Raw genomic sequence first — 114,714 nt, forward strand, 5'->3', positions numbered from 1 at the left:
GCTACAAAGCGATATGCGAAGAGTAGTTGGCACTGTCAAAGTTACCAAACAAAATCTGTGAACAAAAAAATACCCGAAGAATAGTTGGCTTGTTCATAATCTCAATGAGCCTCGTTGCACCTTCACAACCGCTCATTATTAGCCATTTCTTCGGGTAGATTATCAACGAATCACTTCAATCCTAGTCCTTGTATGATCAATGACTCGATTCCTTCGGCTGATTTTCTTTATGTCAATGATTGCCTTTGATCCCTATTCTGCTCGCTTGTCACAATGACTCCTATTTTTCTGTGATCAGAGCTTGGTTGCTTCTGTAGATAACCCTCGAACAAATGCTTGAATCACAGCAACTTCTTTGTTGGGATCTCCTTGATTTACTAATCGGTAGACTTTCACTGCTTCTGGTACAATGAATGTTTCTCCATAATGAATCTCGAATGGGGCAAAACTGTCGGTCACACTTTCAACTGTGATTTTTTCTCCTTCCACCAAATTTAACATATTCACACTTTGATGGACAGATACAGTGACCTCTTTTTTGAACCAATGGCGGTGTGTTTCAATAAATTCTAGCTCATGCAACCCTGTCTTTTCCACCCGGATTTCTTCATCTTCATACAATGTTTCAAAGGGATTGATTAAATTTTCTTGGACCCAGGCGGTATCATACGCTGTATTGACATTTTCTTCTCCATGTACAAGATGGACCGGTCTTGGGATCCCATCTAATCCTAGACGTCCCCAATCCCAGAGTTTGAAGGTGAAAATATAAGGTGTCTGGCTAATTTCTAAAACGACCGTGTCTGGTCCGCCGCAATGGATCGTTCCTGAGGGGATCGAATAATGATCATGTTTTTTTACTGGAAAACAATTGATGTATTTCTCGTCTGGAAAACGATAGTCGCCATTCTCTGCTTTTTTTAATTCTCTAAATAATTCTTCTTTCTCCGTTCCTTCGGTCACCCCCAAATAGATTGTCGAATGTTCACCAGCTTGCAAAATGTAGTAACTTTCATTTTGAGTATAAGTCATACCAAATTTCTCTTGAATATAATCAACTCGCGGATGAACTTGCAGACTCAAGTTGCCTCCTCCAACGGTATCTAAATAATCAAAGCGGATCGGAAACTCATTGCCAAAACGTGCCTGTACTTTCTTGCCAAGTAAGGCGATCGGTCTTTGATGAACGATGTTGATCGCGGGTATCTCGATTTTAGTTCCTGCAAAATTTAAACATATACTATTCTCTTCTGGTACCCCATCAAATGCCCAACCATAATTTTGTTGGTTGGGATCCAGATTGAATTCTTCCTTCATCCACTGACCACCCCAAACACTGGAATCGAAGTAAGGCACCAGTCGAAAAGGTTGCTGGACGATTTCGTCTAATGCAGCACGATAGCCAGATCCTGTTACCATCTTTGGCTGATTCGCTACATTCGTATCAATCAAGTAATCGATTTTGTCTGTAAGTTTCTGTTTCAGTCGATCTGCGATACGCCATTCAAAGAAGAATCCCCGTTTCACTTTTTTTAGATTGTCTTCATGTTCATTAGCAGCTTTCCAGTTGGCTAAACCTTTACGATAGCGCTTTTGGATTTCCCAACGTGTCAAATCAGCATAGCAAAGTATATCTGGATCAGGTAACAAAAGAGTTGCTCCAGTACCATAAACAAGAATTTTTTCCATCTTAGATGCTTTCTTTCGCCATTGCTGTATTTCATAGTGGGGGAAAAATTGTGCAAGATCGGCATGAGACATTCTGCCAAACACACGGTCTTCCGTTAAATTTTCTGCAATCATTTTCGTTACCGTTTCAGCATCATATGCATAGTCATCCGCTTTGACACAGCATATATTTGTTAGATGACGAAACAAGTGTTGCTCTAGTTCCTCGAGATTCACTCCGGGATAGCATTCTAAAGCAATTCGGCTCTTTCCTTCATTAAATAGACGGTTCAACTCCTTGCTGATTGCTTGATAGCTTTCCCAAGTGTCTGCAGTCTGACTGATTTTGATTTCTGGTTGTAAATTATACATTTGGATTCCTCTCTTTAACTTTTTTGATATTGATTAAATGGAGGCAGCTTGGTTAGTCCCTCTTATGTTATTTTGTCATAACATTTAAGGATGAGAAGATATTCCAGTTAGATAAGTTCCAAACTTGGTCCTTATAAAGAAAGTACAAAATAGCTGGACTATCTTGCACTTTACATTTTTAAGGATTACATTTCAACGTAATAACGATATTGGTCTCCCACGTAGTAACAGTCACTGATTTCCTTATATTGTCCATCACTGCTTGAAACCATGCGAACTCGTTTTAGAATAGGCGTCACATCCGATACTTCTAAAATTGCTTGCAATTCAGGTGTTGCCATGACTGCTTCCACATATTCTTTGGACTCGCTCAAAACGATGTTGAATTTCTTGAGGTACTCGTATAGTGACCCGTAGTAATCACTGCTATCTAAGGAGAACTTCTCTGTATATGGAATATGAGTGACAAAATAAGCAAATGCTTTACTGCCCTCGACTCCCCTTGTCCGTCTGATTTGAAGCACTTCTCCGCCATTTTCAATCCCTAATTGCTGAGAAATCCGCTCAGAAGCATGAATCAATTGGACATGTGCCGTCAGTGTACGAACAGTCTTTCCTAACTCCTCCATCTCTCGTGTAAAACCGCGGACCATTGTATAATGTTCTTTTTCTGTCGTATGATCCACGGATAAAACAAATGTCCCTTTTGCCCGTTCACGATATAAATGTCCTTCTCGAACAAGTTCATCGATCGCTTTTCTAATCGTGATTCGACTGACATTGTATATCGTACATAGTTCAAGTTCTGGAGGGATTTTTTCTCCTGCTGCCCATTCCCCTGATAAGAGTTTAAATCTTAAATCATCCGCGATTTGACTATAGAGCGGACTGGATCCTTTCTTTTTGGCTAACTTGTCGTTCACTGTTCGTCCTCCTACTAGCTTTATTGTCATAACAATAATATATTCAGAAAAAAATAGCAAGCAATAATGAATGCGCTTCCCAAAGGAGAACTGTTGTCTACTTGCGATCAAAGGATACTGCTTTTTTCGTCTGAATAGTCATCACATTCCTGTTGAGAGGAGGAACAAAAACTATTTCTCTGTCATCACCAGTCCTTTTTCAAAGTTTTTGTTCAAAACAATATAAAGAAAAATCGTTGGAATCGATGCGATCGCACAAGCTAATAGTACTGCAGGCGCATTCGTCGTTGCTCCATTTGGTCCATTCAACTGGGACAATACAGTCATGATCGGACGGATGTTTCCCGATTTGCTAAACGTAAAACCAAATAGAAGATCATTCCAGACGAATGAAAACTGGAACAAAAACAATGCGGAAATAGGTGCTTTAGCCATTGGCAAATAGATGTTATAGAACACATGAAAATCAGATGCACCATCGATGCGAGCCGCTTCCATCTGCTCATTGCCTAATCCATCAAAAAAATTTCGTAAAACAAATATACAAAATGGAATGGAGATCGCTGAATAAAAAAGGATCATCCCTATTTGAGTATCATATAAGTTGAATTGAGTATACATTTTGTACACGGGAACAAGGTACATCTGAAAGGGAAAAATCGTTCCACTGTATATCAGCATAAACCAAAAGAAGCGTCCCTTTATCTTTAATTTGGTAATGGCATAAGCGGCTAGAGCTGCTAATAAAATCGCTATTGCTGCTGAAAGCACCCCATAGAGCAAACTATTCAAGAACCCATTCATCAGTGAAACCCGTTCACTGATGAAATCGATGGATTGTTGGATCGCTATTCCCGTAGGAAGATCCCAGAAATTCCCTTGGTTATATTCAGCGCCTGATTTCACGCTATTTACTAATACAAAAGTAAAAGGAAACAGCCAAATAAAACCTAAGATACATAAAATCAAATTATTTATTCTAAAATTCTTTTTTGTTTTATCCATCTACTTCTCCTTAAATGTTTGTCTTAGATAAATGATTGAGATGAGCAAAACAATGACCGATAGCACAGTTGCTACAGCCGATCCATAACCATAGGAACCATTGATGAAAGACTCCTTATACATGGTCACTGCCAATGTCTCGGAACTTCTATAAGGTCCTCCCCCGGTCATTAACCAAATGCCATCAAAGGTTTTGAAGCTATTGATGATCGCCATTAAAAGCACAACGATCAATGTTGGTTTTAATAAAGGAAGAACCACATATCGATAAAGCTGACTAGTTGAAGCACCATCTAATTTTGCTGCTTCGATTGGCTCTCCGGGAAGATTGCTCAATCCAACAATTAACAGAATCAGATTTGTACCGATCCCCTGCCAGATACCTGCGCCGATCATGACAAATGTGTTGACATGTGGAATGCCTAACCAATAGGTGGTGTTCTCAGTAAGACCCCATAACTCTAGTAATTTCGGTAATCCATAATTCGACAATAATGAAGTCATGATCAATGCACCAATTGTTGGAGAGACGGCATTCGACAAATAAAACAGATTTTTGAAAATAGAGCCCCAGCGACTATTTGTAATCATTATGGCTAACAATAATGGGATGATCACCGGAATAATCAAAGAAAAGAATACCCAAATCAACGTATTCAGAAATGATTGAATAAAATACTCATCCTGAAACAATCGGAGATAATTATCAAATCCGATAAAATGAAGCGCGGATAATCCGTCCCAATCTGTAAAACTTAACCCTAGGGTGTAAATCGCAGACATTACGAAAAATACCGTGACCAAAACAGCTGCTGGGAGTACATATAGGTAAGGGACCAGTGATTTGAGAGAGAATCGTTTTGCTTTTTTTCGCAGTATTACTTTTTCCGTATGTTCCATAGTTCCTCCTCATAAGAGGCTGCTCGACTAGTAGGTCTATATTCTGATTCCATCTATCTTGCAGCCTCCGCCACGCTTTATTTATTCAGACTTTCCCATTTGTTCTGGATGGCTTCTAAGCTTTTATCCACCTGATCTTTTGTCGGATCAGAAAAGATTTTCCAGTATTCATCAATAGAGAAGTTGACAAGTTCTGGATTGAACTGCTCATAATACCGCAGATGCAAGGAATAATTATCGGTATCATTTACTTCATCAACCAGTTTTTTACTGATTGGATCGTTAAACGTCACATTTGTCACTGCGGCCATTCCAGTTTTGTCTGCATACTCTTGTTGCACGTCTTGTTTGAAATACCCTTTCAATACTTTCTTTGCATTTTCTTTATTGCTACTGTTCTTACCGATCAGCAATGGAGTTACTTCATAAAAAACGGCTTTTTTATCAGTACTGTTTTTTGCTGGCAGAATAAACATATCTAAGTCTTTCCCAGATTCCAGACCGTAATCTTCATTCAAACTTGTCAAAGAGTTCGTTGCATGGTAGAACATCGCTGTTTTTTTACCGGAAAATTCTTTGATCTGATCTTGCTGCACATCGGAAAAATAGCCTTTTTGAATCATATCGATCCATTGATAGAAAACAGTTTTAACTCGTTCATCTGTAAATGGCACTTTCCCAGAGATCCATTCTTCATACAAGTCTGGATCAAGACTTCCCATCAACGCTTGCGGCCAGCAGAATGACTGCCATGTATTACCGATTCCAATTGGTGTCTCTCCATTTTCTTTCAGCACTTTACAAACATTAAGAAATTCATCAAATGTTTTTGGTTCCTCAATGCCATATTTACTGAAAATCTCTTTGTTGTAATAAACGCCGTTATAAATCATATTCAAGGGTGCACCATAAACTTTACCATCCACAGATAATGCATCCTTTATTTGATCGCTGACACCCGCCGCTTCATAATCCGACCATTGATCAGACAAATCTTCGACTAAATCATTTTTGACCAAGTCCTTCAACATACTCCCTGTCCACCAAGTAAACAAAGCCGGTGCATCATTTCCTTGTAAGGACTGTTGGATATTTGTTTGATAGGAGCTTAGATCTGGTGTATTGACAAACTTGACTGATAATCCCGTTTCTTTTTCCAAAATTGGTACAAATGTTTTTGCTTTCCCCGTCCCCTGATTCTTATCATTCAAGATCTCAATCGAGTCTTTCTGATCTTTACTTGCTGTGGAATCCGATCCTTTGGCACAACCAACAGTAATGAACAAAACTGAAAACAACATGATCCCTGACAAAATTCTTGATACTTTCACATGATGACCTCCCTTTAGTTGAATTAAATGGATAGACCGATTATCCCTTGTGCTAAATTCGTAAATTGCGTTTGACTATCTTGCTGCATATCCTCACTGTATTGGATCGAATAATTGAACTCATAAAAGCCGCCCAGGTCTGCTTTAAAATTCGTTTCCCAATAATTATTCATTATCCAAGAATAGGCAATTTCTTGGTTTTTCCATGCAGTCTGATCATTGGCCAACGTAATTTCATCTGCTGCTAAGTCCCCAAATGTCACTAACGGCGCATCATTGCAATTGATCAAAAGCCGCTCTTCTTCAGACTGATAAAGCATGCCGTTCTGAGTAAGATAAAAATTCATATTTGTTTCTGGAAGTTGATCAATACCCGGACGAATCAAACAACCCATTTTATCTACGAACAATTCACTATTGGATAAGCTGAAGGGCAGTGCGACGTATAGATTTTCTGGTGCCCATTCGCTGGTTTTGTGCACACGGATCGTGGCATCGATTCTAGAAGCCACTTTGTAAATTTTTAGATAGACAGCATAAATATTGGTTCCTTCAAGCTGATAATCTAAGAGAACACTCGTAAATAAGTCACCATCAGACAAAATCTGAACATCTGTTAATTCTGCTGTATAACGCTTGGCAAATTTTCCTTTACGATTTCTTCCCATCACGCGTCGTTCTTCTACTGGATTTGTTCGTATCGGGGTATATTCATAAACTCCTGAAAATGGAGCTTGTGTTCGTTTTGGATGTAAAATCGCAGATTTCGCTTTTTTAAATACCAATTCATCGATTCCCTGAGTTGAATCAATACTTAGTTGAATAAAGTCGTTTTCAATTCGATTGGCTGTGGCGATTTCTTTGCTGGAAGATGGTACGATATCTACTACACCTTCCGATCCTTGTGACAAAGAAAGATCATATAATTTTTCTGGCAGTTTTCCAATTGACAGCTTGATCGTCTTCTCTTCTTTAGGATTCAAAGTGACCCACACTTTTACTTCGATTGCTCGTGCCGTTCTGACTGTTTGCGAAGGGATGATTTCACCTGTTGCACAATCTGTAGCTGTTATCAAAGACATGTTTTTTTCAGTGATATAGGTTCCATCAACATGCTCCCACTCCTCAATCAAAACCGTTGCCATATCTGTAACCGATTGCTCATGGGGATTGAGCAATTTGTATTTCTTTTCCCGATTTGGATAGATGGATACTTGCCCATAACTTGCCAGTATCTCATCGAGATTTTTCGAAGCAGCCACATTCGCAAGCGTGGCATAGCTGGTTTTTCGATATTCTAAATCATTGACCAGCGTATTCCATGGTTCAGAGATCGATGAAGAATAGCCCCACGTATGTTCTGCATACATGATCAAATTATCTTCAGCTGTTTTCACTTCTGATGCAATGCCTCTTGTTGAATCGGGATCCAATTTTTTCGCCAAATGATATTTTCGTTGTGCTTCTTTGTAAATCTTCGTTGCAGCCGGCGTTGAACCCACACCATCGGCCCACCAGTCGTTCCAGTCACCTGAATACACTGGCACTGTTTCTTTTTCAACAAGCGCAAAGAAATCAGTAAGCGTTATCATTTCCAATTCGATTTCTTCGCCATGGCGCGTATTCCATTGATGGATCGTATCCATCAATGCCCCATTAGCGGGCGCATTATCAGAAACAACCCCCGAAATCATTACTGGCACATAATCATACGCATACCCATATTCTTTCAACGAAGCCACATATCTAAAAATGCGTCGCTCCGTGATTTGAAATTGATCGGTAGTTGTATCGTTCTCAAACTCGTCTTTTAAATGATACGTAAAACGTGTATTTGGGATAAGCAAAAATTCATTGCCTAACATGTAATGTCCACCATTCCATACTAGCAGCTCTTTACCGTCTGGCGTTCGCCATTTGAAAGGTCGCTGCTGCCTCCTTAATGGTGCTAACCCATGATGCCCGTGGACACATGAAAACAAGTGATCGATCCCGTTGTCAACAAGCGCAGAAGCATAGCCCCAACTATACCCATTCACATCAGCCGTCATGGCTGATTTACCGGTAAATCCAAGCTCCTGCGCCCACCTTTTCCCTGCTGCCAATTTTGATCGGTAGACTGTATCATCAGCCAACTCGGTCATATTCAAGTAATTCAGTGAAACATCAATTTTTCCTGCCAAAACCAATCGATTAAATTCTGCAATTTCTGCTTCCGTCGCATGATTGATGAAATTTTCAACTTGCCAATAATTCTCACAAGTCCATTTGAATCCTTCCCATTCTTTGTGGATGCCTGACTCGATCGACTGAAAAATGTTGATTGCTTGTTTGATAAAGTCTACATGGTACCGTTCAATTTTCTCTTGTCGATCTGTGTAGCCGATATCCGTATGGGAATGAGAAATCAAATACATCTTAAATTTTGTCGCCATCTATAAACCTGCTTTCTTTATTTTTAGGGTATTTAATCCCTGAATAACTGCTTTCGAGGTATCCTTTGTTGCTCTGATCGTTGTCTGAATGTTCTCCTTTGTAAAGACAGCCAGAATTCCTGTCTCCATAAATTCAAAGCTTTTACTGATCTGCCCCCCATAAACGATCTCATCAGGGTGAAACAGTCTGGCATAGGGCGTCAATATTTCTGCCGCTCGTTGACCAAATTGATTAAAAATTGCCAATGCAGCTTGATCACCCCTTTTGGCACGATCTGAAATTGTCTTGGGACTTAATTTCTCACCGATTACCTGCTCAATCATTTGTTCGAGTCCTCTTGCTGAAAGATAATCATCAATAACGCCTTCTTTATATGGTTCGTTAAAAATCATTCCTGATCTAGGAATCCCATAGGCTCCGCGAATCATCTCCCCATTTTTGATAAACGTTGATCCGCACCCCGTTCCTATCGCAATATAGATGCCCTTTTTTTGGGCAAAAGACTGTGAAGCATACTCCCCAAACGCAAATGCAGTTCCATCGTTAAAAATCGAAATACTGAAGTCAGTTGTAGTGGGCAGCTCTTGTGAATGCTTGATTCTTTGTCTCAGAGCATGTTTGATATTCGTCTGATACAAACTCTCATATTTATTTAACCCTTGAATAAGACAAATACCTTGCTCATAATCAAATGGACCGGGAAAGGCGATCATTAGTGTTTGGACTATTTTCTCATTGATAGCCACTTGCTGATACAAATCACTCATAATCCGAAAAAAATTCTCCAATATCTCCTCTTTGCCTTTGTTTGCATGGGCAGGATAATAATTTATCCCTTCGAGTAATGGCTTATTCTTGTTGTTATATACAGTTCCTTTAACAAAAGTACCCCCAACATCTAAACAAATAACTAACTGATCCAATAAGATCCTCCTTCTGGCAGTCTCGATTTTTCCAATAAATTTGAGATTGCCTATGCAAAAATTCCGTTTGTCCGATCATTTGAAACACGATATTGTATTTTAGTTATGACAATAGTATAATCGTTAAAAGAAGCGTTTTCAATAGCGTCTATTGTACATTTTTAACGGTTGAAGCAGCAGCTTTTTTCAGATTATGTTCTATTGTATATAACAATAAATGGAGGTTCATTATGTCTAGCGGAATTCCTTATTACTTACAGATTGCAGAAGAAATGAGAAATAATGTACAAATGGGAAGATGGCGTGAAGGGGAAAAAATCCCAACCGAGTTTCAGCTCTGCGAGATATTCCATGTTAGCCGTATTACGATCCGAAAAGCTATTGATGAACTAGTCAAAGAAAATTTATTGCAGCGGGAACGCTCCAAGGGGACCTTCGTTAAAAAGAATAGTGTTTTAGAGGATAATCGTTTCACATTGATCAAGAGTCTGACCGATCAAATCGAAGAGTTTGGTGATTCTTTTGTAACAAAAAAAGTCAATGTATTGATTACTCACGCTGACAAAAAACTCGCCACCTATTTAGATGTCGAAGTTGGAGAGAAAATAATCGTACTAAAACGTCTTATGGGGCAGGACAAAAAAAATATTGGTTACTTTCTAACCTATTTTAAATTTAGTGAGTCCTTTAGTTTAGATCCATTTGATTACTACGGTTCATTTTATACTTATCTGAAAAAAGAACAGGGCATTACTGTTGTCAACGACAAAGAAGTCATCGAAGCCATCATGCCGATGCAAGAAGTCGCCTATCATTTGCGGATCAAATCTGGTACCCCCGTTTTAAAGAGAAGCCGTTTTGCCTCAGATACAACGCATGACTTCAAGGAGTACACCGAGTGCTATTATACAGGGAATGAATACAAGTATTATATTGCTTTTCGATAAATATTGTATTCATTATTTTGACAAATTCGTCCATTTGAAGTTTTAAACCTTGTTCAAACAAACAACCCGAAGTAGATTTCCCTACTTCGGGTTGTTTGTTACCGTTCTTCATTCAGCAGATAATTATAGACAGCTCCGATCAGATTTGCTTCATTGCCAAACCTTGAAGCTGCGACTTCACTCATTAAGGCTGTGGCGCCAGAACGTGCTTTTAATTTTTTGATTTCGTTATTGACCTCTTCGACAAAGCGTTGATTTTTTGAGATAGCGCCACCAAGAATGATTTTATCGGGATCAAAACTGACTATCAAATTATAGATGCCTCTAGCAGCATAGCGAAAGAACTCAGTTAATAACGCATCTGCTAGATGATCACCTTTTTCAGCAAGTGCAAAAAGTGTTGGACCATCTACAGAATTGCCAGTCATTTGCTCATATCGTTTCGTCAATAAAACAATACTAGCCAACTCACTAAACGTCTTCTCTTCGTTCAAAAACATATAGCCAAACTCGCCACCGAAAAAATGTTTCCCGATGTGAATTCTTCGATTGGAAATAATCGCTCCACCTACGCCTGTGCCAAAAACCAGAAATAAACTATTATTGGTTTCTTTCGCTTCTCCTTGCCAAATCTCAGATAATGCCGCACAATTTGCATCATTTTCCATGTGAACCGGCAATCCAGAAAAATGTTGGGATAGCTCTTGCGTAAACTTACGCTGATGGATATAAGAAATCGCTGTAGTGCCCAAGATTTGATCGTTTTTTTGATCTACTGCTCCCGGAACACTGACAGCGATCCCTTCAATCTCAAACTGTTCTTCAAATTGTTTTTTTATTGAAGCCAGTTTTTGAAGCATCCTTTCCCATGTTTCTGGCAAAGGAATGGAGGATTTTTGCGCCATTCCATCTTCCGTCCAAACACCATATTTGATAGCTGATCCCCCAAAATCTAAAGCCAAAATAGCCATTTATGCCACTTCCTTCATTGCAGAATTTCACTTATTCACTGACTGTCCTAGTATTCCTTTATACAAATAAAGCATTAGTATAGAGCCAAAAATGATTGGCAAAAAAACGTTTTTTAGTATCGATTATCTTTTTGAATAGAGCTTTTCAGGATCAACTAGTCCTAAGATCTCTCATTTCACCGCTTCTCTCAAGGAATGAACGATCAATTCTTTGATAACTGCTTGTCTTAACTGTTCATAGTCCTCATAATTCGTACTGTATAAATTAGGTTTTGTATGTCGTTTATCCATCATATAGGACTGAGGATCTTGATTCAATGCGATTTGATTGTAATAAAGTGTCAAGTCTGATTCATCTGTTACCTGTTTTAATCTAGTGAGTAATTCATAGTCGATGATGCCTTTTTTTAATTGGATGACTCGGAGTGAGCGTTCGATCTCACCGTTTTTAGCTGGATAAACGAGACTAAAATCTCCCGTAGGAAACCCATGGATCTCGTAGCGGATATCTTCTCTCGGATTTGCTGTCCAGGCACAGTAAGCCCATCTAGTCAGTCCATCGAAATCAAACAAGCTGTTGAGTATCCCTAGAACTCTGGCTTCTACCAATTGATTTTTTACTAATGTATTTGGTTTATCCGGAATATTGCAAACATACCATAGATAGTGCTTCTCCGTCTGTTGCTTATTGATTGCAATATGCTTGGTAATGCAAGGAAAAGACAATGTAATCGTGTCAAGATCATCAATAAAGTGAGAAATGGCTATTTCACGATCAATGGCCATTTTGATTTTTATCGTTGGAGCAATAGCTTTGAATTCATTTATTAATACTTTAAAAGCATTCACAGACTCGACGTCTTTGATTTCTGGTTCATCCGTAGCAATCTTCAATTGCTCAAATTGATGTGTTTCCTTAAAGTAAGTCACGATACAGGAAAAGTAGGCAATCAATTCCTCCGCAGTTTTCATATACTTGAAGGTTTGGTCCGCCTCATCAAAATAGCGGACAGAAATATTTTCTGAGTAATCCGTAATCTCGTTTCGGGGAAAGCCATCCCTGTTCCAGACACCTAATAATCCATACAACGCAATTTCGCCATTGATCGCATAGTTCTTACAAAGATCGATATAGCGTTGCATATTCCGAAAATCGCAAGTAAGCTTTCCCTCCGTATCTTTAATGGCATCGATCATCGAATACTCATAGAAGTTCGAGCCGTCCTTTGATCCGATCGCGGTTCCCCAACCGCACCAAGGACAGTCACTGGCCACTATCATGATAGATTTTTGGCCCAAGTCCGCTAGAGAAGCAATCACATTTTCAAGCAATTGGAAATGTCGATCGCTCCATAATGGCACACCAAATTGACGTGCCACATTAGAAGAATGCTGCCAGATATCTAAAAACATCGTATAATCTTTAGGATCAGGCAGAGTGTAGTCCAGAACATTTACGGAAAGTTCTTGTGTAAAAATCAGTTCTTCATCTGAAAACAACAAAGAGTGATACACGATAACAGTGACCGTAAACTGATTTTTGGAGAAATTTTTCGGGATGGCATACTCGGCAAAAATCACTCCCGGTTGATATTGGGAAAAAGTAGTATAGGTCTCGCGACTCACCCGATCAGCCACCAGCCGATTATCATCATCAGGGATATAGCCTTCAATAAAGGCTTCACCAACAACCTCTGGACAGTCGCTGCTTATCTCTACCCGGTAAAGAGGTTGTTCCAACTCAGGAACAAAAATTTTTTCACGAGCCGCAGTCAAAATTCCTTTCATCCCTTCCAGATATACTTGAAAGGCAATTTTTTCATTTTTACATCCACATAATTCTGTGATACTTGGCGGTAGCTGTTGAATCCCAGCAATCGTTTGATACGCATCGTGTGTTACAATAATCGTCATACAGACACATCCTGTTTCGTTTGATTTCTTTCAATTTCCAATTCTTTCTTATCTGCTACTCGTACAAACGGGTACCAAATCAATGTCACGATTGCTGTGGTAATAATGTACATCAAGAAAAACTGCCAGCCTCCTGACAAAGCGAATTTCACAAAACCAGGCGTTGTCCACGGAATATTTTCAACCGTCGGATTATAAGTGATTGGGAGTACCGTAGTCATTAATCCCCAAGAAACAAGGCCGGAAACTAGCGGACTTAAAATCATTGGGAAAAAGTACATTGGATTCATAATGATCGGCAAACCAAACACCAAAGGTTCGGTGATATTGAAGACGGTTGGAAGAGCCCCTAATTTAAACATTTCTTTGTATCGTTTGGATTTCGCAAACATCAAATTAATAATCAATCCCATAGTATTTCCTGCAGCTCCACAAACACCGTAAACCATATAGGCAATGGCAAAAGGTAACGTTTTTCCTGAAGTGAATGCATCAATATTTGCCGTGATCATCGTCAATGTCACTGCAGACAATGGCCCCGACAAAACAGCATTGTGGATACCAAAGAACCATAAAAAGCAAAGCAGCACTTGAATGAAAATCATCGTCAACGGATTGGCCATCAGATTATTCAATGGTGCACTGATCATTTCAGTGATAAAACTGAAAATATCATTAAACGGTGTAAATGAGAAGGCGATTCGTATGCCACACACGATCAGAAAAATAATCGTCACGATAAAAGTCGGCGCTAATGATTCTGAAACCATCGGCGGAACTGAATCTGGTAATTTGATTGTGAATTTTCTGGCCGCTAAAATTGAATAAAGCTTAGTGATCAATAAAGCAACTAGCATACCGATGAAGATTCCTTGTCCGCCTAAATAATCAAAACTCACTGCATTAACAGCTGACTCTACCCATTTACCATTTTGTTCTACGTGGGTCACGATTTGTTGAGGAATCAAAATAAAGTAAGAGGCTAATGCGATCAAACCAGAGTTTTGAGCGTTTGTATGCAGTCTTTTTCCATAGGCATACGCAATGTTGTAGACCGCTAGCATGCCCATGATCCCGATTGACGCATTCCCCACTGCACCTAAAGACGAAGCTAAATTCGTTTTTTGCAGTAACTCAAGCCATGCTGGAATCGGAAAATTTGCGACAATCAAAATAAATGCTGAGCCAATCGTGGCTGGGCTGGTTCTGATGAACCCTTCAGATAAAGCGCCTAAAACAAGATTATTCTGCATCTTCTCTGAGAGCGGTAATAATTTATCTGTTAAAAACTTCTCGAACTTGTTCATAGTTTCCTCCATCAATAGTATGATTTAAATTAATAAAGCGCTTTATTGATTTGAATTATAGGCATAAATCAGGTAACTTTATATCAGAAATGTGATTTTTTTATTAGAAAGGATACATGATGAATCTGAACAGCACATTCGATCATTTAAAAAAAGTTTCTTTATCACTAGGTATTCCGGTTAAGCGCTATTCCATAGATGAGGTTGCTACGCTAAAGGATCTCGCTTTCCCCTTCCCCTCAAAAAATCATAGAACACTTTATTTTTGGCGAAAAGAAACTTATATTTATGCTTATTTTTCCGAGAGTTCCGATCCAGCGGAAACAAAACCAAATGATTCATTCATTCTATTTGGACCTTACTTTTTACCTGAAACAGATATTGATCTTCCTTATCTCAATTCGTTGATTGATGAATTCATCGAGCTTATTTATCACTTAGTTTCATTAGCCTCTCCCAAAGAAATCGTCAAAGAACAAAGTCTGAACATCTATCTTTTCTCGCAAGAAGAACAAGCATTGTTGCGTCCTTATAATACAGCGGAAAGCATCGAAGAATTTTACCGGGTGGAACTGATCCTTTTTTGCCATATCAAAGACAACAACCGGCAAGGAGCCTTTAAAATTTTGGAACTCTTAGACAAGCATTATTTTTCTCAACTTAGTATTGCCCAACTACGAACCCAATTTATTTCGATCATTACTCTGCTAACCAGAGTCGAGATCGAGCAAGGAAATCCCGTTCAAATGGTCTTCAAAAAACAAGAGTTTCACTTTAGGCTGGTGGATCATATTGTTTCGCCAGAAACAGCAACCCACTATCTAAAGCAGGCGATTGCTGACTTTTTTACCATTCTTGAGCACCTCCCTAAACAAGACTATTCTGCCACTGTTATGCAAATGCTCAACTATCTTGAAAATCATTTACACGAAAAAATCACACTAAATGATGTCGCTTGTTCCCTTTCCAAGAATCCTAAATATTTAGGCAGGCTTTTTAAACAGGAAGTCCATTACAGCTTCAAAGACTTCTTACTCCTGAGGAGAATTCACGAGGCGAAAAAACAATTACTCTTTACAGATTCACCGATTGGGCAAATTGGAACTGATCTCGCCTTTTCCAATCAAAGTCATTTTACTGAATGCTTTAAGAGACATACCAATGTTACCCCCAAAAAATACCGCACTTCCCGTTCATATTACGCTTTTTAAAGATGAAATGAAAAAAACAGACCAGCACCTCCTAACAAGAAGGTGTCGGTCTGCTTTTCTCTGCGATAGCGACTATACTTAATGGATTATTCATTCCGTTGTCACGTTTACTCTGTGCTCTCTCAACAAATAGCCCCAGCCCGTTAGGCTAATCACTAAGCTGGCTAAGACAAGCCAAAACCCGGAATCAATGGTGATTCTTCCCTCGGCAACTAACTTCTGTGAACCAATGACCATGTCTCGACAGTAAAGAAATGTTCCACCTGCACCGATAAATGTGGAGACAATCAATGCAGTATAAATTTCTACTTTACTCGCATTGTGACCAAAAAAACTGCCACTCAGCATTTGATAGCCCACTATCACGCTTCCAACGATTCCCATGAGGAAAAACGCAAAATCACTAGGATTACTGAAAAAACCGGGCATAGTAAATAATAATATAAATCCAACTTTCAATCCCCACTTATAGCTATTGCTTTTCAACTGATCTTGCCGTTCATCATAAGACTCTTTTTCCATTCTACTCACCGATCGAAAAAGCAGGCCATAAATCAGATAAAAACCAAGAATAAATAAGACCCCAACAAACCAATAACCTACCCACGTAAAGAAAATCAGATTTGCTGCCACCCACAGAACATGTAATACTTTCTCGCAAATACTTGCCCACTTGTTTTTCATTCGTTTGTGCCTCCAGTCAATTTAAACAGTTCTTCAACTGACATTTCAAAATAATGAGCAATCCGCAATGCCAATTCTAGCGAAGGGTTATATTTATTGGTCTCAATAGCATTGACCGTTTGCCGGGAAACACCCAAAATCGCTGCTAATTCCCCTTGGGACAAGCCATGCCCTTCACGAATACTTCTTAAACGATTGATAACTGGCATCTTCTCACCTCTGTCAAGTTTCCTTTACATATAAGTTATCATACCTCGAAGAAGTTGTAAAGGTTCCTTGACACATAAAAAAAGCTACCATATTTTCATGGTAGCTTTTGACCTATCTTTTCTTTGTCCGTCTCCTAACGATGCCTCAATAAAAGTCCTGCGTTGAATTAGTTTTTGTGCATAAAACAAAATTCAACTGACAAAACGTCGCCTGAGGATTTTTGGATTCAAGGATTAGTTAAATGTGTTCTCTCTCATGCGATAATTCCCACTAGCATGTCTAACTTCTACTACGTAGGAAACACCAGAAGTAGCTTTCTTAGAGGTAGTGAAAACAAGTCCATTCAATTGTCCATAGTAGGCTTTGCCGTTCGTTACTTCTGCCATGTACTTCTTGTTTTCTAAAACCACAATTTTGTAATCCTTATATAAGTCGTTTGAGAAAGAAACAGTGACTTTACTATTTTTGAAATCCAAACTAGAAATCATGGATTCGAAAAACAATTGTTGTGCTTTATTGATACGATCTGTTAGAGACTTTTTAAACTCTGCAGAGACACTAGAAATTCTGCTTCGTAAATCATCTAATTTTTCTTGTGTGACATTGTCATTCAACTGATGATCAGTTATAAACAACGCGTTGATCTCTTTTTTCAGCGTAATCTCTGCTGAAGTGATCCCAGCTACTGTGTAGGTTTTGTGGGGAAGCCGAAATTGAACCGAAAAATCCGCTTGATTTTTTTGATCAGAAACTTTCAACGTTTTATCAGATAAACTGCTATAGTAAGGTTTGCCAGTTGCTACTTCTGCAATATATTTGCCGTTTCCAAGAATAACAATTTTTTTGTATTCTTTGAATTTGGAATTTGTAAATGTCACTAGCAGATTTCCTGATTCATCAAGGGACAGATCTTTGACAAGGGAAGATAAATAGTTGTTTTCTAGTTTTTCTAAAGAGGACAAAAGCTTTTGTTGCTCATTTGTATCCGCAAGAGTAGCTATGTCGGTTCTAATGCCATCTAAGATCTCTTGAGTGAGTATTTCGTCAAGAGGTTCTTTCGAATCCAAGTACCCTAAAATAGTGTTCCGCAACTGTTCTACACCAAGCGAACGATTATACAGGTGAAAAACACCATCTGTATTTCTTAACTCAATTCGAATTTTATCTGTTGAATTGATTGGTGTCGTAATTTGCCACGTGTTGTCATTCAAGGTGCTATCCGATTGTTTATTGATCAATTTGGAAATCTCTTGATCATTTTTGATAACAACTAATGTTTGATCTTGAAAAACATTCGTGTCAAAATCCGTTAAATCAACCTTGATTCCAGTATCAGAAAGGGTCACTTTGTCAATCATCCGCATCGGTAATTTTTTAGTAGACTGATTATCATTCAACCAAATCTTTTCAGGAAGATCGAGAAGTTGATCGGTCTGTGATCTTGTAGGTTCAGTAATGGCAAATCCCCATTCTTCAAAATACGGAACCATATTATATCCAGTGACCTTAGACACATTGATGACAAAATTTTGAATACGCTCCGCATCGGTACTATATGACAAATTATTTTCCCGATAATACTGATGCAGAACCGGATAGAAGTTTTCACCAAACGTATTGGCCAGTTGGCCAAACATGACCATTTTCAAGTCATTGTTCTGTTTTTCGAAATCCTTATTCTCTGAAGTTAAATAGGTGTGCATTTGTGGATAGTAACTGTCCAAAGCGGTTATCTTACCCGATGTCTCTTTTTGAGCAGCCATGGAATAAATGTTTACTGAAGACTCTATGACGGAATCCCATCTCCAAGCATCTTGTTGTCTTTGATGGCCACTTTCATGCCAAACACCCCAACCATTATTCGTTTTCAAAAGTCTGGCAAGCGCACCATCGCCGTTAAATCCCATATATTCTTGAGTAGAGAACATATACTTTCTTGATACTTCGATGAAGTGTTGGAAATGGCGATCGACTCTATTTTCTGGACGACCGTCACTACTGATTCCCGACACCCGATCTTGTGCCACTAAGAATTTGTCATAATATTCCATCAATTCTTTCGGATCAGTAATATTTTTTTGGGCTTGTCGGTAGCTGACTGTAACAATTGCTTTGTTGCTTATCAATTGTACATCTTTTGCATTTTCTGCTGCAGCCATTTGTGTTTGAAAGTCTTCCACACTAGTTGTGTTTAAATCAAAAAAAGGCATCTGACCTGTTGCCCCTTTAATCGTCACCAATGCACTGCCATCTTCATTGGGGTTTACCACATAAATGGCGCCTTCCGTTTCAACATTTATTTCATTCGTTCCTTGTAGTAGCGGATATTTTTTTTGCGTATTTCGTTCTGGCGTTCCGATGACAAGTTCTAAAGCATCTTGATCCTTCACTACAACCGTTAAATGATCCCCTTTTTCTGCATATAATCCGCTAGCTTCTAAATTGGAATATCGGAAAACTCTTCGTTGCCGAATTCGTTCTTTTTCAATGTCTCCTCTGCCAACAAACGCTTTCGTCACTTCTTTTTGACTTTCTGACTGTGTCACTTCTGCGGTAGATTCCTGTTCCCCATATACGACTGTACTCCCAAACAACCCACAAAATAAAACACAAAACAAGATACTTTTTTTCATATAACCCCTCACTTTTCATGTAATAGATTTATTTTACTATTAAAATGATTTTTTATAAAATATTTACTACATCAAAATATAAGCTCTCTGTAATTATTTTCAAACAATACCTTTAACCTGAGAGATTCTCAGTAATTTCATCCAAAGAAGCGATTGCATGACAAAAGATACCTGTCTCGTTGATCAAGACAGGTATCTCTTTGGATTAAGGGAGCTTCGTTAAGGGAAGATAGTAAAAAGAGAGCTGTAGTCCCAGCTTCCTTCATTGATGAGATTCTTTATACATTCAACCAAGCCATTCACAATTGTTCTTCGACCTACTCCATCTCAGCGCCTTCACTAGCGCTGTTTTCAAGTTAGGATTTTTGAAGGGCACCTTTTTTAGCATAGCGCCGAAAAACGCGATGGACCAGTTTACTCGCTAATCGTTGGATAAAGACGGAATAGTTGAGTAATGCAACCAACAAAATCAAATTGATATAGGTCGTATTGCCGAGATTAAATAGATCTCTACCGACAATCAATGCGATAAAGTAGAGGAGCTGTGTGCCAAAGAAGACAAATGTCCGGTACTTGCTGTTTGGCGGATAAATTTTCCGCTGGATCAAAATGTAATTCCATGCAGTAAAAATCACACACATGATCGATAAAGCTTGACCACTGCTGCCAAACAAGTGCCCGATATTAATAATAAGTAATGTTCCAATTGCGATCGACAGCGAAGCCGGAAAGGCATTTTTGAAAATAGTAGACAAAAAGGCGCCTTTGATCCGATTGAAATCCGGTTCGAAATTCAACAAAAAGGTAGGAATGCCTACAAAACAAGCATTGATGATCGTAAGTTGGATCGGTTCAAAAGGATAAGCGGTCCCCGATAACAGTGTTCCCATAGTGATCAAGATGGAGAAAAGCACTTGAACTAAAACGAGCGACCCTGAGCGGGTAATATTATTGATGACTCTTCTCCCTTCATCCAATACCGAAGGCAGCGCCGAAAACTGGTTTTCCAACAGAACTAAATTTGCCACTTGTCTGGCTGCATCGACTCCTGATGCCATCGCGATAGAACAATCGGCTTCTTTAAGAGCTAGGACATCGTTGACCCCATCTCCTGTCATAGCAACCGTATGATTCATTTCTTTTAAATAAATGACCATTTCTTTTTTTTGCTGTGGAGTTACTCTACCAAAAATCTGATAGTTGCCGACTGCCTCTTTCAGTTCTTCGGAGGTAAGCGTCGAAACATCGATATAATCAGACGCTCCGGGAAGATTGACTTTTTTGGCGATTTGACTAACCGTGACCGGATCATCTCCAGAAATGATCTTGCACTGAATGGCTTGGGATCTGAAATACTCTAGAGTAGCTTTGGCATCTGATCGGACCGTATCCGATAATAAGAAAAATCCTAAAGGTTCAATCGTTGCAGGCAACTCATGATTTTCGCAAGTCTGAGGGCTATGTGCCAATACAATGACCCGATACCCTTGTTCAGCCAGCGCTCGTTCTTGTTTTAAAACAGGGGCATGCTCTTTTGATAAAAGAATAGAGGCCGCACCAATAAAGTAGGTCCCTTTCCCTTCAAAAGAAACACAGCTGAATTTTCGTTCCGAAGAAAAAGGCACGACATGCTGCATCACATACGTTTCCTTCTCTGGAAAGAAGTCTCTTAATGCCATGGCCGTTGGGTTCTTGTCCGGTAAATGTGCCAGTAGATTTTGCGTGATCTCTGCCATTTCTTCTTCGGAGGTAAAAGGGATCACTTTCTCTACTGTCATTTGTCCTTCTGTGATCGTTCCCGTTTTATCTAAGCAAAGAACATCCACTCGTGCTAACGCATCGATACAGTTAAGCTCTTGCACCAAGACTTTTTTTCGTGCCAGATAGACGGCACTGATGGTTAAGGTCACACTCGTTAGTAAAAATAATCCTTCCGGAAACATTCCTACAGCTGCGGCGACAGTTCGCAAAATGGCTTTGTTGAAAGAGGCATGCGTAATAAAATATTGTTTCAGGAATAACAACGTACACAATGGAATCAGAATCATACTGATCCAGCGAATGACTTTGTTCAGACTTCCTTGAATCAAGTATTTTTGTCGCTTGATCGTTTTCGCTTCCTTATTGATTTTTTCAATATAATTTTCTTCGCCGACGTGGATGACTTGGCAAAGTGCCTCACCGGCTGTGACAAAGCTGCCTGAAAACAGTTCAGCATCGGGTTCTTTACTGATGCTATCCATTTCTCCTGTCAATAGCGATTCATTCACTTCCAATGAGCCTTCAATGACTTTGGCATCTGCTGGTACTTGGTCGCCATTCTTCAATAACAGAATGTCATCTAGGACTAATTTATGGATCGGCAATGTTTCTAAATTGCCATCACGATACACATTGACTTTGGCAACTTTTAACAGCGCCAGTTTATCAAGGGTCCGCTTCGAACGGATTTCTTGAAACATGTTAATGATCACATTACTAAAAACGACAAAAACGAATAAGCCATTCTGATAAGAACCAGTTAATGCCACTAAGAAAAAGAGGAGGCTGTTAATCAGATTAAAAAAAGTAAAAACATTTGTAAAAATGATTTTCGGATACGAATTCGTCTTATCTTTCTTTGATTTGTTGACTTCTCCGCGTTGAATCCGTGCTTTTACCTCTGCTGTGGTTAATCCATATTTTTTTTCGATGATGTCTCACCCTTTCTTCTTATCATTTGTCATACACTCATTCCATCTTACGTAAGAGTGGCTGGTTAATCTATGGGACTTCCGGTTGGTTTTTACGGAACTTTTATTTTTTATAGTCTAAAGAATAATTTATCCTCTCATAAATGATGACCTAATTGTGTAAAATATAGCATAATAGACGATTGCTTGGCGTTTCATTTTTGTCACTTCACTGTCACACTTTGGCATAATGTTCCTTTCTGACCTCGTTTGTTTTATACTTGAACATTCAGCAACCTTGTTCTATCAACGATAATCGCAATCCTTTTCTGCTAAAATAAATAACTAGAGTGGTATCATCTTTTTTACGGATTGTTTTTTATCTTTAGAAATTCTAAAGGGTTGGAATGAAAGTTAAAAGAACATCTCTTCGACAAAAAAGGCTCAAAAACTTTTTGTTAAAGTTTTTGAGCCTTTAATGATTTCTGTTTTTCTGATCAGCAAATTTTCATACACAAGTATCCTATGACGCTCTGACTAATTCAGATGTTTCTGATCCAAAGAGTCAATGGCCTGCATGAGGCCTGCTAACCCAGCAATGATTTTCTCTTTTGGTGCACCTAAATTAAACCGCAAATAAGACTTGCCCTCTGGTCCATAAACCTCACCATTCATGATCGCGATTCTTTCTTTTTTCACCAGAACATTTTGTAATTCATCCATGCTATAAGGTAAATCTTTTATGTTGATCCAGCCTAAGTAGGTTGCTTCTGGAATAGTGAAATGAATCCGCGGATCAGCAGACAGTATCTTCTTTGCTTCGAAAAAGTTCTCGTCAATTGTTTGATTGAGTTCAACGACCCATTTCTTTTGATTCCGATAACAGTCCATTGTCGCTAGTAGCGCAGGATATGGAATCGACGATAGACCATCTCTTGCTTTCAATATCGTCAAAAATCTTTCTCGTAATTTTTCATCCACAAAGATAGCATAAGAGCCGCCCAATCCCGGCGTGTTGAACGTCTTTGATGCGGAGGATAGCAAAACAACCGGAACCTCAATCGAATCAATAAATTCTAAGATAGGTCGATGTTTTTCTCCTGGGCGGCGGACATCCATATGGATCTCATCACTCAAGATAGCGACGTTATGCATTTGGCATAGTGAAACCAAGGTAGATAGTTCTTGATCAGTGAAGACTCGGCCAGTTGGATTGTGCGGATTGCATAGCAGAAAAATCGCTGGTTTTTCGATGGCAAATACGTTGGCTAAAGCATCAAAATCAACTGTAAATCGTTCCTTATCTTTGGTTAAGGAAAATGGAATCAACTCCCGTTCGTTACCGGCGATACAATGATAAAAAGCATCATAGCATGGAGTAAATGTTACTACTTTGTCTCCTTTTCGACTTAATAGTTGGATGCAAAGAGATAAGCTATAAATGACACTTGGCGAGTAGACACACCAGTTTGGATCAATCGTACAATCAAATTCTTGCAAAAACCAATGGCTGATGCTCTGCTTATAATCAAGATGATTCCAGCGAGTATAACCAAAAAAACCTCTAGTCACAGCTTTAGCCAATACTTCTTTGGTTCCTTCAGGGATCATAAAATCCATATCTGAGATTGAGAAGGGTAATAGCCCTTTTTCTCCGAAACGATCTTGGACATAATCCCACTGGGTCGAATACGTGCCGTAGCGAGAGCGCTGTTCTTTAAAGTTACTCAAGATCGATCCCTCCTTCATCCAATGAACGAATAACTGCAGAAATCAACTCGATCGTCGCTTCAACGTCATTGATGTCCACGATGGAATGCCACGAATGGCAATAGCGAACCGGCACGCAAAAGACTAGGGTTGGTTTACCGGCCTCTAACTGAACCGAGCCAGCATCCGTTCCACCTCCGGCTAACAAATCATATTGCCAAGGAATTTGATTGCTTTCAGCAACTTCCTTGCAGTAATCCAACAGCTTTATATTTCCTAATGCGGTTTTATCGGCCAGAACAAGACCTGGACCTTTGCCTTGAATACGATTAGGATAGTCCGCAGCTTTTGGCGTATCTTTCCCATTGGCTACATCAATAACGATATTGATATCGGCATCTACTTGCTGCGCGGCAACTTTCGATCCTCGTGTCCCAGCCTCTTCTTGAACAGTCCCCACACCAATGATTTCGACATGTTGCGTTTTAATCTGATTTTTGATCTGAGCCATGATCGTACAGGCAACACGATTGTCCAATGCTTTACCAATAATCTTCTGCTGATTAAAACTTTTCTTGGCTTGAGTATTTGGCAAAATCATATCACCCACTTGCAAACCAGCTGCTTCCAATTCAAGTTTTGATTTGGCCCCAAAATCTATATACATCTCACTGATTGGTACTACTTCCGACATTGTATGCGTTGATTTTGGGAGTGTTCCCACCACACCTTCTATGATAGAGCCGTTTTTACGACAAGTTGCTCGCACTTGCTGCCCCAAAATGACATGCCCCCACCATCCACCAATCGGATAGAAGTAAACAAAGCCTTCCTCTGTGATTCGGTGGACAAAAAAACCGACTTCATCCATATGGGCATAGAGTGCGATTTTTTTCTTTTTTGTTGTCAAATCTCCAAAATAGAGGTTTCCAAATGAATCTTTGAAGCCATTCGAATCAATGATCGTCATCAGCGCCTCTTGCACTTGAGACTCTTGACCAGGCAGTGCATCTAAATTAGAAAGACGCATTAATAATTTATCGGTTGCAATCAATGGTTATCCACTCCTTACTGAATTCCGTCAAAAGTTCAGCATTCCCCAGCTCATTTACTAATACATCGTCCTCGATGCGAATACCGAATTTCTCTTTTGGGAAATAGACTCCTGGCTCAATTGTGAACGTCATATTGGCTTGAATTGGTAACTCATTTTCGGGTGCTAGGGCCGGATATTCATGACAAGAAAGACCAATGCCATGTCCCAAATTATGACTAAAATGATCCTCAAGTCCCTCTTTCCTCAGTGCTTGTCTTGCGACTTGATCAATCTCTCCTAACGTTTTATTGAAAGAAACCTTTTGAACAGCTGATTTTTGAGCTGCCAACAGGATCTCATAAGTTTCTCGAATCTCGGGTTTTACTTCGCCAAAGCCTATCGTCCGTGTGATATCCGAATAATACCCGTCGTAGATCGTTCCAAAGTCAATCATGATCAGCTCATTCGCTTCAAGTTTTTTCTGACTAGCATGGGCATGAGGCAACGCGGTACGCTCTCCAGAAGCGACGATTGTTTCAAAAGCTGGGCCTTCGCTACCTAATTTCTTGCTACGATAATCGAGTTCATTCGCTAAGTCTAGTTCTGTCATCCCTACTCGAATCATTGGCATGATCCGTTCTAATGTTTGATCGGCAATACGCGCCGCCTGTCTGAGGGCACAAATTTCTTCAGATGATTTGATCATTCTTAAACTTTCCACTATGTTTTTGGTGGCGATTAGCTGACCATTGGCCTCCTTCATTAAAAAGTGAAGTTCAGTAAAAGTCTGATAGGAGATGGTTTCCGCCTCAAAACCTACCTTCATTCCTGCAATAAATGGTCGCATTGCTTCGATCAAATGACTTCCAATCGGGATCTCACAAATTTCCACACCAGTTGTTTGTTGAGACGCTTGTTCTGTATAACGACCGTCCACAAACAAAGTTAATTTATTTTCAGTAACTAGTAGTAAGCCGTTTGACCCCGTAAATCCGCAAAGATAGCGACGATTCATTTTATCTGTGACTACAAGTCCGGATAATTTTTTTTCCGCTAGTTTTGCTCTTAATGCATCGATCCTCATCTATTTTCCCCTCATTCCTTTTCTAACCTAAATCATCTTTAGTAGTTGATTCTCGTCTCAAGGGTAAACAATATACTCAGTTTAGTAAAAACGGGGCACAAGTTCACAAGATAAGTGATGACCGATAGAATGGTTTCTTTTGCAAAAGGACTAGTACCCCAATTTACCAGACAAGATTCCCACACTATTGTTTATCCGCTACTTGTTCTAACTTATGCCCCAGCCCCTTTGGCTAGAAATCAATATCTGTTAAGTATTGTTCATCTTCATCTGAGATGACTGAGTTGCCTTTTTCTGCTTCTAATAATGCTTCCCGCTCGAATTCTTGTTTCTCCAATACTTTGAAGAATGGCAAATATAAGCCAAAAGATAAAGCGACTTGAATCACTTGAATGATGACTGCTCGCCAATCGAATCCTGTGAGAAACCCTTCCATAAATATTGGCACATATGGCGGATCAAAAATCGGGTAGTTCAGCAAACCTAATTTCATACAAATCATTGGGAACATTCCTACTAATGCCCCACCAAAGATAAATGGAATCATCAAAACTGGATTCAAGATGATCGGCACACCGAACAACACAGGTTCATTGATACCAAACATGGAAGGAAGTAAAGCAACTGCCCCTACTTTTTTGTATCGTTGTGACTTACTGATGATCATTGCTAAAACTAAGCCAATTGTCACACCAGAACCGGTAAAGTTTGCAAAGGCCGATAAGGTACCATTCGTAATGACATGGCGTAGTGGTTCTCCCGCTTCGTGCGCTGCAATGTTCTCGGACAAATATTGCACTGCGATTGGTGAAAGAATCGGGGAAAGAACCGCTGAATGAATACCAAAAAACCAGAAAACCAACCGTAAAACTAATACTAGATAAATCACCCATAGCGAATCTAGACTGCCAATAGCCGGTGCTAAAATATCCATGATGACCTGCGGTAAAAGAACACCCCCAGATAAACTATCGGTAACCGCACGGATCACAATAAACAAAACCCCAATGGCCGCAGTGGGCGTGATCAATTCGAAAGAACTGGAAACAAAATCCGGAACGCCCTCTGGCATTTTGATCACCAACTTGTGCTTCGTGAAGAATTGGTAGAGTTTGACCGAAATAATCGCTATGAAAATTGCTGTAAATAAGCCCTTAGAATCAAGATAGCTGGCGACGATATTGCCGTTGTCATCCACATCCATTGCTACAATCAAAAAGGCAATTGCTGACAACATCATTGATCCCACTGTATAAAGCTTATAGTGTTCACTTAAGAAATACGAAATTGCTAGAACCGCATACAAACCAACTAACCCTAATGAAACTTTTGAAATAATCCCAAAAATATAACCGTAGCTTTCAAACCAATTTGCAACTCCCTGTGTAGTAATGAACTCAGGAATAGACGGAAAAATTGCTGCAACAGACCCTAATAATAGCACTGGTGTCATTACGACCATGCCTTTTTTGATCGCAGTCAAGTAAGCATTACTATCAACTTTATTAGCAACCGGAACCAATGTTTTACGAATAAATGCTTCTACTTTTTCAAAAGCACCCTGTTTTTTTGGACTTTCCATTTTTTTCACTCCTAATTATTGAGTTTTCAATGCTTCATTCTTACGATATGCAACCAACGCTTGTTTCATTACCGTAGCCCCGTCCATGGACCCATAGATATCCGACGTTAATAAAACAGTTGGTTTGTTCACTTTATCTGCTTCCCCTTTAATGAAATCATATTTGTGACTCAATTGTGGTCCAACTAAGATGACATCATAGTCATTGATATAGCGTTCCAATTTGTCGACACCGATTGCCTCCATTGGATAGTCTTTTTCATCTAAGCTTTTTGATTCTTTGACAACTTTTTTCATTGACTCCATCATCATTGTCGTTGAGAAGCCTCCTGCACAAACAAGCAATATTTTCATGTTTCTTTCCTCCTACTATTTTTTTGATTACTTATTTTCTTCGCTTTTTTCCTTTAACATACCAATCATTTCTTCAATCAAATCGCGTGCCAATAAACTTGTCATTAAATGATCCTGCGCATGAACCATTAATAGACTAGTTTCTGTTTTCTCGCCATTCAGTTCACCGGTAATCAACTTTGTCTGGACATCATGGGCATCAATACTCCTTTCTTTGGCTTCTTTCATTTTTGCTTCTGCCTGTTCAAAATCCCCTTTACGGGCGAATCTTAGCGCTTCAAAAGCTGCTCCTCGCGAATCTCCTGCTGCAGAGATGATTTTAAAAATATCAACTTCTTTTTCGTTCATTGTTTCATCCTTCTTTCATTAAACTTTGTATATAAGACTTAAAGTCTTGAAAATTCGTGATTTTGGCTAGTTGATTGTCTAGCGCTTGGTCTTCCATCATTTTGATCATCAATCGACTGATTTCTTTATGCAGATTTAAATGATCTTTCTTGATATTGATCAAGAAAATAACCTTGATTTCTTTTTTACTGTACCAAATTGATTTTCTTAACAAAATGACATCGATGACTTCCCTTATCGCTGCCTGCTCCATAGGATGGGGTCCTGCGATACCATTTTGATAGATGGTATCGATCATTTTTTCTCTCTCAAGAACACTGTGCTTAAATCCCTGCTCGGCCCACCCATCTTCTAAACGAGACGCTTCACTTTCTAGCAATTGCAAATAATCTTCTGATTCCGTATCAATTTGAAACCACTGAGGATCAAATAAACTGAGAATAAACTGGTGTACATCAAATACTTTATTTTCCGATTCCCGCAATAGGCTTAAATCTTTTTCGATTTTATTGATTTCTGCCCGATTTAAAATCGTTTTTGTGTAGATGATAGGGATAGCAAACTGTTCCTGATCCAGAGGAACAGTGGAAATCAGTAAGTCAAAACTTTTATCAATCTGATCAACTTCGTTCAAAGCAAATGTGGTGACTTCAGCATTGCTGAAAAACCGCTCTAAATTAACTTTCAATAAATAAGAAGCACCGCCACCAGTAGAACAAATGACAGCTATTTTTTTATAATCATCGATTAACTGATTCGCCTGCTTCTCAAGACTAGCTGCGAAATAGATAGCAATGTAGCCTATCTCATCTTTGCTGATATCTGCGTCCAAGTCTTTGTTTAATTCACTGATGAACACCATCGCAACGTTGAATACATTGGCATATTGCGTATAAATGTCATCAATGATCGGATTATCTAGTTGATGTCCGGTGTACAGTCTTTGAAGTAATGGAGCGACATGCATCAACAGGGCATTACCTAATTCTTGATCTGTTCTAAACTGTGTATGGTAACGTAAATCGACAAGCTCTAGTGTTTTTTCAATTGCTTGTTTCAATTGCTGATTACTGGTTCGATCATCAAGAACCGAAAATTTTCCTCTCAGTTGCTCATGCAAATAATTTTTTTCCATAGTAGAAAAAGTAATGGGATAAGCCGTTTCCAAATAGGAGACCAAATCTTCTGTTAAAAGGTCATACTTATCGATTGCTGTCCTTACGGTTCGTTCGTCATTCGTTAAAGTGTTATTCTGTGTGATTCGAAAAACAAGCAATCGAATATGCTGGATGATATTCTCAAAAACAATATCGCTCGCTTTAAGTTGATGCTGTTGCAACTTTTCTGACAAACAGGAACGTAGCTCCTCTTCATCAAAAACGAAGTGAAAAGCTTTATATCGTTCCGTCAGGACAGGTGTATGGATAATGTTGCGAATTAAATAAAGAATTGCTTGTCTTTTCTTCTCTTCAGTCCCGACAATCTTCAAACCATAATGTGCTTTGCTGAATAAAGTTAATCCGTAGTCCTTGCAAAACAATTCGACTTGTTTGATATCTGCTTTAACTGTTGAAAGACTTACCTCTAACCATTCTGAAATCTGCTGCATCGTAATGTATTCTTCATGAAACAGCAGGAGAAGTTCGATATTCTTAATTCGTTCTTTCGGGTTCCCGTTATCGATCTTTTCTTGACGTTTTGCATGAGATAAAAACCTTAGAAACTTTGTTTTATCAGAAATTTCCAGCTGATAGCCTGCCGAACGAATCCGCTCTATTGAAAATCCTTCTGTTCGTCCGATATCTCTTAACCACTTGATATCATTAGCCAAGGTCCGCTCAGAAATCTGAAATTCAGCGGCCAATGCCTTGGGAGCAATTGCTTGCTTCTTTGCATATAAGTATTCAACAATTTTTTCTTGTCGCATAATTTTCTCCCGCCTTCACATAAACTATACAATGTAAGCCCTTTACTTAAAATGGCAACTTTTTCCGATAAATAATGCAAGAATAATCTGATTCAAAAGAATAACCACTTCCTTCTGCGAGCAAACGATTCGGCTTATATAACCGGGATCGATCGATATTTTTCTGAACACTGCTGATCCTGCATCATTTCAGCTGTTAGCCTCATTCAACTACTCCATTCGCGTCCTAAAAAAGATAACTAATATACAAAAACAAGCCAAAAGCCTCGTTACAAAGCTGTTGGCTTGTTCAATACAGAACCATTATTGATCGAATCGATTCTTCTATTTTTGATCAAGTATACTTCTATTTATATACCCTAATTGCAGGAGGCACAAAATCAGTGACAAAAGAATCGATTTCATCAAGGGAGGTTGCGAAAAGAATTTTGTCGAAGTCTTCTTGGGTCAAGAACCCTTCTGTTACCATTGCCTGATATTGTTGTTTCAATGGATCAAAAAAGCCATTGAAGTTAATCAATACACACGGATTCGCATGTTGCCCGATCCTGCCCCAAGAGATGACTTCTGTAATTTCCTCAATGGTTCCCGGCCCTCCTGGCAATGCCACATATAAGTCAGCCAGTTCGATCATTTTTTGTTTTCTTTCATGCATATTCGAAACAACGATCAGTGACGTAAGATTCTCTTTTGCTAATTCTCGGGCCACCAAGAATTCTGGTATGATACCTGTTACTTCACAATTTTCTTCAATAGCGGTTTCGGCAATTATCCCCATCAATCCCGCATTACCGCCTCCATAGACAAGGTTATACTGATTTTCTCCTAGCCATTTACCTAATTCTTTAGTGATTTGCTTGTATTCTTCTGAACTTCCGATACTTGCTCCACAATAGACTGCGACATTCATTCCCAAATGATCCCCTTTCGATCTGATTGCACTTCATGTTATTATAGTCGAGAAATAAGGAGGGCTCAATATGAAAATCAATGAATACAACTCATGGGTGATCGACTTTTATAAAAAACGGAACTGGTATCAATATGATTCTTTTATTCGTGTTGGATTTCTTACGGAAGAAGTAGGAGAACTATCCCGGGCCATCCGCGGCGTCGAAATTGGTAGAGATAGGCCCGATGAGTCTGCAAAAGATCAAGCATACTATCGAGAAAATTTAATGGAAGAACTTGGTGATGTCTTTGACAACGTATTGATTCTCGCAGATAAATACGATATTGCTCTCGAAGACATTATGAGTCATCATAAAGCAAAACTGGAAGAGCGATTTAAAGAGGAAGGATAGCCTAGCTGCTAACTATCAGTTGCTAACTATCACTTATAATTCTTTCTCCTACGCGTTATCTTACGTTAACCTAAGTTGTGCGCCCATTTGATCACCTGTCATTGTCAATGAGTTAGCTAGGAGAAAAATATTGTCAGATTTTCTAGTCTACTTGAAGCAAAAAAAAGGGACTGTGTCATAAGTCTCCTACAAGTAACACTAGCCGAACATTAATTATTATTGCTCCTGCGGTGCAGGGACTCCTCGTCGCAAAAGTCAGAGGAATCTATCCTAGCAACAGACTATTATTCGGTTTAACTTGTTGGATGATGACTTATGTCACAGTCCCGTATTATAAATCATTATTACAGATCAACGATTGAATTTTTTGCTGCCTAATTTCATATGAAATTGCGGATCTTTTGGTGTGGAAGGATCGACACCTCGCAAATGAGGAATTTCTCCACAGATCAATTGCAATAAGACAATGAAATTGAAAGTCATAAACTCTGGATCGGTGGTCACAGGTAAGACCAGATCTGCTGCGTCTGACTCATAAGTCGTAATCAGAAAAATAGTATCCGACCATTCGGACAATACTTCTTTCATTTTCTCAGACCTTGGCTCATCGCCGTTGTCTAAAATAAAGACCATCGAATCTTCGTTGATCGCATTATAAATGCCATGAATAAACTCTTCAAATTCATATCCACTTACCGGACAACGCATCGTCTCCAACAACTTCAGGGCACTTTCTAAAACATCTCCATAAATAGCTGCCGGACCAGTCACACGGATTTCTTTTGCAGTGACTAATCGTTCCTGATTTGCACAAATCCATTTTAATGAAGTCTCATAAACAGCTTGGAACTGTCCAGCAGCAGTTTTCACTCCTTGGATCTGTTGTTCAAATGTCTCTTCAGAAATCGTTCCTTGCTCAAGTCCCAGATAGAGAGCAAGTAATAATAGATTCAGCTTTGTACAATAAAAGCCCTTTGTTTTTGCTCCTGCTTTCTCAGGTCCACAATGGACAGTCAGAACAAAATCAGCCATTTCATCAATAAAGGCTTGTTCTTCTCCTGCCATGGAAGCAGTGATACAACCTTTGCTTTTCGCTAGTTTCATAGCGTTGTAGGTGGAAAAAGAGCTACCTCCTTGAGAGATTCCGACAACTAATGTCTGTTCATTATCACTCAGGAAAGTCTCTTCAGTGATCGTGAAAGGATAGACCGCTCTTACTTCAAGTTGTAATAGTTTTTGCATTTGCGGAGCCATTTGCAACGCGGAATGATAGCTCGTTCCAGACCCTGTCAAAAAAATCCGATTGATTTTTTCTTTTTTGATACTTGAAAAAAGATGGTCTCCTTTTTCGATGATTTCTAACAATTTACTTGGTGTCTCTTGTAAATACTCTTGAATTGATGCCATTTTTTCTCCTCCAATATTATAGAATGCCAATCAAATGAACAGCGATCCCAAAAATAATAATGCCAATCGTAATCTTAGTAATGCTCGCTTTTTTTAGCAGCTTATAAATACCAAAGGTGAAGGCTAGCGGCAGCATCTTTGGTAATATCTGATCCAGTATATCTTGAACCACGATTTCTGCTCCGCTGATATTCCACTTTAAGGGAGTCGTGATATTCAGCATCGTCGCCACCATACCTCCAACAACACATAATCCAACGATCGTTGCTACTGCCATAATTTTATCCATCAAGCCCTCTTTTTGGATACGGTCCAACGAATTGACTCCCACTTGATAACCCAATTTCAATCCAAGGATCCGAACCAATATATTTGGCAAATTATACAAAACTAAAAACAGCAATGGACCAAAAAGATTGCCATCTTTTGCGATCGATACGCCAATACCAGCAGCAATGATCCGAACAGTTCCCCAGAAGATCGAATCACCGATCCCAGCTAAAGGCCCCATCAGTGATGCTTTGACAGCGTTGATTGATTGGACATCAAAAGCCGGATTGTTAGCATTTTCTTCTTCCATCGCTGCACTGATCCCCATGATCGTTGGTACTACCGCTGGTGTCGTGTTGAAAATTTCCAAGTGGCGTGTGATTGCTGCTGCTTGATCCTCTTTATTTCTATAGAGCTTTTTGATGACTGGCAGCATGGCATACATGTAACCGACATTTTGCATCCGTTCGTAGTTAAACGCACCTTGAAGAGCAAAGGACCGCCAAAATACACTTTTTAGCTGCTTCTTCTCAATCTTATTCAAAATCGATCTCTCCTTCCGTCAAGTTATCTGGGACACTAGGGATAGACTCTTTCTTCTGTTCAATATAGAAGTGCAAGATCACTGCAATACAAGCCCCGATTAAAGCAATCGCAGTAATATTTAGTCCTCCGTAGGCAGCTGCTAAAAAGCCCAAGAAAAAGAAGGGCGCCATTTTCTTTGAAAAAAGCATGTCCAGCAACAAAGCAAATCCGATGGCAGGAAGCAGATTTCCAGCTACAGATAGCCCGTCTAATATGACATTTGGAACAGCTTCGATCATTCCTGTTACCTTATCCGCACCTAATAAAATAGCTAAGAAGGTTGGTAGAAATGTACTTAAAAAGAACAAACCAACTGGAATCCACATACAAAAGGCTAATCCTTTGTAATTTGCTTCTTTCGCATAGCTATCTGCTTTGTGGGTAAAATAAGCATTGATGATCCGAACCAATACGCCTAAAGATTGCGCTAAAACTGCGATCGGTACAGCTAATGCTAAAGCTACTTCAACACCGCTATTAGACAAAATCGCAAATGCTGTTCCTAAAATCCCTCCTGTCACCACATCTGGCGGTGTAGAAGCCCCAATACCGGCAATCCCCATCCAGATCAATTCAAGTTGCGCCCCAATGATGATTCCATTCTTTACATCGCCTAAAACCAACCCCACCAATAAACCGGTAACAAGCGGACGATCAAACATCATCTGACCAAATATTCTGCCATCCAAGATACCGATTCCAGCAATTAACCCTAACATTATTGCTTGAGCAACCATCGTGTAACCCTCCTTCTTCTAAATGTCAAAGTCCGTCAACAATTTCTTTTTATCTCTAGGCAGCATCCGAAATTCTACTTGGACACCGGCATCCTTAATCGTTTTTAAGTTTGCGATATCCTTTTCGTCAACTGCCACTAGATCTGTTAATTTCTTTTTCCCCTCGCCATAACGCAAGCCCCCAACATTCAATGTGGTAATTACCCCACCTGAAGCTTCGACCAATCGGCGAGCATCCTCGGTTGTCTTAACTAAAACTAAGACATTACTCTTTTTTGATGATGCAAATTTTTGAACGATTTCTCCGGATTCCGCTACTCCTCGAATGTATAGAACAACATTGGAAGGTTTCGCCAAATTTAAAGCCATAGATTTCATTTGATCATTTTTGGCATCGTCATTTACCACTAAAATCGTATTGATCCCTAAGGCCGTCGTCCAGCCAAAAGCTACTTGGCCGTGGATCAACCGATCATCAATCCTCACTAAAGATATCGTCATTGTTTTGTCCTCCTTGCTGTTTGATTAGTTGATTAATGTGTAAAATTCCTTTCTTCCCTTCTTCTATTCCACTAAGTACCCAATCCTCAAGAGATAGCTCAACTGTTTCCTCTGAGAGTATGAGAGAAAGTAACATAGGTAAATTGACACCGGTGATTAACTGGAATTCATATCCGTTTAATAAATGATTGGTAAATAGATTTGCCACACTTCCGCCAAATACATCTGTTAGGACGATCAACGTCTGATCTTGATTCTGCTCTAAGTAAGCAATCGTCTCTGCTTCCGCATCATCACTCGATTTTTCTTTGGTCATTGAAAAACAATCGATCTCGATATCTTCACCAGCAATCAATTTCAAACTATCAATAATCCCTTTAGAAAATGTGCCGTGGGTTGCTACTAAATATTTCATTTCTTTTCCTCCTCACTACACTTTTTTATAATGCAAAAAGCGTGCCAACTAGTGACACGCTTCGAAAAGTCCTCATCTATCAGTCAAGAAAAAGGATATTATGGATATAGCAAATTTCTGGCAACGGAATCTGCACACTATAGATTGTTTCCAGCACACTGACTGCATCTTTGATCACTCTGATTTCACGCTGATGAGTAAATACAAATTGTTCAAGATCAGCAAATTCGGTAATTTCTACTTGCCGTATCAAACGCTCTACCATGCAGGAGATATGAACATAAAGACCGATTTTTCGTGGATTCGTCAACTTCAGTGCTAATCGTTCTTCCAGTGTGACAATCAATTCTTCAATAATTGACATGATCTTTTGAGTATCTAAAATAGTTAACGAATCGAGGACTCGAATGAGGGAAAAATTTTTTACCATCCGATCATTCACAATCTTCATGCCATTTTCATCCAAGTCAGCTCCAAAGATCTCTGCCATTTTTTGCGCGTTCTCACCAGAGATAATGTTTTCTAAATAAACAAACTCGGTCTCTGGAATCAGAGGATCATCGGTTCCAATAATGCCTAATAAATTATAGTGTTGAGAAATACTAGCGGGTACCCCGTTGGTTGTTAATTCACTATATTCCATAGGGAAAAACGCTACTTCAAGCAATCCTTCCAAACATTCTGACAACATTTTTTGGATCTGGATCGCTGTACCTATCCCAGTAAAGCAAGTGGTGATTATCGCTTTTTTTTGAGCCTTTTCCGGCTCGAACAGTTGAATGTTCGGTGTGATCGATTCCTTCATCCGCTCTGCAATCTCGGTTAAAGGAGTGCCTTGAAGCATCATATTGCCAATCTCTAATGCCATCAAAGTCCCTAGCTGATCCATACACAAAATTGGAACTGCTACGGTCTTTTTCAATAAATCATAGATCATATTCAACGACCCCATATCAATTAGGATCACTAGTCCTTTGACTGTTCCGTTTTCTCGTACATACTCTTCTACCTTTGTAGAGATGTCATGAATGGAGGCCTCGATTGGCATATCAAAGCTGGTAAATATTGACTCTCCTAGCATGCGATTACACACGTTGGCGATACTGCTAGCGGTTGCGAAGCCATGAGCAATGATCAATCCATCAATGTCTTTGCTCTTTCTTGTATAACGTAGTGTCGAAAAGAACAATGAGAAAAGATTAATGTCTAATGAATCGAACTGAATGTCTAAACGTCGCTCAATTTCAGGAAAAATTTTCTTTAGCGTTTGTCGTTCTTTCCCATAATGCTGTTCGATGTAGGCTTCCAGTAAAAATTCAGAAGGCTGAGGAACGAAAGACGTTCTCAAAATATACTTGTAAATGTAGTGAGACACAAAAAGAACGAAGCTTCCATCATAATGAAAGAACGCCTGATATTCGATTTCCCGAAATAATTCTTGCATCGTTTGATGCACAAACTCTTCCAAAGCAACTGGTTTTTGCTTTGAATCCGTAAAAACTAACCGATCCATAAAGCCAACCACTTGTTGATCGATCAACGTACGCATCTCCGCATCCTCATCATTTTTTCTCAACGAATAAATTTGATTTAATCGATGAATAAACGCATAAAGGTCTTGCCGGCCATCATTTTCGGAAAGCGATTGTTTTTCCCCGTCGAAAACGTAATTAGTTGACTCAGAAAACTGGGTAACGATTTTATTTCGAGGAAGCGTATACATTTGTGCAGGTAGATCCTTGATGGAAACATGGACTTCATCTGAAGTAACATTTTGAGAAATCGCACTGCCGCAAACATACTTAATGGCATTTTCAATTTCACCAATGTTTCCTGAATAAATGGTATGAAGAAAAATATTCATTACCTGCGAGCTGACCACTATTTTCTTTTCAAGCCGTTTGCTTTCAACTTGAAAGAGCTTCTCGATAATTTCTTTTTTTCTAAAATACTGCGTTCACTCAGATTAGGTAAATAGATAGTAATAGGAATTCGACGCAAAAACGTCTGTAAAAAAGCAGTGGTTTTCTCAGTTGTCGCGAAGGCTAATCGGACAGTTGCTTTTCGCTCAGTTGATTCACCGATCCGAGAAAAGGTCCCTTTATCCATGAAAGTAAAAAGTTTCTCCTGTCCTTCCGCATTCAACCGATGGACTTCATCTAGAAATAGTAGACCACCGTTCGCATCTTCTAATAACCCGCGCTTCTTTTCGTAGGCACCAGTGAAGGCACCTTTGGAGTAACCAAATAACAATCCTGACAAGAGCTCTGGATTATTATAATATTGTGCACAATTCAATACTTTAAATGGGGCTGTTTCTGATAGAACTTCTGCTTTGACCATATATTCATACATGATTTGCACGAAATAACTTTTTCCGATGCCTGTATCCCCCATTACCATAACAGGAAGACCATTATTTGGATAAAATACAGCTGTCTTCAATTGTTCAATGGGTTCTGCCAAACTTTTATCGTAACCGATCACTTTTTCAAATACACGATTAATAGGTACTTTCTCAATTTTGTCGGTTAACTCTTTTACTGAATTTAGAACTTCAGATACTTCGATAGCGAACTTTTCTTGATAACCCCCTCGATTGCCAAACAAGACGGGCCGTGTATTGATTTTAAAAAAAATACCTTGATCAACAAAACGATTGGCCAATCGACTCGCTTGTGTTCGACTAAAGGAGAGTTGAGATTCAATATCGGCTGTTGTAAACAGTCCCGATTCAACCGCTTCTTTAGTAGCACGATTCGCTAATTCTCGGCTCCATGTAGTTACTTCTATTTCAACATTCATTTCTACACCTCTTTCTTTGCCCTCGAAATAACAAATGTTAAAAAAGAGTATACCACGGAAAAATTTCTTTTAAAGACGAAATTAAATCCCATCGGGAATCGCTTTCATTTATTTGTTATTTCATGGCCTGTCCAATGCTTCATACTTTCTGTTTTTATTACTAAACAACTTTGTCACAAAAAAACATCGAAGCTGCCCAAAACGCGCTTCGATGTTCTTTAGTAATTTTATTTTTACAATGAACCAAGTTTCCATATAAAAAGCTCATTATCAACGAACGAATAGGATTGTGTTGTTATTCGAAAACTTCTTAATGATGTTTGTAGCTGGCATAGTAAAAGCCGGATACAAATAGCGCACCTCCGATGATATTCCCAATATAGACAGGAATAAAATTCGCAAAGAATTCCAACCATGTGCCGTGGCCTTCGAAGATCGCTGCTGGAATGACAAAACAATTTGCCACACTATGCTGAAAACCGATGGCAACAAAAATCATGACTGGAAACCAAATCGTCAATACTTTCCCAGCCGCATCTTTCGCACCATAAGACAACCACAATGCTAAACCGACAAACCAGTTACAGCCGATACCAGAACCAATTGCTTGTAACCAAGACGCAGCTATTTTGTGATCAGCAAGGTGAATGATTTGGTCTAAATAAACTCCTGAGCTTGTCAATCCAACAAAGTGACCAAAAAAATACGCCACAAAAATCGCACCGACCATATTAGCTAGGGTAATGATCAGCCAGTTTTTCACTAGTTGCAGAAACGTGACTTTCTTGTCCATAAAAGCAATCGCTACCGCCATCATATTCCCTGTGATCAATTCACCGCCCCCAAGCAGGATGACGATCAATCCGATTGGAAAAACCGCTGCTCCAACTAGACTGGTGAGACTTGAAAGTGATTCTGGAATAGAGGCAGAGACTCTAACATAGGCTAAATAGCCAAGAGAGATCATAGCCCCTCCGATGAATCCTAAAATCAGTTTCGCAATGATCGGTTTTTGTACTTTTTTGGTGCCTAGATGAATACTAATGTCCATAATTTCTTCTGGTGTGTGCATAACTCTTTGATCCCTACTTTTCCAATAGATTTTCTGGTAAAAAACAATAGTGATTTCTTTCACATTTCCATCAACGATTATAACACCATCGTTTTTGATTTTGCATTGTTATTGTAAAAAAATTCACGAAATTTTCATCAGATTCTATTAAAAAATCCCCGGTTAAATCAACGTCCGTTGTTTACCGAGGAATTCGTTTGTTTTTGATCTGGGGAAGCTCTCTAGAAGCAAATCCCCTTCTTGAGTTGAATATCTTAGAATTGAATGACTAATTCAGCTCTTTGATTATTCAAAGTCCTTTCCTTTAAATGCGATGGCATCCACTTGAAACAAGATGCCTACCTCACCACGGTGCGCAAAAGAAGTCTGAATAGACTTTCTGACGGGGTATTGTCCATTAAATTTTTCTTTGATGATTTTTTCCATTATCGGAATATCAAAGATATCTTTGAAAAGAGCGTCCATTTGGACCACGTCTGCCAACGTAAGTCCCGCTAGTTTCAGCCGTTCTTCCAAGTGATCGAAAGTACCGATTATTTGTTGTTCGACCGATTGTCCGATATTTCCGACACAATAGCCAACAAAGACTAAATTCCCAGCCTCAATCACTCCTGAATTTGCCCAATCTCGGTTAATGTCATAGCGCTTCATTTAACTCGCCTCCTAAATAATCCATTCATTTACTATTTACCAAAAAGTTGCCATTGGTTCCACGGTAAGAACAGATAAAATCGTTCTTTTTGGTTTCACACATCGGAACATTCTAACTCATTCAACGCCTCCTCTGCTTTTTCTGCTCCTTTAATTATTGCCTATTTCTTAGAAAATGAGACGACATGTTTAATGTTAAAAAATAAAGGTTGCGTCTTGTTCCCTTATCTTCAACAGTGAATCAAAACAGCGATTCGAAACACATGGTACATATCGCTGTTCATTCGATAGCTCTTTTCTCTAATAGCTTTGATTCTTTTAGAAAATAGTCTCCAACCAAGCACTAGAAAAGCAGAGTTGCGTCTCCGCTTTTCATCCCCACGAATGATTCAGCAGGCAAACAAAAATGCTAGTTGATTCCTCAATCAACTAGCACTATGGGAAATGAAGACAGCCACCGCTTCATGATCCATAAAATGAAAACGTTAGATAGTGGTCAACGTCTTTTTGCTCACTAGACCCTCCTTTAAGCAGCCTGCTTACGAAGATATATCGAGAATTTTCCTAAAAGCCATCGACTGGATGATCTTACTGAGAATGGTATAAGTTTGTCGATCATTCTTTCTGAGCAAGCTTAAGATATTCGTTACTTGTTCGCGATCTTCTGCTAGAAAAGCTTTAAAAAAAGTAAAGTAGAGTTGCGTGGTCAGAGAGAAGGTTGAATCAGTAAACGATTCCGTCAATTTTTTATCTAAGAGTGATGCCTTCTCTAACTCATTATTTGTAATCAAGAATTGAATCATATTGACATACAATGCGCCGATTAGTCGATCAATCAACTCTGGGTAAAGTGACCACCAAGTGATTGCGGCAGCAATCGCTTTTGAGAGCAATGGCTCAATTCGTTCTTCCTCATCAAAAAAGATAAAAAAAGTTGTAATGAACAATTCCAGTTCCATCATTGAAAAACTCTCAAGACGTGTGAAATATTCTCTTAAAGTCACTAAAGGCCAGTGATCGATGGTCGGTTTTAGTGACCAAGCCAAAGCATATGCTGCAGAGCTGATCAACCGATCTGAGCTTATCTCTGACGTTTTATTGTCCCTATAGATCACTAATAACTTATCGACAGAATGCAGATTGAAGTCATAGTAAATATCAATGACGTCTCTAATCGTGATTCGTTTAGTTGCAGGATTCTCCTTATCATAAAGGAAAAAAAATTCTGGTTCACTCATATTCATATTTTCTAAGATACGCTTGAATTTAAATGCTTCGATCGCATACTCTCCTGCTTCAAATTTTGCATAAAAGCTGCGGGAAGCAACACCCGAATAAACTTCTTTTTGAGTGTAGTGTTTCGACATTCTGATTTTTTTGATCAATGGTCCATACGCCTTCATCTGACCGCTCCTTTTCACGTATAGTATACTACACATTTTTAAAAACAGGGGAACATTTACCGATGATATAGTAACGGTAACAAATGGAAAGGTGGTGTTCAGATGAATACAGTATTAAATTTGCAAGCATTTAAAGAAGATTCTACCGTTTCTCCAAATTCAATCTTTACGTTTAAATGTCAAATCTCACTAAAAGTACCAGCAACAAAATAAATGCGATTAAAAAAGAATAGAATACTCCCCCCTTTGTCATTCTATTCTTTTTTAATTAGATACAAAGAGATGTCAAAGTCCCCCTTGCTTAGGTTTGAACCTTGTCGAGCAAAAGGGAAATAAAGCTAGTTTTTCAAAAAAATGAATCAATACGTCAAGAAAAGAGGGAATCAATGGATTTCATCAATACATTCCACTTCATCTATCCTGATCTAAAAAATACATATACAGATCAAGTATTTACTTATTTAAACATTAACCAGAACGTTCCCAAGCAAGGATGGAAAATTCATATTTCTGCTACTTATACTAATTATTTTTTGATACTGAGTGAATGTATCTCATGCTGCATCGAAAATGATGTAGATATGAAATTTTTGAAGAATCTTGATCAGTTTACAAACAACCTTTCTAAAAGTACCCCTAGAGCCTATTCAGGAAAGTTCATCACAATCTATCCCTCAACTTTAGAGAAGTTTGTTGTGATGTGCGAAAAGTTATATACCCGATTAAATGATTTTCAAGGACCGTACATTCTTTCAGACAAGAGATATAAAGATTGTAAAGTCCTATACTACAGGTATGGACGTTGTCGAGCAGACGAAAATGAATCGGAGACAGAAAGAAAGCAATTAATTTGTCCCGATGGCTCTATTATCGAAGACAAACGGTTGCCTTATTATTCTCAGCCGCCTTTTGTACAAGATCCTTTTCGTGATAGTTCACAACAAGAGAACCTATCTGCATTGCTGAACAATAGATACAAAGTAGAAACAGCTGTTCATTACTCCAATACCGGCGGTGTATATTTAGGAACGGATACTGTCGACAATCGAAAGGTGATTATTAAAGAAGCGCGCCCCTATATCGAATCCTCTTCATCAGGCGATTGCATTGACATGCGCAAGAAAGAAATTGCCTTCTTTAACCTCTTTCCGCAGTATTGCCCAAAGGTTTATGACAGCTTTTACGAGTGGGAGCATTATTTTACGGTAGTTGAATTTATTGAAGGGCCCACCCTCTCTGAGTTCTCAGATCGAGTAGTTGAAGAAGTGTATTTCGACGATCTTACTGGCAGCTATCGCCAGGATGTTCAAAAGATAATCATCGAGTTAATGAGAATGATAGTAGCGATTCATAAATTTGGAATCACGATTCATGACATTTCCAATACTAATATTATGTTACGAGACGGACAGCCAGTAATCATAGATTTTGAAGGTGGAAGCTTTGCTTTTGAACAATACGATTACATCGTAAAGACTCCTGGTTTTGATAATGGGGATCATTCCATCGACAGAATGAAGCGAGATTATGTTTCCTTAGGGCTCCTGATTATTAACCTTTTCATCGGAACAAACCAACTGGCGCAATTGGACCAGCAAGCAGCGCTGGAGACATTTTATCTTTTTTCTTGTCATTATCAGCTAGATCCTCGTTATTATTCACTGATCAGCGATTTACTATTGAGACCTAATTCGACGAACCTTGAAATCCAGCTCAATCTTATGTGCACCCACACATTTGAAGCCGCCTCATTAGCGTATAACGAAATAAAAGAAAATCTATTAACTGATGATCTTTCCAACGTGGATAAGAATGCAGTTCATTTGATCGACTCAAAAAGCAGTTCGGTTGATTTAACAGACTTATCAAACGAAAAAGAACTATTCATTTTGGCTTATCTCAGTTATTTAATGGACAATCAAAAAACAACTTTTACAAATAACGTAGATTTCTCTTTTGAAAAAATAGGACATGTAAATAAAACTGGATTGGCTGATTATGCTCACTTGATTATTCTTGTTTTGGTTATGAGTCCCGCACAAACGATCAATCGATTGAAACCTATGATTCACCTCTGGATACAAAAATTAATCGGTTCTCAGAATCAAGATGGCAGCTTTATTTCAGAAATTGACGGGGTTGAGGGAGAGGGGCTTCTTGATGGTGCAGCAATGATCGTCTGTTCATTGGTTGAAGCTTATCGTTTTTTTCATGATGAAAGAATACTCCAGAGTCTTACTGATTGGCTGAACTATACAGAAAAATTTGGCAAGACACATTTCCCGCAAATCAGTAAAAGAAATGCGAATAAATCACCTTATTTGGCAAATGGTAAAGCCGGTATGCTACTGGCAAAATGGTATGTTTTGCGAAGTGGATTAGGGACAGAAGCCATGAAAAATGAAACCTTTGAGCAAATAAAAGAACTGCCACTGGTTTCTTCAAATGTCAGCTTTGGATACGGTATTAGTGGTATCGCCTATTTGAAAGTTCTTACAAATAATCTCAAAAGAAACGATTACAACTCTCTATTAACGAATCTACTATCCTACAAGGTCAATTTCAAAGGGAAGAATCGATACCCGGACTGCACCAATTCAAGAATAGTAGCGAGATTTCTCACAGGAGAAATCGGCGTCTTATTCTTAGTGGATTGTATCCGACAGAGATTGGAGGATCATCAGTGAAAACACTCTATAAACATTATAAACGCAATATTCTTAAAATGCTGTTGCTGTCAGGCCTCTTATCCTTTTTGCGTGTTCTGCCAAGTTATCTACTGGCTTTTGCCACTAATGCTATTTTTGCTAGAAATATCAGCCAATTTCTTTTTTGGGATCTAGTGATTCTCATTCTTTGGCTGATATATGTCTGCTCAAACTATTTATTTTCAGTTTATCAGGAGAAAGAACTACAAAAAATCAGTCTTTCATTGCGAAAACGTGAAGCTGACTCTATCAAGACAGTCCCATTAGCAGACTTCAATCAAATCACGGCTGATGGCTATGTGTCGAAGCTGACAAATGATATCACACAAATCGAAACGCAGGGCGTGATGAGTTTATATCGTCTTTTTTCTAACGGATGGTTGATTTTGTTTTCAATTGTTGCATTGGCCCTTTTTAATCTTTGGCTGGTTGTTTTGGTCCTTGGTTTAACGGGATTGATCCTTTATATCCCTAATAAATTCGGGACAGTCCTTGTGGCGCTTGGACAAAAGTTATCTATTAGTAATTCCTCTTATACAAAAAGGATTGCTAATATCTTAAAAGGTTACAACGTTTTCCGTTACAATAATAGGCTGGCAGAAATTCCAAAAAAGATCACCGAATACGCTCAAGACCTTTCTGAAAATAAAGTTGCCATTGCAAAAACAAATCACAAGATTATGAACCTCATTGCTTTTTCTAGTTTATTGAGTCAAGTAGTCGTAGATATTGTGACAGGCTTTCTGGCAATTATCGGACAAACGACGATTGGAGCTATTAGTTCCAGTGGCAATTTAGCAGCAAACATCTTTAACTCTGTATCGTTGGTAGGTCAATCGGCCATGGAACTAAGATCCATAGAGCCCGTCATAGAAACATTTTTTATTGATAAGCCAATCGTCCGTGCCACTAAAAAAACCTACAACGAATTCACTGATTGTATACGAATCGAAAATTTATCTTTCGGCTATGATACAAATCTCCCGATCCTAGAAAATTTCAATTTGGACATAAAAAAGGGGGGCAAATATCTCCTCACAGGTGATAGTGGCAGTGGAAAAAGCACTTTATTAAAAATCTTGATTGGTGATTTGGAAGATTATTCAGGTAAAATAATGGTGGATGGTCACCAGTTGAAAGATGTGGATAGCCACTCTTTTATTCAATATATCGACCAGGACAATTATTTGTTCAACACCTCTTATAAAGAAAATGTCGCTCTTTGGAACAACTACGCAAAGACAGAAATAGCCGAAGCATTGAATAAAGCCGCGGCAGATTTTGTAGATGATATTGACAAAGTAGTTGAAAACAACGGTACCAATCTTTCCGGTGGACAAAAACAGCGTATTGGTTTAGCCAGAGCCTTTATCCAAAAAAAATCAGTCATCCTCTTTGATGAAGGAACCTCTTCATTAGATAAAAAGAATACGTTGCTCATTGAGAATCTCCTTTTGGAAGACAACGAGTTGACGGTTGTGATGGTCAGTCATCATCCACTGGAAGAAAACATTCATAAATTTGATCAAATTATTTCTATCAGCGCCCCTTTAGCATCGGAAAATCAACTGATTGCAGTGTCGAATGCTAGTCGTTCATGAACCGTGGAGCAAAAAATTCTCATCACTAAGTTACTACAAAAAATGACCAAGTCAGGATAGATGTTCTATTCTAGCCTGACTTGGTCTTAAATTGATAACTAAGTTGAATTACTCAAATGCCTTCCCCAAACAAAAGCTCCTACACCCAAAGAAAGATTGGTTTGAAACCAAAACCTAGGAACAAAATAAAAGCTTTGTCTAAAGAGAACTTTGCGGCTTCGCTGATCTCCCTCTAAGGTTCCAAAAAGAATACCCTGCAATCACAACGGCAATTCCGGCAAGGATCCAAGGCCCGGTGCTTCCTCCTGTGACAGTGATAGTTTGTTCCCCTAGATTGCCGTTGCTGTAAGTGATCGTTTGACTGCTGGTTGCTTCTACTTTCAGCTGTTCAAAAGGAATCGCAACTTCTACTTCATCTGAGTAAGAAGTGTCACTGAAATCCGTTTTTACACGCGTAAGTTTCCCGGGGATCGTTACATTAACGGAATTATCCTCTGCCCAAAAATTGACTTGCACGTCTTTGGTTTGACCAATAACGGATAAGTCTTCACTAGGAAATGTATTGTTGAATGTCATCCAGAAGACTTTGTTACCGATCGTTAACTTATGCCCACTTGGTTGCAAATTATGATAGTTGTGGCCTTTTGGTGCCATGTTCAAATAAAAATATAGATTTACTTCATCGGTAACTAGACTGGCATATTTGATATTCTGGCCATTCTCATACGAAAAAGACAATTCTGTCATCGGTAAACTTGACCAATCACTGAATGCACCATCAATGACGATCCCATATTTATTGTCCGCATGGGCATTGATTGGTATAAAGACACTTACTACAGCTAAGATACTTAGAATCAATGAATAATATTTTCTCATTTTTTTGCTCCTTCTAACTTTCTTCAAGCTGGCGAAAAGCCGCCTAAAGAAACGAACATCGTTCATTTTTGATTTTCATTCTCGTGCATCTAAAAAAGAAAGTTTATTCCCTAAGAAATATGTTTGATCTTTCCTTCCATAAAAATGGCATTACGCCCTTCTCTTTTTGCGATATACAAATACTTGTCTGCTCGTTTATATAGATCTTCTTTATCGGTGTCCGTTTTTCGACAGCGGGAAACGCCGGCCGAAATCGTAACTCGAACTTCTTCCCCATGTATATTCAAAGAAAAATTACCTACTCTTTTACTAATCGTTTCTAAAATCTCTGTAATATCATGTTGGCTTTTTTCTTGAAACAAAATCCCAAACTCTTCTCCGCCAATACGAAAGACTTGGCTTTCAAGCTGGTACTGAAAAAGGGTTTGACTAATGATTTTAGCTACGTTTTTTATAATGATATCCCCGATATCATGGCCATAATCATCGTTGATCCGTTTAAAGTAATCAATGTCGACCATAGCAAAAACTAAATTTTCCTTGGTATGAGAAAGTTCAAAGCGTTGGCTAAATTCCCGGTCAAAACTTAACCGATTCCCGATTCCTGTTAAAAAATCGGTTCGTGCTTCAAGAGATAAGTTATCGAATTTCGTCAGCTGCCTTCGCACCAACTTATTGATCATACGAACCATGATCATCAGCATGACAAAATTTAATAAGAAGAAAAGATAGCCGGCAAATCTAAAATCTAATGCCGGATACATCTTTAACCCCCAGGATGCACCATAAAATAATGTCAGCAAGAAGTAGACACCGATATTATTCAGATTTTTGTCTTTTAGCTGTAAGACTATCCGACAACAAGTGTAAATCAGCACAATGGTGATGATTGCTATGAAATAGTTCTGAATCGTCTGGTATTCCCCTTGGCACATATAATAAAAGGTGATGGCAACAGATACGAACACATTGAAGTGCAGCATCATGGTTCCTTTGAGCATATGCAAAAAATAAAAAAGAACGATCAATTGTAGATCCATATTTTGAATAAGTGTGGTATAGCGATCTTGCAGAAGATTTTCCGATAACACGGGCACCCCTTGCAAAATCGCTAAACTGATAATCATAATACCAATCCAAGCAACTTTTCTAAGAACAGCTTTCGTTTTCAAAAAAATAGATTCTTTCATCGATAAATAAATCAAGTAGTCAAGGAATACAACACCTAAAACAACAATTAAACGAACGACTGTATAATATATCCATAAAATGATATCCATCAAACACAGCACACTCCTTAATAATCGATGGTCAATATTTTTTCCGGTGTCGAGTAGAGATAGCCTTGATGATAACAACAAACATTTGTTTCTAACCAACTAGCAAATTTTTGATTTTCAATTCCCTCAACGACAAAAGTCTTATCTAATTGGACAGCGATGCTTGCAAACAGTACGATGATTTTCTGAAGAATATCTTCTGAAACCTTCTTTTGAAAAGACAATGCCGAAAATTTGACGATCTGAAAGTAGTTCTTCAATTCCAGAACATTGTCCAAAGAGTTGATGCCTTGGCCAATATCATCTAGCGCGATTTGGTAGCCATATTGAGCGATTTTCTTGAAGGCCTCCACATTGACTGCGGAAAAATAAGGGTAGTTTCTCTTCATAGGCGGTTTTTCTGTGATCTCAATAATCAATCGCTGCTTGTATTCCTTTAAGTTCTCAAGTAGATCAAAGGTCTCTTCGTACTCCAGTTCTTGCGGGTCGAGATTAAAACTAAACCGCTTCGTCGGGTTGGCTTCTAAAATTCGGGTCAATGTTTTTTGCAGCCATTTTACATACTGTTGATGCTCTTCCTGCTGGCTGATCATTGATAAATAAGAATCTTTAGGGAAAATATTTTTATTGTCTTCTTTTCTCAACAATAATTCAAAAAAAACAATTTCTTTCGTCTTTGCCTGATGGATCCCCTGTCCATAAAATTTCAATTCATCATAATTCATTATTTATCCCCCTTGATCCCTTGATCCAGTGTAAAAATTCGCTTAACAAAACGTATACTATCACCCATCGTAAGGCTTGCCAATAATAAAAAGAATGGTAAAAACTGAATCAAATAACGACTGCGCCCACCTTCGAACAAAAGCAGGAAGAGGAAGCCGCCTACCAAACTCAACCGAAGCATCTGTTCGTACTTGCCTTGCCGTTTCCAACCAAAAGCGATGATAAGCAAGCAGATCACCCACCAGATTTGTGCCATGAAACGAAAATCGGCAATTCGATTCCCATATAAATAATAGCCTTCTTGCAGCCAGCGGGTAAAGCCTTTGCCCTTCGGAGTCTCTCCTTCTTGAATGAACGAACCTTCTTTCAACCACGCAAACGTCCCATCGGCGGTATTGTTGCGGTGCTTTTGAAAAAGAAAGCTGATATAGCCAAGAACACCTCTTTCTTTTAGCCGCTCTTGGATTTTCTCTTTGGAGTAATCGATTCTTGCTTGTTTCGTTGGCAATTCTGCCATTGCTTGCGCATCTTCAGGACTATACCCGCCGTCATTCGTCAAGCCAATATTCATGAAATGGATCATCGGGATGGCCCGACTTTCGTCAATGGCAATGTATTGTTGATTTTCTAATTGATGATTGCATAAAGCATACGTGCCACCAGCCGTAATCAAAGTAATCATCAGCAAAACGATGCGCCCTTTTGATTGCCATTTCTTGGCAAAAAAGCTGATTGCTTCGATCAATAGAACAGCAATCAGGAGGATCAACGCCGAAGGTTTGATGAAATAACCGACTACCGCAGCAATCCCCAAGCCAACTGCACCTAACAGGTTATACTTTGTCGGAATCTCTTTTTTAATCATAATGGCATAGAAGAATAGACTTGCTGAAACAAAAGGTAGAACCCACGTATCTGTATAAGGCACAATGATCGAAGGAAATACCAGCAGCCAAATCCCATGAAGATAAATAGCGGGCACTAAATATTTTTTGCATAGCAAACGAATCGTCAGTAAATTGAATAGGGCTGAAAGATTGACTAAGAACAAGGTGACAGAATCAAAGAACAACCAAGAAGTTGTAGAAAACCATTCTGCTAATTGATGCTGCCATAAAAGAATCGGTAAATTATTTTGGTTCAAACTATAATAAGCAACGATCTCAGGATTCGTCGTGTCCGTCAAGGCATCATGGATAGCCGCGACATCCCAGCCGATCGCCGAATGCAAAAACGAGACGAAGACGATTTGCCAAGCCAATACTCCTAGGACGAATACCGTGACTGTCACATAGCGATGGGTCACAAAAAGCCAAGTTAAAAACTGCTGGACTTTTGGATAACAGTACACCGCAATGATGAATGCAATGGCACCCAAAACGAAAAACGTGGTTGCTAAAGTGGTGCTTGTTCCAAAGACCGAGTTATCTCCGATCGTCATATTTGGTGAAATCAAGGCAAAGATCAGTGTCAACCCAAAGAATAAGCAAAATAGACCATTGATGATCCAATTACCTGCGATAAAAAATTTCGATTTCATTTTCCACCTCAACCTATGCTTGTTTTTCAATGCAATAAAAGCGAGTAGGTGATTCCCCTACTTCGATGCGAATCAGTTCTGTTTGGATCGCTGCTAGTCGTAGGGATAATTGGTCATAAAAATAATTGGTCACATTTTCGACAGAGGGATTGATTTCCAAAAAGGGCGGCATTTCGTTCAAAAAACTACCAGAGAAAGGTTGGAAAAAGTCTTTCAGCACCCCTTCTATTTCCTCAAAAAGATGCATCTCATCATCTTGAGATTTGATTTCACAAATAATTTCCCATGTATGGTTATGCTTGGCACCCATGCCGCCTTCCCAGCGCATCGCATGACTAGCATTCACATGAGATTTAAATTTATAGATACAGCGTTTTTCTGCCATTTGGAGTCACTTCTTTCTAATTTTCATTATGTCTTGGGTGATGGTCTCTTTGATCTGGCTCATTTCTTTAGTGATTGGTGTCGTATTCCATTTTGCAGGAGACGTGATTCCGTTAATGATTCCAATCAAACGGAACCAAGAGACAAGGAAATTGTAAAGTGGAAACGTAATGACCTCTCCCCATAACTTCATGTAAAATCGCTGGTCAGATTTAAAAGATTTCAGGAGTAAAGAGATACTGATAAATTTGAGCAGCGAGTCAACGAAATAGAGTAGGTAAATCAGCAAATACGACAGCAACAATATTTTGGCCGTATAACCAAAAAACAATAAAACGGCGCTGGCAAAAAGCCAAATCATTTTTGGAAAAATGAATGTATGGTCGATGATCAGGCGACGCACCAGAAAGTTTTTAAAGAAATTCCCTAAACCGACTTGTTCTTCGGAAAACTCTTTTGCTACTTCTACCTCACCTCGTTGCCATCTTTGCCGTTGAATATATAATTCGTCAACACTTTGGACTGGTTCAACATAAAAAATAGCATTCTCGCACAAGGAAACTTTTTCTTTCAGACGATGCCTGATTTGAAAGGTCATATCGGTGTCTTCCCCAACAGTGTCTGTATTATAAAGATGCGTATTGACCAAAACTTCTTTTCTAAAACCAGAGAAAGCACCGGCCATTGTGAACAATTGATTGTTCAACGCTTCGACATTTCGTCCAGCCAAAAAAGACTGGGCATACTCAATGTACTCACTTTTTTGCAGCCAGCGAATCATAGGCGATTTGGTCTTTTTGATTGCTTCTTTTTGCGTTAAGACCGTACCAGACATTGCGGAGATACTGTAGTCATTCTCAAACTTCAAAACCATGTTCATGAGTGCCGTAGGTTCCAAGAAACCATCGCTATCAATATTGATAATGTAAGTACCAATACTGTCATAGATCGCGGAATTCAACGCCTGGGCTTTGCCTTGTTCAGTGCGGATCCAATGCATATTCAGCTGATTGAAGTGATTGTGCGCCTCATTGAATACTGCAAAACTCTCATCGGTACTGCCATTATCTGCTAAGAGAATTTGAATGTTTTCATTCGGATACGTCGAATCATTGATCGAACGAATGCAGGCATACAGTGTGTCTGCTGAATTATAAACGGGTACGATCACTGAGATAAAGGGCAGTTTTTCTGGAATGTCCAGTTGCTTCTTTTGGAAGTTTTTCACAAATAAATAACAGGTAGAATAGATTCCCGGAATAATTTCTACGAGTAAGGGAATCAACAGCCAAGTAATCCAGAACCCCATTTGCGTCAAGGTTAAATTGAATAAATAATCCATCAGTACTCCCCTCTTCTAAACAAGCGATTCTTCTTTTCATACAAACTTCTGGCGACTTGAGAATACGTGAATGTATGATAGTACAATGTGATCACAAGCCCATAGAAGAACAATCGACCCAAAATCGAGTGAGCGAGGAAATAAGCATCGCTGCCGCCGAAATGAACAAATGCCACCACAAAGAGTAATCTGATAACATTACTCACAAAAATCCACAACGTCCCAAAGAGAGCATAAAACACTTTTTCCTGTCGATTGTATAAAGGATAAAATGCCAGCAAGCCTAGATAAGCTGCCGTTTCGATGACGCCTGAACACTCGTAATCAACATACAAAGACATCTGCTCTTTGGCGCTGTGGATCACAATCAAGCTATACTGACTAAATTCTTCCGTCACATTGGCAAAAGAACCAAATAAATCCACGACTTTGATCACTAATTGTGTCAAAAACCAAACCCAGTAAGGTCGACTGAATACAATCAGTAAATAAAACAGCCCGACACTTCCCAGAATAAAATAAAAGGCTGAGAGTTTGGAGCGTTTCATCACAGACAACAAATACAGCCAAACAACTATGCCAATCAATACGTATATGTTCATTTTTCAACCCTTTTTCTTTTTTATTTCATCCTAATCGTTGCAACAGTCACTATGATCAACAAATAACAATCTTTTTTGAGTGCAACCTATTAGCCACTTTGTCTATTTTACACACTTGAAAAAATGTAAGCAATCAAATTTATTTCAGAAAATGGTCCGTTTTTACATTGTAAATCTGTGAGGTTTACTTGGCAATAGATTCTTGCAAATATTAAAATCCTCTTATTTTTTATTAGCAAACAACCAAAGGACTTTTGTTTAATGCTTAAAAGACTTAGTCCAGCACTTCGTCTTTTCCTGATATTCATCGAATATACCAAAAAAATCCTGCTAAGTACACTTAGCAGGTTAAACTGATTTACAATCCGTATACACAATGGAAAAATGCAACGCTGATTTAGGGAAAATATTCATAGATAGCTCGTTTTAAAAAGGAGGTTCGGAGAATCACTGTTTGTTAATCAATGAATAAAGATAACAATTGACTCAAGTCTTCGATACACTGATCCGCCTGACTCTGATCAACATCAAAGGGCTGCTTCAACGCAATCGTATAAATACCAGCTGCTTTGGCAGATTGGATGCCGATTGTTGAATCCTCTACTGCTACAGTCTTCTCGCAGCCTATATGGCTTTGTGCCAATTGATAGATCTCCGGGTGGGGCTTGCTTTGAGTCAGCTCTTCCCCACTGATCACATAACAGAAATAAGACTGTAACTGGCAGGCGGTCAACATCTCGTCAATCATCTGCCGCGGAGAAGAAGAAGCAAGAGCCATGCGGGTGCCAGCAGCTGATAATTTTTTAAGAACCGGTTTTACTTCTTTTCTTAACGCTTGTTTGAAATCAATGGGATGCTGCTTTTGATAAGCGCGATAGGTTGTTTTCAGTTCTGCTCTCAAAGAAGGATTCTCTGGAACCAGCGTCTGCCAAATCTCTGCTTCTGTCTTTCCCACATAATCATTGATTGACCGGGATCCTGGTGACAACTGTACTTCCGCAAAGAAATTCATCCTGCGATTGAAATAATAGACTTCACTATCGATCAGTACCCCATCCATATCAAAAATAATTCCTTTTTGCATACCTCTGCTCCTATCCTTCAATAATATCGTTCAGCAAGCGCACTTCCAAATCAGGGACTTGGATCGTATATTCTTTCTCGATATTACTGAATGCCAAATGAATCAACTCCATTTGTTTTTTATGTTCTTTTTTATAAGCCGCCAGATCTTCTTGTTCATCGACAGACTCTTTGCGTAAAATACGTTCGATCATACAACAGCAGTGTAAATACAAGAGAAACAGTTGATTATTTGAAAATTTCTGTGTTCTTAGTTTCTCGATTTCACTGATGGCCGATTGGACCGACGTCAATACTTTATCCGCATCTAAGATCGTCAAGTTCTCAACGATTTTACTGAGGGAAAAATTAAAGATCAGATCTTCTTTTAGCGTCTCCTCTTCAATCTCAAAATTGCCATAAAGGCAATTGATAAAGGTCCCGATCGCCTCCCCATTGATCAAACAGTCTAACCCAATATAAGGAACATGGGGGATCTGCGGATTCTCTGTGCCAACGATCATTAATACATCATAGAGTTGAAAGGGAATCTCATAGTTTTTATTCTCAAATAATTTTTTATAATCGTAGGGAATGATCTCTAGCTCCTCAGCTTTTTCTCCCAAGCAGCGAATCAAGATTTCTTGAATCTGTCTTGCACTGCCGATTCCTGTGTAACAACAAGTGATGATGGCTTTTTTCTTCTTGACGACAGGAAGGACTAATTGCTTCTGAATCGCAAACTGTGATTGGATTTTCTCATTGATCTCTGTCAAACTGTTCCCTGACAATACAGCCTGTCCCACCTCCAATAATAAGGGAGTGTTCACATGGTCAATAATCAGTAATGGTCCTTTCAGTTGCTTTTTCAACGACTCGCCCAATTGGTTGAGAGAACCCATATCGACTAATAAAATCAAGCCATGATCGGTGCGGTTCTCGCTGATATAACGAAGGATCTGTGCTTCTATTTTACGCAGTGAAATATCGATCGGCATATCATAGGCTTGAAAGACATTTTTCCCCAATATCCGATTAGCTACATTTGCCAAACTGCTAGCAGTCGAATACCCGTGAGCCAAGACCACACTTTTGACACCGGTTTGAACCGTTGTACTATTCAAGCTATAAAAGAAGATCGTCATAAAATAGATATCCTCTTCTTCGACTTTCAAGTCTAGATTTTGAGATAAATGGTACAAGATCTTTTTCGCGTAAAGGTACGGCGTCTCGGCAATATTTTTTAAAAATTCATGGAATGTCTCCTTCAATGCCAGATTGTCTTTTCGATCATCAAAATAGGCATAATTGCCTTTGATATAGAGATAATTTGCCAATGTGATTACACGATTGCCGTCTTGTTCAAAGCCATAGCTGTCATGGAGAAAATCGATAGTTTGACGGATATGATACACCAATACCGAATAAATCGAGTGTTCCTCATCATAGGACTCTTGAAAAATAAACGCATCCATGATGCGGGTCACTTTCTTCGATAGCCGATTCATGTACTCTTTGAAGTTTTTGTTGTCATTGATTACTTCAGTAAATTCTAGAAACATCTCATCAAAAAATTGGATCAGCAGATCGTTGCCGTTCGTACTTAAAAGATTTTTGTTCTTATCCGTAGGTGAATAGTACCGATCGCCGGAATTTTTTCGAGGTTTTGTAAAATTTTCTTTGAATTTGCTGCTGTATTCGATCGGCATATCCAATAATTTGATCTGGATCGCGGGCTTCTGTTTCTGATGGACATAGGCATTGCCGCAAGCATACTTAATGATATTCTTGATATTGCCCACGTTGCCATCAAAATCACTGTTCATCAAAAAATCGATCAATTGATCAGAAACGGTCAGATTCCGATTTAAGATTTTGCTCTCATTCAGGAAAAATTCATCAATCAGCGCTAGCCTTTCTGATAAAGGGCGTTGCTGAAAGGTAGGCAATGTAACGATTACTGGCAGCCTTCGCAGAAAGGTGGGCAAAAAAGTGGTGTAAATGTTCTCTGTCGTCGCAAAAATCAGCCGGACATTGGCTTTTCGACGGACACTGTTATCTCCCATCGGAGAATACTCTCCCGTGTCCATAAAGGTGAACAGTTTCTCCTGTCCTTCTTCTGATAACCGGTGGACTTCATCTAAAAAGAGAATCCCGCCATCCGCTTTTTCAAGTAGGCCACTATGGTGCTCATTGGCACCCGTGAAAGCCCCTTTGGTATAGCCAAAGAGCGCAGCAGACAGCAATTCCGGATTATTAAAATATTGGGCACAATTATAGGCAATGTAAGGACTTTTCGGCTGCAAGACGTGTTCTTCCAACGCATAGGCATAGATTTTACTCGCCAAAAAGGTCTTTCCTGAACCGCTGGCACCTACTAACAGCAATGGCAATCCCTGATTTGGATAAAGCACCGCTGTTTTTATTTGATCAATGCTCTCTTTTAAACTTCCCGTTGCACCAATCACTTTTTGAAAAACGGACTCAGGAGCGTTCTTTTTTAGAAAATCAAGGGAGTCATACTCACTCTTATTGAGGGCATAGCCTTGATCTTCTAAGCCTTTTCTATGTAAAAATAAGACGGGATACGTTTTGACTTTGATCAATTCACCTTGCCGTACACCTTCATTCAGGTAGCTGCTGACTGTACTACGATTCAGATTCATTGCATTGGCAATCTTATTTGCCGAGAAACAAGCCGCATCGATCTCTTCAATTTTTGAAGTCAACTTAAATAAATAATTGTTTAACGTCTTCATATTTGCCACTCCCTCATTGAATTTACGCTCTTTCCAAGATCCATTTATTTTACCTTATCTTGAGGCTTTGATCTGAGAAAAACCAAGCGATTTCTCCTAAAATAGCAGATCATTATCACACGAATCCCGCTGCTAATTCTGACTGCAAAATTGTTTTCCGACAAATATCGATGCAAAGAACCTGCCTCATCAGCGACACAACAAGGAGATTTGTACCGACTCTCCGAATCAAAGAAAAATCGCAGGAAGGATGGTACTATTCCAACAAATCCTCTCGCGACACTGTCACGAGAGGCCTCCATCTTTGCGATTGTTGGGATCATTTCGTCGGTTATTGACTTCAATCACCGTTTTTTAGTAAGTTCTTTATTAGTAAGTTAGTTTCCACATGTAACGTCTTTTCGTCAAAGGATGTTCTCTTGCTTCAGAAAGTTCTTCTGCATAGACTCTAAACACAGCGGTGATCACGAATGGGTTGAAGTAATCAAGCACTTCTTTGCTGATATGAGCCGACAAGCCATAGTCTAAAGCATCGACTACTTCTGTTTTCGTATCAAAGCGTTCCAAGAAGGTTAATGCCCGTGCATCGATCTCTCTGGTTTTTCCATCATTCATCAATAAGATAAACGGTACATCTTTGTCCACGATCTCGAAAGGTCCATGGAAAAATTCGCCAGAATGGAATGTACCTGAATGGATCCATTGCATTTCCATCAGCAAACAAATCGACGTGGAATAGGCTACTTCATGGGTCGCACCGCTACTCATCACATAAATGACTGGTTCATCTTTGAAGCGTTGGGCGAAAGCTTTTGCTTGCTTACGGGCAGATTCGGCACTCTTTTGTGATAAATCATAGATAGTAGCAAAACCTGCCATCATAGCATCATAGTGTTCATAGCCTTCGATTTGATTAAGCAATTCAACCGCTAATTCCAAACAGAAGCCGGTCTTCTCCAGTTTTGCGGCATAATTTTCTGCAAAGCGATGGTAGATAACATAATCTGCATCTTTTGTTAACGGTGAATCTACGCTTCGTGTTAAACTAATGACAGTGGCACCTTTTTCTTTCGCAACTGTATTTGCTTCAACGGTTTCAGGAGTCGTACCTCCTAAAGAAGCTGAAATAACGACAGTCGTTTCATCAAGGGAAGCAGGTGTCGCATGATTGAATTCGTTGGCTGTATAATGACTGATCCGTAATTGCTTCGCATTTTGGTCGAGAAAATACTTAGCGGGATATAGGTCTGCTTTAGAGGCGCCGCAGCCAACGAAGACAATCGATTTTACCTCTTTCTCTTTGACAATTTCTTGGACAATTTGTTTTGGATTCATTGAATGAATTCCTCCTTTAAATTTTTAACCATAAACCATAAATGGTTGGTTCACTTATGCAAGTATTCCTAAAAGACTCATCACGATCCCACCGATCAAACAGATCGCTAACATCCACCCTGTTTTCACTTTTTTCTGCAACAGCCAATACATCAAGAACGTGATGCCTAATGGCAGAATCTGAGGCATGACATTATCTAAGACATCCTGTAGCACGAATGCTTCACTCATTTGAATCGGTGTCGTAATCCCGATCATACTGGCGATCATGGAGCCAATTACCATCAATCCTACAATGGAACAAATGTACATCACCTTGTCCATCAAGCCTTCTTGATAAAGTTTGGCTAAATACTTGTTTCCCATGGTGTAGCCGATCTTGCCCCCATAATAAGTCACAAAAAAGGATGGCAAGAAGGAAACGATCATGGCTAAGATTGGGCCCAAGATACTGCCTTGCTGGGCTAGGTTGATTCCTAGACCAAATGCCAATACGCGAATGGTTCCTTGAAAGAAGGAATCACCCACCCCTGATAAAGGTCCCATCAAAGAAGTCTTCACCGCACTAATAGATTCCGGATTGAAACTAACTGGATCTTCGTAATATTGTTCTTCCATCGATGAAGCTAATCCTAGAACAAAGGCACTTGTTTGCGGCGTACAGTTGTAGTACATCATGTGTCGTTCGTAAGCCTCTTTTTTTCTTTGCTCATCTTCAGGATTCTTATAGATGGCATCCAAAATCGGTGCGATACCATACATAAAGCCCATATTCATCTGTCTTTCATAGTTCCAAGACGCTTGAATCGCCCACGAACGCCAGAAAAACTGACGATATTTCCATGCATTTGGATCTTTCTTTTTCATGAATGAACCTCCTTATAAGTCATCTAATGGATCTGGGTCTTGCGGCTTGCCTACTCGATTTCCTACTTGAACCATGACAAAAGCCACAATACAAGCAAAGGCCGCAACTCCAGTCACACTTAAACCAGAATAAGCCGTGATCAAGAACCCTAGAAATAGAAATGCGACCATTTTTTTCGTCAGCATCGTTTGCAGCAACAACGCAAACCCATAAGCTGGCAAGATCTTACTAGCCACCGTCAAGCCATCTGTCAGCCATTGCGGAATAGCCTCAACGACTTGTGTGACTAAGTTCGTGCCAAAATAAATGGCCATGAATATCGGAATGAAATACATCAGTGCGTATAAGCCAGTCCCATAGAAAATATGAATTCTTCGGGCTTGATTAAACTTCCCTTGCTCAATAAATTTGTCTGCCGCGTGTGTCAAATTCGATAAAATCGTTCGCATGAGAATCCCGAGCATTTGTCCTAAAACAGAGATTGGAATCGCAATCGTCAATGCAGCCTCTGCATTGGCATTTGATAAAATAGCAAAAGATGTCGCAATGATCGACGCCATATTCATGTCCGGTGGTGCTGCCGCTCCAATATTGACAAGTCCCAAAGACATCAATTCCAATGAGGCACCGACGATCAACCCTTTTTCCAAATCTCCTAACGCTAGACCAACTAATGTACTAACGATCAAAGGTCGCTCAAAGTTCAACCTTCCCAACAGCCGTGAATCCAAAATACAAAAAACACCAATTAAACCTAATACAATCGACCGAATGAGCATTTTTTTCCTCCTTTATAGCATTGTATTTAAATCCTCTTTCTTAGAGGTTGGTACCTGCTGCATGTACTGCACGATCCCCAGATCTTTCATTTTGCGCGCATCTTCTGCTTCCGTATCTGTCAAAAAAATGGCATTGCTGTATTGCTTTGAGCCGGCTTTTTTGATGATTCCGCCATAATTGATCTCTTTGACTTTAGGATATGCTTCGATAAATCGCCGCGTCTCATGGGTATTCCCAAAAATGATCATGATGTTTTCGGCAAGTTGTTCGATCTTAGGCATTTTAGCGATCAGTTGATCCGTTGCTAAAATCGTTAGCTTGATGCCCGCCGGTTTGGAAAGATTCAACGACATCTTCTTGAATTCATCATTGGCAGCTTCATCGTTTGCGACAATAATGCGGTTGATATTAAAAAATTTACTCCAAGAAAAAACAACCTGACCATGTAACAAGCGATGGTCAATCCGTACTAATTTGATCATAATTCATCCTCCTCTGCTGTTGCTTCGACTAGTAATTTCTTGCAATTTACAATAGATTGTTGACTTTCCTGAATAATAGCTGCTAATTCTTCTTGCGAGACTCGGTTGACTTGTGTAGCAAGTGTGATCACCAATGGAAGATTCATTCCAGTGATCAGTTCCAAATCGGGGTGCTCTTGAACGACCCCCAGCAGGTCGTTGTTGACACTCCCTCCAAGAATATCTGTAAGAATATATGTGTCTGCCAAGTCTACTTTGGCTAATATATTCTGAATTTGCTCTGTCATCGGTTGATCTTCGTCTCGAAAAGCAGATAATGCATAAATGTTCGAATGATCTCCTATAATCATTGCAGCAGTCTGTTTTAATCCTTGAGATAACTCTCCATGGCTTGCTAGAATGATTGTTGCCATATCATTAACCCTCCTGTCTGTTTACACCTTTCTATAAGCAAAAGGCGTGCCAACTTTCTAAAGCGCTGTCATGGCAAGGATCATGCCGGCTCTCAACACTGGAAAAAAGCGTGCTGAGAGAGTGTTGGGTGGGAGTGTTGGACAAAAAAGCTCTTGGAAACATTTCCAAGAGCTTGAAGTATTGTTATTGGTTTAAAGTTTTTTAGAACCATTCACGTCCGATAATTGCCTGTTATACAGTCAAATGAAAGAGGTCTCTCTATTAAATTGGTAATGTTAGCCTTTGCCAATAGCATGGATCAATCAGGAAGATTCTCCTCATGCAATTCCTTGATTAAGCGAGAGTCACAAAAGCCAGAATGTTTGCTGGCATCGGTGTATAGAAAGGTCAGCATCCATTATCTCCCTACTATCTGACTGCCAAGCCAAAATTCGACTCACAACTCCCGATATTTCTTCTTAGAATCCTTGCTTTGTTCCACCGGATATTTCACTGCATTTTTCTGCAGTTTCTCTTTGATGATCTCATCGATATCTAGCTTTAGATTATCCGCCAGCATATAACTGTAGATCAACACGTCGGCAATTTCTTCTTTAAGATGCTCAAAATCTTTCAGCGCCTCTTCCGAAGACTTCCATTGAAAGATCTCCAGCAATTCTGCGGCTTCGATGGAAATCGAAAGCGCCAAATCTTTCTCATTATGAAATTGACGCCAATTCCGTTCATCACGAAATTTATTGATTAATTCCATGGAGGTTTCTTTGTGAATCATATTTTCTCCCTTTGCTCTAATGAATAGCTTTCTTGCTCTTTTGAGATAAAGTGTCGGATAGATTAATTGACTAATAACATCTTTACCTTCTCGACTTCATTTTATATCTAGTATTGCTATAATTTGAAGTTAACTTCAAATTATAGCAATACTTGGAACTTTCTTGAAGCTTAAAAGGTAGTTGTTATTATAAAATTAGTTTGAAATATCGCCGTAGCTTTCTGATAAATATGAGTAAATCTATTCCTTTTAGATTTCTGTCTAACACTACTTACTTCTATTCTTGATATTTGTGATACTTCCATGATTGTTTAATCAAGCTAGCAATATACTCAATTTCTTGATTATTTCTCATGATGACCTCATAGTCCCCGTTTCCCCAATGACCAATTTTACTCACATCTCTTGCTAAATTTCGTGAATCATTTAATTCACCTGATTTCAAGTTAATCCAAATCTTGAGAGAGCTTTTTTGAATTTGAATATCAACAATATTTCGCTTTAACTTGAATGAATTGTAATGCTTAACCGCTTTTACTTTAATATCATTATCCCAAGTTAATATAATATCTTTTAATTCTTTATAGAGATCCTGAATTTCTTCTGAGCCTTTTAACATATGATCTTTCTCTGTATAAAGCCTAATTTCTTTTGACAATCCACGTTCTAATGCTTCATCATCACTTTGTTTAGGCGAATTTATATTGCTTGTTTTTGTTAATGATTCAATAGTAACAAGATCATTCATATATTTTTTAGCAATTACTAAATCTATTGGTAGCTTGGGGTTATTAATTGCTCCATATTGATACTCTGTATATTCATTTGCCACAAAAATAATACGAGTCTGTGACCAATCAATATCAACAATTTTTTTTAACTGATTTGGATAATACTCATTGTACTTTAAAACAAAATCGCCCTTATGAGCCAACAAAGTATTAAGATAGGCATACCCTTGATCAATTAGACTGTATCGTTTTCCTTTTTTATATTCAATTATTACAAAACTTTTAGTATCAGAATCATAAGCTACCGTATCTAACCGAAAATTACCTACAGTAAATTCTGAAGCAACAAAGTCCAAATTAAATAATGTTTCTAAGTTTTCCTCAATGAGTTCTTGCAATTGCTTTTCTTTAGCAAAAACTTCTTCTTTAATTTCTTTCATTTTCAGGTTGCTCAATTGATAAAGCGCCAAATAACTCAACCACCTTTTCAGAAAAATAAAAACCAGCTACTTCAATTACTATCCCTTCATTCTTTACCTACCTTAGTTCATTTTCTAGAGGGATCAAGGTTTCATCCAACACTGTTCTCCATGCTCGTTTCATTTGTTGTGGGTATTGGAATGGCTTCGCGGTTGGATGTTTTTCTTTGTAGGCCTCAAAATCTTTACTTTGGATAATCCCTTTCATATTCGGAATAGGATCTTCTCCAACAACATATTGAATACTTGAATAGTGAAGTTCATTTGCAGAAACATTCCATTCATTTGAGAACGCATGAATCATTTGATCTCTTGCTTGCACAAAGAAGCGACGTTTGATGGCAAAAATATCTTCTTTCACATCAAGCTCTCCGGAATCTATGGCATTCAAGATTTGTCGATACACTTCTTTGACGCACTCAGTTTTGTTTAATTTCTTCAAAGCTTTCTCAATTTCTTCACGTACATCTGAACTATTGGCTGCATAAGTACCTAATAATTGATCAATATATGAGGAGTCAATGTCATACAGTCGGATTGAATTGTCGCTATAAAACTCAATAGCTGAAAAATTCATACCTCCTTCTTCCTCTTGCTCATCTACCAAAGAACCCTTGATTGTTTCATAAAAGCCAACTTGTTCTTCTAAGATAGAAACCTGTTCTTTTAAAACATCTGATTGTTCCATCTCTTCATTGTAATTGTCATACGTAACCAATGCTTCATAAGCCTTATTCAACTCTTGAAAAGTTTTCACATAATCTACTCGGGTTTCTATCGGAGTATTTTCCGTTGTTCCAGGTATTACAGTAAATGTTTGTAATTGCTTATATGCCTTTTCAAAGCGTGCTTTTGATTCTTCATAGGTTGGATAAATCAGCCCAGATTCTTCTTGTGCTTCCGAATATAGTTTTGTTGCTTCCGCCACATTATATTCCATTGTCGCAGGTTTTCTAAATGTAACGACTAGCCCTTTCTTCTTCTCGGGATATGTGCGATTGGTTCGTGAGAAGGCTTGAATCAATCCTGCATATTCTAGATTTCGATCGACAAACAATGTTTGGATCGTAGGGGCATCAAACCCTGTTAAAAGCCGATCAACGACAATCACTAAATCAATTTGCTTACCGAATTGCTTAAATTCCGCTCGTTTCCGTGCCAAACGATTATTGATATCTCCGTTATAACGTTCAATTTCTGCGATTGTCCATGCTGTCTGGTAATACTCATTGTATTCTGAAATAATCTGCTGCATTTCATCTTGCTTTTCTTTGGCACTTGCTGCATTCTCATCCATAGAGTATGTAATGGCAATTCGCGGAAAATCCGGGTCCTCCATCGTTCTTCCTTCACGAATCGGTTGATCAGGGAATTCTTTTTGAAGCCAATCTGATTCTTTCGTCATTTCTTTGATCGCTTGATAGTATCTCTTTGCCATATCAATGGAGCTTGTTGTCAAAATAGCAGACTTTGTTGGTCGTCCATTTCTAAAATCGAATTTTGTATAGGCATTATTAGGACGAAAGATTTTATGGATCACTTTCTGAATATGCTCGTCTGATTCATAAACATTTGGCTCAATATAGCTCTCCTTTTTCATTTGATCCATATTATCCACGATCAAATTGATTTGTTCTGGAGAGTATTTGGCATATTTTTCGACTTCAAGTAATTTCTGGTGAATGCGATTATCTAGAGAAGTCGGCTCAATGGTATTTTCATGCTCCACTTGAAAGCCTAATACCGAACCATCTTCTAAGGCATTCTTGATTGTATAGGTGTGCAAGACGTCCCCATATTGGTCTCGAGTAGTACGAGCCAATTGTCCTTGTGCTTGCTTCTTATTCACTTCAAATATCGGCGTTCCTGTAAAGCCAAACCAAGTAGAGTTAGGAAAGAACTGTTTGATTTCCTCCATATTTTCAGCACTTAAAGCGCGGTGGCATTCATCCACGACAAAAACAATATGTTGCCCAATCAGCTTTTCAAATCGCTTTGTTCCATTTTTGGCTTCTTGTTTTTTGGCATATTTCAAAGCTGCATCTAGCTTTTGACGGGTGGTAATAATGATTACATTGGCGTTTGCATCAGCTAGAAGCGTTTTGCCTAGTTCTTTTGCATTGCCAGTTCCGACAATTAAACTATTGGCTTTCGCATCCCCAGAAGATATTCCTGTATTAAATTCTGAGGCAAATTTTGTAAATTCATTGGTGGTTTGATTATCTAAGTCCTTGCGATCCACCAGCATAATCGTACGATCAATACCAGACTTGCGCGCTAAAAGTTTAGTTGCAACAAAACTTGTCAACGTTTTTCCTGAACCAGTTGCATGCCAAACATAGCCGGATTGATGCTTATTGGCCGCCACAAATAGTGCCTCGATCGCATGTACCTGATAAGGATGTAAGACCATTAAGGTTTTATTGTCTTGGTCTTCACTCACAATCGTATAGTTAGCGATAAGACGATGCGCATCTGGGATATTCAACACTTGCTTACAAAACTCATAAAGATTATCTACTTTTTTGTTGTCTCTTGTCCGCCAACTAAACAAAAATTTCCGATGCATGTCTTTAGGCATTGCATTGGAAAAATAGCGCGTCGTTTGTTCATTTGAGACAACAAACAATTGAAGCGTCGAAAAGATGTTGTTACGAAAGACGCCTTCTTCAGCATATTTTTTTATTTGGTTAAAGGCTTGAAAAACACCATCTTTTGCTGTGACCTGCTTTAATTCAACTTGAACAATTGGCAAGCCACTGATCAATAATGTCACATCAAAACGGCGGTCGCGTGCGTCTGCACTACTGCCTTGTTTGGCAATTTGATTCACAACTTCATATGTCGATAAGCCTCCACCTACGTCTTGGTTGGAATAAAGAATCAATGAGATTGATCCTAAAGAAGCATCTTCACGATCAATCTTGATTCGAGCAATACCATTTTCTCCCTTCAACCATTTCGCTGCATCAAAAGGCGTTTGAGTTTTCAATAATAATTCTGTTTTAATGGTTTCAAATTCTTTATCAGTTAAAGGATGTTCACCAATTTCTGAAAGATTATTATGCGTAATCTTCTCACGGAGATTTTGCCATAAATCTGCTTCGGACTTTAACTCTGGTCGGTACACCCATTGATTATGTCCTTCGCCTAATATATGAATCAGGTGATTTTCCACTTCTGCTTCGTCACGATGGTTTCTTTTCATTCGCTCACCTCCTTAGACAAATAATTTTTGTAGAAACCCTTTTTTGGTTTCTTTTAGCAAATCGAGCTCACGCTGATGAAGAGCGATCGTGTCGTCGAGTTGTTTGAAGAAGGTGCCGATTTTTTGTTGTTCCTCTTCACTTGGAGTAGTAATTAGAGCTTCTCTAATATCATTTGAGTTAATACTTTCAAATGTTGAACCTGTACTAAATCTGCTCCAAAATCCATCTTCTTTCATTTTTCCAAGTTGATGAAAAATAAAATCATTTCCTTTAATTGCTGCAACTCCGCGCCCTATAACCACATCATAATCAGTTTTTCCAATATCCCCCACTGGAGCACGAACACTTAAAATTAAATCACCTTTTTCAGCTTGCTTTGTAACCTGTGTTGTCCAAACTCTTGGTACAACTCTGCTATTTTTCATGTCTGCATTTCCTTGAACCAAGATGTAGTCCTGTGGATTCTTTGTATAATTTGCTGAGTTTGGAGACTGCCCCATGGTAATTCGTACTACCTCTCCCAACTTACGCTGTTCCCATTCTTCAGTAAATCCCGGGAAACGAATTTCTGGAACTTTTTCTCCTTCTTTGGGAAACATTTTTTGTAAAAATCCTTTTTTGGTTTCTTTTAGTAGCTCTAGCTCACGCTGATGAAGAGCAATAGTGTCGTCTAGTTGTTTGAAAAAGTTACCGATTTTTTGTTGTTCGTTCCTATTATCAGGAACAAGAAATTCTGTTTCTGCTACTTTTTTCCAATCTGATCGAGGCATTTTTGTACCAGAAGTATCGTTAGCTACTCTTTGGTATTTATCCGATTGAATCAAAGAATAAATAAAGTCGGAATCACTTTTTATAACTCTGAAAACCCAAAAGTCTCCCAGTGCTACCCCTGTAAAAGAGGGTTTGAGCCAATTTTTCAAATATGGACGCAACTTTCCATATAAAATATCATTTGGTAAAAATTCTACTCCTTTTCTATTGTCAAACTTCTGACTCACATCTTTATTAAGTCTACCTTCTCCTGCTAAGATATCTTCAAATTCAATTTTTGGAAGACTGTTGGAGTTAGTAATTTTATTGACTCTAACTACTAAATTATTAAACTTACGCTGTTCCCATTCTTCAGTAAATCCCGGAAAACGAATTTCCGGCATATTCTTATTCGTCATGTTTAAACACCTCTAACGCACCTTGGAGCCATTCTTTATTTTCATCATTTGTCTCAAAAGCAGCGATGGTAGAAAACAACTCTTTCTCTAACGCTTGTTTTTCTTGGCGAATTTGTTTAACTTCATTCCCCACATTCTTCATATCAATACTTTCTTCTTCTTCAAATGTATCAACATAACGAGGAATATTTAAGTTATAATCATTTTCTTTTATCTCATCAAAACTGGCTAAATAAGCATATTTATCTTCAGTTGCTCTATTTTTGTACGTCGAAACAATTTTTTCAACGTTCTCAACTGATAATTTATTTTGATTTTTTCCTTTAATAAATTCTTTGCTGGCATCAATAAACAAGACATCCCGTGTTTCACGATTTTTCTTCAAAATAATCACTGTTGTTGGAATCGATGTACCAAAGAAAAGATTTGCCGGCATTCCTATGACTGCATAAATGCTACCATCTTCAAGTAATTTCTTCCGAATAACCCCTTCAGCTGCACCACGAAACAGCACGCCATGAGGCAAGACAATTGCCATTGTTCCGGAATCTTTTAAATGGTAAAAGCCGTGAAGGAGAAAAGCAAAGTCGGCTTTAGATTTTGGTGCTAGCTTTCCATATCGGTTAAAGCGTGAATCATCTAGAAAGGTTGCATCTGCTGACCATTTCGCTGAATATGGAGGATTCATAACTACTGAATCAAATAAATAGGGCTCATCAGTAGGCCAATCTTTATTTAGCGTATCGCCGTTTCTCAAATTCATATCTTCTGCGTCTACACCATGAAGAATTAGGTTCATTTTTGCTAAATTAAAAGTCGTGGTATTCATTTCCTGACCATGATACTTGACATTCTCAGGATATTTCAAATAATTCCGTACATTCAGCATTAAAGAACCTGATCCCATCGTCGGATCGAAGACGCTAAATAATTTTTTCTCTTCTTGATCGATGGTCACGATTTGCGCCATCATTTCAGAAACCTTTTTTGGTGTGTAGAATTCGCCAGCTTTTTTTCCGGCTTCAGAGGCAAATTGGCTGATTAAGAATTCATAAGCATCACCAATCACATCACCATCATGCCCTAATACATCAATATCATTCAATTTCTTTAATACTTCTGTTATTGTGACATTTCGTTGCTGATCATCTGAACCAAGTTTTTTTGATTGTAAATCGACATCATCAAACAACCCATTAAATTGCTCGAATTTTGAAGACAACTCAGTAAAGCCTTTGTTCAAATCATTTAACTGAAAGATATTTTGTTTTGCTTGATCAGCTAAGACGTTAAACAAGCGATTGGGTTCGATTTCATAACCCAGAGTATCCACAATCGTTGCTAACAAATCTTCTCTTGAATCTTCATCTGCTAGTAACGCTTGATACAATTCTGTCTGTTTTTCAACCTCGTTATATTCTTCTAAGGATTCATCTGCTAATAGCACAACCTGTTGCAATAATTTATCTGAAAGATATTTGTAAAAAATCAATCCTAAAAGATAGTTTTTATATTCTGATGCATCCATTTTGCTGCGAAGATTGTCCGCTGCACTAAATAGACGCTGATTCAATTCTTGCCCCACTACATGCACACTCCTATATTTCGTTCTTTTTCCTAATTTTATCACTATAAAGCACAAAAAGAAGAAGTTTCGGGTAATTTCTTCTTTTTATGCTTTCTTTGATTTTTATTCATTATGTTATCAAAAATGTCTTCTCTATCCCTATCAAGTAACTCTCCAGCAATAGAAATTTTGCATAGAGATACATCCCTATTATAAGAAACATACGTTCGATAAGCAAACAGATAATTAAGAGAAATGAGATGCCTCAATTGGGAAAATGCCTCTTTTCCTCAAAACCTCACCCGATCTGTATCCGAAGGCAATTGATCATAGACCATTTTCCAATGATTCTCCTGATAGAGTTCATACTTCTCGAAGACGAAGGGTAAGCCTTGGGCATGGGCAATGTCGTCGCTGTCCATGACTTGAAAGTGCAAATGAGGCGAGGTGGAGTTGCCAGAGTGACCGACGTTTCCTAGAAACTCGCCTTTTTGCAACTGTTGACCGACAGCTACAGCGATGGAATTGGTCTGCAAATGAACGAAAGCAAGATAAACTTGTGGGGCGTGTTTCACGATTAAATAGTTGCCAGCAATTTGGCTAAAATCGTCTTGGTATTCATTAAAGGTGCGGGCATTTTTGATTGCGAGAACGCCGTCGGATATCCAATGAACGGTTTGCCTTTCAGGAATGCCGTTAACCACAGCAATGACTTCACCATCACATGGGGCGTAGATTGGTTGACCCCAACAGTAACAGTTTGCTAATGGCACACCGGATAGGAAATATCTAGCAAAAGAGGTATCGTAAAACGGCTTATGGGGCTTGTCCCAATTGACTTGGACAAAATCAAAGGCATACCTCATTCCCATACGGTTGGTTCCATGACTGGGGACGCGTTTGACAGGAGTCGTGGGGGCTTGCCACTCTCCCCTTAAGGGAAACTCGATGCGGATGGGGCTTTTGAATGGATCCATGTTTTTTCCTCCAATTCTAAAGATGGTTCTTCTCGTTGCACTTTTGTACCAGTATTCAATGGCTGCTGGGTGGGCGTTCTAACGTTTTAGAGAGTTTCTGTAATTGCTTGATTTTGGCTGTTAATCCGAGGGCATTTTCTTTGGCTTTTTCTAAGGATGCAATCAAACGGTCACAGACAGAAATGATGTCTTCGTCAGGATCAGGTTGGTTTAGAACAGATTTAATGTCTGGTTCTTTCGATTGATCCAGAGAATTGAGCAGTCGCAAGATGGCTTCTAATGAATAGTTGGCAGAGCGTAGAATCCGAATGATTTTTAAGCGGTTCAAGTCGTCCATTTCATAAATACGATACCCATTCTGACTGCGCTTTAAGGTAAGAAGTCCGTTTAATTCCCAATTCCGCAGCGCATCGGTGGTGACACCTAAGTAATCCGCTGCTTCTCTTCGCTTGAGGGAAAGCTTCCGGTCTGCGGGCTCTCCTTTCAACAAATGTTCCACGATACGGATGGCTTCTTCGGCTTGAGCGATTTCTTGATCGACCGCCACGATATACTGATCCAACAATTTTTGTGCGTGATCAAAGTCGTAATTTGCTAATGCTTTGATCATCTCGCGCATCCGCTCCCGCAGCCCAGACTGAAGAACTTCAATCCGGAAAGCGATACGTACTGTTTTGATCAATTCTAGATGGTAGTCAGTGTAGATCCGATAGCCATTCTGCTTGCGTAGCGGCGTGGGGATCAATGCCCATTCTTCATAGCGGCGAATGGTATTTGGGTGAAAGCCAACGATTTTGGCAACTTCGGAAGTGCTGTAGGTCTTCATTCTCCCCCTCCTAGCTTGTTACTAACAATGTTAGTTCATGCAGCGCCCGAGAGCAACTAGTATAAAGCAGATTGCTCTTTTTTGTTAGCTGATGTGCGTGGATATCCGGCAAGATCGCTTGGTCAAATTCTAATCCTTTCGCGAATTGAGGTGTGGTAAGGATCACTCCTTCTGCCATTGCTTTTGCCTCTTTTGTCAGGCAAGTCAAGGGGACCTCAACAAGCTGCTGTTTGATCGCAGTCATTGCGGCTTCTGTCTGACAGATAATGCCACAGGTTCGATACGATGATTGTTGAAAAGAAGCAATTTGCTGCCGAAGTTCCGTCCATTTGTCTTGCTCTTTCGTTAGGTGGATCTCTGCCACTGCTTTGCCGTGACGTTTCACCGGCTGGAGATCCTGATTGGTGGTAAAGCGTTTGGCATAGGTCATGATTTCATAGCTGGATCGGTAGCTCCTATTGAAGGTGATCACGCGGCTGTCGGGAATGATTGTTTGTATTTGGGTCAAAAAATCAGGATCCTCACTGAGTAGATTTTGGCTAACATCTCCGCAGATTGTTTTTTGACAGGGAAACAATTGAACCAGTAAATAAAATTGGAGAAGAGAATAATCTTGCATTTCATCAATGACGAGATGCTTGATTTGGTGATTTATCGGCAATCCTTCGATCTTCCATTTAAAAAAGAGATAAGGAAAGGCATCGGAATAGGCAAGCGTATTTTCTTCTCTGATCAACACTTCTTTTTGCGTGGCTAGGAATTTTTCATATTCCCTCAATGGCTGGGTGATTCCAGTTCGCTTCTTTAATTCATGGGCAATCTTTGCCGCAGATTTATTTTGATCGCCTGGCAACTCTTGGACCAAGCGTTGTGCCAATTCCTTTATTTGTTGCCAAAGGGCTGCGGTTGGAAGGTTGATAAACACTGCTTTGATTTGCTGTTTCGTAAGACAGATGCCTGGCTCGATCACTATGTCTTCACGGGACAGCTTCTCTGGGAACATTTCAAGGTACTCAGTCATGGCCCAAAAGAAGTTTGCGGATCGTTTGTGGAGATAGGACTGGGCTTTTTTCGATTGAGGATTGCTGAGGATTTCTGTGATTTCCCCTTGACGATCACCAATCACCAGTGATTCACCCATCAATGGCTGCATCAATTGTGTGATATCTAATTGAAAGAGATCATCCTCGCCTAATTCAGGCAGCACAGTGGAAATGTAATCAGAGAAGACCTCATTGGGAGATAAAATCAACACCTCCGATGCGGCGAGTTCCGCTCTTTTTTGATAAAGCAGGTAGGCGATCCGATGCAATGCGATGGAGGTTTTTCCAGAACCGGCAACCCCTTGAATCAGTAGATTTTTTGTTTTGGAATCTCTAATAGCTTCATTTTGTTCCTTTTGGATCGTGTGAATGATGGTTTTCATCTCTTTGGACGTGTGCTTACTCAGTTCATTGATCAAAAAGTTATCGTTCAAGGAGTCGTTGCTGTCTACCAAGAAACGGATTGTGCCATTCTTGATGTCAAATTGTCGCTTCAATTGCAAGCTGCCAGTAAATTTCTTTCCCATCGACTCATAATAGGCGCTTCCTAAAGGAAAATCATAATACAAAGAAGAGATCGGCGCGCGCCAATCATAGACCAGTTGCTGTCCGTAGTTGTCGACAAACCCATATCTGCCAATATAAAATTTCTCGGCTTCCTCTTCCCCATCGAATTGAAAGTCGATCCGAGAAAAATAAGGTGTTTCTTGCAGATACGACAATTTTGCGATGCGATTGGTCTCAAAGGTATTCCGCTTATCGATAAACGATAAGTTCTGCTGATGGTTATAGACTTCGTATTTGTCTAATTCGTTTTTGTAAGCCACCGTATATTTTTTGATTTCTTTGTAGGCTTGTTCATTGGTATCCATGGTTGTTTCAAGTTCTTGGATTTGCGCGGTGATCTTTTTAGTTACATTTGCTAAATAGCTGTTTTCATTGGTCATCGTCATCTCTCAAACCACCTTTCTTTCAGGAGTTTAGCAAGAAACTATACATTGGTGGTATAGTGTAGGGTTTGGTATAGAAAAGAAAAAGGATGCAGCGATCAAAATCTGCATCCTTTTTCTGCTTGGTTCACTTGTTTGAACTGCTTTTACTCCCAACGGAAATATCTGACCGCAACAAATAGACCGATCAATGTAATGACCACTAAAAGTGTTATCGTGAAAAAGATTCCTGTTTCTTCATGGAATGTGACTGCCTTCAGCAATTTGATTCCTTGGGTCAGTGGCATGACATCGGCAACCTTCTGTAAGCCGGTTGGCAAGATTTCATATGGAACGGTTGCTCCTGAAAGAAAAAACATCGGAAAGAAAATCGCTGAATTGATCGCACCGGTGGCTTTTTCGCTAGGAGACAAGCTGGCCACAATCAACCCGATGGCATGGATCGAAACCATCACCAACAAATAGGCAGAAATAAATTGCCCCCAATGGCCGACATAGGAAAATTGGAAACACGTGATCAAAACACCTAATATCAACAGCATGGAAACAATACTGATCGTAAAACAAAACAGCAGATGGGCGAAAAGTAATTGCGCCGGACTGATCGGTGTTACTTGGTATCGCTTTAAGATCTTGCGTTCCCGATAAGAAGACAATGCTAGCGGAAGCCCCATCACACCAGCTGAACAAATCCCGACTGTTGAGACAGCGACAAAGTTCGTATTCAAGGAGTGATTGTCCGGATCCATAAATGCCATCAGACAAATGATCCCGACTGGAACAAAAATCCCAAAGATCACTGAAGACATCTCTCTCATGGAAAGTTTTGCTTCTGATTGATACAACAACCAAAATGTTTTCATTCCTACACTTCCTCCCCAACAAGCGTCAAGAAAGCCTCTTCGAGATTCCTCTTATTCACTTTTGCTAGAATATCAGCTACCGTCCCGCTGGCAACTTCTTTGCCTTTGTTTAACACTAGAATCCGATCACACAGCGTTTCCACTTCATCCATGTAATGAGAGGTCAAAAAAATGGTAACCCCCTTGTCTTTCAAAGCGAACAAGTATCGCCAAACCTCGCGCCGGGCCTGTGGATCCAGTCCGGTTGTCAATTCATCCAAAAAAATGATTTGCGGATTCCCCATGATAGCCAAAAGGATACATAGCTTCTGTTTCTCACCCCCCGATAATGTTCCGAGAAATGAATTCAATTTAGAGGCAAGGCCAAATTCATGAAGCGCCTGCATCCAGTTTAGCGGGTTTTCGTACAACGAATGGGTGATCTCGCAAATCTCTCTTACCTTCAATTGATTTTGAAAAGCAGATTCTTGGAATTGGACTCCCACATACTGAAACAGTCGTTTCCGTTCAGCCTTAGGATCTCTTCCCAAAAGTGAGATCCTTGCTGAATCACATTTTTGCGTGCCCAAAATACAATCGATCGTCGTGGATTTTCCTGCCCCGTTATGTCCTAACAAACCAAAGATGGTGCCCTTTTCGACTGTGAAACTAAGATCATCAATCACTCGTTTCTCCCCAAATGTTTTGCTCAATCCATGAACCTGTATCGCTGCTTGTTTGCTCATACATTCCCTCCCATCTGATCTGGACTCAGTTTAGCCGAAAATCAAACAATGATGGGATAGTGGAGGGAATAGAATTTCTTTCTAAACAAGTTTGCAAATTCCTAAACATGTTCAGAACAAAGGGAAAACACTTACATTTCAAAAGAGATTCTTTATACTAGGTTTTGAAGAAACAGTGGCCACATCGTTCTTCTATTCAAAAATAGCCTTCAGTGCTGCACTTAGCAAAAGCTCAAATTGGTTCAGTGTTGTGCCAAAGAAAAGATTCGGTTGGTAATCGGAGATTCTTTGGGGAGTATATGTTTCTGTGCTAATGGTCAGTGTGGCTAAGCTGCCGATTTTTGAATTTTTTTGACCAACAAAAGCAATTACATCGATATGGTGGTCGTTAGCCATTTTCGCTAGCTCAGCTAACCGAACTGTATCCCCAGAATTAGAAATAATAACGAGCAGAATGTCTTGCTGCACTTGCTGTCTAAGAAATTCCAGATGGCTATTGGCAGTCGCACGGAAGCCGTATAAATTGAGAGATTCCGAAAAATAATTGGCGAGATTCTGAGAGAAACCGGAGCCAAGAATCATGATGCGCTTGTCGCGATACTCAGAGAGTAAATCGATAAATGCCGCCTTTTCCTCATCGGAGAAAGTGCTTGGCATCGCAATATCCGATTGGCTGTTACCTAGTGCAAAAACCAACTCGCTATAACCGGAATAGCCAATTTTCTTGGCCATATTGATGATTGTTGCTGTAGAGACATAGGATGCTTTAGCCACATCGCGAATCCCGATAGTTTTTAATGACTGCCGATTTTTTTTCATAAACCGCAAGACTTCTGCTTCTGAATCATTCAGTTGGTATTTATCTATAAGCATTTCAACATCCATAAGATCCACCTCAAATTTTATCAATTAGGAGTATTATATCATGACAGAAACGAAATTTATTCAAGATCCCTGGGCAAAAATGACGACCCGCAACGGTTTACGCGGAGATGAAGTTATCTCGGCATTGCAAAAATCGATCCGTCGAGGCAAAGAAAAAGAGGCATGTGAATTTGCCTATGAAATGTATATCACCTCGCCGCAATTTGAAGAAAAACTCTGGAGAAGATTACTAGCGATCAGTGTTGAAGATGTAGGTATGGGAAATCCAATGGCTGCCATTATGATCAATAACTTAAACACGATGCGCAAGGAATTCCAATACAACGAATCCGATCGGGCAATGTATTTCTTCCATGCGATTCGTTACTTATGTCAGTCGGAAAAAGACCGCTCATCAGACTTACTCAAGAATATTGTGATCAAGAGTTTCGCGATGGGCTATGTTCCAGAAATTCCTGATATTGCCTTGGATAAACATACTGTCCGCGGGCAGGAAATGGGTCGTGGTTCCGAACACTTCTTACATGAAGCCAGCAAAGTAATCCCACAAGCAAAAGTCACTAATGACTACAAAGAACAATACGAAAAAATCATCGAGAACTATGATCCAGATCACGTTGTGCCAAGCGCGTTTTCATTCAATCCTTGGCAAGTATAGGAGGAAGTTACATGGAAAACTCTGCATTTATCATGAAGCTGAATGACGTCCTAAGCCCCATCGCAGCAAAAATCGGCAATCAGCGCCACTTAAAAGCTATATCCAGCGGTATGATGTTTGGACTGCCCTTTATTGTTATCGGATCTTTTTTTCTAATCTTTGCCAACCCTCCCATCAACATGGATCAGTACCATCCTGAAACAGCCAATATCTTTATGACATTTATGGCTGGCTGGAAAGATTTCGCTGTAGCAAATTATGATCTCATCACCGCGCCTTATCAATTGACGATGGGCATCATTGGTTTCATCAGCGTCTTTGGGATTGCCTTTTCTCTTGCAAATGAATACAAAATCAACCCTTCCATGAATGGTATGGTTGCATCCGTCATTTTTCTAATGGTTTGTACACCAGTGAAAGAAGGCACGATCAGCCTCAATTTTCTAGGAACAAACGGACTCTTCGTCGCAATCATCATCGGCTTGTTAGTGGTAGAAATCAATCGTTTGTTTGAAGTGAAACAGATCAAATTGAAACTGCCAGATACCGTTCCACCCATGGTGGCAACCTTCATCAATATGCTCGTTCCGCTGTTGACAAATATCATCATCTTCTATGGGATCAATTTGATCTTCTTGGCAGCAACAAACAAAATCTTTCCTGAAGCAGTGATGGAAGTTCTGACTCCTGCAACGAACATCGCTGGCAGTCTCGGCGGTTTCTTGTTGATCGTGACTTTGGGCAATATCTTATGGCTGTTTGGCATCAACGGTTCTTCAATCATCTTTCCCATCGTCTTTACACTGGGAATGGCTCAAACTGGCTTGAATGCCGAGCAAATGGCAAATGGCGAAACCATGACACACTTAATGAACTTACAAATGTTTCGGATTTCAGTCCTTGGCGGAGCTGGTGGTACTTTGGGATTGGTTTTATTGATGATGCGAAGCAAAGTTCCCGAATATCGCACGATCGGAAAATTGTCCTTGATTCCTGGAATATGCTCCATCAACGAACCAGTGATCTTTGGCTTGCCAATCGTTTTTAATCCCATTCTAGCAATCCCATTTTTGGTCACTCCGATCATTTCGTTATTGCTGACCTACTTTGCTCAGAGTCTTGGATGGATCGGTATTGGCTTTATCGTTGATCCTTCCTTCACACCGTTTTTTGCACAAGCTTATCTTTCAAGTATGGACTGGCGCAACATTCTCTTTTGCCTACTGTTGATCGTCATCAGTATCTTCATTTACTATCCATTCTTTAAAGTAATGGAGAACAATAAGACAAAATTAGTCGATCAAAATCTATAACCATTCTTCGTAACAAAAACTAGAACAGCTAAATGATTTTGCTTTATACTAAAAAAAAGACAAATCCTTTCCCACTCGAGTCAACTCAATTCGAATCAGAAAAGGATTTGTCTTTTTTGGTTAAAACTCCTTCATTTAAAAGACCTGAAAAGTCAGCACAGGTTTAGGCATAATGAAAGATTTCAAAGCGGAGGCCTTCTGGCGTCTCAAAGAATAGTGCATAATAATTAGGCGCGATCCGTTCTTTGTATTCCATTGGTTTCCCATGAAGAATCTTTACTCCTAGTGCTTTAATTTTTGGATAGATCGCGTCTACGGCTTCCCTGCTTTCTGCTTTAAAAGCAATGTGTTGGAGGGAACCAGGCTTTCTAGAATCAATTGTCTCATTGATCCATTCTTGCTTTGGCGAACAGATTCCAAAATCAAAGGTATCACTCAAATACTCCACTACTTCCATGTCGGCATGTTCGAGATAGCCTGAGTATTTCTTTTGAATATCAAAACCTAGCAAATGGAACAATTGATCATAAAAAGGTTCCGTTTTTTTTACATCGTTGACAGTAATTTGAATGTGGTGGATTTGATACATCAGTGGCTCTCCTTTCGTTATAAACCAAAACAGTTAACATTTCTCGATAGCAAAGGGTGGGTACTGAATCGCTTTTGTTGCCAAGTGAATGAGTTTTTCTTGATTGTCGTCAGCCGCAATTCGATTCGTCTTTAAGGTACCACAATTTCGGCAACGGTGAATGATTGCCCATTCGCCATCCTCTTTGGACCAAATACTGATAGGATCCATCTTCCCTCGGCACAAAGAAGCTCGGTCTCCAGGAAGAGTATCCGCATGGAGACTCGTTAAACAGTGGGGACAGTGGTTGCGATGCTGACTACCTGCATTTTCAGGATTTACAGGTCGACCGCATTCTTCACAGATAAAACTGTCAAAACAAGCCGTCTGTCGGTAATCGTTTTTTAGCTGACGCACCATCTTACTGATACCTTTTTCCCTGTTTGTCTTTTCTTTCAAATAGGCTGTTTTATCGTCCGTATATTTTGCTTCTGCGTGTAGTTTAAGATAACTTTCCCATCTGTCTAAAGACAATTTCTCTGCTCGCAATGCTTCTTTGATGGCACATCCTGGCTCACTTTGATGGTGGCAATCCTTAAATTTACATTGCCCAAAATAACCTTCTACATCAGCAAAGCTCTGTTTCAATCCATCGGTAGCATCCCAAATCCCAACTTCTCTCATTCCCGGTGTATCAATGATTTTGGCACCATTTCTTAACACTAGTAATTGTCTGTGACTCGTGGCGTGTCTGCCTCGACCATCTTTCTCACGAATAGCTTTCGTTCTCATCACGTTTTTGCCCATTAGATAATTAACCAACGTTGATTTTCCAACGCCAGATGAACCGACTAAGACAACGGTTTTATTTGGTTGGAAATATGGATCAAGTTCAGCGATTCCAGATTCAGTAAATGTACTGATTGCATGGACATTGGTGCCAACGGCCAGCTGTTGGACGGCAGCAATCTTTGTTGCATTCTCTTCTCCAAGATCACGTTTAGTCAAAATGATGATCGGAATCCCCCCAGACTGCCAGGCAAGCGTTAAGTAACGCTCTAAACGGCGAAGGTTAAAGTCTCGATTTAATGCTTGAACGATAAACACATAATCAAAATTTGCGGCAATGATCTGCGCCTTATTTTCTGCTTCATTGGCACGAGCAAGAGCAGCCCTTCGAGGCAATGTTCGCAGAATCAGACTATGATCTTGCCCCCGCCAATCGACCATGACATAATCGCCCGTTACCGGATAATTCTCTTGGGTTGTGGAATAGCTGCCACGTTTTATTTGTGCAAATCCTCTTCCTTGTTCACTCATTAGTTCAAAGATATCCTTATGAACAGCTGTGATTTGGGCCTTTGTTTCAACTAAATCAGTCTTTTTTCTTGTATTCATTTGTTTTCTCTCCTACTTCAGAAGGGGAATTATTCTTTAACTAGAAGGCCTTAAATTCCTTCAGTCATTGAAATCCCTCTTCGTAATAAAGAGATACCTGTCTAAAATAATCAGCCAGCTAAGGGTATTAAAAAAAGACGATAGTCATCCTATCGTCTGAGATTACAATAATCTTCTTTATCGACAGATATCACTTCTACAAGCACAACAAATAAACCACTGTTTATTTGTCTATTCAGCTTATTGATTAGATATCTGTGACACTCACCAAGCATACTCCATTCATCATATTAGATGGCATAGTTATTTTCGGGTTCAGTATAACAAATCGCTTTCTCTGAGTCAATATCGCTTCTGCTAGCTTCAACGATTGTCATTGAAAGCTAGCAAAAGTTTCTATTGAACTTCAAACAATGCGTGTATTCATCATTTTCTGCGCCATAAGACCCAGCCTACAAAGCTCGTCAATCCCAATCCAAGAAAAAGATAGCCATTGCTTTTTTCATTTGTTTGAGGCAATGTTCTTTGGGCTGTGGATGTTGTTTTAGCTGTTCTAGCAGTTGTTACCTTTAGATTTGTTTTTATGTTATTGTTCTCAGTTTTTGTATTCGATTTTGCTTGAGTCGAACTATCGATTATTTGAAGAATATTTTTTGTGTAGACGTAAGTCACTGTTTGGGCCGTATCGTTGAAAGTGCCCGTCATGTTGTCTGGCAATTGATTTATATCTAGTGTATAACCATCAATTGGTAACTGATAGTCTGCCGTACTGACATCATACTTTTCCCCAATGTTGCCTATTAGGGTTTGTGGTTCGTGAATTTGGTTTCCTTCATTATCCACATATTCCACCGTTATATCCGCTGCTCGGATGGGATCTTTGGTGTAAATATAAGTCACTGTTTGGGCTGTATCACTGAAAGTGCCCGTCATGTTGTCTGGTAATTGATTTGTGTCTAGTGCATACCCATCGATCGCTAGCTGATAGTCTGGCATGTTAACATCATATTTATCCCCAATATTGCCTTTGAGTGTTTGCGATTCGTGTATTTCTTTGCCCTCGTTGTCCACATATTCCACCGTTACCTCTGCTGCTCGGATGGGATCTTTGGTATAAATGTAGGTCACTGTTTGGGCTGTATCGCTAAAAACTCCAGTCATATTATCTGGTAATTGCGTAGTATCTAATGTATAGCCGTCAATTGGTAACCGATAATCTGGCGTACTGGCATCGTATTTTTCCCCAATTTTTCCACTTAGTGTTTGTGAGTCATGTATTTCTTTGCCTTCACTATCCACATATTTAATCGTTACATCCGCTGCTGGAACAGGATTTTGGGTGTAGACGTAGGTGACAGTTTGAGCTTTATCGCTGAAAGTGCCTGTCATATTTTTTGGCAGTTGGCTTTGGTTTAATGTGTAGCCATCGATCATTAGTTGATACGTTGCAGTGCTAGCATCGTATTTTTCACCAATGTTGCCACTTATTGCTTGTGATTCGTGAATTTCTTTACCATCATTATCCATATATTTAATCGTTATATCCACTGCCGGAACAGGATTTTGGGTATAGACGTAGGTGACGGTTTGGGCTATATCGCTAAAAGTCCCTTTCACGTTGTTTGGCAGTTGACTTTGGTCTAGCGTGTAACCATCAATTGTTAACTGATGTTTCGCAGTGCTAACATCGTATTTTTCACCAATGTTGCCACTTAGTGTTTGTGATTCGTGAATTTCTTTACCATCATTATCCACATATTTAACCGTTACATCCGCGGCGGGGATTGGATCTTTGGTGTAGATGTAGGTCACTGTTTGGGCTGTATTACTAAAAACTCCAGTCATATTATCTGGTAATTGATTTGTGTCTAGTGTATAGCCATCAATCGTTTGCTGATACGTTGGCGTACTGGCATCATACTTTTCCCCAATATTGCCTTTAAGTGTTTGCGATTCGTGAATTTGGTTTCCTTCATTATCCACATATTCCACCGTTACATCTGCTGCAGGGATGGGATCTTTGGTATAAACGTAGGTCACTGTTTGGGCTGTATCACTGAAAGTGCCCGTCATATTATCCGGTAACTGCGTAGTATCTAATGTATACCCATCGATCGCTAGCTGATAGTCAGTTGTAGTTGTATCATACGTTTCTCCCACAGCTCCTGTTAATGATTGCTCCTGATGGATTTCATTCCCATCTGTGTCGACATACTTGACTGTCACTTCGCCTACACTTGCCGGATCAACGATTACATGGACAACATGTGTTGTATTCGCACTATAGGTAGCTTGCCTTGCCATAAATATCGCCACATAACTTCCAGGCACACTTGTATCAACATTGCTGTAATAGGGATAAATTTGTGATGCAGAAATACTTTTTTCAATCGCACCTGAAAAATTCAGTTTGAACGCTTCAATTCCTAGTGCTTGCGTAGTAAAGTCAAATGTTCCCCCAACTGGGAGATGAATGGTATCCGGGCTATTACCGAAAGCATATTCACCAGTAATGTGCCGTTCATATAAAGATAAAGACTTCACTTCACCTGGTTGAAGTTCGATAGAATTTCCCGTGGAAGTAAAAGCATAATTCTCTTTTTGGTCAGTTGTACCAACTTGTTTTAACATATATGCTCCTGCGGGTACATTAACAGAAATATCGCCATTTATGTCAGTAACTAATAAGTATTCTGCGCCTGAATGCACAGAAGTAAAGGTAAAATAAGCACCCGAAATCCCTTGATTAACGTTGCTATCCGAAACATGGATCTTCAACTGTGCTTCCGTTACTTTAGCCGCTCGAGACTCTATTTCTGCAGAAGATTGTGAGTTTTCATCTGTTGAAACCTGCGTCTCCCTCTCGTCTGTATTTTGTTTTGTCTCTTCACTTCTTTTTTGACTGTTATCTGTCTGCTCCGATACTGGACTTGAGGAAGGTAAATCATCAGTAGAACTTGTCGTTGAGCTTGTGACAGCTAACATCTTTTCCTTCGTTTGACTTTCCACTGAAGTCTCTTGTGTTTCTTGTGCGTCTTCTAAAACAGCCATCGTTTGAGACTCAGCATAAACTGTAAATGCAGGTACCCCTAATGTTGCACTTAAAAGGATGATTACTGACAAATAAATCTTAATTCTCTGTTTCACAAACATTCACCTTAACCTTCTTCATTTTAAAATTAAACTCACTTATTTCAGATGTCAAAACAGTATAATTTATCTTTTTTTAATTTACAATTATTTGATTTCATCAATCATTTGATTTCATTCGTTTTCTGTTCGGTCATAAAAACAATTCTCTTAATCAAACATTTATTCCACCAATTACTTTCTTTGCATCCCAATCACCTCGTATGAAGTTTATGTCTAATGAACTTCTTTTATCAAGCAAACAGCATGTCAAATCAGCGCAAAGATTCTTTGCATCATTGGTATATCAACATTTTATAAAATCAGGATTCATTGTATGTCTTTTTTCTTAAGTAAACTTTTCTAACTTAACAGATAGCAAATTTTGCCTTATTCCATAAAAAAAAGCTGCAGATCATCAAAATAAAACTTGTCCTAAACGCACTCATTCATGAAATGAAAAAAACGAGCATCTCTCTTTCCAATAAAATAAATAATAGAACTATCATTTTTTTTTAATTTAATCAGTGTGCGATCGTATTTTGTGAAGTCTTCAAGTATCGCAGCTTAAAAGTTGCTAGTTTTTTTCAACCTATGATAGGATAAATCTAAAGGAGCAGAAAAATGAGCTTAGCAGAAAAAATGAAGGAAAGCCGCTTAAAAATGGGCTTCACACAACAAGAAGTTTCCGAAAAACTATTCGTGACTAGACAGACCATCTCAAATTGGGAAAACAATCGGAGTACGCCGGATATTGATACATTAGTAAAAATAAGTGAGTTGTATCAAATAAACTTAGATTCCTTGTTAATCACAGACCAGGAAATGCCAAATAGCGAAGTAGACAGTGATCCCTTACAAGAAACAAACCAAACAATTTTTTATCGGATTCCTTATCTATTAAATTTAATTGTTGTGATCCTTTGTGTTTTTGTGGATTTCTTGACACCAACTGGTACTCTTTCTCTTTGGACGAGCATCAGCCACTTTCTACTTTTAGCAGATATAATCCTTTTGATTGCTTTTTTTATTCTCAAAAAAAAGCCTATTTCAATCAAAACGATTGTTCTCACAATTAGTAAAGGACTTCTGATACTAACGATTATTTTAGGCTTTACTTATTGGTCAAATCGAAATGCCAATTCATCCGTCTTAACTGAGATTGGTCATAACTATGGTCATTTTATCTATCTAGCTTTCAAAGCAATTGGGATTTTGCTGATCTTTGACCGACGTAAATTTGTCTTTTAACCTTGGTTAATAAAAAATAAAGCCTGACGAACGCCTGCGCTCAATGTCCATAAAAATAAAAGACGTCCGAAATTATAGGAATTTCGGACGTCTTTTTGTACAACCACAAATTTGTGCTGTAACTTTTTTTCCTCATTGACAGAAGCAGCTAGAAAGGATAGCATTAAAATGAACACGTGTGCATTTCAATAAAATTAAGGATGTGTCTCCTTGAAAACTGTCCATTCAACAGTCAGTAGTATCGTCGGTCGGATCAAACATTTTTATTCTGGTCAAGATGTGTCGCATCGTTTTATTTTGTCGCTTGTTTTTCCAGTTGTCCTCGATCAATTTTTTTTGGTCAGTTTTAATTTTATCAATACCGCTATGATTAGTTCGGCTGGAACCACTGCGGTCAGCGCGGTCAGCATGGTTGGCAGTCTGCACTTTTTCCTCGTTAATGCCTTCACTGCTGTAGGATTAGGTGGAACCGTGCTGATGGCACAATATTTTGGCAAAAAAGAGATGAACCAACTAAGTAAAGTTTGCAGTGGGACTGTTTATGGTGCAGTGTTGATGGCTTTGATGATCAGTCTTCTCATCGCCTCTTTCCATCAAGGAATCTTGCATCTTTTGTTCGGACATGCAGAACCGCTTGTGCTAGCTAACGCACAGCTTTACTTACTGGGCTTATTGGCTTCTTACCCCATGCAAGCGGTCATTGAAGGAACCAATGGGAGTCTGCGGGGAATTGGCCGTACCAAAGCGTCTTTAAAGCTCTCATTACTCATGAATTTCGTTTATATTGTTGGGAATGTTGTATTCATCAGCATTTTTGAAATGGGGATGATTGGGTTAATTACTTCATTGCTGATCTCGCGATTTCTTGGTATGCTCTTTGCCTTTTATACCTTGCGAGCAAACCGCTCCCTTTTTTTGTTAAAGAAGGACGATTTTCTCCGCATTCAGATTCCATTGATCGCTCGAGTGTTGAAAGTCAGCATTCCCTTTGCAGCGGAATCTATTTTCTTTAATGGTGGGAAAATCATTATACAAACAATGATCGTCAGCTTTGGAACGAACGTAATTGCTACGAATGCGATTGCTTCTTCTTGGATCCAAATTTCTGAAATCGTTCCGAGTGCACTAGCTACGTCACTCGTCCCGATCGTCGGACAATGCATTGGTCGAGGTAACATTGTTGATGCAAGAAAGCTGACCAAAACCTTTGTTATTACTGGAATGATTGCCTTTCTCCTAGTTGACTTAAGTTTATTGCCCTTCTTTCCGCTAGGTATGAAGCTGTTCAACCCACCCGCTGCCATTTTACCGGAAATTTATCGCTTGTATCTGATTGCCATTGCGATGCATTTTTTGACATGGAGCATTGGCTTTATTCTTCCATCAGCTCTTCGGGCAGCTGGCGATGCCAATTTCACTACCTTGACTTCGTTACTATCGATGTGGATCTTCAGAATCGGTATGGGCTATCTAGTCGGCATCGTTTGGGGTTACGGTTTAACGGGGATCTATTTTGTGATGACTTTGGAATGGGGTGTTCGAGGTTTGATCTTCTTGCTGCGTTTTCGAGGAAAGAAATGGTATCAGCATCAGTTGACTTAGGTGTTTGGAAGATATTACCAATCTTTGCCATAGTGACAATCACCAGTACTAGTAAAAAAATTCCCCGTCTATGGCTTAAGCTTTCCGTTTACAAAACAGGAGCAACCGTTTATTTTGTTGCTTCTGTTTTGTATAGTCTTCCAAATTCATTAGTTACGAGCCAAATCGAATGATTTCATCCACTTTTGAAGAAACTAAGTCATCGTGAGAAACATATATGCGTATACAGGATTTTAATTTATCTTCGATAAATTTGAGGATTCCCAGTTTACTATTGGTGTCTAAATTGCTGAATGCTTCATCCAATAATAGAATTTTCGGTTTTTTTAACAGAGCACGAGCAATTGCGATTCTCTGTTTTTGACCACTCGATAAATTTTCCCCATTCTCCAGCACAACAGTATCTAACCCATTTGCAAAGCTGTTCGTCATTTCAGTGACACCTACTGCCTCTAATACTTCAGTAAGATAACCTTCATCATTGACCTCCATTCCTAATGTCAGATTTTCTCTAATTGTTCCGAACATTAAGAATGGATCATTTGATGCATAAGCAATCTGTTTTCTGTAGTTTTTCTTATTCTCATGTATTTCTTCATCATTCAGCAAAATCGTTCCTTTATCCGGGCTATATAAGGAAGAAAGAAGATGCATAAATGTTGTTTTCCCACTCCCACTTTTGCCCACCAAAGCATAGGACATCCCAGCTTTGAATCTAACAGATAGATTATTAATGATATAGTTGTCTGCGGCATAGGAGAAGTAAATGTTCTTAAACTCTATTGATCGCCACTCTTTCTTCAGAGTATCGTTCAATACTTCGTTTTCTCCTTCATTTTCCTCACTTACATCATCCATCACATCACTGAGCTTTCTCACCATTACAAGGACATTTTGAATTTCTCTTTGATACTCGATAATATTTCGAACCGGTGAAGTATAAAAAGTAATCAGTGAGATAAATGCAATCAGAGCGCCTAAACTCAATTTATCAGCAACAACCAGCGTACTTCCTTGCCACAACACAAGAATTGTTCCCAATGACTCTAGCAAAAGAATGAAGCTAGCTTGGCTATTTTGTAAGATCACACTATATTTCCCAGTATGAGTAAACGATTTAGCCTGCTTCAGAAATTTTCCTAAAAAAAACGACTCCCTTTGAAAAAGTTTGATCGTTTCAAATCCAGTAAATGTCTCATTCAACACATTTAATGTTCGCGCATTTTTCTCGATCAATTCATTGTTGATTTTGTTTAATGGCTTAATAAAAATTATACTTACAGCGGTATACCCTAAAAGAATCCCTGTAGTAACAAGAAATAATTGCTTGTTTATAATATATAAAATCGCTCCACCAGTAATAGCCACAAATATTTCTAAAAAAATAGAGAGCACAAGTCTTGTCAATACTTGTTGTACTTGCGTTGTGATATTATAACGCGTGATCAATTCGCCTGAATCTCTCGCTCTTAAATTAGTCGCTTTCATAAAAAGAATTTTCTTAAAAAAAGCTTCAAAGAGATCGTCATTCATTCTTTTAGAGACATTTGCAATAAAGAAAGCGCGAACAATACTTAGGATTGCTTGAAAAAGATACAATATAACTACAGCTAAAATCAAATATTGAAAATTATACAAGATCTCGTGGAATGCTTCTTCAAAAATTGAAGTATGCGCATGTTCCTCATGAATGGCGGATTCGCTGTTCAAAATAAACGAGTCTATAATGCGTTGATAGGAAAAACTTCCCAGAAAAGAAAAAAGGGCGATAACCACAGAAAAAAGCAGAACCAGCAACAGACGTGACTTCTCTTTAAAAAAAAGCGTCCCATAATATGAAATAGAAGTTGTCTGTCCTGGGGAAAACAACTCTGTCTTACGGAAGATAACGATATATCCTCCCCAGATTTTTTCAAAATATCCTACAGAAATCTTTTTTACTCCTTGTGCAGGATCGAATACTTTTATCTTAGTGTCAGACCATTCCTCTACTACCAAAAAATGAGAAAGTCCTGTTTCCAATACGACTAAAGCAATGAAAGGCAGGTTAATCTCTTTGCTTCTGATACCGTCCCTTAGTTCTCCAATCGATCCTTCTAATCCTTCGGCTGTTAAGCCAATTTTACTTCCTGCTTCAATCAGTCCCTGTAAAGTTGCTCCTGTGCTGTTACTTCTGGTTAAATCCCTTGCCTCAGCCAAGGACATCTTTCTTCCGCATAAATTAGCCAATGTCGCAAAGGCAGCCGCCCCACAATCTTTTTGTTCATTTTGTCTCACCCTCTTCAACATGGAAATTCAGCTCCTTTTCCACCGATAGTTATAATATTGGTTTTTGATTCTAAAATAGGTATGACCAGTCAATACAGTCAGAAAAAGCAGCAATAAGCCACTACTGACTAAATCGTAGTGAACAAAAAGAGTAAGCGGAGCAATCAAATAGTCTGCTACCCAACTTGATTGAAACAATATGTAGATGCTCGTATACAACAAGTTCACCAAGCTTATACTCATTACGGATGCCACAATCATTGTCACCATCGATTCGCCTATAAACTCAAAAGTTAAGATTTTGGGCGAAACCCCTAAACTTGCTTTCACTCTTAATTCTGTTTCTTCTAAAATTCGTTCTCTTTTAAGTGAAAGAACAGAAAAAAAGAACAAATAGGCTGCACCGGCAACCATCATAATCAAACTGCTGATTTCTAATATTGAAAGAAACAAGGCTAGTTCATCACCAGTGTTTGGATTTAACAGTTTTGCCAATAATGGAATACGTTTGTTTTCTTGCTCTTGAAATGATCTGAATACATAAAAGAAAAGATACAATCGTAACATTCCTTCAACTAAGACGACTGAAAAAAACGTAGGTGTGAAGAATCGTGATAGTACCAACTTGTTTCTGCTTATTTTCTTTTTGATAATCCTGATTGAATTCTTTATCTGATTCATCCGACAGCACCTATTGCTCCCTTCCGGTAAACGATTTACTACTGTTCACCTAGTTTTAGCACTTGCTGGTTCTCTAATTGATAGACGTTACTATTTTCTGGAATAAGCGTATAGTCATGCGTAACGATCAGTGTAGTGATTTTCTTTTGTAACGAAAGACTATTGATAAGCTGAATAATCTCTTTCCCACGGAGTGGGTCCAAATTCCCTGTTGGCTCATCTGCAAGAATAACCTGTGGCTGCTTGATTAATGCACGAGCAATCGCCACTCGTTGTTGTTCTCCGCCAGAAAGCTGATGGCAATAGTCAGCTAACTTCTCTTCTATGCCTAGCTCAAAAGCTAGTTGTTCAACTTCATAACGAATTTTTTCTACAGGTTCATTTTTGATATGAAGGACATAGGCAATATTCTCAAATACTGTAAAAGATTCAATCAATCGAAAATCCTGAAAAATAAAGCCAATTTTCCGTCGATTGGAGAGAGTGTCGGGCAGTGTATCATAGTTCAGTTCTTCATCATTTAAGATGATTTCTCCAGAAGCTACAGGAACTTCGCCAAAAATCGCTTTGAGTAGCGTCGACTTTCCTGCACCACTTTTACCAATAATGTAACTAGGTTTATCATCTGGAAATAGTTGGGTGACCTTGGTGAGTACTTCTTTTTTGGCTAATGAATGGATGGTTACATCTCTAAACTGAATCATCACATTTCCCCCTACTCTAGATATACATCGTAGTGTTTGGTCATTTGTTGCGAGTTATTCGTGTAGTCAAAAGTGAAAAGAACCACGTCTGTATTCGAATGTAGGATAAAGCGATAGGTTAGCTCTTTTTTGTTGTCTAAAACAAAAGAATCAATCGCATCAATGGATGTCAGGGGTTCTTGATTCTGTTCTGCAGTTACTGAGAAAATATGATTATCGATTTCGGTTTTTTCCGGTAAAGAGTCACTGATGACCACTAATGTCAGTGAGATCACCGACCGATCTCCCTCATTAAATTGTTCTACCTCTTTCAATTGGATATCCAAGTCTGCTAGCTTGATGATTTCTTTATCAGAAAAGGTCTCAAGGATTTTTTCTTCCTCTGATTTTCTATCTTTTTCGATTAAACTCTCAGGATTTGTACAAGCTGCCAAAGATACCAATGTTATTCCTAAAAGTATACATTTATCTATTATGCGCATCCGTGCATCCATCTCCTAAAAAAGAATACTATAATCAAATAATTATAGCATTCTTCCATCAATTGATTATTATAGCATGCTAATGATAGTCGGGTTTACGACCAATACGAAATGAAAATATGGAATGAATTTGTTTGAACATGACGCAAGTAACCAGCTTTTGTACCGCCACCAGCACCACATACCCAACAATGCCAATGAAATCCACCTTTAACAGAACGAGTTTCTGTCTCAGTCATTGTCCTCATATGGACTACCTCCTTCTTAATGCTATAATATTCCGAATATTACAAATATAATGATAATATTTATTTATAACAATTACAATATAAATTTATTTTCAAAATACAAAAATTTAACAGGCGATATTTGGAAACGAAAAAGCTCCTGTCATAGATGGATGTTCGCTTTGGCGCTTCTGCTAAAACATAGAAAAAAGAGAAATACGCTTCATTATTAAAAGGTAAAACAAATAGAGAGAATGTGGAGCATTCAACATTCTCTCTATTCAGAAATCCAACTAAGATTATTTTCTTCATTGACTATATCAAAGAGTTGCTTGATCTAAAGAAGCAAGCATATTTTTCAGATCACCGGTAAAATAGGCTATCACCTGATCCTTGAATCATTCCAATCGCTCAGTCTTTTCATAGTTACTAGTTGAATCGTCTCTGCTTCGCTCAAGGAAACCTGTTTTGCCATCAAAAACGCTAAATCATTACTATGACAATTCTTCTAAAAGACTACATCCTTCGGTCATATCTACTGGACTGCTTTAAAACCTATCTGATTATTAAAGGTAAATTTTTTCAGTTGCTACTTAATTATTTGCCTATTTCGTGTAACTTTTGCTTTTTTGTCAGAGCAATTCTTGATAACGATGAATGTAGAACAGTTTGACAATGGTTACTAAGGCTAAGTAAGCAATAATGGTTGCGATCAGCCATAGCCAGTACGCTGATGGAAGAACTGCCATGCCTAAACTTTGACCAAAGTTCGTAAACGGTAGGAATGTACCTACTGCAATTCCTAATGAAGTGATTGCTGTCATAATGAATGAGCCACGGCTTTGGATAAATGGAATCTTTGGTGTCCGCAAGGCGTGGAGCACGAGTGTTTGCGACCATAATGATTCTACAAACCAGCCAGCATGAAAGACAGCGATAAAAGCGACTTGTTGTTCTGGCGACAAAGTATGGAAATCGCCACCAACTACCGCTGGACAAATAATGAAGTACATCAATAAATAGGTAGTAATATCAAACACTGAACTTGTTGGACCTAACCAAATCATAAATTTACCGATACTCGATGCATCCCAGCGCTTTGGTTTATCCAAGTATTCTTTATCCATGTGGTCCCAAGGAATTGATACACAGGAAATATCGTAAATAAGGTTGAGGAAAAGAATTTGTAATGGCAACATTGGCAAAAATGGCAGAAAGGTGCTAGCAACGAGAACCGAAAACATATTGCCAAAATTGGAACTTGCGGTCGCCTTGATATATTTCATGATATTCCCAAAGGTTTCTCGCCCTGAAATGATCCCACGTTCTAAAATCATTAAATCTTTTTCTAACAAAATAACATCGGCCGATTCTTTGGCAATATCTACTGCCGTATCTACTGAGATTCCGACATCTGCTGCCTTCATTGCTGGCGCATCATTGATCCCATCTCCTAAAAATCCTACGGTGTGCCCATTTTCTCTCAAAATACCCGTAATTCGCTGCTTTTGCTGCGGGTTCAATTTGACGAAAATATTGTATTTTTCAACAAGCTGACTAAGTTTTTTATCCGATACACTTTGGATGTCTTCTCCACTGATCAGCTTTTCTGCCCCTAATCCAACTTGCTTACATACAGACTGCGTTACTAACGCATTGTCGCCAGTTAACACTTTCACGCCAACTCCGTGTTTCTTTAACGTTTCCAGTGCTTGTTTCGTGGTTTCTTTTGGCGGATCCAAAAACGCCAGATACCCAATGAGAACCATCTCAGATTCATCTGCTACAGAAAATTCACCTACCACGCTGGGATTCGTTTTTTGAGCTACCCCGATCACACGTAGCCCATCTTCATTTAGTTCATTGACTTTTTTTAGAACTTCTTGTTTTATCTCCTCAGTTAATGCAGTCACCTTTCCTTTGAAATCTACATAACTTGAGATGCTGAGCATTTCCTCGATTGCGCCTTTGGTGATCATTTGTGTTTTTCCAGTCGGATCTTCTACGACCACACTCATTCGTCTCCGTTCAAAATCAAAGGGAATCTCATCAATCTTTTTATAAGGAATAGCTGGGATTCCTAATTCTTTTTTAGCCGCATCAATAATCGCTACATCTAATAAGTTCTTCAATCCGGTTTGGTAATAGCTGTTAAGATAGGCATGCCGCAATACTCGCTCATCTTCTTCTCCAGTCAAATCCAAATGGTACTCTAAAATAATCTTGTCTTGGGTTAGCGTGCCAGTTTTATCCGTACAGAGGATATCGATCGCACCAAAGTTTTGGATCGCATTTAAGTTCTTGATCACAGTGCCTTTTTTCGCCATTCCAGTTGCGCCTTTGACCAAATTCGTGGTTACGATCATCGGCAACATTTCTGGCGTCAACCCAACAGCTACTGACAAGCCAAACAAGAATGCTTCCATCCAATCGCCTTTCGTGAAACCATTAATGACAATGACCGTCGGTGCCATTAATGCCATGAATTTGATGAATAAGAACGAGGTTTTACGAATCCCTAACTCAAAGCTGGTTCGAATAGGCTTAGTGGACAATGACTTTGCTACATCACCGAAAAGAGTATGGTTGCCAGTAGCGATCACAACCCCTTCCGCAGTACCGCTGATGACATTGCTTCCCATAAAGGCTAAATTTTCATAGCTTGTTTCAGAATCACGGCTTGTAACAACTGCTTCGGCATTTTTTTCAACCGGATAACTTTCTCCCGTTAAAGCGGATTGAGAAATAAACAAGTCTTTCGTTGCAGTCAAGCGGATATCCGCTGGAATCATGTCTCCCGCAGACAATTTCACAATATCTCCACAGACGATTTCTTCCATCGGTACTTCTGCGTAGACGCTTTTGCGCTTCACTGTCGCAGTAACCTTAACCAATGACTTCAGTTTTTCGGCAGCCTTATTTGATTGCACAGATTGAATCAACGTCATGGTGCCGCTAATCAAAATCATGACAAAGATTATCCCACTGCCAAAATAATCCCGTTCCTCTGGTGCCGCAATGACGACTTCAGTGATAAAAGAAGTAATCCCTAACCCAATCAGCACTAATGTAAAGGGAGTGATATACGCTTTTAAGACTTCCATAATGAATGGGGTCTTCTTTCCATAGGAAATTTGATTTGATCCATACTTGTTTCTGGCAACAATTGCTTGTCCTTCAGTCAATCCTCTTTTAGAAGTCTGAAAGGTTTCGTAGATCGTTTCGATCGTTTTTTTTGCCATCAATCCATAATTAATGCTTTGAATAGGTCGTTTTTTTGTTTCCACTTTTTCTACCTTCTCTCCAAATAATTCGCCACAACTCTCTTCGAATGATCAAGAAAATTGTTTCCTAGCATTGTTATTTTTTAGCTAGGGTTTGAAGAAGAAGGCGCTAAAAACAAATAGACAATAGTATCTGACTATCTCTTTGTTCCTCTTCTGCCAAACCCTTTGGTATCGAATGACTATCGTCCATTTGTTTTCATCTCCTTCCGGTTGAAAAAGTATCGGTCAACTGACAAGTCTTTTTTGAAAACCTTCAAGATCAAAGCATCTGCTTGATAGGCTTCTGTTTCGCTATAGCCTAATCTCCGATAAAAGCCCCAAGCTTGCTTTCTTCCTGTTAAAAATAAGGTCGAGTAATTTAAATTTCTGGCAATTTGCTCCGCATACACTAGTAATTTCTTCCCTAACCCTTGCCCTTGATAGTCTGGGTGAATGGCCACTTGTTTTATTTGCATACACTTGGACGAACAAGGATGCAAAAGAAGGGTGCCGACAATCCGCTTATTTTGCCTTGCCACCAAATGAATAGCTTGTTTCTCCTCTGCTGGAGACTCTCTTAATAACGGTTGTCCCGCGCTAACCTTTAAGACTTGGTTTCGCAAAACTAATGTTTCTTTATAGTCACACCTATCCCATCTGATTAACGTAAGCACTGTTTTACCATGTTTCTCCCTCCTCTGCCAAATGAAAAACTTCTAGTACATGATTATTTTTCGACAAGTGAGTAACGATTTCTTTCACTGCTAAATCAGCATTTGCAGCAGGCTCGATCTCTACTTGCAGCTGAATCCGATTCTCTGCCAGGTCTTGGCAAACAAAATGGCAAAATGAAAGAACATACCGATCCAATTGATTGATGACCTCTGTCCGCAAAGCCACCTCGGAAGACCTTTTTCCGGTAATGATCAAAAATGAATTTGTGTTCTTCTCCAGAGATTCTGTTCGATACCCTTCCGCAAATTGATCAAATCTTTGAGAAAAAAAACGAATCACACTATTCACCAGCATGATCATTAACGCTGCAAAAAATCCTTCTTGGATATAACCAGCGCCAATCACTGTGCCAACAGCTGCTGTACACCATAACGTCGCTGCAGTATTTAATCCTTTTACACTAAAACCATCCCGCAAAATAATCCCGCCAGCTAAAAAGCCAATACCGCTCACTACTTGTGCAGCAATTCGGGTAGGACTCGTGTCAGACGCAACCATCGAGGACAAAGAAACAAAAATCGTTGCTCCCAGCGAGACTAGAACCATCGTCCGTACACCTGCTAGCTTTTTTCTCCACTGTCTTTCAACACCAATAAGGCCTCCCGCCAGCACACTCAGACCCATCATTCCCAAAAATACATACGCCTGCTCCTTTCCTCGTTTTAAAAATAAAAGCGAATCATTAGGCACAAAAAAAAGCGACTTTTCCGCAAAAACTCCGCGAAAAGTCGCTCTAAATTCGTCAAAAAACAAGACAAAAAAGACATTGATCTAATCGTTGAGTTTTGGCACTATACAACGTAAAGACAAACATCTTAGCTACCTTAAGAAAAGCCTTGTATTCGACAGTTCCTGTTCTACCCATTGGCGTCTCTCGACATTTTTGGGCAGTAGCCTATGTTTGCATAGGAGCCTCACCTAACAAATCATATTTTATTTTCAGGTACACACTAACAAATTCGTTTTTTCTTGTCAATTTTTATTTTGCCTTTTCACCTCATGATTTTTTAATACGATTAGAGAAGTATAAGTGCGTTATACGAATAAAATCAAGAATTCAGTAGATTTTGTGTAAAACAAAGCTGTTTTTATATTGGGTTTAATCGATCTTAAAACACTGTGAAACCACTTGTATGAAGAGCGTTTTAAAATAATCTTTTTTAATGATTGAAATAGACATTTGTCGATAAACTATCGTTCTTCCCTGCAGTCATCCGAAAAGGAAATTTATTAATTTTACATTAAAAAAAATTATTTGAAAAAATTTTATTTTCTTTCTAGCTTTACGCTGTTTGGAAGTATATTTTAGAATTATCAATGTTATTTAAAAGAGATGTAAAGATATTGGCTTTTCTTTATCATTTTTCAATTAATAGACTTTAAAAATCATCTTTCTTATCAGAAGAAAGTCTCAATTACTAGGAAGTCTTAAATAATTGAGCTCAATCTGTTCTTTGCTGTTCCTTTTTCTATCTCGAAATGAACAACTCGAAACACCTAGTTTTAAGCATTCCTTCCTCATCAAAAATTTAAAGATACGGAACACTAGTGACGCTTATTCCCAAACCTTCTCCCTTCATCTCGGAAAAATAATGTAGCTAGTTCTAGAATGAGTTGATTCTTCCCTATTTGTATACATTTTCTTAGTTCCTCAGAAGTAAAAATTGAGGCACAGATATCATTTATGCTTTTTTTATCCAAAAAATGGCAGAAATGAACGAGTTTCGTCATTTCTGCCGCTTTTTCAGGTTGTTGATAGTTGCTCATAGGTTCAAAGTAAGGGGTTCATCTATGTGCTAAACTACGTGATTATTCGTTAATTGGTGAAACGTTGATGTGAATCGTACGTGTTGGTTTGTAATTAAATAGCGTGAAATAGAATTTATATTCTACTTTTCCACCACCAACATTTTTTCTTGAATACTCCTCGATACTGTTTTCGATTGTTCCTAGAGAAGAACCTGGGTCAGTAATCAGTTTTACATATAACCGATTTGACTTAAAGTCACGATTTAATTCTAACTTGTAACCACTGTATTTTGTTCCTTCTCCTCTTTGATCTTCGACAAATTTGAAGTGATCCGCTCTGTCTTCATAAGTTACCTCTTTTACTAACTTACTACCTGTAATAGGTTGGCATACAGGAGGGGTACTTACTGTTTCTGTACTTTGAGCTCCTACAGCATCTGCATGCGCTACTTTGCTTTGAATTCCTACTGTTGCAATTGACAATCCACATAATCCCGCTAAAACATATTTACTTAGTTTCAAAATAATCATCTCCTTTTAATTTATAAATAAACACCAACTCTTTTAAAGTTATTGTTTATTACAATAAGTTTTTATCATAAAAAGAAATAGCCTTTTTTTAACCAGATAACCCACTGCAAGAAAAAACAAAAAAATTTTCTGAGATAGGAGGGATTGCCTCTACTATCGAAGATCCCTCTCCGGATCCCCACTCTTTTTTGTGCTTTTTAAAGAAGAGCGAGAACTTTTTTAACGACTGTTTAATAAAAGCAACGGTGTTCTTCACGTTTCTCTCGTAATCGATATCAGAAAGTGCATTACTACAACAAAATTTCTGCAACATCCTCAAAAAAAAGCAAAAAGGAAACGCCGAAGCATTTCCTTTAAGTGATTTAATGAAAACAACACGATTTGACTTAGAGCCACAAAAAAAGCCAGAAACACCTTCAAATAGGCATTTCTAGCTTAATCAATTCAATTACCCCACAGACCCTTCCATTCGATTACAAAGATTGCATATAATGAAAAAAGCTATCAAATCAAGCTTTCTAGAGAGTTAAAAAAGCATTAAACATAAGTAAATAGCATTCAAAATCAACAGAATGGCATTCAATTTGGCATTCAAAAAAAGTTAAGCATGGGACACTTGATTCGCAATTCTTGACAACAGGCACCCATTGTTGTGGTTTATTTTGGGAGCGCTCAGCATGACAAACATAATCCCAAATTTTCATAGCTGAGCTATCGATAGCATACCACAACATGCCTATTGTCAAGAAACCACTGCGTTTTGCTAAACATTACTTCATTCAGTCTTTTGCATAACACCATGCCTGCGCAGAAACCGTCACATATCCTTGTGTTTGTGGACTCATATTAATCTTTTGTTCTGTTTTCATTTTATACGAAGTATTATTATTAACTTTACCGTATTTGGCTATAACAGCTTTTCTTTGCGCTTTCCCCACTACATTTAAATTAGACATAGAACTCCCTTTAACCCAAAAATAATTAGTTACCAAATGAGAACCTTGCCCAATATACTTAACTGTTCCTTCTTTCCATTTTGTTCCTGCAGCAGCTCTTGTTTGGACTACAGGACTATAATAATTATCAATAATTGTCACTACTTCATCAATAGAACTAACATCATTAAACTCAACTGGCTGACCAGAAATTTCCTGACTGTCTGCATATACATCATTTCCCTTAAAGAAGAATAAACAACCTAACAAAACAACAAAAATAGATAACACTTTTTTCATTTCTTTTTTTGCTCCTTCCATTCTTCTAAAATTTTAGGCATCTTCGACCAACTCCAACAAAAACAACCAAGAACAGCTAAGCCTATTAAAAATTGCATTTTTCTATCCTCCTTTTTCAGCCAAAACCATCTTCAAAAAAATAAATAGTTACAGCAAAAAAACTGAAATAACAATTTTCTCGACTATATTATACATCAATCTCTATTTTTTTGAAAGCGCAGTCATTATTTTTATCAGGTATACATTTAGCAGAAAAAAATGTATACTGATTACGAGCCAGAGAAGTAAATAGATGGTGGCTAATCTCTTAATAAAGGGGTGATGCCTATGGTTCATAGCTTTATCCCTAGAAGGGAGTAAGCATGTCTGTATTTGAAGCATTAACACTGATGATTGCTTTTGCGACATTGGTGTTGCTGATTACAGATCATAAAGACCAAAAAAAATAACCATCTAACACTTTGACCGGTTGTAGATGGTTAAAATACTATTTATATCGCAGTCACCGTCTTTTTAACGGCTCTGGCTTCATGTATAGTATAGCATAAACTAATCTAATTTTGCAAAAAACTAATCTATTACCTCTTGTCCCCATAAAACTTTATTTTGTTGCTCTCTAACATATTGTTCAACTTCGGCTTTATCTTTATCTGTTAATTTTTCTTCACCAGATTCTAAATGTTTCTGTAACATATTCCACGCTGTTTTCGCTCCATATGCTTCTGTCCAAGCCAACATCAACTTTGCTAAGGAGCGATTAACAGCCGTCTCAATCCAACGCTCAGTTCTTTGAAGTGTAGGCTTTTTTCTTACAATCTCTAATTTTGTAGCATCTTCATTTTCTAAATATTCTTTCCACCAATCTACTAAAGGTCTTCTCCAACGATTTGAATCTTTTTTATGTTTATTCTCTGGAGCAATAAACCTAACAAATCCTGCAATAGTAGAAAAAAATATCTTCTTTAAAGGTTCATGTTCAGCTATTCTCAAAGCAACTTTATTAGCCCTCTGTCCAAAATATCTCATTTCAGACCTAACCCAATTATCTATTCCTTCGATTTTTTTTATATTCCCTATAGAATATTGTTCCATCAATTTATTATACACACAAAGTTGAATATTATTATTTCCTTTTTTGCCAATTTCTACAGTCTCACCAATGACTTCACCTGTTTCTAAGATATTATCTTCATAATATCTTGAAGTCTTTGCCTGAGAAATACATAAGCCTTTTTTTATATAATCTTGTAAAACTCTCACACATAACAATCCATTAAAAATATCATGTGCTATATCAACACGAGTAACATTTGCATCACAATTCATAAAACGCTTAAATAATTCACACCAATTATTTTTATTACTATCAAAAAACTCTGAATATTGCTGTGCTCCCTGTCCTGATAATAAAACAAACACCCCCATATTTATTAAATCAGGTTGCCCTTGTTTTATCTTAAAAAATACTTTAATATCGCCACAAGAATAATGCATATTATATCTGTTAATTCCCCAGTCCTCTATAGAAAAATCATCAACACTCATTAACAAAATATTTTCTATTACTTCCTGTGGCGATATTTTTTTTACAGTACAAGAAACCCAGTCAATAGAAACCACGTTCCTCACTTTTTATCATTCCTTCATCGCTTGAAAAACATCAGCTTCAAAACGAATCCCTTCATAATGACCTTTACTATATCCCTTGTCATCTTTTCCTGTTACTTTCCATTTTGGAAAACTTATAAGATTTTTAACTTTAAAAAAGAGCGGTACACCATGCTCTATCAAATTATCAATATCTGAAATATCTCCTTCTAACTTATGAACAAATATAGTTATAGGTTTTAAACCACTTAATGTCTTTCCCTTTTCAATAGCAACTCTAACAAGATCAGAATCATAAACCACAACATTATAGCCCAGCAAAATATCTGTCTTCACATTTTCACTATTTATTTTTCGATACTCATATTTCTTTCGAGCTTGAACAGCATATACATCACTAGGGATAATAAACTGGCTACTATCAAAACGTAAATCCTTTAGCTTCACATCATCACTTTCAAAAATATCTGTCTTCATCATAAGTCTAACTCCTTCTATTTATTGTTATTTAATTCCAAACACATCTTTTGTACACATACATGTGAAAGCGGTTAATACATTGCGGCAGTAAGCCTAGATACCAATCTACTGGGTAGAACCTACGAAAGCCTTAGATGCTGTAAGGCTCACAAAGGGTTCAATGTAGGGGTGAATCCCCTATTAGTAGCGGGGATTCTACTTTTTTTGTTATTATATTATCTATTTAAGTTGTTTTAGCTCTCCGCTTCTTGCGGTCGCTAGCATGTCTTATAAGAGCTTTCGCTAACGCTACGACGCCTTCGCGCCGTTTCCGCTCTTAACGACATGACCGCTACCGAATCGAGCCAACCCAAACAACTTAAACAGCTTTTTTGAGGTGCTAGGCGCACTGCTAGGACGTGTTCACGTCCTCCCGCACCTCAAAACGCCGTACAGTATCTTGTGCCCCACGCTTCTTGCATTTATTGTTGATACTGTAACAGCCACTCGTGTACAGCTTTCTTGCTGTATAAAACCATGCCTGAATCTAAACGAATTTCAGGACAACCTTGCTGAACCCATAACTTCAAAGTATTCACGCTCACATCGAAGTATTCAGCACAATACTTTTGTTTCACTACATCTCGCTCTTGTCGAGCTTCCTCCAACGCTTGCTTCATTACTTGATAAGCCGAGTCAAAATTTTGCTTTTGCCAATCTAGTAAAGTCTTTTCTATAGTTATCATTTCTAATCACCTCCTCACATCTAATCTATTTTAAATAATATTAATATCATTTAAAATCATTATATATCGTTTTAAACTTACTATCAACTACAATTTGTAAAAAATCGCAATAAATTATATAATTATAAAAAATAATAAAGGATGTGGATCTCTTGATAGAAAATTTTGGACATAATCTTGCTAGATTACGAAAAAAAAGAGGTATTACACAGAAAGAGTTAGCTAATACATTGAATATTAATGTACAAAGCATTTCTAATATTGAAAAAGGTAAAAGTTACCCCACTTTCAACAATTTAGAAAAGATTGCTTCTTTCTTTGATGCTTCACCGATTGAATTATTTGGAACGGAAAAAGAAATCATGACTTCTGATGTGCCGACAATTTTAGAAAAAATAGATGAGTCAGATGAAATTCTACGAACAGTATTCAAAGCAGAAAAAATACTAGATGAAAACTATGAACCAATACAAGAACTAGCAAATAATCTTGATTTCATTGATGAAACTATGCGCGGTCAAATTATATATGATGATTATAATAAACCTTTAATTAATGACGACGGTTCTTTTGTACGTGAAAAACCTTTACTAGATACTGTGCCTATTGATTTAATAAAAGAAACTGCTGATAATATTTCTTTTATCCATGAAGAAATGCAGGGTACAATTATATACGACAACCATAATAAGCCTTTAGTTAACAAAGATGGTTCTTTCGTACGTAAAAATCCTTTGCTAGAAACGGTACCTATTGATTTAATAAATCAAACAGCAGAAAACTTGCGTTTTATTTTAGATAATAAAGATAAAATTTAACCTCTTCTTTCTTGTGTCCCACGCTGGATAGGAGATAATAATGGCAACATTTAAACAATATGAAAAGAAAAATGGTAGTAAAGCATGGCAATTTCAAGCTTATCTAGGCTCTGATCCTATTACTGGAAAACCAATAAAAACGACTAGAAGAAACTTTAAGACAAAAAAAGAAGCCCAACTTGCACTATCAAGATTACAAGTTGACTTCAATAATCAAAATAATCAATTAAATACTCAATCAATCACTTTTAAACAATTATATGATCTATGGCTAGAACAATACAGACTGAAAGTAAAACCTTCTACAGTAGCTACAGCAAGACGATTTATCGAGGATTATTGCTTGCAATATTTCGGAAATCTACAAGTTCGTAAGATCTCAGTTCCTTATTGCCAAAAAATTGTAAATAAATGGCATTCTGAATATAAGCAATATCACTATTTCAGAAAAGTAGTCGGTCAAGTTTTACAATTCGGTATTCAGATGGAATTAATAGAATCAAATCCTATGCGAAAGACTCTATTACCTCGTAGGAAAGAAGTAGAAACCTTTCCTAACTTTTATACTAAACAACAATTAGAAAGTTTCTTTGCTTGCTTAAATGAGCATATAGAAGCTTCTGGACGCACTAGCACAAAACTACTTACTTTTTTTAGACTTTTAGCATTTACAGGTATGAGGAAATCTGAAGCACTGTCTCTACAATGGAAAGATATTGATTTCATAAAAAAAAGAGTAACTATCGGAAAAACATTAGCACTTGATGAAAACAAAACCATTATTATTCAAGAACCTAAAACAAAAAATTCACAACGCATCATTACTTTAGACAAAATAACTTTAAAAATTCTAAAAGAATGGCGTATCAATCAAAAAAAATGGTACTTAAACTTTGGATATAACACTTCAAGTCCTAATCAATTTCTCTTTACCAACAAATTCAATGAATTATATTATCCGCAAGCCCCTAATGACTGGCTATATCATATTCTCGAAAAATACGATTTACCTAAAATTACTTTACATGGATTTCGCCATACTCATGCAAGCCTTCTTTTTGAATCTGGTGCAAGTATTAAAGAAGTACAAGAACGATTAGGGCATAAGGACGTTAAAACAACAATGAATATTTACGCCCATGTCACACCAGAAAAAATTGAAGAAACTGGCGAACGATTCGCTAATTATGTAAATTTTTGATGCTAATGGCATTCAATTTGGCATTCAATTTTATCAAAAGTAAAAACTACCCGTTAAAAACATTGATATAACAACATTTTTAACGGGTAATAAAATTACCCCACAGAACCTTCCATCTCATAACTTATCAATCGGTTTAACTCAACGGCGTATTCCATTGGTAGTTCTTTGGTGAATGGTTCGACGAAGCCCATGACGATCATTTCGGTGGCTTCGCTTTCGGATAGGCCGCGGCTCATGAGGTAGTAGAGTTGTTCTTCTGAGATTTTTGAGACTTTTGCTTCGTGTTCTAATGATACTTGGCTGTTGTGGATTTCATTGAATGGAATGGTATCGGATTTCGATAGATCATCCATGATGATGGTGTCACATTCGATGTGAGAGATAGAGCCTGCGCTCTTCTTGCCAAAGGTGACTTGTCCACGATAGTTTACGGCGCCGCCGTCTTTTGAAATGGATTTCGAGACGATGGAGCTGGAAGTGTTTGGTGCATTGTGGATCATCTTGGCACCTGTGTCTTGAATTTGGTTGGCACCGGCAAATGCAATGGAGAGCATGGTGCCGCGGGCGCCTTTGCCATCGAGATAGACACTTGGGTATTTCATGGTCGTTTTGGCACCTAAGTTGCCGTCGATCCATTCGACTGTGGCACCTTCCAATGCTTTTGCTCGTTTGGTTACGAGGTTATAGACATTGTCGGACCAGTTTTGGATGGTGGTATAACGGCAGTAGGCATCTTTCAAGGTGAAAATTTCGACGATAGCTGCATGCAAACTATTACTGGAATAGGTTGGTGCGGTACAGCCTTCTACATAGTGGACGCTGGCGCCTTCATCAACGATGATCAATGTTCGTTCGAACTGACCGGTATTTTCGGCATTGATCCGGAAATAGGTTTGCAGCGGTACGTCGACGCGGACGCCTTTTGGTACATAGATAAAAGTTCCGCCGGACCAAACAGCTGAATTCAGTGCAGCTAATTTGTTATCGGTTGGCGGTACTAATTTTGAAAAGTATTGCTTGAAGATTTCTGGGTATTCTTTCAAAGCGGAATCGGTATCCGTAAAGATGATGCCTAACTTTTCAAATTCTTCTTTCATGTTATGATAAACGACTTCTGATTCGTACTGTGCCGAAGCCCCGGCTAGATAGGCACGTTCTGCTTCGGGAATTCCGATTCGTTCGAAGGTTTCTTTGATCTTTTCTGGTACATCATCCCAGTCTCGAGCTGGGCTGTCGCTAGGTTTTTGATAGTATTTGATGGCATCGAAATCGATGTCGGACAGATCTGGTCCCCAGTTTTGCATGGGCATTTTGTTGAAGGCTTCTAATGACTTCAATCGGAATTCCAACATCCATTCTGGTTCTTGTTTGACCCGTGAGATTTCACGGACGATGTCTTCGGTCAAGCCTTCACCGGTACTAAATACGGGCTGCACGTCATCGTGGAAGCCAAATTTATATTCTTCTAATTCGGGTACACCCATGGTTCTCACTCCTTTGTTTTGCTGCAACTTCTCTAATCTACTTGATTATCCTCGGTTTCTGAGTGTCTATGACCCACATCTGCTTGTTGGGTGTCGTCGGTAATCGCTTTTTCCAATGCTTTCCAAGCAAGGGTTGCACATTTGATTCGTGCAGGAAACTTAGCTACTCCGCCGAGCATTGAAGCATCTCCTAGACGGTCGCTATCAGAAACATCATGACCTTGGACCAGTTCAGAAAATAAACCTGACAATTCTCCTGCTTCGGTCAATGTTTTGCCGATCACTGCATCTCCCATCATTGAGGCACTGGCAGTGCTGATAGAACAGCCTTCACCGGTAAATGCCACGTCTTTGATGGTCTCCCCTTCAACGGCGAGTTCTAAATGAATCACATCGCCACAAGTGGGATTATTCAATTCGACTTTATAGGTAGAATCTCCCAGTGTTCCGCAATGATGGGGGTGACTGGAATGATCTAATATGACTTGTCGGTATAAATTATCTAATTTCGTTAATGCCATGTTGGAAAAACTCCTTCGTTAACTTGATGGCGTCAACCAATCGATCGGCGTCCTCTCTTGTATTATACAGGTAAAAGCTGGCTCGTGCAGTCGCCGGTACGCGCAAATAGTTTAAGAGGGGTTGTGCACAATGATGACCGGCACGGACAGCGACACCTTCCATGTCTAATGCAGTCGCTACATCATGGGGATGAATCCCGTCGATGTTAAAAGCGATGACGCCTGTTCGTTTGGCTGCTTCTTGTGGACCATAAATCGTCAGTCCATCAATGGCTTGCAATTTTGGCAAAACATAAGCGACCAGTTCAGCCTCGTGTTGATGGATGGCCGCTAACCCAAGTTCACTCAAGTAGTCTACCGCTGCCCCTAGCCCAATGGCGCCAGCTATGTTTGGAGTACCTGCTTCAAACTTCCATGGCAATTCTTTCCACGTGCTTTCTTGAAGATGAACGAAATCAATCATTTCACCACCAAATTCCACTGGCTCCATCTGATCTAACCAATAACGTTTGCCATATAGAACACCAATGCCGGTCGGGCCGCACATTTTATGACCAGAAAAAGCATAGAAGTCACAGTCTAATGCTTGAACATCAACTGCCATATGGGGAACAGCTTGGGCGCCATCTACTACCATCACGGCTTGGTGTTGATGGGCTAGTTGCGTTAACTCAGCAATTGGATTGATCACACCAAGAACATTTGAAACGTGGGCAATGGCAACCACCGCTGTTTTATCCGTGATCTGTTTGCGTGCATCATCCATGTCAAGGATACCTTCTGGCGTCAACTGAATATATTTCAGAATCGCTTTCTTGCGTTTTGCCAGTTGTTGCCATGGGATGATATTAGAATGGTGCTCCATGTAAGAGATCACGATCTCATCGCCTTCATTAACAAATTGATCCCCAAAACTGCGGGATACCCAATTCAGGCTTGTCGTCGTACCACGAGTGAACAGCACTTCGGCTGTTTCTTTGGCATGAATAAAATGGCGAACTTTTTCCCGCGCGGATTCATAAGAATGGGTCGCCCGTTCAGCCAATGTATGAACGCCACGGTGAACGTTGGCATTGTCTTGATGATAATAGGCAGCGATCGTCTTCAAAACGGCTTCCGGCTTTTGGGTAGTGGCAGCATTATCAAGATAGACTAATGGCTCATCATTGACGACTTGATCCAAGATAGGAAACGCTTGTTTCACTTTTGGGGCATCGATCATGCAAGTAACTTCCCTTCAATAACAGCTACCAGTTCTTGTTGCACTTCTTTCACAGGAATGGCCGTTAAGACAGATCCCAGAAATCCGCGAATCACTAAGCGTTCTGCTTCTTCCTTGCGCAAGCCGCGACTCATCAAGTAGTACATTTCTTCTGGATCGACGCGACCAACACTGGCAGCATGTCCTGCCGTGACTTCATGTTCGTCAATCAATAGGATCGGATTCGCATCGCCACGAGCTTGGTCAGACAACATCAAGACCCGACTTTCTTGTTGAGCATCGGCACCTTTGGCTCCTTTTAAAATATGTCCGATACCATTGAAGGTCAAGACGCCGCGTTCTCTAATGACACCATGTTGCAAAATGTGACCAATCGAATGTGGTGCTTTATTTGTCACTCGCGTATCGATCCCTTGCGTTTGTCGGCCAGCACTGATAGCAACAGCTTTTACTTCGGAATGTGCGCCTTCGCCAACGAGGTCTGAGTCAAAGTCAGCAATCACATCACCGTCATTCATGACGCCAATCGCCCAATCAACCATAGCGTCTCGTAAGACATAGCCTCGTCGATTCATATAGGTAGTGATATTGACCCCCAATTGATCAATAGCTGAGAATTTGACTTTAGCCCCTGCTTTGGCGATCACTTCTACAACGATATTTCCAGATAGCTTTTTGGCTTGATCCCCTTTGGTTTGGAAACGTTCCAAGTAGCTGAATTCACTGTGCTCATCGGCTACGATCAAGACATGTTTGAAGAAATGCGCGTGGCTGTTGCCATTATGATAGAAGATTGCTTCTAGTGGTTCTTCAATGATGACATTCTTGGGTACATATAAAAATAAACCACTATTCATAAATGCCGCGTGGGCCGCAGTCATTTTGTCTTCGTCCATTGGGACTGCTTTAGTCATATAGTATTGATTGACGAGTTCAGGTACTTCTCTCATTGCGGTAAACAAGTCCGTAAAAATGACCCCTTGATCCACTAGATGTTGCGGTAATTGTTCAAAGACCGTTGTTTCATCAAACTGAACAACCGTTGGATGGCTATCCATTGCATCAAAGGATGGAACTGCTCCCAATCCTGCTGCCGCTAGATCAATCACGCCAGAGAATTCTTGTTCACCGACAAGTGCTGCTTCATTGATATTAAACAAAGGCCAGCGTTCATAACGGACCCGTTCAATTTTTGGAAACGGGAGTTCATCCACTTTTGCAAGGGCTGCTTGGCGGAGTTCCAACATCCATTCAGGTTCTTCTTTCAACGCTGAAAACACGTTGACTTGGTCAAGATAATCCTGTAATTTTGCCATTTGCCTTGCCTCCTTATGCTTCTTCTTCTTTGTAGTCGATCCCTAATTCTTTACTGATTCCAGCATAGCCTTCAGCTTCCAGGCGTTTCGCTAAATCAGCAGATCCCGTCATTACCACGCGACCTTCCATCATGATATGTACCACGTCAGGAGTGATATAATTCAACAACCGTTGATAGTGAGTAATGATGAGCGCGCCAAAGCCTTCCCCGCGCATTTCATTGACCCCTTTAGCGACGACTTTCAAGGCATCAATGTCTAATCCAGAGTCGATTTCATCTAAAATCGCAAATGTTGGTTCTAGCATCAATAATTGCAAGATTTCGTTCCGTTTCTTTTCCCCGCCAGAGAAACCTTCATTCAAATAGCGTTCTGCCATTTCTTCTGGCATGTTCAATAGATCCATTTTTTGATCTAATTTCTTTAGAAAATCCATGACAGAGATTTTGTCCTCTTCATCCCGTTTAGCGTTGATAGCAGCTCGCATGAATTCAGCATTTGTGATTCCTGGAATTTCACTAGGGTATTGCATCGCCAAGAACAAACCTAAACGTGCTCGCTCATCCACTTCCATTTCCAGCACATTTTCCCCATCGAACAAGATTTCTCCTTCAGTGACTTCATAATTCGGGTTTCCCATAATTGCTGCAGATAAGGTAGATTTTCCTGTCCCATTAGGTCCCATGATGGCATGGATCTCATCGGTTTTTAAAACAAGGTCAACACCTTTTAAGATCTTTTTATCTTCAATTTGGACATGCAGGTTTTTGATTTCTAAAACTGACATTCTGTTCCCTCCAGTATCTTTTCTTTCTCACTATTTTAGACTAATTGAGAATGAAGTTCAAACGCAATTGCCTACTTTTTTAAAATTCTTCTAATCTAGCCCCTAGAGATACATTGGAATCATTACAAACTGCTGTGAGGATCCCCTTTGAAAGAAACTAAAAAAAGACACCATCAGCCCCGACGAAAGCATGTGCTTTTGTCGGGCTGATGGTTCCTTCTGATTGTTATTTTTCACTTAAAATGCTGCTTTGACGTTCGCAAGAGGACTATATAGTTGCTCGATCAATCGCTTATTACTTTGACAACTATGATTTGAAAGTAAAATCACACTGAGTTTATTGTCTTTGCTAAACAAGCCATAGGATCCAAACTCTCCTTTTCCACCATGTGACCGATAGTAATCCCCTGCATCATAAAATCCTGCAACATAATTACTGCCTGCTGCTGGTTGTTGCATTTGCTTCAATAAAGCAGAATCTAATAATTTTTCATTCAATAATAAATCATAATAGCGATATAAATCTCCCACTGACATATACAAGTTCCCGGTTCCTATTTCTGAAGCTAAGTCGGAAATAGAAATTTTATTAGGCTTACTGTATGGGTTCTTATCATCATCACTTTTATAATCGACAGTTAGATGTTTTTGATGCAAGAAAGCTTTGTATAACAATGTCTGCTTTAAATTGTTTTTATTGATAAAAAAATCCGTTAACAGCGCATCATAACTTTTTCCTGATACTTTTGTCAAAATACCTGCCAGTAAATTGTAGTTGATGGGACTATATTTGAATGTTCCTTGAGTTCCGGATAAGACGGCATGGGTGGCATCCCAGTCGAGGATCTTCTGCACGTCTTCCAGTCCTTGGGGATTTTCTGAAAGTTTGAGTCCGGAAGCCATCTGCAGCATTTGCTGAATCGTAATCTTGGCAGCGCCTGGAATATACGGATAAAAGCGCGCTAATGTATCCGTCAAGGATAGTTTCCCATCCTTAACTGCCCGCATGATCAAGACCGCCGTCAATCCTTTTTGCATCGAGCCAATATTGAATAACGTCGTCGGGGTGTTTTTGACATCAGCTGCTTTGTCAGCATATCCGTACCCTTTGTGCAGCAGGACTTTCCCGTTTTTTACAACCAATGCACTTCCAATAAAACCACTGGAAAGAATTTTCTGATCGTAGCTGGCTCCTTCGTCTGTGACGACTTCTTGGTCACTAATGAGATTGTCATAGTTCCCCGCATCCAACAAGTCCTGTTTCTTGTTTGCGGGTTGCTCCTTTTTGGAGGAGGAGCTGCTGGCAGTACTGGAATGTGCGACTTGCTCACTGGAATGATCAGAAGCAGCCGTTGGTTCCGTTGGCAAAAACAAGTAGTAGATGCCAATGAGACCACAAATGATTACCAGGATATCAATCCCAAGTAATAGTTTTTGAACGTTTCTTTTTGTACGTCTTTTTGCATGTCTTTTCGTATGTCTACTCATTGAATGAAGCCTCCAGCATTCCTATTCTCCAACAGTCCTCCTTTTTCATTTCCCCTGAATATCTTTTGGTGCTTCTTGCTGCCAATTTTTGGAGAGAAAATAATGGTTGATTTCATACAACGGTTTCCCTTTGACCTTGGAATCCAAGAATGGCTGAATGTATTCATCTGCTGCCAACCAGCCACGCCAGCCTAAGTGAATCGTATCTTCCATGAAATAGGGTTGATTGCCCTTCGTTGATAAATCAGCGATATTCATGAAGCCCTGGCTTCTTAACTGATAGCGAATCTTTTTGTCAAAACCGGACAACACCTCTTGCGGCAAGCCGGTATAATCCATCCACTTCTGATTGATGGGCGGAATCACAAATAAGACATCCACATTGTTGCGAGCAAATTCTGTCAGTACTAGTTGAAAGTCGCTATATTCTGGTCCAAAACGATAATCCCATTTCTTTTGTGAGTCTTTCATTTTATCTATGCGGCTTTGCAGATTATGTTGGTAAAAAGAATTCTTGATCCCTAAAGAATTATTAGTCGTTTCTGCTTTTCCTTCATTATCGGCTACTTGTTCTATTTGAGCGAGATTATAGGTAGAAGGTAATTTCTTTGCAGCAGCAGTGATTTTGTCGATCAAGTTGTGCCCCAACCCGAGACCACTAAAAAGCTCATCTTCCCGTTTCAAAATGGATCGTTGCAGATCAATCTGTTTTTTCTGCCAATCAGTCGGTATCTTACCGGATTTCACTTCATTCAAGACTTGTTCCGTCAAGCTGTTTTCTTTCACTTTCGAATAGTCTAAGAGACGTTCGGCATAGTATTGATCGGTGTCAGAGACTTTCTTTAACGAAGAGAGCCAATCGTACACATGCTGTTCGGAATAATGATGGTTGAAATAGTCTCCTTTCAACCCTTTAGGAACGAACCATTGAGGGGAAACGATGAAGACTGCTTTTTTCCCTGCTAATTCTTTCGCCATTGATTGAATGATGGCGTACTGGGTCAGCGACTGAGTGCCAGGTGCACCAATCAAAAATGGCGTATAAGAACGTTGATATTTCTGCGCCAATACGGAAGGGTGGGTGGCACTCACACGGTTTAGTTCGGATGAGCCAAAAAATGGGACATATTTTCCTGTTGCTATTGCCTCATTTTTGATACGATCCCCGCGAAATACCGCATCATTCATTGCCGTCGCCGCTTGAGCGATGACTTTCGGATCGTGGCTATTGATCTTCCAAGGGCCAAGGAAGAGTACCCCGACAAGAATCCCCGCACAAAGAAGCGGTCCAAAAGCCGTGAGTAGTCGTTTTTTCATCATCGGCTTTGCAGCGTGTCGACTTTCTCAATGATTTTTGCTGGTGTATTCCACTCTACCCGGTCAAATTCTGATACGGGAAATTCAATTCCTAACTGCCCTTCTAGTTCAACCAGCAATTGAACAGATCCTAATGAATCTAATAATCCTTCATCAAAAAGATCGATCGTTTCGTTTTCTTTTACTTCGTCACTTCCTGTAACTGATTCTAAAATGTCTAATACTGCTTCTTTGGTTGTCATATTCTTTTCTCCTTTTATTTAACGAATAATTTGTCCAAGATTCCTGAGAAAATCAGAAAACTAAAGCAAACTGCTTGGAAGGTCAATACAGTGGACACCGCTTTGGTTAGGTTGTTCGATGGTAGATTTCCTTGTTTTTTCTTCCAACGGATCCACGCATCATTTCCGCAAATCAATGTCGCATGATATACCCCGTATAAAATGTAATACCAGGTAAGTCCGTGCCAAATGCCCATTAACAAAAAGAGGGCAAAATAGCCGACATTGGATGCGACTATACGGCTTTTGAAAACTTTCTTCTTGATCAGCGTGAACATCAATCGCATGTACACATAGTCTCGGAACCAAAAAGACAGACTCATGTGCCAACGATTCCAGAATTCTTTGATATTGGGCGCCAGAAAAGGTTTATTGAAGTTAGCTGGTGTATCATAACCCATGAAGTTGCTGACACCAATCGCAAACAAACTATAGCCAGCAAAATCAAAGAACAGATACATACTATAAACATACATATAACCCAGCATCCCCCAAGAGAACAAGCCATTTTGTAGGGCTTCTTTGGTTACGATCGGCAGTAATACTTGACCGAGATAATAACCAAGAATGAACTTATACAGGAGCCCTAGCATGATTTTGGCGACTCCTTTGTTTAAATAATCGAGATACACTTCTTTTGTCGGCGGATTCAGCAGATCCTTCTCAAAGCGGCGATACCGATCGATCGGCCCCGAAGAAATCGTTGGAAAGTATAGTAGAAACTGGATATAACGCCAAGGATGGTATTCTTTGATCAGTCCATCCCGTATCTCCATAATCATTTGCACCGATTTAAAGGTCAGATAAGAGATGCCCAAGAAATAAATCAGTGAGGCATGTCCAACAAAGAAAGGGGTGACTTTGCTCAATGCCAACGGTAAAATCGCTGCTACCACTGCACCATAAAAGACGCCTGAAGCATTTGCTCGTTGGCGATGCTGATAATAGCCATAGACGAGTAATGTCTGATACACGACGTACCCGATGAGCGCCAGCCCCTGCTGCCAATATTCACCACCAAAACTTACGTACAATACCGCTAGTGTGAGTAACGTTTGATACCATTGCCAACGCTTTTGTTTGAACAGCAGCACAAGCATCATCGGAAGCAATCCTACCATTAGCCAAATGAAATAGGTGGGATTTGCATAAGGAATCATATGCTGCAGGTTCATGAAGGATTCACCTCATTTGTCAGCCATTTGCGGTCGATTTTGCCATTTGCCGTATGAGGCAACTGCTCAACATAGATAAATCGCTGCGGGATCATATACTCCATCACCGTTTCACTCAGTGAAGATTTGATGGCTTTTGTCAGTTGAAACTCTTTCTCGAAGGGGTGCGTTTCGGGAACGACATAAGCAATCAGCTGTTCCACTTTCTTTTCTTGATATTTTGGGACTACGACGGCTTGTTTGACCCACGAACTATTGCTTAAATGATGGTCGATCTCTTCTAATTCCATTCGATACCCATGGAACTTCACTTGAAAATCAAGGCGCCCTTCATAATGCAACAAACCATCTTCCGTCATTCTGCCACTATCGCCGGTTCGATACGCTGGTTGCCCTTCATGGACAAAAAATGCCTCTTTTGTTTTCTCGGGATTGTTCAGATACCCTTTTGACACGCTAGGACCACTAATGATGATCTCACCTACTTGCCCTTTAGGAACTAGTTGATTTTCTTCCATAAAGAAAACCGTCGAATCTTCTTTCACATACCCAATTGGCACCCGATCATATTGCTCCAGTAATTCTTCAGTGATTTGCACTCCGGATACTGCAACAGTCGCTTCAGTAGGTCCATAGGTATTGTAGATTTTTGCATTTGGAAAACGTTCCAGCAGTGCTTGAGCGGTTTTTTTTGGTAGTTCTTCCCCACAGAATAAGAAACGTTCCAACTGAGGAACGTGCATCCCGTCAAAGGTCTCTTCCATCAAACATAGTTTCATAAATGAAGGTGTCGAGATCCAAACATTGATAGCCAATTGCGGCAAGATCCCAAACAATGTTTTGAAGTCATTAATGACCGCCTTTTTTAAAGGCACCAAACAGCCGCCAGAAGTCAATGCTGGGTATAACCCCATGACAGAGAGATCAAAGGAATACGGTGCCTGTGCCAAATAATGCATCCCTTCGCGTAAGGAAAAATCCTTCAATGTCCATTGCACGAAACTCAATAAATTCCCATGACTAATCTGGACTCCTTTAGGGATGCCGGTCGTTCCTGATGTGAAGATGATGTAATAAATATCATCCTTCCTTAGCGCTTTTGTGTGGCCTAAATTGCGCCCACTTTGATAAATTTCTTCCAATTGATTTATTTCTAGCATTGGAATCATTGTTTCCGGACCTTGCCAATCAGCTACGCTAATGATCAAATCCGGTGTAGCCACAGAGAGGATCAATTCAATGCGCTCTTTTGGCGTGGCACTTTCAATCGGAATATATGCCCGTCCTGTTTTGGAAGCTGCCAGAAAGGCTGTCAGCATGTCAAATTCTAACTCGCCATAAACCACGATCGGTCCGCGAGTTTCCAGAGTTTCCTCGAGATAGGCAGCTAATCGGTCGGAGCGAGCTGCTAATTGTCCATAAGTATATGTTAGGTCATCTTCTCGGTAGGCAATCCTCTCTGGATCCTTTTGTGCCCATTCTTCAATGGCTTGCACAATATTTACCACGTTCATGAACATTCCTCCTAAAATTCATTATAGATAAAGGTGCCACCTTGCACGTTTTTATAATGATAAAGATAAATCAGCATCAAAATGATACAGAAATAAAAAAGGGTTTTGCCTGCAAAGAAGAGTGCTTGACGCACATGTTCATTTTTGATTCGTTGTTTCACCAAATCCCTCCTTTTCTTGCTATATTGATTCTAGAATGAAGGAGTAAATAATTGACCTTGAAATGTTAAACAATTTATAAACTGGCGATAAACTTTTTATTTCATTTATTAGTTTTTTTTTAATCTGCTTACATTTTTGTAACACAAAATGGCTTTCACGAACAAAATTGTCATCTATTCATACAAAAAAGCAAGAATCTCTTTAAACAGCACCTATGCTGAAAAAAGATTCTTGCTGCTATATTTTTTTGCAGCAATTATCCACTTTGCTGCAATGCTACGCCTTAAAGCGATACCCTGCTCCCCAGACGGTTTGAATATATTGTGGATTAGTGGGATCTTCCTCGACTTTTTCTCTTAAACGATTGATATGGACGGCGACGGTTCGGATGTTGCCTAGTGCTTCCATCCCCCAGATTTTTTCATAGAGTTGTTCTTTGCTGAAGACGATCTCTGGATTTTCCATCAAAAAGAGCAATAACTCATACTCTCGATGTTTGCAGTCAACTTCGATTCCATCTACGTAAACCCGATGCGTTTGTGAGTTGATTCGGATTCCGCCTAATTCGATTTCACTAGATACAGTTTCTGTCTGTTGCCCGCGCTTGATCCGATTGTATTGTGCAATGTTCGCTTTGACCCGAGCAACAAGTTCGGTTGGCGAAAAAGGTTTCGAAATATAATCATCCGCACCTATACCTAAGCCTCGCAGCTTTTCTAATTCTTCTGACTTGGCCGTGACCATAATGATTGGAATATCGACTTTATCGCGAATGTTTCGACAAATCTCATGTCCATCCATTCCTGGCAGCATCACATCCAATAAGATCAATTGGTACTTTTCCGTCAATGCTTCATGATAGCCCACACAACCGTCGTTAACGATATGGACTTCATACCCTTCCATTTCTAAAAAATCTTTTTCGATCATTGAAATATCTTCATCGTCTTCAATAATTAATACTCGTACACTCAACTTCGATCACTTCCTTTTTGATTTAACTGGGAGGGTGATAACGATCGCTAATCCCTCTTCTGGATGGTTATACGCTTGAATCGTCCCATTGAATCCTTCAATGATTTTCTTCGAAATCGCTAAGCCTAAGCCATTGCCCTTGCTCGGGTTGGTTCTTGAACGGTCATCGCGATAGAAAAGTTCAAACAAGTCCTCCAAATTCTCTTCCGACACACCGCTGCCGTTATCAATGATCGACAAGATAAACTGTTCTTCAACTACTTCATAAGACACGACCACTTGTTTATCGTTGCGATTCACATATTTGCGGGCATTTTCAAATAGATTTGTTAAGACTGTACGAAACTGGACTGGATCCACTTCTAGCGAAACGTTTTGATCCGTCGTTTTCAATAGAATCGTCAATCCATTCAATTCGTATTCCTGCTGGATAAAGCCGATGTATTCATCGATCAGTTTTTTGCTGGTAGTTGTCACTAGATTGAAAGGAAATTCACCGGTATCCAACTTAGAAAACAAGAAAAGCTGTGCGATCACTTGGTCCAAATCATCGATTTTCTTTTTTACAATCGTAAAATATTTGGTCCGCATGGCAGGTGTATTAGCGATCCCCTTCTCTAATCCTTCGACATAGGCTTTGATCGAAGTCAGTGGGGTTCGCAGATCATGAGAAATACCCGCGATCAATTCTCGACGATTGGTTTCCAGTTTGTTTTGATTATCCATCATTTCTTTCAGCTGACGTGCCATACCGTTGAAGTCTTTTGAGACCGGCAAAAATTCATCTTGCTTCGTATACTGGATCTGATATTGCAGATCTCCTTCTCTGATTTTATAGAAACCTACAGTCAATAATTCCAAAGGATCGGTAATACTTCTTGTTAGATATCGCGTCAGAACACGGCTAGTAATAAAAATAATCGACAAAATCAAAATCACGACTAACACGATGATCCGAGACAACATCGCTTTGTAATCGCGATCCCATAATGGATCTTGATAATACAAATCATTGTAATAATTTGAATTGATCAAGATAATCTTGTAGTTGCTGGTATCAAATGTCGTAAGAAAGGTTTGATCTTTTAAGTAACTATGTTCTCCCTCTTCTTTAAGAGCAGTTTCTTTCATTTTTTGATCTGTTACTTCCCCTACAGACGAAATTAGCTTATCGCCGCGATAAACCAGCAATGCAATATTTTTGCTATGATTGGTCTTTTTGAAATGTTGCATGTCGGCAACTACTTCTGCATCTGTCGTCTTCTCCGTATCCCATTTGATCACCAGACTTTCAACCGTCGCATACTGGGCACGAAATTCGGTATTCTTGATCATGGCTCCTTCATCTAGCCCCCAGAAATAACGCCAGACCATTAAAAAAGCAATCACTGAAGCTAATAAGCTCAATAAAACTGGGACAATAATCATCAATATATGCGATATAAATAAACGCTGCTTGATAGTCATTCTTTTCCTCTTCTCTTTGATAGCGATGATTCAACATAGTTATGCAGCCATCATTTAAAGTGTTCTCTTTGAAAAAAATGGGATCGCCTGTTTTCACGACGTGGTCCGCCTCTTATT

The 114,714-nt window shown here is 39.1% G+C and carries 98 protein-coding genes and 1 riboswitch; of the genes, 12 read left to right on the top strand and 86 right to left on the bottom strand.

The window, feature by feature from the left end:
• Nucleotides 1-294: 294 nt before the first annotated feature.
• The 7 genes from EG2_RS05245 to EG2_RS05275 all read right to left on the bottom strand — a co-directional run bounded on the left by EG2_RS05245 (nt 295) and on the right by EG2_RS05275 (nt 9,558).
• Entirely contained in the window at nt 295-2,040 is a 1,746-nt protein-coding gene (locus EG2_RS05245; protein ID WP_060813820.1) for a class I mannose-6-phosphate isomerase, read from the bottom strand.
• Between the two features lie 185 nt (nt 2,041-2,225).
• Nucleotides 2,226-2,963: a GntR family transcriptional regulator gene (locus tag EG2_RS05250; RefSeq protein WP_082709519.1), complete on the bottom strand. Its 738-nt coding sequence runs from the start codon at nt 2,961-2,963 to the stop codon at nt 2,226-2,228.
• 171 nt (nt 2,964-3,134) lie between these two features.
• Nucleotides 3,135-3,968: a carbohydrate ABC transporter permease gene (locus EG2_RS05255; protein WP_060813821.1), complete on the bottom strand. Its 834-nt coding sequence runs from the start codon at nt 3,966-3,968 to the stop codon at nt 3,135-3,137.
• Nucleotides 3,969-4,868 carry a carbohydrate ABC transporter permease gene (locus EG2_RS05260; RefSeq protein WP_060813822.1) on the bottom strand — a complete coding sequence of 300 codons (900 nt, stop codon included), beginning with the start codon at nt 4,866-4,868 and terminating at the stop codon, nt 3,969-3,971.
• A gap of 77 nt (nt 4,869-4,945) precedes the next feature.
• Nucleotides 4,946-6,199, bottom strand: a complete 1,254-nt coding sequence (locus EG2_RS05265; RefSeq protein ID WP_060813823.1) for an ABC transporter substrate-binding protein — start codon at nt 6,197-6,199, stop codon at nt 4,946-4,948.
• Nucleotides 6,200-6,222: 23 nt separating this feature from the next.
• Entirely contained in the window at nt 6,223-8,634 is a 2,412-nt protein-coding gene (locus EG2_RS05270; RefSeq protein WP_060813824.1) for a glycoside hydrolase family 38 N-terminal domain-containing protein, read from the bottom strand.
• Entirely contained in the window at nt 8,635-9,558 is a 924-nt protein-coding gene (locus EG2_RS05275) for an ROK family protein (RefSeq protein ID WP_060813825.1), read from the bottom strand. It lies immediately after the preceding gene.
• A 230-nt stretch (nt 9,559-9,788) separates the two neighbouring features.
• Here EG2_RS05275 and EG2_RS05280 point away from each other — a divergent pair, with 230 nt between their 5' ends.
• Nucleotides 9,789-10,505: a GntR family transcriptional regulator gene (locus EG2_RS05280; RefSeq protein ID WP_060813826.1), complete on the top strand. Its 717-nt coding sequence runs from the start codon at nt 9,789-9,791 to the stop codon at nt 10,503-10,505.
• 98 nt (nt 10,506-10,603) lie between these two features.
• Here the strand turns inward: EG2_RS05280 and EG2_RS05285 are convergent, their stop codons facing one another.
• From EG2_RS05285 to EG2_RS05295, 3 genes are all read right to left on the bottom strand, one after another.
• Nucleotides 10,604-11,476 (bottom strand): ROK family protein, encoded by an 873-nt coding sequence (locus tag EG2_RS05285; RefSeq protein ID WP_060813827.1) that lies wholly within the window; start codon nt 11,474-11,476, stop codon nt 10,604-10,606.
• Nucleotides 11,477-11,647: 171 nt separating this feature from the next.
• Nucleotides 11,648-13,390: a DUF4091 domain-containing protein gene (locus EG2_RS05290; RefSeq protein WP_060813828.1), complete on the bottom strand. Its 1,743-nt coding sequence runs from the start codon at nt 13,388-13,390 to the stop codon at nt 11,648-11,650.
• Nucleotides 13,387-14,697 carry a PTS sugar transporter subunit IIC gene (locus EG2_RS05295; RefSeq protein ID WP_060813829.1) on the bottom strand — a complete coding sequence of 437 codons (1,311 nt, stop codon included), beginning with the start codon at nt 14,695-14,697 and terminating at the stop codon, nt 13,387-13,389. The genes EG2_RS05290 and EG2_RS05295 overlap by 4 nt, the downstream gene beginning before the upstream one ends.
• Before the next feature lie 116 nt (nt 14,698-14,813).
• Here EG2_RS05295 and EG2_RS05300 point away from each other — a divergent pair, with 116 nt between their 5' ends.
• Nucleotides 14,814-15,908 (top strand): helix-turn-helix transcriptional regulator, encoded by a 1,095-nt coding sequence (locus tag EG2_RS05300; protein ID WP_082709521.1) that lies wholly within the window; start codon nt 14,814-14,816, stop codon nt 15,906-15,908.
• 90 nt (nt 15,909-15,998) lie between these two features.
• Here EG2_RS05300 and EG2_RS05305 read toward each other — a convergent pair whose 3' ends face one another.
• The 12 genes from EG2_RS05305 to EG2_RS05360 all read right to left on the bottom strand — a co-directional run bounded on the left by EG2_RS05305 (nt 15,999) and on the right by EG2_RS05360 (nt 31,058).
• Nucleotides 15,999-16,592 (bottom strand): hypothetical protein, encoded by a 594-nt coding sequence (locus EG2_RS05305; protein WP_060813831.1) that lies wholly within the window; start codon nt 16,590-16,592, stop codon nt 15,999-16,001.
• The gene (locus tag EG2_RS05310; protein WP_060813832.1) at nt 16,589-16,801 is read right to left on the bottom strand and encodes a helix-turn-helix transcriptional regulator; all 213 of its coding nucleotides are present in this window, start codon (nt 16,799-16,801) and stop codon (nt 16,589-16,591) included. Before EG2_RS05310 ends, EG2_RS05305 begins: the two co-directional genes overlap by 4 nt.
• A 234-nt stretch (nt 16,802-17,035) precedes the next feature.
• On the bottom strand, nt 17,036-19,435 hold the full coding sequence (locus tag EG2_RS18305; protein ID WP_071870121.1) for a M60 family metallopeptidase: 2,400 nt from the start codon (nt 19,433-19,435) through the stop codon (nt 17,036-17,038).
• Nucleotides 19,436-19,791: 356 nt separating this feature from the next.
• Nucleotides 19,792-22,128, bottom strand: coding sequence for an HAD-IC family P-type ATPase (locus EG2_RS05320; RefSeq protein ID WP_374188598.1), 2,337 nt, complete (start codon nt 22,126-22,128; stop codon nt 19,792-19,794).
• A gap of 516 nt (nt 22,129-22,644) precedes the next feature.
• The gene (locus tag EG2_RS05325; protein WP_060813834.1) at nt 22,645-23,838 is read right to left on the bottom strand and encodes a MalY/PatB family protein; all 1,194 of its coding nucleotides are present in this window, start codon (nt 23,836-23,838) and stop codon (nt 22,645-22,647) included.
• The gene (locus tag EG2_RS05330) at nt 23,831-24,871 is read right to left on the bottom strand and encodes a M42 family metallopeptidase (protein WP_060813835.1); all 1,041 of its coding nucleotides are present in this window, start codon (nt 24,869-24,871) and stop codon (nt 23,831-23,833) included. The genes EG2_RS05325 and EG2_RS05330 overlap by 8 nt, the downstream gene beginning before the upstream one ends.
• Complete coding sequence (locus tag EG2_RS05335) at nt 24,855-25,937, bottom strand: M24 family metallopeptidase (RefSeq protein ID WP_060813836.1); 1,083 nt, start codon at nt 25,935-25,937, stop codon at nt 24,855-24,857. Before EG2_RS05335 ends, EG2_RS05330 begins: the two co-directional genes overlap by 17 nt.
• Nucleotides 25,938-26,169: 232 nt before the next feature.
• Nucleotides 26,170-27,519, bottom strand: a complete 1,350-nt coding sequence (locus EG2_RS05340) for a PTS sugar transporter subunit IIC (protein ID WP_003125508.1) — start codon at nt 27,517-27,519, stop codon at nt 26,170-26,172.
• Between the two features lie 15 nt (nt 27,520-27,534).
• Nucleotides 27,535-27,873, bottom strand: coding sequence for a PTS sugar transporter subunit IIB (locus EG2_RS05345; RefSeq protein WP_003125507.1), 339 nt, complete (start codon nt 27,871-27,873; stop codon nt 27,535-27,537).
• 27 nt (nt 27,874-27,900) lie between these two features.
• Nucleotides 27,901-28,221, bottom strand: a complete 321-nt coding sequence (locus EG2_RS05350) for a PTS lactose/cellobiose transporter subunit IIA (RefSeq protein ID WP_003125506.1) — start codon at nt 28,219-28,221, stop codon at nt 27,901-27,903.
• Nucleotides 28,222-28,225: 4 nt separating this feature from the next.
• The gene (locus tag EG2_RS05355; RefSeq protein WP_060813837.1) at nt 28,226-30,148 is read right to left on the bottom strand and encodes a BglG family transcription antiterminator; all 1,923 of its coding nucleotides are present in this window, start codon (nt 30,146-30,148) and stop codon (nt 28,226-28,228) included.
• 346 nt (nt 30,149-30,494) lie between these two features.
• Nucleotides 30,495-31,058, bottom strand: a complete 564-nt coding sequence (locus tag EG2_RS05360; protein ID WP_060813838.1) for an LOG family protein — start codon at nt 31,056-31,058, stop codon at nt 30,495-30,497.
• Between the two features lie 70 nt (nt 31,059-31,128).
• On the opposite strand from EG2_RS05360, the gene EG2_RS05365 reads away from it, so the two are divergent.
• Nucleotides 31,129-31,452 (top strand): MazG nucleotide pyrophosphohydrolase domain-containing protein, encoded by a 324-nt coding sequence (locus EG2_RS05365; RefSeq protein WP_060813839.1) that lies wholly within the window; start codon nt 31,129-31,131, stop codon nt 31,450-31,452.
• Nucleotides 31,453-31,803: 351 nt separating this feature from the next.
• On the opposite strand, the gene EG2_RS05370 is transcribed toward EG2_RS05365, so the two are convergent.
• From EG2_RS05370 to EG2_RS05410, 10 genes are all read right to left on the bottom strand, one after another.
• A complete protein-coding gene (locus EG2_RS05370; RefSeq protein WP_060813840.1) occupies nt 31,804-32,859 on the bottom strand; it encodes an SIS domain-containing protein in 1,056 nt (351 codons plus the stop codon).
• Between the two features lie 16 nt (nt 32,860-32,875).
• The gene (locus EG2_RS05375) at nt 32,876-33,673 is read right to left on the bottom strand and encodes a PTS system mannose/fructose/sorbose family transporter subunit IID (protein ID WP_060813841.1); all 798 of its coding nucleotides are present in this window, start codon (nt 33,671-33,673) and stop codon (nt 32,876-32,878) included.
• On the bottom strand, nt 33,666-34,451 hold the full coding sequence (locus tag EG2_RS05380; RefSeq protein WP_003125499.1) for a PTS mannose/fructose/sorbose/N-acetylgalactosamine transporter subunit IIC: 786 nt from the start codon (nt 34,449-34,451) through the stop codon (nt 33,666-33,668). The genes EG2_RS05375 and EG2_RS05380 overlap by 8 nt, the downstream gene beginning before the upstream one ends.
• Before the next feature lie 18 nt (nt 34,452-34,469).
• Entirely contained in the window at nt 34,470-34,952 is a 483-nt protein-coding gene (locus EG2_RS05385) for a PTS sugar transporter subunit IIB (RefSeq protein ID WP_060813842.1), read from the bottom strand.
• Entirely contained in the window at nt 34,927-35,367 is a 441-nt protein-coding gene (locus EG2_RS05390; protein WP_060813843.1) for a PTS sugar transporter subunit IIA, read from the bottom strand. The genes EG2_RS05385 and EG2_RS05390 overlap by 26 nt, the downstream gene beginning before the upstream one ends.
• 79 nt (nt 35,368-35,446) lie before the next feature.
• Entirely contained in the window at nt 35,447-37,231 is a 1,785-nt protein-coding gene (locus tag EG2_RS05395; protein ID WP_249024270.1) for a PRD domain-containing protein, read from the bottom strand.
• A gap of 17 nt (nt 37,232-37,248) precedes the next feature.
• Nucleotides 37,249-38,172, bottom strand: a complete 924-nt coding sequence (locus tag EG2_RS19490; RefSeq protein ID WP_249024269.1) for a sigma 54-interacting transcriptional regulator — start codon at nt 38,170-38,172, stop codon at nt 37,249-37,251.
• A 310-nt stretch (nt 38,173-38,482) separates the two neighbouring features.
• Nucleotides 38,483-39,244, bottom strand: a complete 762-nt coding sequence (locus EG2_RS05400) for a formate/nitrite transporter family protein (protein ID WP_005470423.1) — start codon at nt 39,242-39,244, stop codon at nt 38,483-38,485.
• Between the two features lie 285 nt (nt 39,245-39,529).
• Complete coding sequence (locus tag EG2_RS05405) at nt 39,530-39,895, bottom strand: RidA family protein (protein WP_060813844.1); 366 nt, start codon at nt 39,893-39,895, stop codon at nt 39,530-39,532.
• A gap of 539 nt (nt 39,896-40,434) precedes the next feature.
• Nucleotides 40,435-41,298, bottom strand: coding sequence for a helix-turn-helix domain-containing protein (locus tag EG2_RS05410; protein WP_060813845.1), 864 nt, complete (start codon nt 41,296-41,298; stop codon nt 40,435-40,437).
• A gap of 386 nt (nt 41,299-41,684) precedes the next feature.
• On the opposite strand from EG2_RS05410, the gene EG2_RS05415 reads away from it, so the two are divergent.
• Nucleotides 41,685-43,985, top strand: a complete 2,301-nt coding sequence (locus tag EG2_RS05415) for a class III lanthionine synthetase LanKC N-terminal domain-containing protein (RefSeq protein WP_060813846.1) — start codon at nt 41,685-41,687, stop codon at nt 43,983-43,985.
• The gene (locus EG2_RS05420; RefSeq protein ID WP_060813847.1) at nt 43,982-45,607 is read left to right on the top strand and encodes an ATP-binding cassette domain-containing protein; all 1,626 of its coding nucleotides are present in this window, start codon (nt 43,982-43,984) and stop codon (nt 45,605-45,607) included. The genes EG2_RS05415 and EG2_RS05420 overlap by 4 nt, the downstream gene beginning before the upstream one ends.
• Before the next feature lie 198 nt (nt 45,608-45,805).
• Here the strand turns inward: EG2_RS05420 and EG2_RS19495 are convergent, their stop codons facing one another.
• The 25 genes from EG2_RS19495 to EG2_RS05545 all read right to left on the bottom strand — a co-directional run bounded on the left by EG2_RS19495 (nt 45,806) and on the right by EG2_RS05545 (nt 74,256).
• Nucleotides 45,806-46,486: a Firmicu-CTERM sorting domain-containing protein gene (locus tag EG2_RS19495; protein WP_249024267.1), complete on the bottom strand. Its 681-nt coding sequence runs from the start codon at nt 46,484-46,486 to the stop codon at nt 45,806-45,808.
• 110 nt (nt 46,487-46,596) lie between these two features.
• Nucleotides 46,597-47,766, bottom strand: a complete 1,170-nt coding sequence (locus tag EG2_RS05430) for a GGDEF domain-containing protein (RefSeq protein WP_060813848.1) — start codon at nt 47,764-47,766, stop codon at nt 46,597-46,599.
• Between the two features lie 17 nt (nt 47,767-47,783).
• Nucleotides 47,784-48,491, bottom strand: a complete 708-nt coding sequence (locus EG2_RS05435) for an EAL domain-containing protein (protein ID WP_060813849.1) — start codon at nt 48,489-48,491, stop codon at nt 47,784-47,786.
• Nucleotides 48,491-50,032 (bottom strand): TIGR03766 family XrtG-associated glycosyltransferase, encoded by a 1,542-nt coding sequence (locus tag EG2_RS05440; RefSeq protein ID WP_060813850.1) that lies wholly within the window; start codon nt 50,030-50,032, stop codon nt 48,491-48,493. The genes EG2_RS05435 and EG2_RS05440 overlap by 1 nt, the downstream gene beginning before the upstream one ends.
• 13 nt (nt 50,033-50,045) lie before the next feature.
• Complete coding sequence (locus tag EG2_RS05445; protein ID WP_021150448.1) at nt 50,046-50,417, bottom strand: 6-carboxytetrahydropterin synthase; 372 nt, start codon at nt 50,415-50,417, stop codon at nt 50,046-50,048.
• Between the two features lie 6 nt (nt 50,418-50,423).
• Entirely contained in the window at nt 50,424-51,758 is a 1,335-nt protein-coding gene (locus EG2_RS05450) for a TIGR03111 family XrtG-associated glycosyltransferase (RefSeq protein ID WP_060813851.1), read from the bottom strand.
• Nucleotides 51,758-52,360 (bottom strand): exosortase family protein XrtG, encoded by a 603-nt coding sequence (gene xrtG, locus EG2_RS05455; protein ID WP_060813852.1) that lies wholly within the window; start codon nt 52,358-52,360, stop codon nt 51,758-51,760. The genes EG2_RS05450 and xrtG overlap by 1 nt, the downstream gene beginning before the upstream one ends.
• Before the next feature lie 457 nt (nt 52,361-52,817).
• Nucleotides 52,818-53,444, bottom strand: coding sequence for an HAD family hydrolase (locus EG2_RS05460; RefSeq protein WP_060813853.1), 627 nt, complete (start codon nt 53,442-53,444; stop codon nt 52,818-52,820).
• Between the two features lie 10 nt (nt 53,445-53,454).
• Nucleotides 53,455-56,181: a sigma 54-interacting transcriptional regulator gene (locus EG2_RS05465; protein WP_060813854.1), complete on the bottom strand. Its 2,727-nt coding sequence runs from the start codon at nt 56,179-56,181 to the stop codon at nt 53,455-53,457.
• Nucleotides 56,182-56,550: 369 nt separating this feature from the next.
• Complete coding sequence (locus EG2_RS05470) at nt 56,551-57,516, bottom strand: SIS domain-containing protein (RefSeq protein WP_374188595.1); 966 nt, start codon at nt 57,514-57,516, stop codon at nt 56,551-56,553.
• A 54-nt stretch (nt 57,517-57,570) separates the two neighbouring features.
• The gene (locus EG2_RS05475; RefSeq protein ID WP_060813856.1) at nt 57,571-58,383 is read right to left on the bottom strand and encodes a PTS system mannose/fructose/sorbose family transporter subunit IID; all 813 of its coding nucleotides are present in this window, start codon (nt 58,381-58,383) and stop codon (nt 57,571-57,573) included.
• 12 nt (nt 58,384-58,395) lie between these two features.
• The gene (locus EG2_RS05480) at nt 58,396-59,163 is read right to left on the bottom strand and encodes a PTS mannose/fructose/sorbose/N-acetylgalactosamine transporter subunit IIC (protein ID WP_060813857.1); all 768 of its coding nucleotides are present in this window, start codon (nt 59,161-59,163) and stop codon (nt 58,396-58,398) included.
• 12 nt (nt 59,164-59,175) lie between these two features.
• Nucleotides 59,176-59,646 carry a PTS sugar transporter subunit IIB gene (locus tag EG2_RS05485; RefSeq protein WP_060813858.1) on the bottom strand — a complete coding sequence of 157 codons (471 nt, stop codon included), beginning with the start codon at nt 59,644-59,646 and terminating at the stop codon, nt 59,176-59,178.
• Complete coding sequence (locus EG2_RS05490; protein WP_060813859.1) at nt 59,643-60,059, bottom strand: PTS sugar transporter subunit IIA; 417 nt, start codon at nt 60,057-60,059, stop codon at nt 59,643-59,645. The genes EG2_RS05485 and EG2_RS05490 overlap by 4 nt, the downstream gene beginning before the upstream one ends.
• Nucleotides 60,060-60,496: 437 nt before the next feature.
• Nucleotides 60,497-60,832 (bottom strand): nucleotide pyrophosphohydrolase, encoded by a 336-nt coding sequence (locus tag EG2_RS05495; RefSeq protein WP_060813860.1) that lies wholly within the window; start codon nt 60,830-60,832, stop codon nt 60,497-60,499.
• A 277-nt stretch (nt 60,833-61,109) separates the two neighbouring features.
• Nucleotides 61,110-62,033 carry a DUF5655 domain-containing protein gene (locus EG2_RS05500; RefSeq protein WP_060813861.1) on the bottom strand — a complete coding sequence of 308 codons (924 nt, stop codon included), beginning with the start codon at nt 62,031-62,033 and terminating at the stop codon, nt 61,110-61,112.
• Between the two features lie 67 nt (nt 62,034-62,100).
• Complete coding sequence (locus EG2_RS05505) at nt 62,101-65,250, bottom strand: type I restriction endonuclease subunit R (RefSeq protein WP_060813862.1); 3,150 nt, start codon at nt 65,248-65,250, stop codon at nt 62,101-62,103.
• 12 nt (nt 65,251-65,262) lie between these two features.
• Entirely contained in the window at nt 65,263-66,420 is a 1,158-nt protein-coding gene (locus EG2_RS05510) for a restriction endonuclease subunit S (protein ID WP_060813863.1), read from the bottom strand.
• On the bottom strand, nt 66,410-68,005 hold the full coding sequence (locus EG2_RS05515) for a type I restriction-modification system subunit M (protein WP_060813864.1): 1,596 nt from the start codon (nt 68,003-68,005) through the stop codon (nt 66,410-66,412). The genes EG2_RS05510 and EG2_RS05515 overlap by 11 nt, the downstream gene beginning before the upstream one ends.
• Nucleotides 68,006-68,277: 272 nt before the next feature.
• The gene (locus tag EG2_RS05520) at nt 68,278-68,964 is read right to left on the bottom strand and encodes a M23 family metallopeptidase (protein ID WP_060813865.1); all 687 of its coding nucleotides are present in this window, start codon (nt 68,962-68,964) and stop codon (nt 68,278-68,280) included.
• Between the two features lie 55 nt (nt 68,965-69,019).
• Nucleotides 69,020-69,790, bottom strand: a complete 771-nt coding sequence (locus EG2_RS05525; RefSeq protein WP_060813866.1) for a MerR family transcriptional regulator — start codon at nt 69,788-69,790, stop codon at nt 69,020-69,022.
• 10 nt (nt 69,791-69,800) lie between these two features.
• The gene (locus EG2_RS05530; RefSeq protein WP_060813867.1) at nt 69,801-71,786 is read right to left on the bottom strand and encodes a HelD family protein; all 1,986 of its coding nucleotides are present in this window, start codon (nt 71,784-71,786) and stop codon (nt 69,801-69,803) included.
• 143 nt (nt 71,787-71,929) lie between these two features.
• A complete protein-coding gene (locus EG2_RS05535) occupies nt 71,930-72,646 on the bottom strand; it encodes an ABC transporter permease (protein WP_060813868.1) in 717 nt (238 codons plus the stop codon).
• Nucleotides 72,647-72,648: 2 nt separating this feature from the next.
• The gene (locus EG2_RS05540) at nt 72,649-73,371 is read right to left on the bottom strand and encodes an ABC transporter ATP-binding protein (protein ID WP_060813869.1); all 723 of its coding nucleotides are present in this window, start codon (nt 73,369-73,371) and stop codon (nt 72,649-72,651) included.
• 192 nt (nt 73,372-73,563) lie between these two features.
• Nucleotides 73,564-74,256 (bottom strand): MurR/RpiR family transcriptional regulator, encoded by a 693-nt coding sequence (locus EG2_RS05545; protein ID WP_005470391.1) that lies wholly within the window; start codon nt 74,254-74,256, stop codon nt 73,564-73,566.
• A 40-nt stretch (nt 74,257-74,296) separates the two neighbouring features.
• On the opposite strand from EG2_RS05545, the gene EG2_RS05550 reads away from it, so the two are divergent.
• Both EG2_RS05550 and EG2_RS05555 read left to right on the top strand, forming a co-directional pair.
• Nucleotides 74,297-74,914 carry an AAA family ATPase gene (locus EG2_RS05550; RefSeq protein WP_003125462.1) on the top strand — a complete coding sequence of 206 codons (618 nt, stop codon included), beginning with the start codon at nt 74,297-74,299 and terminating at the stop codon, nt 74,912-74,914.
• Nucleotides 74,915-74,925: 11 nt separating this feature from the next.
• Nucleotides 74,926-76,227, top strand: coding sequence for a PTS sugar transporter subunit IIC (locus EG2_RS05555; RefSeq protein ID WP_060813870.1), 1,302 nt, complete (start codon nt 74,926-74,928; stop codon nt 76,225-76,227).
• Nucleotides 76,228-76,390: 163 nt separating this feature from the next.
• On the opposite strand, the gene EG2_RS05560 is transcribed toward EG2_RS05555, so the two are convergent.
• From EG2_RS05560 to EG2_RS05570, 3 genes are all read right to left on the bottom strand, one after another.
• Nucleotides 76,391-76,816, bottom strand: coding sequence for a VOC family protein (locus tag EG2_RS05560; protein ID WP_060813871.1), 426 nt, complete (start codon nt 76,814-76,816; stop codon nt 76,391-76,393).
• Between the two features lie 33 nt (nt 76,817-76,849).
• Complete coding sequence (gene rsgA / locus EG2_RS05565) at nt 76,850-78,193, bottom strand: ribosome small subunit-dependent GTPase A (RefSeq protein WP_060813872.1); 1,344 nt, start codon at nt 78,191-78,193, stop codon at nt 76,850-76,852.
• A gap of 426 nt (nt 78,194-78,619) precedes the next feature.
• A complete protein-coding gene (locus tag EG2_RS05570; protein WP_060813901.1) occupies nt 78,620-81,340 on the bottom strand; it encodes a MucBP domain-containing protein in 2,721 nt (906 codons plus the stop codon).
• 606 nt (nt 81,341-81,946) lie between these two features.
• Between EG2_RS05570 and EG2_RS05575 the strand changes: the two genes are divergently transcribed.
• Together EG2_RS05575 and EG2_RS05585 are read left to right on the top strand one after the other, a co-directional pair.
• On the top strand, nt 81,947-82,573 hold the full coding sequence (locus EG2_RS05575) for a helix-turn-helix domain-containing protein (RefSeq protein ID WP_060813873.1): 627 nt from the start codon (nt 81,947-81,949) through the stop codon (nt 82,571-82,573).
• 210 nt (nt 82,574-82,783) lie between these two features.
• Nucleotides 82,784-84,175, top strand: a complete 1,392-nt coding sequence (locus EG2_RS05585; RefSeq protein ID WP_060813875.1) for an MATE family efflux transporter — start codon at nt 82,784-82,786, stop codon at nt 84,173-84,175.
• A gap of 153 nt (nt 84,176-84,328) precedes the next feature.
• Here EG2_RS05585 and EG2_RS05590 read toward each other — a convergent pair whose 3' ends face one another.
• From EG2_RS05590 to EG2_RS05630, 10 genes are all read right to left on the bottom strand, one after another.
• Complete coding sequence (locus EG2_RS05590; protein WP_071870178.1) at nt 84,329-86,464, bottom strand: peptidase domain-containing ABC transporter; 2,136 nt, start codon at nt 86,462-86,464, stop codon at nt 84,329-84,331.
• A gap of 6 nt (nt 86,465-86,470) precedes the next feature.
• The gene (locus EG2_RS05595) at nt 86,471-87,067 is read right to left on the bottom strand and encodes a hypothetical protein (protein ID WP_147283412.1); all 597 of its coding nucleotides are present in this window, start codon (nt 87,065-87,067) and stop codon (nt 86,471-86,473) included.
• A gap of 95 nt (nt 87,068-87,162) precedes the next feature.
• Nucleotides 87,163-87,828, bottom strand: coding sequence for a cell division ATP-binding protein FtsE (locus EG2_RS05600; RefSeq protein WP_060813877.1), 666 nt, complete (start codon nt 87,826-87,828; stop codon nt 87,163-87,165).
• Between the two features lie 11 nt (nt 87,829-87,839).
• Nucleotides 87,840-88,310 carry a hypothetical protein gene (locus EG2_RS05605; protein WP_139243342.1) on the bottom strand — a complete coding sequence of 157 codons (471 nt, stop codon included), beginning with the start codon at nt 88,308-88,310 and terminating at the stop codon, nt 87,840-87,842.
• Nucleotides 88,311-88,405: 95 nt separating this feature from the next.
• Nucleotides 88,406-88,558: a hypothetical protein gene (locus EG2_RS19110; protein ID WP_167757166.1), complete on the bottom strand. Its 153-nt coding sequence runs from the start codon at nt 88,556-88,558 to the stop codon at nt 88,406-88,408.
• Between the two features lie 611 nt (nt 88,559-89,169).
• Nucleotides 89,170-91,779, bottom strand: coding sequence for a magnesium-translocating P-type ATPase (mgtA, locus tag EG2_RS05610; protein WP_060813903.1), 2,610 nt, complete (start codon nt 91,777-91,779; stop codon nt 89,170-89,172).
• Nucleotides 91,780-92,003: 224 nt separating this feature from the next.
• Nucleotides 92,004-92,477, bottom strand: a complete 474-nt coding sequence (locus EG2_RS05615) for a GNAT family N-acetyltransferase (RefSeq protein ID WP_060813879.1) — start codon at nt 92,475-92,477, stop codon at nt 92,004-92,006.
• Nucleotides 92,478-92,481: 4 nt separating this feature from the next.
• A complete protein-coding gene (locus EG2_RS05620) occupies nt 92,482-93,165 on the bottom strand; it encodes an MgtC/SapB family protein (protein WP_249024308.1) in 684 nt (227 codons plus the stop codon).
• Nucleotides 93,166-93,301: 136 nt separating this feature from the next.
• Nucleotides 93,302-93,471, bottom strand: a riboswitch (M-box (ykoK) riboswitch).
• A gap of 876 nt (nt 93,472-94,347) precedes the next feature.
• Complete coding sequence (locus EG2_RS05625; RefSeq protein ID WP_060813881.1) at nt 94,348-94,809, bottom strand: hypothetical protein; 462 nt, start codon at nt 94,807-94,809, stop codon at nt 94,348-94,350.
• 788 nt (nt 94,810-95,597) lie between these two features.
• Nucleotides 95,598-96,053: a hypothetical protein gene (locus EG2_RS05630; protein WP_060813882.1), complete on the bottom strand. Its 456-nt coding sequence runs from the start codon at nt 96,051-96,053 to the stop codon at nt 95,598-95,600.
• A gap of 362 nt (nt 96,054-96,415) precedes the next feature.
• Here EG2_RS05630 and EG2_RS19500 point away from each other — a divergent pair, with 362 nt between their 5' ends.
• Nucleotides 96,416-96,502: a putative holin-like toxin gene (locus EG2_RS19500; protein WP_220271488.1), complete on the top strand. Its 87-nt coding sequence runs from the start codon at nt 96,416-96,418 to the stop codon at nt 96,500-96,502.
• Between the two features lie 121 nt (nt 96,503-96,623).
• On the opposite strand, the gene EG2_RS05635 is transcribed toward EG2_RS19500, so the two are convergent.
• The 3 genes from EG2_RS05635 to EG2_RS05645 form a co-directional block, all read right to left on the bottom strand.
• Nucleotides 96,624-97,682 (bottom strand): replication initiation factor domain-containing protein, encoded by a 1,059-nt coding sequence (locus EG2_RS05635; protein WP_060813883.1) that lies wholly within the window; start codon nt 97,680-97,682, stop codon nt 96,624-96,626.
• A gap of 6 nt (nt 97,683-97,688) precedes the next feature.
• Nucleotides 97,689-98,141: a hypothetical protein gene (locus tag EG2_RS05640; protein WP_060813884.1), complete on the bottom strand. Its 453-nt coding sequence runs from the start codon at nt 98,139-98,141 to the stop codon at nt 97,689-97,691.
• Nucleotides 98,142-98,602: 461 nt separating this feature from the next.
• Nucleotides 98,603-98,866, bottom strand: a complete 264-nt coding sequence (locus tag EG2_RS05645) for a hypothetical protein (protein ID WP_060813885.1) — start codon at nt 98,864-98,866, stop codon at nt 98,603-98,605.
• Between the two features lie 152 nt (nt 98,867-99,018).
• Here EG2_RS05645 and EG2_RS18315 point away from each other — a divergent pair, with 152 nt between their 5' ends.
• Together EG2_RS18315 and EG2_RS05655 are read left to right on the top strand one after the other, a co-directional pair.
• A complete protein-coding gene (locus tag EG2_RS18315) occupies nt 99,019-99,684 on the top strand; it encodes a helix-turn-helix domain-containing protein (protein ID WP_071870176.1) in 666 nt (221 codons plus the stop codon).
• 40 nt (nt 99,685-99,724) lie between these two features.
• The gene (locus tag EG2_RS05655; protein WP_060813886.1) at nt 99,725-100,885 is read left to right on the top strand and encodes a site-specific integrase; all 1,161 of its coding nucleotides are present in this window, start codon (nt 99,725-99,727) and stop codon (nt 100,883-100,885) included.
• Nucleotides 100,886-100,980: 95 nt separating this feature from the next.
• Here EG2_RS05655 and sufB read toward each other — a convergent pair whose 3' ends face one another.
• The 13 genes from sufB to EG2_RS05720 form a co-directional block, all read right to left on the bottom strand.
• Nucleotides 100,981-102,372: a Fe-S cluster assembly protein SufB gene (gene sufB, locus EG2_RS05660; protein WP_005470231.1), complete on the bottom strand. Its 1,392-nt coding sequence runs from the start codon at nt 102,370-102,372 to the stop codon at nt 100,981-100,983.
• Between the two features lie 32 nt (nt 102,373-102,404).
• On the bottom strand, nt 102,405-102,893 hold the full coding sequence (gene sufU, locus EG2_RS05665) for a Fe-S cluster assembly sulfur transfer protein SufU (RefSeq protein ID WP_060813887.1): 489 nt from the start codon (nt 102,891-102,893) through the stop codon (nt 102,405-102,407).
• Nucleotides 102,871-104,115, bottom strand: coding sequence for a cysteine desulfurase (locus tag EG2_RS05670; RefSeq protein ID WP_060813888.1), 1,245 nt, complete (start codon nt 104,113-104,115; stop codon nt 102,871-102,873). The genes sufU and EG2_RS05670 overlap by 23 nt, the downstream gene beginning before the upstream one ends.
• Nucleotides 104,112-105,431: a Fe-S cluster assembly protein SufD gene (gene sufD, locus EG2_RS05675; protein WP_060813889.1), complete on the bottom strand. Its 1,320-nt coding sequence runs from the start codon at nt 105,429-105,431 to the stop codon at nt 104,112-104,114. Before sufD ends, EG2_RS05670 begins: the two co-directional genes overlap by 4 nt.
• Before the next feature lie 13 nt (nt 105,432-105,444).
• Nucleotides 105,445-106,218 carry a Fe-S cluster assembly ATPase SufC gene (gene sufC, locus EG2_RS05680; protein ID WP_060813890.1) on the bottom strand — a complete coding sequence of 258 codons (774 nt, stop codon included), beginning with the start codon at nt 106,216-106,218 and terminating at the stop codon, nt 105,445-105,447.
• A 237-nt stretch (nt 106,219-106,455) separates the two neighbouring features.
• Nucleotides 106,456-107,706 (bottom strand): serine hydrolase domain-containing protein, encoded by a 1,251-nt coding sequence (locus EG2_RS05685; RefSeq protein ID WP_060813891.1) that lies wholly within the window; start codon nt 107,704-107,706, stop codon nt 106,456-106,458.
• A 45-nt stretch (nt 107,707-107,751) separates the two neighbouring features.
• The gene (gene dltD / locus EG2_RS05690) at nt 107,752-109,026 is read right to left on the bottom strand and encodes a D-alanyl-lipoteichoic acid biosynthesis protein DltD (protein WP_082709524.1); all 1,275 of its coding nucleotides are present in this window, start codon (nt 109,024-109,026) and stop codon (nt 107,752-107,754) included.
• The gene (gene dltC / locus EG2_RS05695; protein ID WP_060813893.1) at nt 109,023-109,265 is read right to left on the bottom strand and encodes a D-alanine--poly(phosphoribitol) ligase subunit DltC; all 243 of its coding nucleotides are present in this window, start codon (nt 109,263-109,265) and stop codon (nt 109,023-109,025) included. Before dltC ends, dltD begins: the two co-directional genes overlap by 4 nt.
• A gap of 14 nt (nt 109,266-109,279) precedes the next feature.
• Nucleotides 109,280-110,479 (bottom strand): D-alanyl-lipoteichoic acid biosynthesis protein DltB, encoded by a 1,200-nt coding sequence (gene dltB, locus EG2_RS05700; RefSeq protein WP_060813894.1) that lies wholly within the window; start codon nt 110,477-110,479, stop codon nt 109,280-109,282.
• On the bottom strand, nt 110,476-111,993 hold the full coding sequence (gene dltA, locus EG2_RS05705) for a D-alanine--poly(phosphoribitol) ligase subunit DltA (RefSeq protein ID WP_060813895.1): 1,518 nt from the start codon (nt 111,991-111,993) through the stop codon (nt 110,476-110,478). The genes dltB and dltA overlap by 4 nt, the downstream gene beginning before the upstream one ends.
• 11 nt (nt 111,994-112,004) lie before the next feature.
• Nucleotides 112,005-112,142 (bottom strand): teichoic acid D-Ala incorporation-associated protein DltX, encoded by a 138-nt coding sequence (locus EG2_RS05710; RefSeq protein ID WP_029486349.1) that lies wholly within the window; start codon nt 112,140-112,142, stop codon nt 112,005-112,007.
• Between the two features lie 289 nt (nt 112,143-112,431).
• Nucleotides 112,432-113,130, bottom strand: a complete 699-nt coding sequence (locus EG2_RS05715) for a response regulator transcription factor (protein WP_003128294.1) — start codon at nt 113,128-113,130, stop codon at nt 112,432-112,434.
• A gap of 6 nt (nt 113,131-113,136) precedes the next feature.
• A complete protein-coding gene (locus EG2_RS05720; RefSeq protein WP_060813896.1) occupies nt 113,137-114,597 on the bottom strand; it encodes a HAMP domain-containing sensor histidine kinase in 1,461 nt (486 codons plus the stop codon).
• Between the last annotated feature and the right edge of the window lie 117 nt (nt 114,598-114,714).

The organism is Enterococcus gallinarum NBRC 100675 (assembly GCF_001544275.1).
In the GTDB taxonomy this organism is placed as follows: domain Bacteria; phylum Bacillota; class Bacilli; order Lactobacillales; family Enterococcaceae; genus Enterococcus_D; species Enterococcus_D gallinarum.

Coding starts and splice junctions, on each gene's coding strand:
- EG2_RS05245 (WP_060813820.1), bottom strand. CDS start 2,040: ATGTATAATTTACAACCAGAAATCAAAATCAGTCAGACTGCAGACACT.
- EG2_RS05255 (WP_060813821.1), bottom strand. CDS start 3,968: ATGGATAAAACAAAAAAGAATTTTAGAATAAATAATTTGATTTTATGT.
- EG2_RS05260 (WP_060813822.1), bottom strand. CDS start 4,868: ATGGAACATACGGAAAAAGTAATACTGCGAAAAAAAGCAAAACGATTC.
- EG2_RS05270 (WP_060813824.1), bottom strand. CDS start 8,634: ATGGCGACAAAATTTAAGATGTATTTGATTTCTCATTCCCATACGGAT.
- EG2_RS05280 (WP_060813826.1), top strand. CDS start 9,789: ATGTCTAGCGGAATTCCTTATTACTTACAGATTGCAGAAGAAATGAGA.
- EG2_RS05285 (WP_060813827.1), bottom strand. CDS start 11,476: ATGGCTATTTTGGCTTTAGATTTTGGGGGATCAGCTATCAAATATGGT.
- EG2_RS05290 (WP_060813828.1), bottom strand. CDS start 13,390: ATGACGATTATTGTAACACACGATGCGTATCAAACGATTGCTGGGATT.
- EG2_RS05295 (WP_060813829.1), bottom strand. CDS start 14,697: ATGAACAAGTTCGAGAAGTTTTTAACAGATAAATTATTACCGCTCTCA.
- EG2_RS05300 (WP_082709521.1), top strand. CDS start 14,814: ATGATGAATCTGAACAGCACATTCGATCATTTAAAAAAAGTTTCTTTA.
- EG2_RS05305 (WP_060813831.1), bottom strand. CDS start 16,592: ATGAAAAACAAGTGGGCAAGTATTTGCGAGAAAGTATTACATGTTCTG.
- EG2_RS05310 (WP_060813832.1), bottom strand. CDS start 16,801: ATGCCAGTTATCAATCGTTTAAGAAGTATTCGTGAAGGGCATGGCTTG.
- EG2_RS18305 (WP_071870121.1), bottom strand. CDS start 19,435: ATGAAAAAAAGTATCTTGTTTTGTGTTTTATTTTGTGGGTTGTTTGGG.
- EG2_RS05335 (WP_060813836.1), bottom strand. CDS start 25,937: ATGAGGATCGATGCATTAAGAGCAAAACTAGCGGAAAAAAAATTATCC.
- EG2_RS05340 (WP_003125508.1), bottom strand. CDS start 27,519: ATGGAAAGTCCAAAAAAACAGGGTGCTTTTGAAAAAGTAGAAGCATTT.
- EG2_RS05345 (WP_003125507.1), bottom strand. CDS start 27,873: ATGAAAATATTGCTTGTTTGTGCAGGAGGCTTCTCAACGACAATGATG.
- EG2_RS05350 (WP_003125506.1), bottom strand. CDS start 28,221: ATGAACGAAAAAGAAGTTGATATTTTTAAAATCATCTCTGCAGCAGGA.
- EG2_RS05355 (WP_060813837.1), bottom strand. CDS start 30,148: ATGCGACAAGAAAAAATTGTTGAATACTTATATGCAAAGAAGCAAGCA.
- EG2_RS05360 (WP_060813838.1), bottom strand. CDS start 31,058: ATGAATGTCGCAGTCTATTGTGGAGCAAGTATCGGAAGTTCAGAAGAA.
- EG2_RS05365 (WP_060813839.1), top strand. CDS start 31,129: ATGAAAATCAATGAATACAACTCATGGGTGATCGACTTTTATAAAAAA.
- EG2_RS05370 (WP_060813840.1), bottom strand. CDS start 32,859: ATGGCATCAATTCAAGAGTATTTACAAGAGACACCAAGTAAATTGTTA.
- EG2_RS05380 (WP_003125499.1), bottom strand. CDS start 34,451: ATGGTTGCTCAAGCAATAATGTTAGGGTTAATTGCTGGAATCGGTATC.
- EG2_RS05385 (WP_060813842.1), bottom strand. CDS start 34,952: ATGACGATATCTTTAGTGAGGATTGATGATCGGTTGATCCACGGCCAA.
- EG2_RS05390 (WP_060813843.1), bottom strand. CDS start 35,367: ATGAAATATTTAGTAGCAACCCACGGCACATTTTCTAAAGGGATTATT.
- EG2_RS05395 (WP_249024270.1), bottom strand. CDS start 37,231: ATGAATATTTTTCTTCATACCATTTATTCAGGAAACATTGGTGAAATT.
- EG2_RS19490 (WP_249024269.1), bottom strand. CDS start 38,172: ATGAATGTTGAAATAGAAGTAACTACATGGAGCCGAGAATTAGCGAAT.
- EG2_RS05400 (WP_005470423.1), bottom strand. CDS start 39,244: ATGCACACACCAGAAGAAATTATGGACATTAGTATTCATCTAGGCACC.
- EG2_RS05405 (WP_060813844.1), bottom strand. CDS start 39,895: ATGAAGCGCTATGACATTAACCGAGATTGGGCAAATTCAGGAGTGATT.
- EG2_RS05410 (WP_060813845.1), bottom strand. CDS start 41,298: ATGAAGGCGTATGGACCATTGATCAAAAAAATCAGAATGTCGAAACAC.
- EG2_RS05415 (WP_060813846.1), top strand. CDS start 41,685: ATGGATTTCATCAATACATTCCACTTCATCTATCCTGATCTAAAAAAT.
- EG2_RS19495 (WP_249024267.1), bottom strand. CDS start 46,486: ATGAGAAAATATTATTCATTGATTCTAAGTATCTTAGCTGTAGTAAGT.
- EG2_RS05430 (WP_060813848.1), bottom strand. CDS start 47,766: ATGGATATCATTTTATGGATATATTATACAGTCGTTCGTTTAATTGTT.
- EG2_RS05435 (WP_060813849.1), bottom strand. CDS start 48,491: ATGAATTATGATGAATTGAAATTTTATGGACAGGGGATCCATCAGGCA.
- EG2_RS05440 (WP_060813850.1), bottom strand. CDS start 50,032: ATGAAATCGAAATTTTTTATCGCAGGTAATTGGATCATCAATGGTCTA.
- EG2_RS05445 (WP_021150448.1), bottom strand. CDS start 50,417: ATGGCAGAAAAACGCTGTATCTATAAATTTAAATCTCATGTGAATGCT.
- EG2_RS05450 (WP_060813851.1), bottom strand. CDS start 51,758: ATGGATTATTTATTCAATTTAACCTTGACGCAAATGGGGTTCTGGATT.
- xrtG (WP_060813852.1), bottom strand. CDS start 52,360: ATGAACATATACGTATTGATTGGCATAGTTGTTTGGCTGTATTTGTTG.
- EG2_RS05460 (WP_060813853.1), bottom strand. CDS start 53,444: ATGCAAAAAGGAATTATTTTTGATATGGATGGGGTACTGATCGATAGT.
- EG2_RS05465 (WP_060813854.1), bottom strand. CDS start 56,181: ATGAAGACGTTAAACAATTATTTATTTAAGTTGACTTCAAAAATTGAA.
- EG2_RS05470 (WP_374188595.1), bottom strand. CDS start 57,516: ATGAATCCAAAACAAATTGTCCAAGAAATTGTCAAAGAGAAAGAGGTA.
- EG2_RS05475 (WP_060813856.1), bottom strand. CDS start 58,383: ATGAAAAAGAAAGATCCAAATGCATGGAAATATCGTCAGTTTTTCTGG.
- EG2_RS05480 (WP_060813857.1), bottom strand. CDS start 59,163: ATGCTCATTCGGTCGATTGTATTAGGTTTAATTGGTGTTTTTTGTATT.
- EG2_RS05485 (WP_060813858.1), bottom strand. CDS start 59,646: ATGATCAAATTAGTACGGATTGACCATCGCTTGTTACATGGTCAGGTT.
- EG2_RS05490 (WP_060813859.1), bottom strand. CDS start 60,059: ATGGCAACAATCATTCTAGCAAGCCATGGAGAGTTATCTCAAGGATTA.
- EG2_RS05495 (WP_060813860.1), bottom strand. CDS start 60,832: ATGATTCACAAAGAAACCTCCATGGAATTAATCAATAAATTTCGTGAT.
- EG2_RS05505 (WP_060813862.1), bottom strand. CDS start 65,250: ATGAAAAGAAACCATCGTGACGAAGCAGAAGTGGAAAATCACCTGATT.
- EG2_RS05510 (WP_060813863.1), bottom strand. CDS start 66,420: ATGACGAATAAGAATATGCCGGAAATTCGTTTTCCGGGATTTACTGAA.
- EG2_RS05520 (WP_060813865.1), bottom strand. CDS start 68,964: ATGGATCCATTCAAAAGCCCCATCCGCATCGAGTTTCCCTTAAGGGGA.
- EG2_RS05525 (WP_060813866.1), bottom strand. CDS start 69,790: ATGAAGACCTACAGCACTTCCGAAGTTGCCAAAATCGTTGGCTTTCAC.
- EG2_RS05530 (WP_060813867.1), bottom strand. CDS start 71,786: ATGACGATGACCAATGAAAACAGCTATTTAGCAAATGTAACTAAAAAG.
- EG2_RS05535 (WP_060813868.1), bottom strand. CDS start 72,646: ATGAAAACATTTTGGTTGTTGTATCAATCAGAAGCAAAACTTTCCATG.
- EG2_RS05540 (WP_060813869.1), bottom strand. CDS start 73,371: ATGAGCAAACAAGCAGCGATACAGGTTCATGGATTGAGCAAAACATTT.
- EG2_RS05545 (WP_005470391.1), bottom strand. CDS start 74,256: ATGGATGTTGAAATGCTTATAGATAAATACCAACTGAATGATTCAGAA.
- EG2_RS05550 (WP_003125462.1), top strand. CDS start 74,297: ATGACAGAAACGAAATTTATTCAAGATCCCTGGGCAAAAATGACGACC.
- EG2_RS05555 (WP_060813870.1), top strand. CDS start 74,926: ATGGAAAACTCTGCATTTATCATGAAGCTGAATGACGTCCTAAGCCCC.
- EG2_RS05560 (WP_060813871.1), bottom strand. CDS start 76,816: ATGTATCAAATCCACCACATTCAAATTACTGTCAACGATGTAAAAAAA.
- rsgA (WP_060813872.1), bottom strand. CDS start 78,193: ATGAATACAAGAAAAAAGACTGATTTAGTTGAAACAAAGGCCCAAATC.
- EG2_RS05575 (WP_060813873.1), top strand. CDS start 81,947: ATGAGCTTAGCAGAAAAAATGAAGGAAAGCCGCTTAAAAATGGGCTTC.
- EG2_RS05590 (WP_071870178.1), bottom strand. CDS start 86,464: ATGTTGAAGAGGGTGAGACAAAATGAACAAAAAGATTGTGGGGCGGCT.
- EG2_RS05600 (WP_060813877.1), bottom strand. CDS start 87,828: ATGATTCAGTTTAGAGATGTAACCATCCATTCATTAGCCAAAAAAGAA.
- EG2_RS05605 (WP_139243342.1), bottom strand. CDS start 88,310: ATGCGCATAATAGATAAATGTATACTTTTAGGAATAACATTGGTATCT.
- EG2_RS19110 (WP_167757166.1), bottom strand. CDS start 88,558: ATGAGGACAATGACTGAGACAGAAACTCGTTCTGTTAAAGGTGGATTT.
- mgtA (WP_060813903.1), bottom strand. CDS start 91,779: ATGGCAAAAAAAACGATCGAAACGATCTACGAAACCTTTCAGACTTCT.
- EG2_RS05620 (WP_249024308.1), bottom strand. CDS start 93,165: ATGATGGGTCTGAGTGTGCTGGCGGGAGGCCTTATTGGTGTTGAAAGA.
- EG2_RS05630 (WP_060813882.1), bottom strand. CDS start 96,053: ATGAAAAAAGTGTTATCTATTTTTGTTGTTTTGTTAGGTTGTTTATTC.
- EG2_RS19500 (WP_220271488.1), top strand. CDS start 96,416: ATGTCTGTATTTGAAGCATTAACACTGATGATTGCTTTTGCGACATTG.
- EG2_RS05640 (WP_060813884.1), bottom strand. CDS start 98,141: ATGATGAAGACAGATATTTTTGAAAGTGATGATGTGAAGCTAAAGGAT.
- EG2_RS05645 (WP_060813885.1), bottom strand. CDS start 98,866: ATGATAACTATAGAAAAGACTTTACTAGATTGGCAAAAGCAAAATTTT.
- EG2_RS05655 (WP_060813886.1), top strand. CDS start 99,725: ATGGCAACATTTAAACAATATGAAAAGAAAAATGGTAGTAAAGCATGG.
- sufB (WP_005470231.1), bottom strand. CDS start 102,372: ATGGGTGTACCCGAATTAGAAGAATATAAATTTGGCTTCCACGATGAC.
- sufU (WP_060813887.1), bottom strand. CDS start 102,893: ATGGCATTAACGAAATTAGATAATTTATACCGACAAGTCATATTAGAT.
- EG2_RS05670 (WP_060813888.1), bottom strand. CDS start 104,115: ATGATCGATGCCCCAAAAGTGAAACAAGCGTTTCCTATCTTGGATCAA.
- sufD (WP_060813889.1), bottom strand. CDS start 105,431: ATGGCAAAATTACAGGATTATCTTGACCAAGTCAACGTGTTTTCAGCG.
- sufC (WP_060813890.1), bottom strand. CDS start 106,218: ATGTCAGTTTTAGAAATCAAAAACCTGCATGTCCAAATTGAAGATAAA.
- EG2_RS05685 (WP_060813891.1), bottom strand. CDS start 107,706: ATGAGTAGACATACGAAAAGACATGCAAAAAGACGTACAAAAAGAAAC.
- dltD (WP_082709524.1), bottom strand. CDS start 109,026: ATGATGAAAAAACGACTACTCACGGCTTTTGGACCGCTTCTTTGTGCG.
- dltC (WP_060813893.1), bottom strand. CDS start 109,265: ATGACAACCAAAGAAGCAGTATTAGACATTTTAGAATCAGTTACAGGA.
- dltB (WP_060813894.1), bottom strand. CDS start 110,479: ATGAACCTGCAGCATATGATTCCTTATGCAAATCCCACCTATTTCATT.
- dltA (WP_060813895.1), bottom strand. CDS start 111,993: ATGAACGTGGTAAATATTGTGCAAGCCATTGAAGAATGGGCACAAAAG.
- EG2_RS05720 (WP_060813896.1), bottom strand. CDS start 114,597: ATGACTATCAAGCAGCGTTTATTTATATCGCATATATTGATGATTATT.